Origin of the sequence: Aeromicrobium choanae, assembly GCF_900167475.1 — a bacterium.
Lineage (GTDB): Bacteria > Actinomycetota > Actinomycetes > Propionibacteriales > Nocardioidaceae > Aeromicrobium > Aeromicrobium choanae.
The window spans coordinates 3,103,589-3,217,093 of the sequence record NZ_LT796768.1 but is presented as its reverse complement, the minus strand read 5'-3'; the positions used below and the strand labels follow the sequence as shown (position 1 = coordinate 3,217,093).

At 71.2% G+C, this 113,505-nt stretch carries 113 protein-coding genes and 1 riboswitch (2 of these 114 only partly in view); of the genes, 40 read left to right on the top strand and 73 right to left on the bottom strand.

From position 1 onward, the window contains the following. From B5D60_RS15630 to nagA, 17 genes are all read right to left on the bottom strand, one after another. Window positions 1–1,480: the 5' portion of an ABC transporter ATP-binding protein gene (locus B5D60_RS15630; RefSeq protein ID WP_078701020.1), read on the bottom strand. Its footprint begins 419 nt before the window's first position; only the first 1,480 of its 1,899 coding nucleotides appear in the window; its start codon is at window positions 1,478–1,480; the stop codon falls past the left edge of the window. After that, on the bottom strand, window positions 1,477–3,210 hold the full coding sequence (locus tag B5D60_RS15625) for an ABC transporter ATP-binding protein (protein WP_078701019.1): 1,734 nt from the start codon (window positions 3,208–3,210) through the stop codon (window positions 1,477–1,479). Before B5D60_RS15625 ends, B5D60_RS15630 begins: the two co-directional genes overlap by 4 nt. A gap of 4 nt (window positions 3,211–3,214) precedes the next feature. Continuing rightward, window positions 3,215–4,549, bottom strand: a complete 1,335-nt coding sequence (locus B5D60_RS15620) for a GntP family permease (protein WP_078701018.1) — start codon at window positions 4,547–4,549, stop codon at window positions 3,215–3,217. Beyond that, complete coding sequence (locus B5D60_RS15615; RefSeq protein WP_078701017.1) at window positions 4,546–5,055, bottom strand: gluconokinase; 510 nt, start codon at window positions 5,053–5,055, stop codon at window positions 4,546–4,548. The genes B5D60_RS15620 and B5D60_RS15615 overlap by 4 nt, the downstream gene beginning before the upstream one ends. Before the next feature lie 37 nt (window positions 5,056–5,092). Next, window positions 5,093–6,673 carry a signal recognition particle protein gene (gene ffh / locus B5D60_RS15610; RefSeq protein WP_078701016.1) on the bottom strand — a complete coding sequence of 527 codons (1,581 nt, stop codon included), beginning with the start codon at window positions 6,671–6,673 and terminating at the stop codon, window positions 5,093–5,095. A 26-nt stretch (window positions 6,674–6,699) separates the two neighbouring features. Next, entirely contained in the window at window positions 6,700–9,009 is a 2,310-nt protein-coding gene (locus B5D60_RS15605; RefSeq protein WP_269456863.1) for a [protein-PII] uridylyltransferase, read from the bottom strand. Next, entirely contained in the window at window positions 8,943–9,281 is a 339-nt protein-coding gene (locus B5D60_RS15600; protein WP_078701014.1) for a P-II family nitrogen regulator, read from the bottom strand. The genes B5D60_RS15605 and B5D60_RS15600 overlap by 67 nt, the downstream gene beginning before the upstream one ends. Window positions 9,282–9,298: 17 nt before the next feature. After that, window positions 9,299–10,558, bottom strand: a complete 1,260-nt coding sequence (locus B5D60_RS15595; RefSeq protein ID WP_078701013.1) for an ammonium transporter — start codon at window positions 10,556–10,558, stop codon at window positions 9,299–9,301. Window positions 10,559–10,615: 57 nt separating this feature from the next. Further along, the gene (gene ftsY, locus B5D60_RS15590) at window positions 10,616–11,785 is read right to left on the bottom strand and encodes a signal recognition particle-docking protein FtsY (protein WP_078701012.1); all 1,170 of its coding nucleotides are present in this window, start codon (window positions 11,783–11,785) and stop codon (window positions 10,616–10,618) included. After that, window positions 11,782–13,383: a thiol reductant ABC exporter subunit CydC gene (cydC, locus tag B5D60_RS15585; RefSeq protein WP_078701011.1), complete on the bottom strand. Its 1,602-nt coding sequence runs from the start codon at window positions 13,381–13,383 to the stop codon at window positions 11,782–11,784. Before cydC ends, ftsY begins: the two co-directional genes overlap by 4 nt. After that, window positions 13,380–14,975 (bottom strand): thiol reductant ABC exporter subunit CydD, encoded by a 1,596-nt coding sequence (gene cydD, locus B5D60_RS15580; RefSeq protein ID WP_172806389.1) that lies wholly within the window; start codon window positions 14,973–14,975, stop codon window positions 13,380–13,382. The genes cydC and cydD overlap by 4 nt, the downstream gene beginning before the upstream one ends. Beyond that, window positions 14,972–15,967 carry a cytochrome d ubiquinol oxidase subunit II gene (gene cydB / locus B5D60_RS15575; protein ID WP_078701009.1) on the bottom strand — a complete coding sequence of 332 codons (996 nt, stop codon included), beginning with the start codon at window positions 15,965–15,967 and terminating at the stop codon, window positions 14,972–14,974. Before cydB ends, cydD begins: the two co-directional genes overlap by 4 nt. Before the next feature lie 10 nt (window positions 15,968–15,977). Beyond that, the gene (locus tag B5D60_RS15570; RefSeq protein WP_078701008.1) at window positions 15,978–17,408 is read right to left on the bottom strand and encodes a cytochrome ubiquinol oxidase subunit I; all 1,431 of its coding nucleotides are present in this window, start codon (window positions 17,406–17,408) and stop codon (window positions 15,978–15,980) included. A 119-nt stretch (window positions 17,409–17,527) separates the two neighbouring features. After that, window positions 17,528–17,938, bottom strand: a complete 411-nt coding sequence (locus tag B5D60_RS15565; protein WP_078701007.1) for an acyl-CoA thioesterase — start codon at window positions 17,936–17,938, stop codon at window positions 17,528–17,530. Beyond that, window positions 17,935–21,489 carry a chromosome segregation protein SMC gene (gene smc, locus B5D60_RS15560; protein ID WP_078701006.1) on the bottom strand — a complete coding sequence of 1,185 codons (3,555 nt, stop codon included), beginning with the start codon at window positions 21,487–21,489 and terminating at the stop codon, window positions 17,935–17,937. Before smc ends, B5D60_RS15565 begins: the two co-directional genes overlap by 4 nt. Window positions 21,490–21,542: 53 nt before the next feature. Further along, window positions 21,543–21,743, bottom strand: a complete 201-nt coding sequence (locus B5D60_RS15555) for a hypothetical protein (protein WP_078701005.1) — start codon at window positions 21,741–21,743, stop codon at window positions 21,543–21,545. Window positions 21,744–21,826: 83 nt separating this feature from the next. Beyond that, a complete protein-coding gene (gene nagA / locus B5D60_RS15550) occupies window positions 21,827–22,975 on the bottom strand; it encodes an N-acetylglucosamine-6-phosphate deacetylase (protein WP_078701004.1) in 1,149 nt (382 codons plus the stop codon). Between the two features lie 47 nt (window positions 22,976–23,022). On the opposite strand from nagA, the gene B5D60_RS15545 reads away from it, so the two are divergent. Together B5D60_RS15545 and B5D60_RS15540 are read left to right on the top strand one after the other, a co-directional pair. Then, on the top strand, window positions 23,023–23,529 hold the full coding sequence (locus B5D60_RS15545) for a PH domain-containing protein (protein WP_078701003.1): 507 nt from the start codon (window positions 23,023–23,025) through the stop codon (window positions 23,527–23,529). Next, complete coding sequence (locus B5D60_RS15540) at window positions 23,513–24,823, top strand: PH domain-containing protein (protein ID WP_078701002.1); 1,311 nt, start codon at window positions 23,513–23,515, stop codon at window positions 24,821–24,823. Before B5D60_RS15545 ends, B5D60_RS15540 begins: the two co-directional genes overlap by 17 nt. On the opposite strand, the gene dusB is transcribed toward B5D60_RS15540, so the two are convergent. The 3 genes from dusB to B5D60_RS15525 are packed head-to-tail and all read right to left on the bottom strand — an operon-like array spanning window position 24,810 to window position 27,879. Beyond that, entirely contained in the window at window positions 24,810–25,946 is a 1,137-nt protein-coding gene (gene dusB, locus B5D60_RS15535; RefSeq protein WP_078701001.1) for a tRNA dihydrouridine synthase DusB, read from the bottom strand. The genes B5D60_RS15540 and dusB overlap by 14 nt on opposite strands. Then, window positions 25,934–26,491: a hypothetical protein gene (locus B5D60_RS15530; RefSeq protein ID WP_078701000.1), complete on the bottom strand. Its 558-nt coding sequence runs from the start codon at window positions 26,489–26,491 to the stop codon at window positions 25,934–25,936. Before B5D60_RS15530 ends, dusB begins: the two co-directional genes overlap by 13 nt. Before the next feature lie 2 nt (window positions 26,492–26,493). Then, window positions 26,494–27,879 carry a glycine--tRNA ligase gene (locus B5D60_RS15525; protein ID WP_078700999.1) on the bottom strand — a complete coding sequence of 462 codons (1,386 nt, stop codon included), beginning with the start codon at window positions 27,877–27,879 and terminating at the stop codon, window positions 26,494–26,496. A gap of 162 nt (window positions 27,880–28,041) precedes the next feature. Here B5D60_RS15525 and B5D60_RS15520 point away from each other — a divergent pair, with 162 nt between their 5' ends. From B5D60_RS15520 to B5D60_RS15445, 16 genes are all read left to right on the top strand, one after another. Continuing rightward, window positions 28,042–29,139, top strand: coding sequence for an ROK family transcriptional regulator (locus B5D60_RS15520; RefSeq protein WP_078700998.1), 1,098 nt, complete (start codon window positions 28,042–28,044; stop codon window positions 29,137–29,139). 53 nt (window positions 29,140–29,192) lie between these two features. After that, entirely contained in the window at window positions 29,193–30,440 is a 1,248-nt protein-coding gene (locus tag B5D60_RS15515; RefSeq protein WP_078700997.1) for an extracellular solute-binding protein, read from the top strand. A 90-nt stretch (window positions 30,441–30,530) separates the two neighbouring features. Continuing rightward, window positions 30,531–31,430 carry a carbohydrate ABC transporter permease gene (locus B5D60_RS15510; RefSeq protein ID WP_078700996.1) on the top strand — a complete coding sequence of 300 codons (900 nt, stop codon included), beginning with the start codon at window positions 30,531–30,533 and terminating at the stop codon, window positions 31,428–31,430. After that, window positions 31,427–32,254 carry a carbohydrate ABC transporter permease gene (locus B5D60_RS15505; RefSeq protein ID WP_078700995.1) on the top strand — a complete coding sequence of 276 codons (828 nt, stop codon included), beginning with the start codon at window positions 31,427–31,429 and terminating at the stop codon, window positions 32,252–32,254. The genes B5D60_RS15510 and B5D60_RS15505 overlap by 4 nt, the downstream gene beginning before the upstream one ends. Continuing rightward, window positions 32,251–33,699, top strand: a complete 1,449-nt coding sequence (locus tag B5D60_RS15500) for a glycoside hydrolase family 3 N-terminal domain-containing protein (RefSeq protein ID WP_078700994.1) — start codon at window positions 32,251–32,253, stop codon at window positions 33,697–33,699. Before B5D60_RS15505 ends, B5D60_RS15500 begins: the two co-directional genes overlap by 4 nt. After that, entirely contained in the window at window positions 33,696–34,619 is a 924-nt protein-coding gene (locus B5D60_RS15495; protein ID WP_078700993.1) for an ROK family protein, read from the top strand. Before B5D60_RS15500 ends, B5D60_RS15495 begins: the two co-directional genes overlap by 4 nt. Further along, window positions 34,619–35,377, top strand: a complete 759-nt coding sequence (nagB, locus tag B5D60_RS15490) for a glucosamine-6-phosphate deaminase (RefSeq protein ID WP_078700992.1) — start codon at window positions 34,619–34,621, stop codon at window positions 35,375–35,377. The genes B5D60_RS15495 and nagB overlap by 1 nt, the downstream gene beginning before the upstream one ends. A gap of 43 nt (window positions 35,378–35,420) precedes the next feature. Next, window positions 35,421–36,485 (top strand): ABC transporter ATP-binding protein, encoded by a 1,065-nt coding sequence (locus tag B5D60_RS15485; RefSeq protein WP_078700991.1) that lies wholly within the window; start codon window positions 35,421–35,423, stop codon window positions 36,483–36,485. Between the two features lie 38 nt (window positions 36,486–36,523). Continuing rightward, complete coding sequence (locus tag B5D60_RS15480; RefSeq protein ID WP_197684342.1) at window positions 36,524–37,465, top strand: metal ABC transporter substrate-binding protein; 942 nt, start codon at window positions 36,524–36,526, stop codon at window positions 37,463–37,465. After that, window positions 37,462–38,250, top strand: a complete 789-nt coding sequence (locus B5D60_RS15475; protein WP_231948906.1) for a metal ABC transporter ATP-binding protein — start codon at window positions 37,462–37,464, stop codon at window positions 38,248–38,250. The genes B5D60_RS15480 and B5D60_RS15475 overlap by 4 nt, the downstream gene beginning before the upstream one ends. After that, window positions 38,247–39,089, top strand: coding sequence for a metal ABC transporter permease (locus B5D60_RS15470; protein WP_078700989.1), 843 nt, complete (start codon window positions 38,247–38,249; stop codon window positions 39,087–39,089). The genes B5D60_RS15475 and B5D60_RS15470 overlap by 4 nt, the downstream gene beginning before the upstream one ends. Continuing rightward, complete coding sequence (locus tag B5D60_RS15465; RefSeq protein ID WP_078700988.1) at window positions 39,070–39,459, top strand: Fur family transcriptional regulator; 390 nt, start codon at window positions 39,070–39,072, stop codon at window positions 39,457–39,459. The genes B5D60_RS15470 and B5D60_RS15465 overlap by 20 nt, the downstream gene beginning before the upstream one ends. Next, window positions 39,447–40,310, top strand: coding sequence for a hypothetical protein (locus B5D60_RS15460; protein WP_078700987.1), 864 nt, complete (start codon window positions 39,447–39,449; stop codon window positions 40,308–40,310). Before B5D60_RS15465 ends, B5D60_RS15460 begins: the two co-directional genes overlap by 13 nt. Before the next feature lie 58 nt (window positions 40,311–40,368). Then, complete coding sequence (locus B5D60_RS15455) at window positions 40,369–40,827, top strand: GNAT family N-acetyltransferase (protein WP_197684341.1); 459 nt, start codon at window positions 40,369–40,371, stop codon at window positions 40,825–40,827. 39 nt (window positions 40,828–40,866) lie between these two features. Further along, complete coding sequence (locus tag B5D60_RS15450) at window positions 40,867–41,244, top strand: VOC family protein (RefSeq protein ID WP_078700986.1); 378 nt, start codon at window positions 40,867–40,869, stop codon at window positions 41,242–41,244. After that, a complete protein-coding gene (locus B5D60_RS15445) occupies window positions 41,241–42,161 on the top strand; it encodes a PfkB family carbohydrate kinase (RefSeq protein WP_078700985.1) in 921 nt (306 codons plus the stop codon). Before B5D60_RS15450 ends, B5D60_RS15445 begins: the two co-directional genes overlap by 4 nt. 439 nt (window positions 42,162–42,600) lie before the next feature. On the opposite strand, the gene B5D60_RS15435 is transcribed toward B5D60_RS15445, so the two are convergent. Beyond that, on the bottom strand, window positions 42,601–43,131 hold the full coding sequence (locus B5D60_RS15435) for a hypothetical protein (protein WP_078700983.1): 531 nt from the start codon (window positions 43,129–43,131) through the stop codon (window positions 42,601–42,603). Here B5D60_RS15435 and B5D60_RS17320 point away from each other — a divergent pair. After that, entirely contained in the window at window positions 43,069–43,806 is a 738-nt protein-coding gene (locus B5D60_RS17320) for a DUF6881 domain-containing protein (protein WP_331712492.1), read from the top strand. The two genes, B5D60_RS15435 and B5D60_RS17320, sit on opposite strands and share 63 nt — an antisense overlap. Window positions 43,807–43,942: 136 nt before the next feature. Beyond that, window positions 43,943–44,245, top strand: a complete 303-nt coding sequence (locus B5D60_RS15425) for a hypothetical protein (protein WP_078700981.1) — start codon at window positions 43,943–43,945, stop codon at window positions 44,243–44,245. Window positions 44,246–44,336: 91 nt separating this feature from the next. Here B5D60_RS15425 and B5D60_RS15420 read toward each other — a convergent pair whose 3' ends face one another. Together B5D60_RS15420 and B5D60_RS15415 are read right to left on the bottom strand one after the other, a co-directional pair. After that, window positions 44,337–44,669, bottom strand: a complete 333-nt coding sequence (locus B5D60_RS15420) for an Imm8 family immunity protein (protein WP_078700980.1) — start codon at window positions 44,667–44,669, stop codon at window positions 44,337–44,339. 112 nt (window positions 44,670–44,781) lie between these two features. Further along, window positions 44,782–45,135: a hypothetical protein gene (locus tag B5D60_RS15415; protein WP_078700979.1), complete on the bottom strand. Its 354-nt coding sequence runs from the start codon at window positions 45,133–45,135 to the stop codon at window positions 44,782–44,784. A gap of 70 nt (window positions 45,136–45,205) precedes the next feature. On the opposite strand from B5D60_RS15415, the gene B5D60_RS15410 reads away from it, so the two are divergent. Genes B5D60_RS15410 through B5D60_RS15390 form a run of 5 tightly spaced genes read left to right on the top strand, consistent with a single transcriptional unit; the run spans window position 45,206 to window position 49,925 of the window. After that, entirely contained in the window at window positions 45,206–45,565 is a 360-nt protein-coding gene (locus B5D60_RS15410; protein ID WP_078700978.1) for an ArsR/SmtB family transcription factor, read from the top strand. After that, the gene (locus B5D60_RS15405; RefSeq protein ID WP_078700977.1) at window positions 45,562–46,065 is read left to right on the top strand and encodes an SRPBCC domain-containing protein; all 504 of its coding nucleotides are present in this window, start codon (window positions 45,562–45,564) and stop codon (window positions 46,063–46,065) included. The genes B5D60_RS15410 and B5D60_RS15405 overlap by 4 nt, the downstream gene beginning before the upstream one ends. A 13-nt stretch (window positions 46,066–46,078) precedes the next feature. Further along, window positions 46,079–46,876 carry a M15 family metallopeptidase gene (locus tag B5D60_RS15400; RefSeq protein WP_197684340.1) on the top strand — a complete coding sequence of 266 codons (798 nt, stop codon included), beginning with the start codon at window positions 46,079–46,081 and terminating at the stop codon, window positions 46,874–46,876. 34 nt (window positions 46,877–46,910) lie between these two features. Further along, the gene (locus B5D60_RS15395; protein WP_172806388.1) at window positions 46,911–48,491 is read left to right on the top strand and encodes a Na+/H+ antiporter; all 1,581 of its coding nucleotides are present in this window, start codon (window positions 46,911–46,913) and stop codon (window positions 48,489–48,491) included. Between the two features lie 54 nt (window positions 48,492–48,545). Next, window positions 48,546–49,925 carry a pyridoxal phosphate-dependent decarboxylase family protein gene (locus B5D60_RS15390; RefSeq protein WP_078700975.1) on the top strand — a complete coding sequence of 460 codons (1,380 nt, stop codon included), beginning with the start codon at window positions 48,546–48,548 and terminating at the stop codon, window positions 49,923–49,925. A gap of 12 nt (window positions 49,926–49,937) precedes the next feature. Here the strand turns inward: B5D60_RS15390 and B5D60_RS15385 are convergent, their stop codons facing one another. Genes B5D60_RS15385 through B5D60_RS15375 form a run of 3 tightly spaced genes read right to left on the bottom strand, consistent with a single transcriptional unit; the run spans window position 49,938 to window position 51,867 of the window. Next, window positions 49,938–50,744 (bottom strand): methyltransferase domain-containing protein, encoded by an 807-nt coding sequence (locus tag B5D60_RS15385; RefSeq protein WP_078700974.1) that lies wholly within the window; start codon window positions 50,742–50,744, stop codon window positions 49,938–49,940. Next, entirely contained in the window at window positions 50,734–51,606 is an 873-nt protein-coding gene (locus B5D60_RS15380; protein ID WP_078700973.1) for a class I SAM-dependent methyltransferase, read from the bottom strand. Before B5D60_RS15380 ends, B5D60_RS15385 begins: the two co-directional genes overlap by 11 nt. A 30-nt stretch (window positions 51,607–51,636) precedes the next feature. Further along, window positions 51,637–51,867, bottom strand: coding sequence for a hypothetical protein (locus tag B5D60_RS15375; RefSeq protein ID WP_078700972.1), 231 nt, complete (start codon window positions 51,865–51,867; stop codon window positions 51,637–51,639). Between the two features lie 86 nt (window positions 51,868–51,953). Between B5D60_RS15375 and B5D60_RS16845 the strand changes: the two genes are divergently transcribed. Further along, window positions 51,954–52,112: a hypothetical protein gene (locus B5D60_RS16845; protein WP_153303059.1), complete on the top strand. Its 159-nt coding sequence runs from the start codon at window positions 51,954–51,956 to the stop codon at window positions 52,110–52,112. Between the two features lie 24 nt (window positions 52,113–52,136). Here the strand turns inward: B5D60_RS16845 and B5D60_RS15370 are convergent, their stop codons facing one another. Genes B5D60_RS15370 through B5D60_RS15355 form a run of 4 tightly spaced genes read right to left on the bottom strand, consistent with a single transcriptional unit; the run spans window position 52,137 to window position 57,691 of the window. Beyond that, a complete protein-coding gene (locus B5D60_RS15370) occupies window positions 52,137–54,632 on the bottom strand; it encodes a polynucleotide kinase-phosphatase (RefSeq protein ID WP_078700971.1) in 2,496 nt (831 codons plus the stop codon). After that, window positions 54,629–56,026: a 3' terminal RNA ribose 2'-O-methyltransferase Hen1 gene (locus B5D60_RS15365; RefSeq protein ID WP_078700970.1), complete on the bottom strand. Its 1,398-nt coding sequence runs from the start codon at window positions 56,024–56,026 to the stop codon at window positions 54,629–54,631. The genes B5D60_RS15370 and B5D60_RS15365 overlap by 4 nt, the downstream gene beginning before the upstream one ends. Window positions 56,027–56,075: 49 nt before the next feature. Further along, entirely contained in the window at window positions 56,076–56,675 is a 600-nt protein-coding gene (locus tag B5D60_RS15360; RefSeq protein ID WP_231948905.1) for a sugar O-acetyltransferase, read from the bottom strand. Continuing rightward, window positions 56,672–57,691 (bottom strand): zinc-dependent alcohol dehydrogenase family protein, encoded by a 1,020-nt coding sequence (locus tag B5D60_RS15355; protein WP_078700969.1) that lies wholly within the window; start codon window positions 57,689–57,691, stop codon window positions 56,672–56,674. The genes B5D60_RS15360 and B5D60_RS15355 overlap by 4 nt, the downstream gene beginning before the upstream one ends. A 159-nt stretch (window positions 57,692–57,850) precedes the next feature. Between B5D60_RS15355 and B5D60_RS15350 the strand changes: the two genes are divergently transcribed. Both B5D60_RS15350 and B5D60_RS15345 read left to right on the top strand, forming a co-directional pair. Further along, entirely contained in the window at window positions 57,851–58,735 is an 885-nt protein-coding gene (locus B5D60_RS15350; protein ID WP_172806387.1) for a helix-turn-helix domain-containing protein, read from the top strand. Window positions 58,736–58,742: 7 nt separating this feature from the next. Beyond that, window positions 58,743–59,156 carry a (R)-mandelonitrile lyase gene (locus B5D60_RS15345; protein ID WP_078700967.1) on the top strand — a complete coding sequence of 138 codons (414 nt, stop codon included), beginning with the start codon at window positions 58,743–58,745 and terminating at the stop codon, window positions 59,154–59,156. Window positions 59,157–59,184: 28 nt separating this feature from the next. Here the strand turns inward: B5D60_RS15345 and B5D60_RS15340 are convergent, their stop codons facing one another. Beyond that, window positions 59,185–59,820 carry an isochorismatase family protein gene (locus B5D60_RS15340; RefSeq protein WP_078700966.1) on the bottom strand — a complete coding sequence of 212 codons (636 nt, stop codon included), beginning with the start codon at window positions 59,818–59,820 and terminating at the stop codon, window positions 59,185–59,187. 107 nt (window positions 59,821–59,927) lie between these two features. Here B5D60_RS15340 and B5D60_RS15335 point away from each other — a divergent pair, with 107 nt between their 5' ends. Next, entirely contained in the window at window positions 59,928–60,881 is a 954-nt protein-coding gene (locus B5D60_RS15335) for a GlxA family transcriptional regulator (protein ID WP_078700965.1), read from the top strand. A 10-nt stretch (window positions 60,882–60,891) separates the two neighbouring features. Here B5D60_RS15335 and B5D60_RS15330 read toward each other — a convergent pair whose 3' ends face one another. From B5D60_RS15330 to B5D60_RS15320, 3 genes are read right to left on the bottom strand one after another with little or no spacing between them, the layout of a single operon-like run. After that, window positions 60,892–61,284: a VOC family protein gene (locus tag B5D60_RS15330; protein WP_078700964.1), complete on the bottom strand. Its 393-nt coding sequence runs from the start codon at window positions 61,282–61,284 to the stop codon at window positions 60,892–60,894. Continuing rightward, complete coding sequence (locus B5D60_RS15325; RefSeq protein ID WP_078700963.1) at window positions 61,281–61,562, bottom strand: ArsR/SmtB family transcription factor; 282 nt, start codon at window positions 61,560–61,562, stop codon at window positions 61,281–61,283. Before B5D60_RS15325 ends, B5D60_RS15330 begins: the two co-directional genes overlap by 4 nt. A 46-nt stretch (window positions 61,563–61,608) precedes the next feature. Further along, window positions 61,609–62,523: a pseudouridine synthase gene (locus tag B5D60_RS15320; protein WP_078700962.1), complete on the bottom strand. Its 915-nt coding sequence runs from the start codon at window positions 62,521–62,523 to the stop codon at window positions 61,609–61,611. A gap of 56 nt (window positions 62,524–62,579) precedes the next feature. Here B5D60_RS15320 and B5D60_RS15315 point away from each other — a divergent pair, with 56 nt between their 5' ends. Continuing rightward, window positions 62,580–63,155: a dihydrofolate reductase family protein gene (locus B5D60_RS15315; protein ID WP_078700961.1), complete on the top strand. Its 576-nt coding sequence runs from the start codon at window positions 62,580–62,582 to the stop codon at window positions 63,153–63,155. Here B5D60_RS15315 and B5D60_RS15310 read toward each other — a convergent pair. Then, window positions 63,145–64,050 (bottom strand): sigma-70 family RNA polymerase sigma factor, encoded by a 906-nt coding sequence (locus tag B5D60_RS15310; RefSeq protein WP_078700960.1) that lies wholly within the window; start codon window positions 64,048–64,050, stop codon window positions 63,145–63,147. The two genes, B5D60_RS15315 and B5D60_RS15310, sit on opposite strands and share 11 nt — an antisense overlap. Before the next feature lie 77 nt (window positions 64,051–64,127). On the opposite strand from B5D60_RS15310, the gene B5D60_RS15305 reads away from it, so the two are divergent. The 3 genes from B5D60_RS15305 to B5D60_RS15295 all read left to right on the top strand — a co-directional run bounded on the left by B5D60_RS15305 (window position 64,128) and on the right by B5D60_RS15295 (window position 66,029). After that, a complete protein-coding gene (locus B5D60_RS15305) occupies window positions 64,128–64,508 on the top strand; it encodes a DoxX family protein (RefSeq protein WP_078700959.1) in 381 nt (126 codons plus the stop codon). A gap of 38 nt (window positions 64,509–64,546) precedes the next feature. Then, complete coding sequence (locus B5D60_RS17360; RefSeq protein WP_078700958.1) at window positions 64,547–64,789, top strand: DUF1272 domain-containing protein; 243 nt, start codon at window positions 64,547–64,549, stop codon at window positions 64,787–64,789. A gap of 91 nt (window positions 64,790–64,880) precedes the next feature. After that, on the top strand, window positions 64,881–66,029 hold the full coding sequence (locus B5D60_RS15295; RefSeq protein WP_078700957.1) for an HNH endonuclease signature motif containing protein: 1,149 nt from the start codon (window positions 64,881–64,883) through the stop codon (window positions 66,027–66,029). Here B5D60_RS15295 and cimA read toward each other — a convergent pair. The 9 genes from cimA to infC form a co-directional block, all read right to left on the bottom strand. Continuing rightward, the gene (gene cimA, locus B5D60_RS15290; RefSeq protein WP_078700956.1) at window positions 66,008–67,609 is read right to left on the bottom strand and encodes a citramalate synthase; all 1,602 of its coding nucleotides are present in this window, start codon (window positions 67,607–67,609) and stop codon (window positions 66,008–66,010) included. The two genes, B5D60_RS15295 and cimA, sit on opposite strands and share 22 nt — an antisense overlap. 152 nt (window positions 67,610–67,761) lie before the next feature. Then, window positions 67,762–69,195 (bottom strand): aspartate ammonia-lyase, encoded by a 1,434-nt coding sequence (gene aspA, locus B5D60_RS15285; RefSeq protein ID WP_078700955.1) that lies wholly within the window; start codon window positions 69,193–69,195, stop codon window positions 67,762–67,764. Between the two features lie 36 nt (window positions 69,196–69,231). Next, entirely contained in the window at window positions 69,232–71,742 is a 2,511-nt protein-coding gene (pheT, locus tag B5D60_RS15280) for a phenylalanine--tRNA ligase subunit beta (protein ID WP_078700954.1), read from the bottom strand. A gap of 1 nt (window position 71,743) precedes the next feature. Further along, a complete protein-coding gene (pheS, locus tag B5D60_RS15275; RefSeq protein WP_078700953.1) occupies window positions 71,744–72,847 on the bottom strand; it encodes a phenylalanine--tRNA ligase subunit alpha in 1,104 nt (367 codons plus the stop codon). Window positions 72,848–72,868: 21 nt separating this feature from the next. Then, window positions 72,869–73,906: a sensor histidine kinase gene (locus B5D60_RS15270; RefSeq protein ID WP_078700952.1), complete on the bottom strand. Its 1,038-nt coding sequence runs from the start codon at window positions 73,904–73,906 to the stop codon at window positions 72,869–72,871. 9 nt (window positions 73,907–73,915) lie between these two features. Next, the gene (locus tag B5D60_RS15265; protein ID WP_078700951.1) at window positions 73,916–74,704 is read right to left on the bottom strand and encodes a TrmH family RNA methyltransferase; all 789 of its coding nucleotides are present in this window, start codon (window positions 74,702–74,704) and stop codon (window positions 73,916–73,918) included. Between the two features lie 19 nt (window positions 74,705–74,723). Continuing rightward, window positions 74,724–75,116 (bottom strand): 50S ribosomal protein L20, encoded by a 393-nt coding sequence (gene rplT / locus B5D60_RS15260; protein WP_078700950.1) that lies wholly within the window; start codon window positions 75,114–75,116, stop codon window positions 74,724–74,726. Between the two features lie 39 nt (window positions 75,117–75,155). Continuing rightward, a complete protein-coding gene (gene rpmI, locus B5D60_RS15255; RefSeq protein ID WP_078700949.1) occupies window positions 75,156–75,350 on the bottom strand; it encodes a 50S ribosomal protein L35 in 195 nt (64 codons plus the stop codon). A gap of 2 nt (window positions 75,351–75,352) precedes the next feature. Next, window positions 75,353–76,111 (bottom strand): translation initiation factor IF-3, encoded by a 759-nt coding sequence (gene infC, locus B5D60_RS15250; protein ID WP_331712488.1) that lies wholly within the window; start codon window positions 76,109–76,111, stop codon window positions 75,353–75,355. Window positions 76,112–76,284: 173 nt separating this feature from the next. Between infC and B5D60_RS15245 the strand changes: the two genes are divergently transcribed. Further along, the gene (locus B5D60_RS15245; protein ID WP_078700948.1) at window positions 76,285–77,286 is read left to right on the top strand and encodes a GNAT family N-acetyltransferase; all 1,002 of its coding nucleotides are present in this window, start codon (window positions 76,285–76,287) and stop codon (window positions 77,284–77,286) included. On the opposite strand, the gene B5D60_RS15240 is transcribed toward B5D60_RS15245, so the two are convergent. The 18 genes from B5D60_RS15240 to B5D60_RS15155 all read right to left on the bottom strand — a co-directional run bounded on the left by B5D60_RS15240 (window position 77,283) and on the right by B5D60_RS15155 (window position 91,947). Further along, a complete protein-coding gene (locus tag B5D60_RS15240) occupies window positions 77,283–77,771 on the bottom strand; it encodes an SseB family protein (protein ID WP_078700947.1) in 489 nt (162 codons plus the stop codon). The genes B5D60_RS15245 and B5D60_RS15240 overlap by 4 nt on opposite strands. Next, window positions 77,768–78,190, bottom strand: coding sequence for a PH domain-containing protein (locus B5D60_RS15235; RefSeq protein WP_078700946.1), 423 nt, complete (start codon window positions 78,188–78,190; stop codon window positions 77,768–77,770). Before B5D60_RS15235 ends, B5D60_RS15240 begins: the two co-directional genes overlap by 4 nt. A 2-nt stretch (window positions 78,191–78,192) precedes the next feature. Continuing rightward, window positions 78,193–79,038 carry an ATP phosphoribosyltransferase gene (gene hisG, locus B5D60_RS15230; RefSeq protein WP_078700945.1) on the bottom strand — a complete coding sequence of 282 codons (846 nt, stop codon included), beginning with the start codon at window positions 79,036–79,038 and terminating at the stop codon, window positions 78,193–78,195. Window positions 79,039–79,048: 10 nt separating this feature from the next. Then, window positions 79,049–79,312 carry a phosphoribosyl-ATP diphosphatase gene (locus B5D60_RS15225; RefSeq protein ID WP_078701480.1) on the bottom strand — a complete coding sequence of 88 codons (264 nt, stop codon included), beginning with the start codon at window positions 79,310–79,312 and terminating at the stop codon, window positions 79,049–79,051. A gap of 10 nt (window positions 79,313–79,322) precedes the next feature. Continuing rightward, entirely contained in the window at window positions 79,323–79,802 is a 480-nt protein-coding gene (gene ribH / locus B5D60_RS15220) for a 6,7-dimethyl-8-ribityllumazine synthase (protein WP_078700944.1), read from the bottom strand. A gap of 1 nt (window position 79,803) precedes the next feature. Further along, entirely contained in the window at window positions 79,804–81,048 is a 1,245-nt protein-coding gene (locus B5D60_RS15215; RefSeq protein ID WP_078700943.1) for a bifunctional 3,4-dihydroxy-2-butanone-4-phosphate synthase/GTP cyclohydrolase II, read from the bottom strand. Further along, window positions 81,045–81,644 (bottom strand): riboflavin synthase, encoded by a 600-nt coding sequence (locus tag B5D60_RS15210; protein WP_078700942.1) that lies wholly within the window; start codon window positions 81,642–81,644, stop codon window positions 81,045–81,047. Before B5D60_RS15210 ends, B5D60_RS15215 begins: the two co-directional genes overlap by 4 nt. Beyond that, entirely contained in the window at window positions 81,644–82,714 is a 1,071-nt protein-coding gene (ribD, locus tag B5D60_RS15205) for a bifunctional diaminohydroxyphosphoribosylaminopyrimidine deaminase/5-amino-6-(5-phosphoribosylamino)uracil reductase RibD (RefSeq protein ID WP_078700941.1), read from the bottom strand. Before ribD ends, B5D60_RS15210 begins: the two co-directional genes overlap by 1 nt. 66 nt (window positions 82,715–82,780) lie before the next feature. Continuing rightward, window positions 82,781–82,913: riboswitch (FMN riboswitch) on the bottom strand. Between the two features lie 33 nt (window positions 82,914–82,946). Next, the gene (gene rpe, locus B5D60_RS15200) at window positions 82,947–83,603 is read right to left on the bottom strand and encodes a ribulose-phosphate 3-epimerase (RefSeq protein WP_078700940.1); all 657 of its coding nucleotides are present in this window, start codon (window positions 83,601–83,603) and stop codon (window positions 82,947–82,949) included. Between the two features lie 16 nt (window positions 83,604–83,619). After that, window positions 83,620–84,888: an RsmB/NOP family class I SAM-dependent RNA methyltransferase gene (locus tag B5D60_RS15195; RefSeq protein WP_231948904.1), complete on the bottom strand. Its 1,269-nt coding sequence runs from the start codon at window positions 84,886–84,888 to the stop codon at window positions 83,620–83,622. Beyond that, window positions 84,885–85,808, bottom strand: coding sequence for a methionyl-tRNA formyltransferase (gene fmt / locus B5D60_RS15190; protein ID WP_078700938.1), 924 nt, complete (start codon window positions 85,806–85,808; stop codon window positions 84,885–84,887). Before fmt ends, B5D60_RS15195 begins: the two co-directional genes overlap by 4 nt. Window positions 85,809–85,859: 51 nt before the next feature. Further along, window positions 85,860–87,755, bottom strand: a complete 1,896-nt coding sequence (locus B5D60_RS15185; protein WP_078700937.1) for a primosomal protein N' family DNA-binding protein — start codon at window positions 87,753–87,755, stop codon at window positions 85,860–85,862. 46 nt (window positions 87,756–87,801) lie between these two features. Then, window positions 87,802–88,989, bottom strand: coding sequence for a methionine adenosyltransferase (gene metK / locus B5D60_RS15180; RefSeq protein ID WP_078700936.1), 1,188 nt, complete (start codon window positions 88,987–88,989; stop codon window positions 87,802–87,804). Between the two features lie 77 nt (window positions 88,990–89,066). After that, window positions 89,067–90,269 (bottom strand): bifunctional phosphopantothenoylcysteine decarboxylase/phosphopantothenate--cysteine ligase CoaBC, encoded by a 1,203-nt coding sequence (gene coaBC / locus B5D60_RS15175; RefSeq protein WP_078700935.1) that lies wholly within the window; start codon window positions 90,267–90,269, stop codon window positions 89,067–89,069. A 13-nt stretch (window positions 90,270–90,282) separates the two neighbouring features. After that, window positions 90,283–90,579 (bottom strand): DNA-directed RNA polymerase subunit omega, encoded by a 297-nt coding sequence (gene rpoZ / locus B5D60_RS15170; RefSeq protein ID WP_078700934.1) that lies wholly within the window; start codon window positions 90,577–90,579, stop codon window positions 90,283–90,285. Between the two features lie 25 nt (window positions 90,580–90,604). Further along, window positions 90,605–91,192, bottom strand: coding sequence for a guanylate kinase (gmk, locus tag B5D60_RS15165; protein WP_078700933.1), 588 nt, complete (start codon window positions 91,190–91,192; stop codon window positions 90,605–90,607). Next, window positions 91,185–91,505 (bottom strand): integration host factor, actinobacterial type, encoded by a 321-nt coding sequence (gene mihF, locus B5D60_RS15160; protein WP_078700932.1) that lies wholly within the window; start codon window positions 91,503–91,505, stop codon window positions 91,185–91,187. The genes gmk and mihF overlap by 8 nt, the downstream gene beginning before the upstream one ends. Window positions 91,506–91,515: 10 nt before the next feature. Beyond that, on the bottom strand, window positions 91,516–91,947 hold the full coding sequence (locus tag B5D60_RS15155) for a hypothetical protein (RefSeq protein WP_153303057.1): 432 nt from the start codon (window positions 91,945–91,947) through the stop codon (window positions 91,516–91,518). 104 nt (window positions 91,948–92,051) lie between these two features. Here B5D60_RS15155 and B5D60_RS17140 point away from each other — a divergent pair, with 104 nt between their 5' ends. The 3 genes from B5D60_RS17140 to B5D60_RS15135 are packed head-to-tail and all read left to right on the top strand — an operon-like array spanning window position 92,052 to window position 97,200. Beyond that, the gene (locus B5D60_RS17140; RefSeq protein WP_197684339.1) at window positions 92,052–93,026 is read left to right on the top strand and encodes an RNA polymerase sigma factor; all 975 of its coding nucleotides are present in this window, start codon (window positions 92,052–92,054) and stop codon (window positions 93,024–93,026) included. A gap of 10 nt (window positions 93,027–93,036) precedes the next feature. Continuing rightward, complete coding sequence (locus B5D60_RS15140) at window positions 93,037–94,755, top strand: S8/S53 family peptidase (protein WP_078700928.1); 1,719 nt, start codon at window positions 93,037–93,039, stop codon at window positions 94,753–94,755. A gap of 6 nt (window positions 94,756–94,761) precedes the next feature. Next, window positions 94,762–97,200, top strand: coding sequence for a CHAT domain-containing protein (locus B5D60_RS15135; protein WP_153303056.1), 2,439 nt, complete (start codon window positions 94,762–94,764; stop codon window positions 97,198–97,200). Window positions 97,201–97,274: 74 nt separating this feature from the next. Here the strand turns inward: B5D60_RS15135 and pyrF are convergent, their stop codons facing one another. From pyrF to B5D60_RS15100, 7 genes are all read right to left on the bottom strand, one after another. After that, complete coding sequence (gene pyrF / locus B5D60_RS15130) at window positions 97,275–98,096, bottom strand: orotidine-5'-phosphate decarboxylase (protein ID WP_078700926.1); 822 nt, start codon at window positions 98,094–98,096, stop codon at window positions 97,275–97,277. After that, window positions 98,093–101,407 (bottom strand): carbamoyl-phosphate synthase large subunit, encoded by a 3,315-nt coding sequence (gene carB, locus B5D60_RS15125; protein ID WP_078700925.1) that lies wholly within the window; start codon window positions 101,405–101,407, stop codon window positions 98,093–98,095. The genes pyrF and carB overlap by 4 nt, the downstream gene beginning before the upstream one ends. Beyond that, a complete protein-coding gene (carA, locus tag B5D60_RS15120; protein WP_078700924.1) occupies window positions 101,391–102,518 on the bottom strand; it encodes a glutamine-hydrolyzing carbamoyl-phosphate synthase small subunit in 1,128 nt (375 codons plus the stop codon). The genes carB and carA overlap by 17 nt, the downstream gene beginning before the upstream one ends. Then, window positions 102,515–103,792 (bottom strand): dihydroorotase, encoded by a 1,278-nt coding sequence (locus tag B5D60_RS15115; protein ID WP_078700923.1) that lies wholly within the window; start codon window positions 103,790–103,792, stop codon window positions 102,515–102,517. The genes carA and B5D60_RS15115 overlap by 4 nt, the downstream gene beginning before the upstream one ends. Beyond that, window positions 103,789–104,721, bottom strand: a complete 933-nt coding sequence (locus tag B5D60_RS15110; protein WP_078700922.1) for an aspartate carbamoyltransferase catalytic subunit — start codon at window positions 104,719–104,721, stop codon at window positions 103,789–103,791. Before B5D60_RS15110 ends, B5D60_RS15115 begins: the two co-directional genes overlap by 4 nt. Continuing rightward, window positions 104,718–105,275, bottom strand: coding sequence for a bifunctional pyr operon transcriptional regulator/uracil phosphoribosyltransferase PyrR (pyrR, locus tag B5D60_RS15105; RefSeq protein ID WP_456236404.1), 558 nt, complete (start codon window positions 105,273–105,275; stop codon window positions 104,718–104,720). The genes B5D60_RS15110 and pyrR overlap by 4 nt, the downstream gene beginning before the upstream one ends. 218 nt (window positions 105,276–105,493) lie before the next feature. After that, window positions 105,494–106,444 (bottom strand): class II glutamine amidotransferase, encoded by a 951-nt coding sequence (locus tag B5D60_RS15100; protein WP_078700919.1) that lies wholly within the window; start codon window positions 106,442–106,444, stop codon window positions 105,494–105,496. 290 nt (window positions 106,445–106,734) lie between these two features. On the opposite strand from B5D60_RS15100, the gene B5D60_RS15095 reads away from it, so the two are divergent. Further along, entirely contained in the window at window positions 106,735–108,354 is a 1,620-nt protein-coding gene (locus B5D60_RS15095; protein WP_078701479.1) for a DEAD/DEAH box helicase, read from the top strand. A gap of 24 nt (window positions 108,355–108,378) precedes the next feature. Here B5D60_RS15095 and B5D60_RS15090 read toward each other — a convergent pair whose 3' ends face one another. The 3 genes from B5D60_RS15090 to B5D60_RS15080 are packed head-to-tail and all read right to left on the bottom strand — an operon-like array spanning window position 108,379 to window position 110,769. Beyond that, the gene (locus tag B5D60_RS15090) at window positions 108,379–108,933 is read right to left on the bottom strand and encodes a hypothetical protein (protein ID WP_078700917.1); all 555 of its coding nucleotides are present in this window, start codon (window positions 108,931–108,933) and stop codon (window positions 108,379–108,381) included. A gap of 16 nt (window positions 108,934–108,949) precedes the next feature. Continuing rightward, window positions 108,950–109,579: a response regulator gene (locus tag B5D60_RS15085; RefSeq protein WP_078700916.1), complete on the bottom strand. Its 630-nt coding sequence runs from the start codon at window positions 109,577–109,579 to the stop codon at window positions 108,950–108,952. After that, complete coding sequence (locus B5D60_RS15080) at window positions 109,576–110,769, bottom strand: sensor histidine kinase (RefSeq protein ID WP_197684338.1); 1,194 nt, start codon at window positions 110,767–110,769, stop codon at window positions 109,576–109,578. The genes B5D60_RS15085 and B5D60_RS15080 overlap by 4 nt, the downstream gene beginning before the upstream one ends. 189 nt (window positions 110,770–110,958) lie before the next feature. On the opposite strand from B5D60_RS15080, the gene B5D60_RS15075 reads away from it, so the two are divergent. Further along, window positions 110,959–112,026 (top strand): ABC transporter permease, encoded by a 1,068-nt coding sequence (locus tag B5D60_RS15075; RefSeq protein ID WP_078700915.1) that lies wholly within the window; start codon window positions 110,959–110,961, stop codon window positions 112,024–112,026. After that, entirely contained in the window at window positions 112,023–112,739 is a 717-nt protein-coding gene (locus B5D60_RS15070) for an ABC transporter ATP-binding protein (RefSeq protein ID WP_078700914.1), read from the top strand. The genes B5D60_RS15075 and B5D60_RS15070 overlap by 4 nt, the downstream gene beginning before the upstream one ends. Here B5D60_RS15070 and B5D60_RS15065 read toward each other — a convergent pair. Continuing rightward, window positions 112,720–113,505: the 3' portion of an alcohol dehydrogenase catalytic domain-containing protein gene (locus tag B5D60_RS15065; RefSeq protein ID WP_078701477.1), read on the bottom strand. 342 nt of this gene lie beyond the right edge of the window; only the last 786 of its 1,128 coding nucleotides appear in the window; its start codon lies beyond the right edge, outside the window; it ends in the stop codon at window positions 112,720–112,722. The genes B5D60_RS15070 and B5D60_RS15065 overlap by 20 nt on opposite strands.

Genomic DNA, 113,505 nt, shown 5'->3' with positions numbered 1-113,505 from the left:
CGGAGGGGTCGTCGGCGCCGTAGGCGATGTTCTCGCGGATCGTGCCGGAGAACAGCCACGTGTCCTGCAGCACCACGCCGAAGTCGTCGCGCAGCTCGCGGCGGCTCATCTCGGCGATGTCGACGCCGTCCAGCGTGATGCGGCCGCCGTCGACCTCGTAGAAGCGCAGCACGAGGTTCGTCAGGGTGGTCTTGCCCGCGCCCGTCGGACCGACGATCGCGACGGTCTGGCCGGGCTCGGCCACGAGCGACAGGTCCTCGATCAGCGGCTCGTCGGAGTACGAGAAGTCGACGTGGTCGAACACCACGCGCCCTCGCAGCGGGTCGGGCTCGGGAGCGTCCACGCGGTCGGGGCGCTCGCGCTCCTCGTCGAGGAACGCGAACACCCGCTCGGCCGAGGCCATGCCGGACTGCAGGAGGTTCACCATCGCGGCGACCTGCGTGAGCGGCTGGGTGAACTGCCGCGAGTACTGGATGAACGCCTGGACCGAGCCGAGCGACAGGGAGCCGTTGGCGACCTGCAGCCCGCCGACCACCGCGACCAGCACGTAGTTGAGGTTGGAGACGAACATCATCAGCGGCTGGATGACGCCCGAGATGAACTGGGCCCGGAACGATGCCCCGAACAGCTCGTCGTTCGTCGCGGCGAACTCCTCCTCGGCCACCCGCTGGCGTCCGAAGACCTTGACGACCTCGTGGCCGGTGAACGACTCCTCGATGATCGCGTTGAGCCGGCCGGTCTGCGTCCACTGCGCCACGAACTGCGGCTGGGAGCGCTTCATGACGCCACCCGTGATCAGGATCGCCACGGGGATCGTCACGAGGGCGATGATCGTCAGCAGCGGCGAGATCCAGAACATCATCGCCAGCGTGCCGATCACCATGAGGATGCTGGTGATCATCTGGCTCAGCGTCTGCTGCAGCGACTGGGCCAGGTTGTCGAGGTCGTTCGTCGTGCGCGACATGATCTCGCCGCGCTCCTGGCGGTCGAGGTGGGCCAGCGGCAGATGGTTGAGCTGGTCCTCCACGTCGTTGCGCAGATCCGCGACCATGCGCTGGACGACCGTGGTGGCCAGCACGCCCTGCAGCCACATGAACAGCGACGCCACGACGTAGATCGCGGTGACGATCGCCAGGACCGTGCCGAGCGCGCCCATGTCGATGCCCTGACCCGGCTGGAGGTCGAGCGCGCCGACGAGCTGGGCCAGCTGGTCCTGTCCGTCGGCCTCCAGGGACGCGACGGCCTCGGCCTTGGTCATGCCCTCGGGGAACTGGCTCGAGACGAAGCCGTCGAAGATGATGTCCGTGGCGTGCCCCAGGATCTTCGGGCCGATGACCGACAGCGCCACGCCGATCAGGCCGAACGCGGCCAGCGCGAACACCAGCGTGCGGTCCAGCAGCAGCCTGCGGAAGACGCGGCCGAACGTGGCGCGGAAGTTGTTCGCCCTCGCGGGCTTCTGGGGTGCCCCGTGCCAGCTCATCGGGCCTCCTCCGGCGACAGCTGCGACAGGACGATCTCGCGGTAGACCTCGCAGGTCTCCATGAGCTCCTCGTGCGTGCCGGTGCCGACGGCGCGACCCTCGTCGAGCACGACGATCCGGTCGGCCTGGCGGATCGTGCTGATCCGCTGGGCGACGATCACGACGGCGGCGTCCGCCGTGACCGGCTTCAGGGCGGCCCGCAGGGCGGCGTCGGTCGCGTAGTCCAGCGCGGAGAAGGAGTCGTCGAACAGGTAGATCCGGGGGCGCTTGACGATCGCGCGGGCGATCGCGAGCCGCTGGCGCTGCCCGCCGGAGAAGTTCGAGCCGCCCTGGCTCACGGGTGACTCGAGCCCGTCGGGCATCGCGCGGACGAAGTCCTCGGCCTGCGCGATGCGCAGCGCGTCCCAGAGCTCGTCGTCGGTCGCCTCGGCCCGGCCGAACCGCAGGTTGTCGGCTATCGAGCCGGTGAACAGCAGTGCCTTCTGGGGCACGAGCCCGATGGCCCGCCAGACGTCGGCGGGGCGCACGTCACGCACGTCGAGTCCGTCGATCAGGACCTGGCCACCCGTGACGTCGAAGAGCCGCGCCACGAGTCCGAGCACGGTGGTCTTGCCGCTGCCGGTGGAGCCCACGATCGCCGTGGTCTCCCCCGGCCGGGCCACGAGCGACACGTCCTCGATCACGGCGTTCTCCGCACCCGGATAGGCGAACGACGCGCCCTCGACGTCGACGCGACCCTGCGACAGCTCGACGCTGGGCACCTCGGGATCGAGGTCGATCGCGGGCTCGGTGCGCAGCACCTCGGTGAGCCGCTCGGCCGACACCTCCGAGCGAGGCCACAGCATGAACATGAAGGTGGCCATCATGACGGCCATCAGGGTCTGGATCAGGTACTGCTGGAAGGCGGTCAGCTGGCCGATCTGCAGCTCGCCCGCACCGATGCGCGAGGCGCCCCACCACAGCGCGAGGACCACCGAGAGGTTCATGATCCCCATCAGCAGAGGAAAGAACGTGCTCATGAGCCGGCCGGCGCCCACGGCAACCTGGCGGTTGAGCTCGTTCGCGTGCGCGAAGCGGGCGGCCTCCTGGTCCTCGCGGACGAAGGCCCGGACCACGCGCACGCCCGTGATCTGCTCTCGCATGATCTGGTTCAGCGTGTCGATCCGCTCCTGCATGAGGCGGAACAGGGGGCGCATCCGCGCGATGATCAGCCCGAGCGAGATGACGAGCACGGGCAGGACGATCAGGAAGACGGCCGACAGCTGGACGTCCTCGCGCAGGGCCATCACCAGCCCGCCGATGCCGGTGATCGGGGCGGCGACCATCATCGTCAGCCCCATGAACAGCAGCAGCTGGACCTGCTGGACGTCGTTCGTGTTGCGGGTGATCAGCGTGGGCGGCCCGAACGAGGCCATCTCGCGGCTGCCGAACGACTGCACCGTGCCGAAGACCTCGGCGCGCAGGTCACGACCCACGGCCATCGCGACGCGCGAGCCGATGAAGACGGCGACGACGTTGCACACGACCTGCAGCACGGTGACGCCGAGCATCAGCCCGCCCACCTGCCAGATGCGGCCGACGTCGCCCTTCGCCACGCCCTCGTCGATGATGTCGGCGTTCAGCCCGGGCAGGTACAGCGTGGCCAGGGTCTGGACGAGTTGGAAGAGGCACACCACCAGGACCGGCACCCGGTAGGGCCGCAGGTGGTGGCGCAGGAGCGCGATCAGCACCCGGTCAGACTACGAGACCCAGCAAGAGGACGAACCCCAGCCCGGACACGGACAGCACGGTCTCCATGATCGACCACGTCTTGATCGTCTGGCCGATGCTCATGCCGAAGTACTCCTTGACCAGCCAGAAGCCCGCGTCGTTGACGTGGCTGAAGAACACGGAGCCGGCGCCGATCGCGAGCACCATGAGCGAGGTCTCGGACGTGCTCAGCCCCTCGGCGAGCGGCACCATGATCCCGGACGCCGTGACGGTGGCGACCGTGGCCGAGCCGGTGGCGAGACGGATCAGCACCGCCACGAGCCATGCCACGACGAGCACCGAGAAGTTCGAGCCCTCGACCCAGTCGGCCACGACGTCGGCGATGCCGGTGTCGATGAGGGTCTGCTTGAAGCCGCCGCCGGCACCGACGATGAACACGATGCCCGCGATGGGCCCGAGCGATGCGCCCAGGCTGTCCATCATCGTGTCCCAGGGCATGCCGCCAGCACGGCCGAGCGTCACGAGCGCCACCAGGACCGAGATCAGCAGCGCGACCAGCGGGGTGCCGATGAAGTCCAGCGTCGACCCCACGGGGCCGCCGATCTCGAAGATCTTGACGAACGTCTTGGCCAGCATCAGGATCACCGGCAGCAGGACCGTGGCCAGCGTGATGGCGAAGGAGGGGCGCTTCGTGCCGCGCTCGGACTCCTCGACGTCGAAGAGCTGCGGGGTGGGCACGTCGACCCAGCGGGCGGCGACCAGCGCGAACATCGGTCCCGCGACGATGATCGTCGGGATGGCGACCAGGACGCCCAGCCCGAGCGTCAGGCCCAGGTCGGCGCCGAGTGCGTCCACGGCGATGAGCGGACCCGGGTGCGGAGGAACGAAACCGTGCATCGCCGACAGGCCGGCCAAGGCGGGGATGCCCAGGGCGATGAGCGACTTCCCGGAGCGCCGGGCGACCAGGAAGATCACGGGCATCAGCAGGACGAGGCCGATCTCGAAGAACATCGGCAGTCCGATGATCGCGCCGATCGCCGCCATCGCCCAGGGCAGCATCCGGTCCGACGACCGCGAGATGATCGTGTCGACGATCTGGTCGGCCCCGCCCGAGTCGGCGAGGATCTTGCCGAACATCGCGCCGAGGGCGATCAGCATGCCCACGCCCGCCACGGTCTCGCCCACGCCCTTGGAGAAGCTCAGGAGCACGTCGGCCATGGGCTCCCCCGCGACGGCGCCGACGACCAGCGAACCGATCGTCAGGCTCAGGAACGGGTGCAGCTTGGCGACGGTGATCAGCGCGACGATCGCGGCGATGCCGGCGAGGGCCGCGAGGATCAGCTGGGTCGATTCGCTCATGTCAGGTTCTCCCTCGTGCGCAGCCAGAGCAGGAACGCCGTGGCGATCCTCTCCGGCGTCTCGGTGACGTCGAAGACGACGCCGTTCTCATCGGCCTCGAGCGGCTCGAGGGTGGCCTCCTGCGACTCCAGCAGCGAGACCGGCATGAAGTGGTCGCGTCCCTGCATGCGGGACAGGATCAGCTGGTGGTCGCCCACGAGGTGCAGGAACACGGTGCGAGGCGCGTGCCGGATCAGCACGTCGCGGTACACCCGGCGCAGCGCGGAGCAGCTGATCACGCCGCCGCCCGCGTCGTGCTCGGCGAGCCAGCCGCCGATCAGGTCGAGCCAGGGCCACCGGTCCTCGTCGGTCAACGCGTGGCCGGCCGACATCTTCTCGATGTTGGCCTTCGGGTGGTAGTCGTCACCGTCGGCGTACGGAACGCCTGAATCGTCGGCGACCGCGTGACCCACCGCGGACTTGCCGACCCCCGAGATCCCCATGACCACGACCAGCGGCGGACTCATGGCCCTCACGCTACGCCCGGGAGTGGACCAAGTCGCGTCAGAGCAGGTCGCGCAGTTCCTTCGGCAGCTCGAAGTCGTCGGCGGCGGCGTTCTGGTCGAAGCCGAACGCGCCGGCCCCGGCGGGCTTCGCCGGCTCGGCCTGGGCGGCCGCGGCGCGCTTGGCGGGGTTGCCCGAGACGCGCTTGCCCTTCTTCTTGTTGTTCTGCTTGGGCTGCTTGGCCCCGGCGCGCTTCCCCGCACCCATCCCGGGCATCCCGGGCATGGCGCCCATGCCGGGCACCCCGCCGCCCTTGGCCATCCGCTGCATCATCTTGGCGGCCTCGAAGAAGCGGGTGACGAGCTGGTTGACGTCGCTGACCTGCGTGCCCGAGCCACGGGCGATGCGGGCGCGGCGCGAGCCGTCGATGATCTTGGGGTTGTCGCGCTCGGAGGGCGTCATCGAGCGGATGATCGCCTTGATCTTGTCGATGTCCTTCTCGTCGAAGTTCGCGAGCTGGTCCTTGAACTGGCCCATGCCCGGCAGCATCCCGAGCATCTTGCTCATCGACCCCATCTTCGACAGGGCCTCCATCTGCTGGAGGAAGTCGGCCAGCGTGAAGGAGCCGCCGGCGACCTTCTCGGCGGCCTCCGCCGCCTGATCGGCGTCGAAGACCTTCTCGGCCTGCTCGATGAGGGTCATGACGTCGCCCATGTCGAGGATGCGCGAGGCCATGCGGTCGGGGTGGAAGACGTCGAACTCGTCGAGCTTCTCGCCCGTGGAGGCGAACATGATCGGGCGGCCGGTGACCGAGCGCACCGACAGGGCGGCACCACCGCGGGCGTCGCCGTCGAGCTTCGACAGGACCACGCCGGTGAAGTCGACGCCCTCGAGGAACGCCTCGGCGGTGCCGACGGCGTCCTGGCCGATCATCGCGTCGATGACGAACAGCACCTCGTCGGGCTGCGTGGCCTCGCGGATGTCGGCGGCCTGCTTCATCAGCTCCGCGTCGATCGCCAGGCGGCCGGCGGTGTCGATGACGACGACGTCGTGCAGCGAGCGCTTCGCCTCGGCCACGGCATCACGCGCGACCCGCACCGGGTCGCCGATGCTCTGGGTGCCGGAGCCCGTCTGGGCGCCGCTGACGTTGCCGGCCTCGGGAGCGAAGACGGTGACGCCCGCCTGGTCGCCGACGACCTTCAGCTGCGTGACGGCGTTGGGGCGCTGGAGGTCGGCCGCGACGAGCATCGGCGAGTGACCCTGCGCCTTGAGCCAGCGACCGAGCTTGCCCGCGAGCGTGGTCTTGCCGGCGCCCTGCAGGCCGGCGAGCATGATCACGGTCGGCGGGTTCTTGGCGAAGCGGATGCGGCGCGTCTCGCCGCCGAGGATGCGCACGAGCTCGTCGTTGACGATCTTGATGACCTGCTGCGCCGGGTTGAGCGCCTGACTCACCTCGGCGCCGCGGGCGCGCTCCTTGACGTTCGCGATGAACTCGCGCACGACGGGCACCGCGACGTCGGCGTCGAGCAGCGCGACGCGGATCTCGCGGGCGACAGCGTCGATGTCGGCATCGGACAGCTTGCCCTTGCCGCGGAGTCCCTTGAATGCCGACTGGAGCCGGTCCTGCAGCGAATCGAACATAGGTCCCCAGAGTAGCCGAGCGCCCGTCAGGCGAGGGCGTCACTCACCGCCTGGCGCAACGCGAGGGCCGCGTCGTCGCCCAGGGCGGCGTTGTCGTCGCCGGTCACGTAGAACACGTCGCGGGCCTCGTCGCCGTACGTCGACAGGTGCACCGAGCGGATGTGGTGGCCCAGCGCCGCGATCGTGTGGCTCACCGTCCACATCAGCCCGCGCCGGTCGAGGGTGCGGACCTGGAGCAGCGTCGCGGTCTGCTCGAGCGCGTCGAGGACGTTGACGCGCGGCTCGTACTCGTCCCGCTCGAGCCGGTACGCCAGACGCTGGGCGAGATCGACGCGACCCTCCAGGACCGGGCGGATGCGCTCGGCCAGCGTGGTGGCATCGACCCCCGGCCGGGTGACCTCCCACAGCGTGGCCGCCACGTCGTCCACCGTGATGGTGCGGCACGACCGGATGTTCAGGCCGGCCACTGTGAGCCCGCCTGCGAGGTCGGCCAGCATGCCCTGGCGGTCGGGCACGGCGATCGTCAGCAGCGAGCCGTCATGGTGCGGCTCGACCGAGAGACTGAACTCCCCCACCGCCTCGCGGTCGAGGTCCGGCAGCGGCACGTGGGCGGGCCAGCCCGCGTACGTCGAGGCGGGCAGCTCCGTGCCGCGGAGGTGGTCCCGCACCTTGCGCACGAGCCCCTCCACGAGGCTGCGCCGCCAGTCGCTCCAGGCCGCCGCGCTCGTGGCGCGCGCGTCGCAGGTGGTGAGGGCGGACAGCAGGTCGAGCGCCGCCTCGTCAGGGACGAACTCCGCGACGTTCGACGCGGTGACGGGGTCCTCGATGTCCCGGCGGGTGGCGATGGTGGGCAGCAGCAGGTGGCGCCGCACGAGCCAGCCGATCGTGGCGGCATCGGACTCGTCGAAGCCCCAGCGCCGAGCGATCGCGACGGCCATCGGCTCGCCGACCTCGCTGTGGTCGCCCGGCACACCCTTGCCGATGTCGTGCAGGAGGCACGCGGCCGCGAGCAGGTCGGGGCGGTCCACCTCGCGGTTCAGCTCGTCCGCGTTCACGACCGCCTCGAGGCTGTGCCGGTCGACGGTGAACCGGTGGATCGGCGAGGAGGAGCCGCGCAGCCGGATGCCGGCCCACTCGGGGAAGAACGGGTCGATCAGGCCCGCGAAGTCCAGCTGCAGCCACACCGGGACCAGGCGACGTCCCGACGAGACCAGGTCGACCAGCCAGCGGTGCGTGGACGCAGGCATCGGCTCGTCGGGCCACCGGATCTCGCGCGCCATCCGGTCGAGCGACGCCTGGTTGATCGGGAGGTTGCGACGCGCCGACACCGCGGCGGCACGGAAGAGCAGCTCGGGATCCGTCGCCGGCGCGGCGTCCGTGGTGAGCACGACCTCGGTGTCGAGGACGCCGACGCCCGGGACGACCTTCTCGATGATCGGGCCACGGCTGCCGACCGTCCGGTGCGGGCTGCGCGCGATGTCGTCGAGCCGTCGCCACGCGCGAGCCGTGAGGTGGTCGAGCCGCCGGCCCACGTCGCGCGCGTGCACGTCGAGGTCGGCCGGGGACAGCCCCAGCCGCGCCGCGATGTCGGGCACCAGCTCCGGGACGAGCTTGTCGGTGCGCCGCCCGCCCACCTCGTGGAGCAGGTCGCGCACGTCGAGCAGCTCGGCGGTCAGGTGGGCCACCTCGCGCGCCGGCACGTCGACCAGCCACGTCGCCGCGATCGCCCGCAGCAGCACGGCGTCGCGCAGCCCTCCCCCGGAGTTCTTGAGGTCGGGCACCGCCTCGTAGGCCAGCTGTCCCGAGCGTTCGAGCCGCGCGTCCCGGTCCTGGCGCACCTGCGCGAGCCGCGACCGGGCCTCGCGTCGCCACCCGGCCATCACCGTGGAGCGCATCCCGACGACCGCGCCCGCGTCACCGGCCACGTACCGCGCGTCGACGACACCGATCGCGACGCGGTGGTCGGTCGCCGCCAGCTGCTCCATCTCGGTGAGCGAGCGGACGGAGTGGTCCAGCGGGACCTTCGCGTCCCAGAGCCGGCTCCACAGCGCCGCCGCCCGCGCGTCGACCTCAGCGGGGTCGAGGTGGTCGGCATGGACCAGGACCACGTCGACGTCGCTGTGCGGGGAGAGCTGAGCCCTCCCGTAGCCGCCGATGGCCGCCAGGGCCAGGCCGGTCTCGATGTCCCCGGCCACCGCTGCGAAGGCCTCGCGCAGCACCCGGTCCATCGCGTCCGCCCGGCCCCGGCGGGCCTGGTCGAGCGCCTCGTTCAGAGCGCCGCTTCGTCCGTCTCGCCGGTGCGGACCCGGATCACCGAGTCGACGGGAATGACCCACACCTTGCCGTCACCGATCTTGCCGGTCTGGGCCGCGGACGTGATCGTGGCGACCACGCCTTCGACGTCGGCGTCGTCCACGACGACCTCGAGCCGGATCTTCGGCACCAGCGAGACGTCGTACTCGGCGCCCCGGTAGACCTCGGTGTGGCCCTTCTGCTGGCCGTAGCCGCTGGCCTCGGTGACGGTCATGCCGGCCACGCCGGAGGCGGCGAGCGCCTCACGGACCTCTTCCCACTTGTGCGGCTTGATCACCGCGGTCACGAGCTTCATACGATCATTCTCCGTTCTCAGAAGCTGGATCCGGTGGACCCGGCGATGTCGTAGGCCGATTCTCCGTGCTGGGCGAAGTCGATGCCGTGGGTGACCTCGTCCTCGTCGTCGACGCGCCAGCCGATCGTGTGCTTGATGGCCAGGGCGATGATCGTGGTGAACACGCCCGTCCACACGATGGCGATGAGGGCCGCCATGAACTGGTTGAACAGCGACTCGAAGCCGCCGCCGTAGAGCAGCCCGTCGATGCCACCGGGCGCCGAGGCGGTGGAGAACAGGCCGATGAGCAGGGTGCCGACGAGGCCGCCGACGAGGTGGACGCCGACCACGTCGAGCGAGTCGTCGAGGCCGAACTTGAACTTCAGGCCGACCGCCCAGGCGCACAGGGCGCCCGAGGCCGCTCCGATCGCGATGGCGCCGACGATGCCGACCGCACCGCACGCGGGGGTGATCGCCACGAGTCCGGCGACGATGCCCGACGCCGCGCCGAGCGACGTGGCCTTGCCGTGGAGGATCCTCTCGACCGCCAGCCAGGCCAGGATCGCGGCCATCGTGGCGACGGTCGTGTTCATGAAGGTCACGCCGGTCTCGGTCATGAACTGGGCGGTGTCCTTCGCGCCGCCGTCGCCCTCGGCGAAGACGATGGAGCCGACGTTGAAGCCGTACCAGCCGAACCACAGCAGCGCGGCGCCCATCATCGTCAGCGGCAGGTTGTGGGGGCGCATCTGCTCGCGCGGCCAGCCGATCCGCCGGCCGATGATCAGCGCCAGGATGCCGCCCGCGATGCCGGCGTTGATGTGCACCACGGTGCCGCCGGCGTAGTCCTGGGCCGGGAAGTGCTCGGCGATGAAGCCGCCACCCCACACCATGTGCGCGATCGGGAAGTACGAGAACGTGACCCACAGCGGCAGGAAGACCAGCCAGGCCGAGAACTTCACGCGATCGGCGATCGCGCCGGAGATGAGGGCCGCGGTGATGATCGCGAAGGTCATCTGGAACGCGACGGCGATGTAGTCGCCCCACTCGACGCCCTCGAGCCCGAAGAGCTCGAACGGGTTCGCGAAGAACCCGCCGACGTCCTGGCTTCCGAACGACATCGACCAGCCCCAGAGCACGTAGACGATTCCCACGACGGCCGCGGCCACGTAGGACATCATCATCATGTTCAGCACGGAGCGAGCGCGGGTCATGCCGCCGTAGAACAGGGCGAGCGCGGGCACGGTCATCATGAGCACCAGGGCCGTGGCCATGAGCATCCAGGCGTAGTAACCATCCATGCCCGCCACTGTGGCCGTCCTCGATTTCGCGTCGGGACGCTCCGTGTTACGTCTGTGTTACGCCTCCAGGAGGGCGTCGACGAAGTCGGCCGGGTCGAACGGCGCGAGGTCGTCGGGGCCCTCGCCGAGGCCGACGTACTTGACCGGCACGCCCAGCTCGCGCTGCACGGCGATGACGATGCCGCCCTTCGCGGTGCCGTCGAGCTTCGTCAGCACGATGCCCGTGACGTCGACGACCTCGCCGAACACGCGGGCCTGGGTGAGGCCGTTCTGACCCGTGGTGGCGTCGATGACCAGCAGCACCTCGGTGACGGGAGCCTGCTTCTCGATGACGCGCTTGACCTTGCCGAGCTCGTCCATCAGGCCCGACTTGGTGTGCAGGCGGCCGGCGGTGTCGACCAGGACGACGTCGACGCCGTCGGCGATGCCCTGCTTGACGGTCTCGAAGCCGACGCTCGCCGGGTCGGCGCCCTCGTGGCTGCGCACGGTGGGCACGCCCACGCGGGCGCCCCAGGTCTCCAGCTGGTCGGCGGCGGCGGCGCGGAACGTGTCGGCCGCGCCGAGCAGGACCGAGCGGTCCTCGGCGACGAGCACGCGGGCGAGACGGCCCACGGTGGTGGTCTTGCCGGTGCCGTTGACGCCGACCACGAGCACGACGCCGGGCAGGCTGTCGTTGCCGGTCGTGTGCATCGTGCGGTCGAGCGAGGGGCCGACGAGGCCCAGCAGCTCGTCGCGCAGCACGGCCTTGGCGCGTGCCGGGTCCTTGACGCCCTCGGCGGCCAGCCGGGCGCGCAGGTTCGTGACGAGCTCGGTGGTGGGACCGACGCCGACGTCCGCCGCCAGCAGGGTGTCCTCGATCTCCTCCCACTGGTCCTCGGTGAGGTCGCCGCCACCGAGGAGCGACAGCAGGCCCCGGCCCAGGCTCGTCTGCGAGCGCGACAGGCGCGAGCGGAGGCGCCCGAGACGGCCCTGCGGGGTCTCGGGGCGCTCGATCGTGGGGGCCGCCGGGGCGGCCGGCTCCTCCTCGAGGACCCCGGCCTCCAGCTCCTCGACCTCGTCGAGGTCGACCTCGCGCAGCTCGGGATGCTCGATCTCACGCTCGGTGAGCTCGTCCATCACGTCGGGCGGCGGCAGCTCGCGACGCTGGTTGGCGATGAGATAGGCCAGGCCGCCGCCGAGCACGACGACGGCGACGGCGATCAGGACGACGAGGGTCGTGGTGGTCACGGGTCCACCCTAGACAAGGCGACGACGTCGTCGAACCGGGCCAGCACGGCCGGGCTGTGCGAGATGACGACGAGGCTGCGCCCACCGGGGCCCGCCAGGGCGAGGACGTCGTCCATCAGCGCAGCCGCCGTGGGCGCGTCGAGGTGCTCGGTCGGCTCGTCCAGGACCAGCACACGGTGGTCGGCCAGCAGCAGCCGCGCCAGGCACAGTCGCTGGCGCTCGCCGCCGGAGAGTCGTCCGCCGTGCTCACCGACCGGGGTGTCGAGGCCCTGCGGCATGACGTCGACCGACGCGAGCAGCCCGGCGGACGCGAGCGCGGCACGCAGGCGCTGGTCGTCGGCCTCCGGGTCGGCGATGCGCAGGTTCTCGCGGATCGAGGTGTCGAACACCGCGTCGTCCTGGCCGAGATAGCCGATGCGGCGCCGGACGTCGGCGGCGGCGAGACCGGTCGTGGGGACGCCTCCGAGGGTGACGGTGCCGTGCCATGTCGGCAGGAGCCGCAGCAGGGCGTAGGCGAGCGTGGACTTGCCGACCCCGCTGGGACCCGTGACGGCGATCGCGGCGCCCTCGGCCAGCTTGAACGAGATCGGCGCCGTCACGGGCGCGTCCCAGCCGACGCGGACCCCCTCGACGACGAGGTCGTTCCCGGCCGGCAGCGGTCGCGGGTCGGACGGGTCCTCGACCGGCGCGCCGAGGTCCGCGAGGGCGGCGAGCCGTGCCGCCGCCGCCGTGATCTCCGGCCGCAGCCGCTCGGCCTCGGACCAGCCGTCCCACGGCTCGATCAGCGCGATCGGCGCCAACAGGACCACACCGACGAGCACGGGGTCGAGGCCGCCCGACCAGGCGGCCAGGACGGCGACCGTCGCGCCCGCCACGGCCAGCACGCCGGCCGATCCGATGCCGGCGACGCTCGCGCCACCGGACTGCGCCGACTCCGCGTCGCCGGTGGCCGTCGAGGCGATGGCACGCGCCTCCTCGGCGGCGCCGAAGGCCACGAGCTCGCGGGCGGCGACGGCTGCGGCGGCGACCTCGGCCGACAGGCGTCCCTGCGCCTCGGCGCGACCGCCGCGGGACGTGCCGGCACGCCCGACGAGCCACCTCAGCGACACCGCCGCCAGCGCGACACCGGCCGCGATGACCAGTCCCGAACGGGCGTCGATGAGCGCCACGACGGCCACGACGACGGCCGTGGCCGCCAGACCGACCCACCACGGGATCCGCAGTCGCAACAGCCGGTCCTGCATCCGGGCCACGTCGGCGACGACCCGGCTGACGAGGTCGCCACGGCGTAGGTCGCCCAGTCCGGCGGGCGCCGCCCGGTCGAGGTCGGTGTAGGTGGCGACGCGCTGCTCGACGGCGTCGGCGAGGGCTACGTCGTGCGTCAGCAGCCGCTCCACGTAGCGCAGCACGGATCGCGAGATGCCGAAGAAGCGCACCGAGACGATCGCGACCATGAGGTAGAGCACGGGCGGCTGCTCCGCGGCCCGGACGATGAGCCACGCCGACGCCAGGAGCAGACCGACGGCGGCCAGCTGGGCCGCGACGCCCGTCGCGAGCCCGGCGCCCAGGCGCACCCGGCGCGAGTACGTGCGACTCATGCGGCGACCTCGACGACCCGGTCGGCCGCGGCCACCGTCTCGGGCCGGTGCGTCACGACCAGCACGGTGGCACCCGAGGCGCGCAGGGCCGTCAGCACCGTGGCCTCGTGGTGGGCGTCGAGGCCCGCGGTGGGCTCGTCCAGCAGCACGAGCCAGGCGCCCGTGAGTCGGACCCGCAGCAGGGCCCGCGCCACCGCCACGCGGCGCCGCTCCCCCGCGGACAGGTCGGTGGTGCCCTCACGCACGGCTCGGTCCAGTGCGAGGTCGAGTCCTGCGTCGAGGGCGGCCGAGGCGATCTCCTCGCCACTCGCGCCTCGTTGGCCCAGCGCGACGTTCTGGCCGACGGTGCCGGCCACGAGGTGCGGGGTCTGCGGCACCCAGGCGACCGACTCCCGCCACGCGGCGATGTCGAGGTCTGCCAGTGCGGTGTCGCCGATCGTGACCGTGCCCGCGTCGAGTCGCTCGAAGCCGAGCAGGACGTCCAGCAGGGTGGACTTCCCGCCGCCCGAGCGCCCGATGACGGCAAGGAACTCCCCCGGCTCCACGCGCAGGTCGTCGACGGCCAGCGACAGCGCACTGCGGCCCGGATGAGTCAGCCGCGCACCGCGCACCGTGATCGCCGAGGGCCCGGACGGGGGCGTGACGGTCCCCTCGTGGCGGTCGTGGTCCAGCAGGTCGAGCAGCTCGGCGGTGGCCGTCGCGCCCTCGGTGCTGTCGTGGAACATCATCCCGACCCGGCGCACCGGGAGGTACGCCTCGGGCGCGAGGAGCAGGACGAACATCGCGTCGCGCAGGTCGAGATGACCCTCGACGACCCGCAGGCCGACGCTCACGGCCACGAGGGCCACCGAGATCGTCGAGATCAGCTCGAGCACCAGGGAGGACAGGAAGGCGAGCCGCAGGGCGCGCATCGTCTCGACCCGGTGCCGGTCGCCGACCTCGCGGATCCCTCGCTCCTGGCGCCGGCCGAAGACCTTCAGCACGACCAGCCCGTCGAGCACGTCGGTGAAGTGCCGGGCCAGCCGCTCCATGGCGGACCAGCGACGCTCCACGCGGTCGCGCGTCAGCACGCCGACGAGCCACATGAAGAGCCCGATGAGCGGCAGCGTGACCACGATGAGCACCGCCGACAGCGGGTCGGTCCAGGCGATGACCGCGATGACGGCAGCCGGCACGATCGCCGCGAGCGCCAGCTGCGGCAGGAAACGCCCGACGTAGCCGTCGAACGCGTCCATCCCGGGGCCGAGCAGGGCCACGAGCCGCCCGCTGGCCGGCCGCGGACCGATGCGCCGCGGATCGAGCAGGTCATCCACCACCTCGGACCGCAGCTCGGCCTTCACGCGGATCGCGGCCCGCTCGCTGACGACACCGTGCGCCCAGGCGATCGCTGCCCGCAGCCCGAAGGCCGCGGCGATCGCGAGCGGGAACAGCAGCACCTCGGCGCCGGTGAACCGGCGGGCGACGACCTCGGCGACGCACCAGGAGACGCCGATGATGAGCAGGGCCGTGAGCACGCCCAGGACCACCGACCACACCAGGTGGGTGCGGACGGTGGCCGAGCGGCGGACGAGCCGCGGGTCGAGGGGTCTCACGCCGGGATGTGCTGGACGCCGATGCGCTTGCGGAACACCCAGTACGACCACGCCTGGTACATCAGCACGATGGGCGTGAAGGCCACCGCCACCCACGTCATGATCTTGAGCGTGTAGGGCGTCGACGACGCGTTCTCGGTGGTCAGGCTGAACGCCGGGTCGAGCGTCGAGGGCATGACGTCGGGGAACAGCGCGACGAACAGCATCGCCACGACGCCGGCGATCGCCACGGCCGTGCCGACGAAGGCCCAGCCGTCACGGTCGCGCATGCTGGCGGCCAGGCCCCCGAGGAACGCGAGGGCGGCCACGCCACCGATCACCCAGACGGCGAGGTCGCCGTCGCGGACCGCGGTCCAGCCGATGAACGCCACCGCGAGCACCGCGACGACGGCGCCCAGCCGCTGCGCGAACGCGTGCGCCCGCACGCGGATGTCGCCGACGGTCTTGAGCGCCACGAAGAACGCCCCGTGCACGAGGAAGACCGACGTCGTGAGCAGGCCACCGAGCAGTGCGTACGGGTTGAGCAGGTTGAAGAACCCGCCCACGTACTCGTGGGACTCGTTGATCGGCACACCGCGGATGATGTTGGCGAACGCGACGCCCCACAGCAGCGCCGGCACGAACGAGCCGATGATGATCGCCCAGTCCCAGCGGTCGCGCCACTCCTGCTGGTCGCGCAGGCCGCGGTACTCGAACGCGACCCCGCGGACGATCAGGGCGATCAGGATCAGGAACAGCGGCAGGTAGAAGCCGCTGAACAGCGTGGCGTACCACTCCGGGAAGGCGGCGAACATCGCGCCGCCGCCGACGATGAGCCACACCTCGTTGCCGTCCCAGACCGGACCGATGGTGTTGACGAGGACGCGGCGCTCCTTCTCGTCCTTGGCCAGCAGGCCGACGAGCATGCCGACGCCGAAGTCGAAGCCCTCCAGCACGAAGTACCCGACGAACAGGAAGGCGATCAGGATGAACCAGACGGTGGTGAGTTCCATGGCGGTCTCCTCAGTACGCGAACGCCAGCGGGGCGTCGGAGTCGTCGTTCGGCTGGGGCGGGTTGGCGTCGGGCAGGCCCTTATCGATGAAGCGCAGCAGCAGCTTGACCTCCACCACAGCCAGCGCGCCGTAGAGCAGCGTGAAGCCCAGCATCGAGGTCCAGACCTGCGCGGCCGAGACCGACGGCGAGACGCCCGCCTCGGTGGGCATCAGGCCGAAGACCACCCACGGCTGGCGCCCCATCTCGGTGAAGATCCAGCCGAAGGAGTTCGCGAACAGCGGCATCAGGGGAAGGACGATCGCGGTCCACAGCAGCCAGCGGGTGGTGCGCGCATCCGGCGCCGGGACCCGACCCTTGCGCAGGACCCACAGGATCCAGGCGCTGGCGGCCATCGCCACGAAGCCCAGGCCCATCATGAGGCGGAAGCTCCAGTAGGTGACCGGGATGTTCGGCGAGAAGTCGGTGATCCCGGAGTCGGCGTACGTCTTGGCGTACTCCTCGTTGAGCGAGTTGATGCCGCGCACCTCACCGTCGAGGCCGCCCGTGGCCAGCTGCGACAGCAGGCACGGGACCTCGACGCTGAACAGCGGCTTCGATCCGTCGAGGGTGCCGACCGTGAACAGGGAGAACGGGGCGCACCCGTCGGAGTCCTCGTAGAGCGCCTCCGCGGCCGCCATCTTCATCGGCTGCACCTCGGTCATGACCTTGCCCTGGATGTCGCCGGTGATGACGACGCCGAGGCCGGCCACGAGCAGCGTCACCGCGCCGAGCTTCGCCGCGCTGCGGAACGCGTCGACGTCCCGGTCGGGCCGGCGGATGAGGTGCCACACCGCGACCGCGGCCACGAACCCGCCGCCGACCATGAAGGCCGCGAACAGGGTGTGCGGCAGCGTGATGAGGGCGACCTTGTTCGTCAGCACCGCCATGAAGTCGTTCAGCTCGGCTCGGCCGCGCTCCTCGTTCATGGTGAAGCCCACGGGGTTCTGCATGAAGGAGTTGGCCGCGAGGATGAAGTACGCCGAGAGGGCCGTCCCGATCGCGGCGATCCAGATCGTCATCAGGTGCAGGCCGGGCTTGAGCCGGTCCCAGCCGAAGATCCACAGGCCCAGGAACGTCGACTCCAGGAAGAAGGCCAGCAGGCCCTCGATCGCGAGCGGTGCGCCGAAGATGTCGCCGACGAACCGGCTGTAGCTGCTCCAGTTCATGCCGAACTGGAACTCCTGCACGATGCCGGTGACGACGCCCATGGCGAAGTTGATGAGGAAGAGCTTGCCGAACATCCGGGTCAGCCGGAGCCACTTCTCGTTCCCGGTGCGCCACCACGCGGTCTGCATGATCGCCACGAGGAACGCCATGCTGATCGTCATCGGCACGAACAGGAAGTGGTAGACGGTCGTGATGCCGAACTGCCACCGGGCGAGGTCGAGTGCTGTGTCCACGCTGGTCCTTCCGACTGCGGATCACACCGTTGTGATCCACCCGCGAGCGTAGGTCGCGCCGGGGTCAGGAACGCCCGGAGGAGCATGCGACGTGGCGGACATCACCCGCCTCTGCCGCCTCAGACCGTGAGGGGCTCCAGCACCGTGCGGATGACGTCGGGAATCGGGGTGACCTTGCGGTCCTCCCCCGTCACGTAGACGTGCACGAACCGGCCGATCGCGGCCGGTTCGGGGTCGTCGCCCTGGTGCAGGCTGATCTCGTAGACGACGCTGGAGCTCCCCAGCTTCGTGACCTTCAGGCCCGCCACGACGTCGAGCGGGAACTTGAGCTCACGCAGGAAGCGGCACGAGGACTCCGCCACGATCCCGTAGGCGGGCAGCCGGCGGATGTCGGTGCCGGTCTCGCGGATGAGGTAGCCGTTCACGGCCGTGTCGAAGTACGAGTAGTACTTCACGTTGTTCACGTGGCCGTAGACGTCCTCGTCCTCCCAGCGCGTGGTGATCGTGAACGTGCCGTGGGGGCTGCTCATGCGGACTCCTCCTCGCGCAGGCGCTGGCTGATCACGGCCGAGACGCCGTCCCCGCGCATCGTGACGCCGTACAGCGCGTCGCAGACCTCCATCGTGCGCTTCTGGTGCGTGATCACGATGAGCTGGGAGTTGGCGCGCAACTCCTCGTAGATCTCCAGGAGGCGGCCGAGGTTCGTGTCGTCGAGCGCCGCCTCGACCTCGTCGAGGATGTAGAACGGGCTGGGTCGCGCCTTGAACAGCGCGACGAGGAACGCGACGGCCACCAGCGAGCGCTCGCCGCCGGAGAGCAGCGACAGCCGCTTGACCTTCTTGCCCGGCGGCCGCGCTTCCACGTCGATGCCGGTCGCGAGCATGTCCGACGGGTCGGTGAGGATCAGGCGGCCCTCGCCGCCGGGGAACAGGCGCGAGAACACGTCGTTGAACTCGCGCTCGACGTCGGCCCAGGCCTCGGTGAACACCTGCTCGACCTTGGCGTCGACGTCGGCGACGATCTCGAGCAGGTCCTCGCGGGTCTTGCGCAGGTCGTCCAGCTGCTCGGAGAGGAACTGGTGACGCTCCTCCAGCGCGGAGAACTCCTCCAGCGCGAGCGGGTTGACCTTGCCCAGCATCGCCAGCTCGCGCTCGGCCGTCTTGAGTCGCTTGGCCTGCTCGGTGCGGTCGAACGGGATGGGCTCGATCTCGCCGGACTCGTCGGCCTGTCCCTCCACGCCGATCGGCAGCACCATCTGGTCGGGACCGTACTCGGCCACGAGCGTGTCGGGCTCGACGCCGAGCTCCTCCAGCGCGCGCTCCTGCAGGGACTCCAACCGCAGCCGCAGCTGGGCGCGGGCCATCTCGTCCTTGTGCACCGAGTCGGTCAGGCCCTCGAGGTCGGACGACAGGCCGCGGACGGTGGAGCGGGCCTCCTTGAGCCGCTGCTCGCGCTCGGACCGCGAGTGCTCGATCTCCACGCGGGTGCGCGTGGCGTCGGCGTACGACTGCTCGAGGTGCTGCAGCGCGGTCTCGGCGGCCTGCAGCACGGCCGTGGCCGTCTCGGCCTCGCGGCGGCGGCGCTCCGCCCGCACCCGGGCGCGCTCGCGAGCCTCGCGCTCGGCCTCGGCGGCCTCGAGCAGCGACGCGACCTGGCCGCCGAGGGCCTTGGCGCGCTCCTCCGCGGTGCGCAGCGCCAGCCGGCCGTCGGTCTCGGCCCGGCGGGCGGCCGAGGCCGCCTCGGCGAGGCGCTCCAGCTCGGCGGTGTCGGGCTCGACGTCGGGTGCGTCCTCCGCGGCGGTGAGCCGCTCCTCGAGCTCGGACAAGCCGGCGACGTCGCGGTCGCGGGCCTCCTCGGCGGCGGCGATGGCGGCCTGCAGGCGCTCGGCCTCGGCGGCGGCAGACCGACTGGTGGTGCCCAGCTGGGCCAGCTTCTCCGCGACGGCGGACATCGACGCGTCGGACTCGTGCAGGCGGGCCAGCGCGGCGTCGACCCGGTCGTTCGCGGCCTGGGCCGCGGTGGTCGCGCGCTCGGACTCGAAGCGCAGCGCCTCCAGCTCGTGGCCGGTGCGCTCGATGGTCTCGCCGGCCTCGTCGATCGCCGCGGTGACCTCGATGAGGCTGGGCGAGCTGGTGGAGCCGCCCTCGGCGAAGTGTGCACCGATGCGGTCGCCGTCGGCGGTGACCGCGGTGACGTCGGGCAGGTCGGCGACGAGTCGCTTCGCGGCCGCGAGCGTCTCGACGACCGCGACCTTGTGCAGCAGGCGGCGCAACGAACCGCGCAGCTCGGCGGGCGCCTCCACGAGTGACTCGGCGTAGACGGCGCCGCCCGGCAGCGAGGGCCAGTCGTCGGTGGACACGTCGCCCGAGCCCAGCAGCAGCCCGGCGCGCCCGAGGTCCTCCTCGCGCAGCAGGTGAAGCGCGTCGATCGCGCTGTCGACGCGGTCGACGGCCACGGCGTCGGCGGCCGAGCCGAGCGCGGCGCCGACGGCTGCCTCGTGGCCGCCACGGACGGTGATCAGGGCGGCGACGGAGCCGAGCACGCCGTTGAGCCGGTCGGAGGCGGCGAGCAGCGCCCCCGAGCCGTCCTTGCGATTCAGACCCAGCTCGAGCGCCTCCTTGCGTGCCGTGGCCGTGGCCAGGCGACGCTCCAGCTCGTCGCGCCTGGACGTCAGCTCGGCGACGGCGGCCTCGGCGGTGGCCAGCGCCGCCTCGGCGCCCTCCAGCTCCTCGTCGAGGCCGGACTCACCGGCGCTCAGTCCGGCGATCGTGCTCTCGAGCGCGCTGAACTCGCGCTGCGACTCCTCGGCGCGCTGCCGGGCCTCGGCGCGCGCGGCCGTCAGGCGGCCGATCTCCTCGCCCGCGGCGGCGGCGCGGCTCTTGAGTCCGTTGACCTGGCCATGCAGGCGGGCCAGCCCCTCGCGGCGGTCGGCGGCCGCGCGCAGCAGTCCGGCGATCCGGCGCTCCTCGGTGGAGTACGCCTCCTCGGCCTCCCCCCGCGAGGCGATGGTGCCCTGGAGCGCCTCGGCCGCGGTGGCGACGTCGGCCTCCAGCTCGACGAGTCGCTCCTGAGCGCGCCGGGCGTCGGCCTCAAGCTCCTCGGGGTCGCGTCCGTCGACGCGGTCCGACGAGGCGTCGGCGGCGAGCCGGATCCGGTCGCGGGCGACGTTGGCAGTGCCGTGGAACCGCTCGCGCAGGCTGCCGAGGGCGTAGACCGTCTCCTGGGCGCGGGCGAGCAGGGGTGCGTCGGTGGCGAGGGCCTGCTCGAGCTCGGCCTCGATGCGACGGGCGTCGGCGAGAGCCTTCTCGACCTCCTCGCGACGGGCGCGCAGCGCGTGCTCGTCGGCCAGCTCGGTCTCGATCGTGGTGCGCGCGGCGACGATGTCGTCGGCGAGCAGGCGGGCGCGGGCGTCGCGCACCGTGGCCTGGATGCCCGCCGCGCGGCGGGCGACCTCGGCCTGGCGACCCAGCGGCTTGAGCTGGCGGCGCAGCTCGGTGAGCACGTCGTTGAGGCGGGTCAGGTTGTCCTGCGTGGCGTCGAGCTTGCGGAGCGCCTTCTCCTTGCGCTTGCGGTGCTTCAGGACGCCGGCGGCCTCCTCGACGAAGCCGCGGCGCTCCTCGGGGGTGGCGCGCAGCACCGAGTCGAGCTGGCCCTGGCCCACGATGACGTGCATCTCGCGCCCGATGCCGGAGTCGCTCAGCAGCTCCTGGACGTCGAGCAGGCGGCACGTGTTCCCGTTGATCGCGTACTCGGAGCCGCCGCTGCGGAACATCGTGCGGCTGATCGTGACCTCGGCGTACTCGATCGGCAGCGCGCCGTCGGAGTTGTCGATCGTCAGGACGACCTCGGCACGGCCGAGGGGTGCGCGGCCGGCGGTGCCGGCGAAGATGACGTCCTCCATCTTGCCGCCGCGCAGCGTCTTGGCGCCCTGCTCGCCCATCACCCACGACAAGGCGTCGACGACATTGGACTTGCCGGACCCGTTGGGGCCGACGACTGCCGTGATGCCGGGTTCGAGGGCCAGCGTCGTGGACGACGCGAAGGACTTGAATCCCCGCAGCGTGAGGGTCTTCAGATACACGACGTCAGCCTAGTGCCTGCGATGTCGGCCATCGCAGGGGAAACGCCGCAGGATCAGCGAGCAGCGGACTCGAGCAGCTCGGCGAGGTCGCCGTCGTGCGCGGTCTCGGCGAGGCGCGCGAGGAGGCCGTCGTTCTCGGCCTTCAGTCGCAGCACCTCGTTCTCGAGGTCGCCGATCCGGCGGCGCAGGACCGCAGCCTCGTGAGCGTGCTCAGGGGACGGGCCACCGACGTAGCCGTACAGCGCTTTGGCCATGTTCATCCTTGTTCAGGAGAGGTGGAGGGCAGGGCAGCCGCGAAGGCTGCGTCTACCAGTGTCCCACCGGGTCGGCCGCTCGGTCAACCGGAGCGGCGGCCGGCGATCCACGTGTGCGAGACCCGGAGCTCGGCGGCATCCAGCACGACCAGATCGGCGGGAGTCCCGGGCGCGAGGGTGCCGAGCTCGGGCGCGCCGAGGGCGACGGCGGGAACGGTGCTGGCCGCCCGGATCGCGGTGGCGACGTCGACCCCGGCAGCCCGGACGACGTGGGCGATGCAGGCGTCGAGCCGCACCGCGGCACCGGCGATCGTGCCGTCCTCACGGCGCGCCGGCTGGTCCTCGTCGATGACGACCGCGGCTCCCCCGAGCTCGTACCGGCCGGGCGGCATCCCGAAGGTCGACAGGTCGTCGGTGACGAGCATGATGCGGCCCGCGGCGCTGGCGAACGCGACCTGCAGGGCGATCGGGTCGACGTGGTGCCCGTCGGCGATCAGGCCTGGGGTCAGGCGCGCGTCGGTCAGCGCGACGCCGACCACCCCACCATCGCGGTGCGCCAGCCCCCGCTGGGCGTTGTAGAGGTGGGTCACGAGTGTCGCACCGGCGTCCACGGCGCGAGTCGCGGTCGCATCGTCGGCGTCGCTGTGGCCGATGCTCACCCGGACCCCGGCACGGACGAGCCGCTCGATCGCCTCGAGGGCGCCGTCACGCTCGGGGGCGAGCGTCACGTAGCCCAGGTCCGCTCCCCCGGCCTCGATCAGCGCGTCGACGCGCTCGGGCGTCGGGTCGACGAGGAACGCCTCGTCGTGCGCGCCCTTGCAGGCGGCCGAGATGAATGGTCCCTCGACGTGGGCACCGAGCAGGCGCGTCGCACCGGGACGGCCGGCGAGCCGGGTGCGCTGGCCCCGGAAGTCCCGCAGCTGCTCGACGAGGTCCTCGACAGGGGCGGTGATGAAGGTCGGCGCGATCGCGGTGACGCCGGTCGCGGCGAGGCCGTCGACGATCCGGTCCCACTCGTCGTCGGTCGCGACGGCGAAGTCAGCCCCGTAGGCGCCGTTGATCTGGGCGTCGACGAGTCCCGGCGCGAGGATGCCGTCGTGGTGCTCGTCGGCGGGCCTCGGAGGAGCGCCCGTGCCGGACGCGACGATCGTGCCGTCGGCGACCTCGACCCAGCCCGGCTCGAGGTCGACTCCGACGTCGACGACCGCCGCGGCGCTGATCAGGTGTCCCACGAGAGGGGACCGTACACGCTGCGTGGCGCAGCCCTAGGGTGGATCGCATGCGTCAGGACCTGTTCACCAGCCCCGAAGGCGAGTGGACCGCCGTCTCGCCCCAGCTCGCCACGGCCCGCGGACTCATCGGCACGGCGTGCGGCGTCGTGCTCCTGCTCCTCTCGGCGGGCCTGTGGGTTCCGTTCGACGGGGCCCTCGGCGGATGGGACTGGCTCGTGTGGCTCCCCGCCGGCGCCGGGTTGGCGCTCATCGCGTGGATCTGGTGGTGGGCACCGCGCAACCGTCGCAGCTGGGGCTACGCCGAGGCCGAGGACGACTTCATCGTGCGCGGCGGCATCATGTTCCGCCGGCTCGTGGTGGTCCCCTACGGCCGCATGCAGTTCGTCGACGTGCAGTCGGGTCCCGTCGCCCGCGCGCTCGGGTTCAGCACGGTCACGTTGCACACCGCGTCCACGTCCACGGCCGCCGAGATCCCCGGCGTCCCCCTCGACGAGGCCACCCGCCTGCGCGACCGGCTGACCGATCTCGGTGAGGGTCATGGCGCCGGCGTCTGAGGCGCACCGCACCCACCCGCTCACCGCGCTGCTGCAGGGCCTGATCTGGGGCGCCGGCGTGGCCGTGGCCGTGTCGTGGCAGGCCCTCGACTTCAGCGACCCCCAGTGGTGGACGCTCGCGTCCCTCCCGGCGGGCTTCGTCCTCGGCGCCGTGGCCGGCTGGGTCAGCTGGCTCTTCACGCGCTACGTGATCGACGACCAGGAGGTCCGGGTCGAGAAGGGCGTGCTGTTCAAGTCCTCGCGGCGGATCCCGTTCGAGCGGCTGCAGTCCGTCGACATCAACGAGCCGCTCATCGCCCGGCTGGTCGGGCTCTCCGAGCTGACGATCGAGATGGCCGGCGGCTCCGACTCCCGCACGCGGCTGCGCTTCCTGACCCTGACCGAGTCCCGTCGGCTGCGCCGGCTCCTGCTCGAGCGCGCCCACGGCACGCCCCAGGAGACCGAGGGCGACGGCGGAGTCCCGCTGGAGGAGCATCGCCAGGTGCTGCACATCGTGCCGCCCGATCGCATCATCATCGGCACCCTGCTGTCGCTGGACTTCGTCGCGACCGTGCTGGCCGCCGTGGGATCGATCGGCTTCGCCCTCTTCACCGAGACCGGCTGGGCCCTGCTGGCCATCCTCATCCCGGCCCTGTGGGGCATCGGCCAGATGATCACCAACCGGATCTTCGCCCAGTGGGACTTCACGCTGTCCCGGAGTCCTCGCGGACTGCGCATCGAGCGTGGGCTGCTCAGCCGCAGCTCCCAGACGATCCCCTACGACCGCGTGCAGGGCATCGCCGTCGTCGAGCCGATCGTCTGGCGCCGCTATCGCTGGTCACGTCTCGACGTGGACGTCGCCGGCTACGGCGCCACCTCCGACGACAGTGGCGGCGTCTCGTCGACCACCCTGCTGCCGATCGCCGACCTCGACCTCGCCCAGCGGATCGTCGACGAGCTGATCCCCGATCCCGACCGGGGCACCGGCGCCCGGGTGCGCCCCACGAGCAGGTCGCGGATCTTCGCGCCGATCGGCTGGAAGTACCGCTGGCTGGAGTCCACCGCCCACACGGTGACCACGGCCACGGGCTGGATCACCCGCAGTCGCTCGATCGTGCCGCACCACAAGGTGCAGTCGGTGGAGTTCTCGCAGGGCCCGCTGCAGCGCCGGCTGCGCGTCGCCTCGGTGCACGTGCACACGCCCGACGGGCCGGTCTCGGCGAAGGCGGCCCACCTCGACGCGGAGGTCGCGCGCCGCGTGTCGTTCGAGGAGGTCGAGCGGGCGCGCGAGGCGCGCCGGGTCAGCCGCCGCTGATCGCGCTCTCGGCGGCCACGTCCATGGCGCCCGACATCTCACGGGAATCCAGCCAGCCCTCGGGCAGCACGACCTTGCGCGGGGAGCCCTGGCGGCCACGTGGCACGCCGAGCTCGCTCACCGGGAATGGCACGTCGGGGTCGAGGTCGCTGAGCAGCTCGTCGAGCGCCCGGTAGGAGCTGACGTGCCCGAGCCGGTCGCGCACGCTCGAGCCCGCGGGGAAGCCCTTGAGGTACCACGCGACGTGCTTGCGGAACTCGACGCAGCCGCGCTCCTCGCCCAGCCACTCCCCCAGCAGCTCGGCGTGGCGGCGCATGACGGCCATGACCTCGCCGAGGTTCGGCAGGGTGGCGACGGTGCGGCCGTCGAAGGCGGCCGCGAGATCGCGGAACAGCCACGGCCGCCCGAGGCAGCCGCGACCGACGACGACGCCGTCGCAACCGGTCTGCTCGACCATCGCGAGCGCGTCGGAGGCCTCCCAGATGTCGCCGTTGCCGAGCACCGGGATGTCGACGGCGGCCTTGAGTTCGCCGATCGCGTCCCAGTCGGCGCGCCCGCTGTAGTGCTGCGCGGCGGTGCGGCCGTGCAGCGCGATCGCGGCGCAGCCGGTGTCCTGGGCGAGGCGCCCGGCGTCGAGGTAGGTCAGGTGGTCCTCGTCGATGCCCTTGCGGGTCTTCATCGTGACCGGCACACCGTACGGCTCGGCTGCGCTCACGGCCGCGGTGAGGATCTGGCCCAGCAGCGTGGCCTTCCACGGCAGCGCCGAGCCGCCGCCCTTGCGGGTCACCTTGGGCACGGGGCAGCCGAAGTTGAGGTCGACGTGGTCGACGCCGTGGTCGGCGCACAGGATCTCCACGGCACGGCCGACGGTGTCGGGGTCGATGCCGTACAGCTGCACCGAGCGGACCTGCTCGCCCTCGGCGAACGTCAGCATCGACAGACTCGTGGCGTCGCCCTCGACGAGGCCGCGGGTGGTGATCATCTCGCACACGTAGAGCCCGGCCCCCTGCTCGGCGCACAGGCGGCGGAAGGCCACGTTCGTGACGCCGGCCATCGGGGCGAGCACGACCGGCACGTCGACGTGGACGCGCCCGAGGTCGAGGCCCCGCGTCAGGGTCGCCATCGGACCGCCGTGGTGACGTCGCCGGGCTGGAAGTCGACCGACTCGACCGCCGTGCCCCGCGGGACGAGGAACAGCAGGCAGCCCTTGGCCGTCTGACCGGCCGCGAAGGACGCGCCGACCTTCGGCGCCGCGCACGCGGTGAGTCCGGCGGGGGTGGCGGTCGGCGGCACGAGCACGTCGCCCGCGAGGTGCAGCCACCACGGCAGGCCCTCGGGGAACTCCGCCGCGGCCGGACCGCGGTTCCCCATCACGACGCGCACGTAGTACGGCTGCATGCCCTCGGGCACCGTGAACAGCGAGAGGTCGCGGCGCGGCACCTTGTCGATCCGGGCGACGCCCAGCGTCAGCGCGGTGCCCGCCTCGTCGTCGGCCGACGGGTACGCCACGGCCATCGACTCGCGGACCTTCTTCTCGGTGCCCGGATCCGACAGGCTCAGCCCCGTCGGCACCTCGAAGCCGGGCTCGGAAGCTGACGACTCCTGGGCGTCACCGCTCGAGCACGCGGCCAGCGCGAGCAGCAGGACCGCTGCGGCGAGGGCGCGCATGCTCAGCAACCGACGAGGCGCGACGCGAGGTACCCGCTGACCTGGTCCAGGCCGATGCGCTCCTGCGACATCGAGTCGCGCTCCCGGATCGTGACGGCGTCGTCCTCGAGCGTGTCGAAGTCGACGGTGATGCAGAACGGCGTGCCGATCTCGTCCTGGCGGCGGTAGCGCTTGCCGATCGCCTGGGCGTCGTCGAAGTCGACGTTCCAGTTCTGGCGCAACTCGGCGGCGAGGTCGCGCGCCTTGGGCGACAGGGCCTCGTTGCGCGACAGCGGCAGGACCGCGGCCTTCACCGGCGAGAGCCGCGGGTCCAGGCGCAGCACGGTGCGCTTGTCCACGCCGCCCTTGGCGTTGGGCGCCTCGTCCTCGGTGTAGGCGTCCACGAGGAAGGCCATCAGCGAGCGGTTCACGCCGGCAGCCGGCTCGATCACGTACGGGGTCCAGCGCTCGTTGTTGGCCTGGTCGAAGTACGACAGGTCCCGGCCCGAGTGCTCGGCGTGCGTGGACAGGTCGAAGTCGGTGCGGTTCGCGACACCCTCGAGCTCACCGAACTCCGAGCCCGCGAAGCCGAAGCGGTACTCGATGTCGACGGTGCGCTTGGAGTAGTGCGAGAGCTTCTCGGCCGGGTGCTCGAAGAGGCGCAGGTTGTCGGGGTTCACGCCGAGGTCGGTGTACCACTTGAGGCGCGTGTCGATCCAGTACTGGTGCCACTCCTCGTCCTCGCCGGGCTTGACGAAGAACTCCATCTCCATCTGCTCGAACTCGCGCGTGCGGAAGATGAAGTTGCCGGGCGTGATCTCGTTGCGGAAGCTCTTGCCGATCTGGCCGATGCCGAACGGGGGCTTCTGGCGCGAGGACGTCATGACCTGCGCGAAGTTCACGAAGATGCCCTGGGCGGTCTCGGGGCGCAGGTAGTGCAGGCCCTCCTCGGACTCGACCGGGCCGAGGAACGTCTTCAGCAGGCCGTTGAACATGCGCGGCTCGGTCCACTGGCCGCGGGTGCCGCAGTTCGCGCAGACCAGCGTGGACATCTCGACCGCATCGGGGTCGTCGAGGCCGTGCTTCTCGGCGTAGGCCTCCTGGAGGTGGTCCTGGCGGTAGCGCTTGTGGCACTGCAGGCACTCGACCAGCGGGTCGACGAAGGCGGCGAGGTGGCCCGAGGCCTGCCACACCGGCGTCGGCAGGATCACCGAGGAGTCGAGGCCGACGACGTCGTCGCGGCCCTGCACCATCGAGCGCCACCACTGGCGCTTGACGTTCTCCTTGAGCTCGACGCCGAGCGGCCCGTAGTCCCAGGCGGAGCGGGTGCCGCCGTAGATCTCGCCGCACTGGTAGACGAAGCCGCGGCGTTTGCAGAGGCTGATGACGGTGTCGATGACTGAGGCCATGGAGGAAATCCTGTCCGGCTGGATGTCGGCGGGCCGCTGCGCGTCGTCGTGACAACGCGCGCCCGAGGTCAGCGGTCCACGATACCCCCGGTCTCCCGGCGGTCGGCACCGACGTTCATCGAAACGCTTGACGGGCTTTAGTTAGTTTGGTTTATTAACTCTGTGACCTCGACCACAACGACGCGACGTGCGGTGGGCAAGGTGCGTCCGGCCGACACCCGCCGGCACCACCGCACCCTGCTGCTGCAGCACCTCATGGACCACGGGCCCACGACCCGCGCGGACCTCGCTCGCGAGACCGGGCTGACCCGCGTGACCGTGTCGGACCTGGTCGCCGAGATGCTGCAGGAGTCACTGGTCGACGACATCGGCGCGCGGCCCGGCACCCACCTGGGCAAGCCTGCGACGCTCGTGGCGATCTCGCAGGACGCGCCGGTGATCGTGGCCGTCGACCTGTCCGACGACTCGGGCTTCGACGGCGCCGTCGTCGACCTGCACGGCCAGGTCCTCCTGCGCGAGCAGGCCCCGTTCACCCGGGGTGCCGACGCGGTGGACGACGTGTCCACTCTCGTCGCTCACCTCGTCGAGAGCGCACCCCGTCGCGTGCTCGGCATCGGCGTCGGCACGCCGGGCATCATCGACGACGAGGGCGTCGTCCTGCAGGCGCCGAACCTGGCCTGGGAGGACGTCCCCCTCGCCGCCACCCTGACCGAGCGTCACGGGCTTCCCGTGTGCGTCGGCAACGACGCCAACATCGCGGCGGTCGCCGAGGGAGCCTTCGGCGACGGCGACGACGCCGGCCTGCTGATGGTCACGATCGGCCAGGGCGTCGGCGGCGGCATCCTCGTCGACGGCCACCCCGTGGCCGGTCCCCTGCGCTCGGCCGGCGAGATCGGCCACATCGTCGTCGATCCCGACGGAGCCGCCTGCGCCTGCGGGAACCGCGGCTGCCTCGAGACCCTGCTCAGCGCCCCGGCCCTGCGGGCGGCCGGGTCCGACGAGGCCCGCAGCCACGTCGGCGACCTCCTCGGATCTGTCCTGACGCCGATCGTGACGACCCTCGGCATCGCCGACGTCGTCCTGCACGGACCGACCGACCTGCTCGACGGCCCCGTGCTGGAGGCAGCACGCGCCGCCGTCGCCCGCCAGAGTCTCCCCTTCGTCGCCCAGCGCATCAGGATCCGCCTGGTCGCCCACGACGAGCTCGTCCTGACCGGGGCGGCGGCGCTGGTGCGCCATCGCGAGCTGGGAGTCGTGTGAGGTGCGCCCCGCCGAACACTCCACCACCACACATCATGCAGGAGAGGCACATCATGAAGCTCCGTAAGTTCGTGGCGAGCGCGGCCGTGGCCGGGATCGCCCTGAGCGTCCTGGCCGCGTGCGGGGGCGACGACGACTCGTCGTCCGACGCCGGGTCCGACACCATCACCCTGTGGCTCGCGGGCAAGGAGGACACCCCGAAGGAGGCCAGCGACTGGCTGACCAAGGAGTTCGCCGCCCAGAACGACGGCAAGACCCTGAAGATCGAGCGCATCGACTGGGGCGAGCTGCTGACCCGCCTGAACACCGCGCTGCCGAGCGACGAGTCGCCCGACGTCGTCGAGATCGGCAACACCCAGGCCGCCTCGTTCACGAGCATCGGCGCCTTCACCGACCTGACCGACAAGGCCGACGAGCTGGGCGCCATGGGCCCCGAGTCGTTCGTCGAGGCCGGCACGTGGGAGGACAAGCTCTACGCGGTGCCGTACTACTGGGGATCGCGCTACGTCTTCTACAGCAAGAAGGCCCTCAAGGACGCCGGCCTCGAGCCCCCGAAGACCCTCGAGGACTTCAGCGCCGCGGCGACGCAGCTGAAGGCCGACGGCGGCGACAAGTACAGCGGCTTCTGGCTGCCCGGCCAGGACTGGCGCAACGGCATCAGCTGGATCTTCGCGCACGGCGGCGACATCGCCGTGCAGGAGGGCGACGCATGGGTGGGCAAGCTGTCGAGCCCTGAGTCGATCCAGGGCCTCGAGCAGTGGCAGCAGCTGGCCGAGAAGGCCACGACCGCCCCGAAGGACGGCAAGGACGAGGAGGCGTGGACGCCGTTCAACAACGGTGAGGCCGCGATGTTCATGGCGCCGAGCTGGGCGCGCTGGTCGGTCGCCGAGGACAAGGCCGAGGATCTCGGTGGCTTCGCGCTGCCGGGTGTCGACGGTGAGGCCGCCCCGGTCTTCGCCGGCGGCTCGAACCTCGCCGTGTCGGCCAAGTCCAAGAACCAGGACCTGGCCTTCGAGGTGCTCAAGCTGATCTACAGCGACGACTACCAGCAGCTGCTCGCCAAGAACGGCCTCGGCCCGGCGAACGACGAGTTCACGTCGCTCATGGGCGACGACGAGTTCGCCACGGCGGCCATCACCGCGGCCGGAAACTCCAAGCTCACGCCGACCTCGCCCAACTGGGCCGCCGTCGAGACGTCGAGCGTCATGGAGGAGTTCTTCGGCGCCATCGCGAACGGCGAGGACGTCGCCACGGTCGCCAAGGCCACCGACGCCAAGCTCGAGGCCGAGCTGAACAAGTGACACGCTCACGGTGAGGAGTCCGGTGGGGCCCGGTCGAGAGGCCGGGCCCCGCCGCCTGCCGGGAGCACACTGCCCAGGGAAGGAGGAACGATGAGCACGCAGACGGTGGCCCGCAGGTTCGGGCCCTACGCCCTGCTGACGCCCGCGGTGGTGATCCTCGGGATCGCCATGGGCTATCCCCTCGTGCGCCAGGTCGTCATGTCCTTCCAGGAGTACGGCCGGGCGCAGCAGTTCGGCCAGGCCGCGCCCTTCGTCGGTCTGGAGAACTACACCGCGCTGTTCACCGACCCGCAGATGTGGGCCGTCGTCGGCCGGTCGCTCGCGTTCTGCGCCGTCAACGTGGCCGTGACGATGGTCATCGGGATCGCGCTGGCGGTACTGCTGAAGCACGTGTCGCGCGGACCCCGGCTGACGCTCCAGATCGCGATGCTGCTCGCGTGGGCCATGCCGGTGATCGCCGCGATGACCTCGTGGCAGTGGCTCTTCGACACCCGCTACGGCGTCATCAACTGGACGCTCGTCCACCTCGGCTTCGAGTCCTTCGACGGGCACAACTGGCTGACGAACCCGCTGTCCTTCTACTTCGTGGCGACCGTGATCGTCGTGTGGATGAGCGTCCCGTTCGTCATGTTCACCATCTACGCGGCCCTGACCCAGGTGTCCGAGGACGCACTCGAGGCCGGCGAGCTCGACGGCGCGAACGCCTGGCAGCGGTTCCGCCACATCGTCTACCCGACGATCCGCCCCGTCCTGACGATCACCCTGCTGCTGCAGGTCGTGTGGGACCTGCGGGTGTTCGCCCAGATCTACTACCTGCAGGGAGTCGGCGGCACGCCGAGCAAGACGCACCTGCTCGGCACCTACATCTACACGCTCGGCATCGGCCAGAGCGACTACGGCATGGCCTCCGCGCTGGCGATGTTCGTGCTCGTGCTGACCCTCATCCTCACCGCGGGCTACGTCCGCGCGCTGCTGAAGGAGTCGCGATGAGGCGCACGACCACCCGCCGCCTGTGGGGTGCCCTGGCCATCGTGGTCGCCGTCGTCTGGGTGTTCCCGGTCTACTGGATCCTCAACAGCGCGTTCCAGCCGGCCGACCGGCTGCGCTCCCCCGAGCCGGCCTGGTTCCCCCGCGAGCTCACGGGCTCGGGCTTCGCGCGGGTCTTCGACGACGCGTTCGTCGACTCGTTCAAGCTCAGCATCACCGTGACGATGATCGCCGTGATCTGCGCCGGGCTGTGCGCGTTCCTGGGGGCCGTCGCGATCTCGCGGTTCCGCTTCCGTGGGCGCGGCCAGTTCGTCCTCGTCGTCCTGGCGATCCAGATGATCCCGCCGGAGGCGCTGTTCATCAGCCAGTACAAGATGCTCGGCGACGCCGGCCTCTACAACACGATCGGCGGTCTGGGCCTGCTGTACATCGCGATGATCCTGCCCTTCACGATCTGGATGCTGCGCGGCTTCGCCGACGGAGTCCCGATCGACCTGGAGGAGGCCGCGATGGTCGACGGCTGCAGCCGCACGCGCGCGTTCTTCACGATCACGTTCCCGCTGCTTGCGCCCGGACTGGTGGCGGCCAGCGTCTACGGCTTCCTGCAGGCCTGGAACGAGTTCACCCTCGCCGTCGTGGTGATGGACCCGTCGAACCGCACGCTGCCGCTGTGGCTGCGCGGGCTGTCCGACGTGTCCAACGAGGCGATCGACTGGCCCGGCGTGATGGCCGGCGCGACGATGGTCGCCGTCCCGGTCATCGTGTTCTTCATGATCGTCCAGGGCCGGATGACCTCCGGCCTCGTCTCGGGGGCGGTGAAGGGATGACCGACGACTCGGTGCGCACCGACGCCCACGGCGTGATGCTGGCCGCGTTCCACGGCCCGCGGGTTCCGTCGTGGCTGGCGCGGGCGTTCGACGACGGACTGGCCGGGATCTGCCTCTACGGCGACAACCTGCCCACGGACGGCGACGTCCGTCCCGTCGCGCGTGCCGTCGCGGCGCTGGACCCGACGCGGATCCTGGCCCTCGACGAGGAGGGCGGCGACGTGACCCGCCTGCACATGGCGACGGGCAGCCCGCATCCGGGCAACGCCGCCCTGGGCGTCGTCGACGACGTCGCGCTCACCCGCACGATCGCGGCCGGCATCGGTGCCGAGCTCCGTGAAGCCGGCGTGTGGCTGGACCTGGCGCCGTGCGCCGACGCGAACAGCAACGCCGCCAACCCCGTCATCGGCACCCGCAGCTTCGGCGCGGACCCGGCGCTCGTGGCCCGCCACGTGGCCGCCTTCGTCGAGGGACTGGCCTCCTCGGGCGTCGCGGCGAGCGTGAAGCACTTCCCCGGGCACGGCGACACCAGTGCCGACTCGCACCTGGAGCTGCCGCGTGTCGACGCCTCCGCCGCGGTCCTGCGCGAGCGTGAGCTGGTGCCGTTCCGGGCCGCGATCGAGGCGGGGGCGGCGTCGATCATGACCTCGCACGTGGTCCTGGCCGCGTTCGACCCCGGCCGCCCTGCCACGTTGAGCCGTGCCGTCCTGACCGGGCTGCTGCGTGAGGAGCTCGGCTACGACGGGGTGATCGTCAGCGACGCGCTCGACATGGCCGGCGCCAGCGGCACCCTCGGCCTTGGCGGCGCGGCCGTGGCCTCGCTGGCCGCGGGGGCCGACCTGCTGTGCCTCGGCCCGGAGCCCTCGTCCGGACCGAGCGCGCTCACCGCGGCCGTGGAGGCCGTCGTCGCGGCGGTCGACGCGGGCACCCTGGATCGCGCCCGGCTCCGGGACGCGGCGGCACGGGTCGAGCGGCTGCGTGCCGACTGGGCCGGCCGTCCCGCGCCCGAGCCCGGAACGATCGAGACCGCACGGATCGCCTCCGAGAAGGTCGCGGCGGAGGTGGTGTCCCGGCTCGGCGTCAGCCCGCTTGCGGGACGCGCCACCGTCGTGCGCATCGACACCGGCACCAACCCCGCCGTGGGCTGGACCGACTGGGGCCGCCTCGACGTGGACGCCGCCGTCGTCGACCTCACCGCTCGTGACCTGGAGGGTGTCGGGCCGTTCGGCGGCGAGGTCCTCGTGGTCGCCCGCCGCGCCGCCGCCCACCCTGACGTCCGCGCCTGGATCACCGCCCAGCTCGACGCCAACCCGCACGCACGACTCGTCGAGCTGGCCTGGCCGGATCCGACGCTCGCGCACCGCTCCGACGTCCTGTGCACGATGGGCTCGTCGGCCGCCCTGCTGTCTGCCCTCTCGCGCGCGCTGAGGGGTGAGGCGGCGTGACCACCCCGATCCTCGTCGGCCTCGACATCGGCGGCACCTCCGTCAAGGCGATGGCCGTCTCGCCCACCGATCCCACCGGGCCCGCGCTGGCCGAGCTGCGGCACCGCACCGAGCTCGGCGCCGACGGCATCCGCGACGGGATCACCACGGTCGTCCACGCCCTCGCCGCCCAGGTCGGCCCCGACGCCGACGTCGTGGGCATCGGCGTCGGCATCCCCGGCTTCGTCACCAAGGGCACCGCCTCCCATGCGGTCAACCTCGGTCTCGGCGCGGAGCCGCTCGACCTGCTGCCGACGCTGCGGGCGCTCACTCCCGGGCCGGTCGGCGTCGAGAACGACGTCAAGACCGCGGCGCTCGGCGCTCGCGGCTGGCTCGCGCAGCACGATCCCGGCATCGACGACTACGCGCTGCTCAACATCGGCACGGGGCTCGCCGCGGGGATGGTGCTCGGCGGTCGGCTTCGCGCGGGGGCGACCGGCTCGGCCGGCGAGATCGGCCACCTGGTCTTCGATCGCAGCGGCCCGGTCTGCCCGTGCGGCCAGACCGGCTGCCTCGAGCTGTACGCCTCGGGCAGCGGGCTGCGAAGGGGCTGGGCCGGCACCGCACGCCAGCTCTTCGCCGCGGCCGAGGCCGGGGACGAGGTCGCCGCCCGCACTGCTGACGACCTCACGGCCGGGATCGCGCACGCGATCACCCTGCTGGCCTACGGTCCCGACGTCGCGCTGATCCTCGTGACCGGTGGCGTCGTCTCCCGCAACCCCGCACTGCGCGCCGCGGTCACGACGCGCCTGCACCACGACGACCGCGCCCTCGTGGGCCGCGCCGTCCCGGTCGCGGACCGCGTGCGCTGGCTTCCCGAGCACGTCGCCGTCGGCACCCGCGGGGCCGCGCTGCTCGTCACCGAGGGGGTGACGGACTGATGGAGGTCGTCGTCACCACGAGCCCGGGCGAGGTCGCCGCGGACGCGATCGCCGGACACCTGCGCCCGGGAGCGGTGCTCGGCCTCGCCACCGGGTCGTCGCCGCTGCCGGTCTACACGTCGCTGCTGCGCCGGCGCGACGCCGGCGAGCTCTCCTTCGACGGGGTGCGCGCCTTCACGCTCGACGAGTACCTCGGCCTGCCCCGCTCACACCCGGAGAGCTACCACTCGGTGATCCGGCGCGACTTCACCGACCGCGCGGGCATCGAGGTCGACGGGCCGGACGGCGAGGCGGCGGACGTCCCCGCCGAGGCAGCCCGCTACGAGGCGGCCATCGCCGCCGCGGGTGGCATCGACGTGCAGCTGCTCGGGATCGGCACCGACGGCCACATCGGCTTCAACGAGCCCGGCTCGTCGCTCGCCTCGCGCACGCGGACCAAGACCCTGACCCCGCGCACGCGTGAGGACAACGCCCGCTTCTTCGGCTCGGTCGACGAGGTGCCGATCCACGTGCTGACGCAGGGCCTGGGCACGATCCTCGAGGCCCGGCACGTCGTGCTCGTCGCCACCGGGTCGGCCAAGGCGGCCGCGGTCGCCGCCGCGGTCGAGGGACCGGTGAGCGCCTTCTGTCCCGCCTCCGTGCTCCAGCTGCACCCGCACGTGACGTGCGTCGTCGATCCGGACGCCGCCGCGGACCTGAAGCTGATCGACTACTACCGCTTCACCGTGGCCCACAAGCCGGACGGACAGCCGTGGTGACCAGGACCCCCAGTCCGTCAAGAAGAGCGAACGGAGCAGCATCGTGGCATCGGTGACTTTCGAGAAGGCGACCCGGATCTTCGACGGGCAGGAGCGCCCGTCGGTGGACGCGATCGAGCTGGCCATCGAGGACGGCGAGTTCCTCGTGCTGGTCGGTCCGTCGGGCTGCGGCAAGTCGACGACGCTGCGGATGCTGGCCGGCCTGGAGGACGTGGACTCCGGTCGCGTCCTGATCGGGGATCGCGACGTGACCCACCTGGCGTCAAAGGACCGCGACATCGCGATGGTGTTCCAGAACTACGCGCTGTACCCGCACATGACGGTGGCCGAGAACATGGGCTTCGCACTCAAGATCGCGCGCGTCCCCAAGGCCGAGATCCGCACCCGGGTGGAGGAGGCCGCCGCCATCCTCGACCTGGCGCCCTACCTGGATCGCAAGCCGAAGGCCCTGTCCGGCGGCCAGAGGCAGCGCGTCGCCATGGGCCGGGCGATCGTCCGCTCGCCGCAGGTGTTCCTCATGGACGAGCCACTGTCGAACCTCGACGCCAAGCTGCGTGTGCAGACCCGCACCCAGATCGCGGCGCTCCAGCGCCGGCTCGGGACCACGACCGTCTACGTCACCCACGACCAGGTCGAGGCCATGACGATGGGCGACCGGGTCGCGGTCATGGATGCGGGCGTCCTCCAGCAGGTCGCCACCCCGCGTGAGATCTACGACCGTCCCGCGAACGTCTTCGTCGCGGGCTTCCTCGGCTCCCCCGCCATGAACCTGCTGGACCTGCCCGTCGTCGACGGCGGCGTGCGGCTCGGCGACGCCGTGGTCCCGATCGAGCGTTCCGTCCTCGACCGGGTCGACGGCACCGTCACGCTCGGGGTACGGCCGGAGAACCTCGGCATCTCCGAGCAGGGCGTGCCGATCACCGTCTCGGTCGTCGAGGAGACCGGCGCGGACGCGTACCTGTACGGCCACACCGAGAACCTGACGGAGAACCTCGTCGCCCGCACCGACTGGCGCTGTCCGCCCGAGAAGGGCAGCCACATCCGCCTCGCACCGCTGGACCTCGCGGACGTCCACGTCTTCGACCCGGCCACGGGCCACCGGCTCTGATTTGACAATCGTTCTCAACCCTCTTGAGAATGGTTGTCATGAAGCTGCTTGCCGGTGCCGCGTGCACCGCCCTCCTCGCCGGAACCCTCGTCGCCTGCGCCGGAGGCGGTGACGACGACGGCCGCACCGAGGTCGTGGCCTCGTTCTATCCCGCGCAGTTCCTCGCCGAGCGGATCGGTGGCGACGACGTCTCGGTCACGACGCTCACGTCGCCCGGCGCCGAGGCCCACGACCTCGAGCTGACGGCCAAGCAGGTCATGAAGGTCAACGAGGCCGACGTCGTGGTGTACCTGTCGAACTTCCAGGAGGCCGTCGACCACGCGGTCGAGGACGCCGACCGTGACGGCGGGTCCACCGTGGACATGGCCGAGGGCGTGGCGCCGATCGAGGGCGAGGACGAGCACGACCACGAGCACGACGAGGGCCACGACCACGAGGGTCACGACCACGACCACGGCGGCGTCGACCCGCACGTGTGGCTGAACCCGGCCAACATGGTGACCGCCGCCGCAGGGGTGCGGGACGCCCTCGTCGAGGCCGATCCCGACGGCGCGTCCACCTACGAGGCGAACGCCGACGAGCTGATCGCCGAGCTGGAGGACCTCGACGCCGACTTCACGAGCGGTCTGGCCTCGTGCAAGCAGACGGAGTTCGTCACGTCGCACGCCGCGTTCGGGCACCTCGCCGCGGCGTACGGCCTGACGCAGATCGCGATCAGCGGCATCGACCCGCAGTCCGAGCCGACCACGGCGGCGCTGGCCGAGATCACCGAGGAGGTCGAGGACCACGGCATCACGACGATCTTCACCGAGCGCCTCGCGTCCTCCGCCCTGGCCGAGACCGTGGCGCGCGAGACCGGTGCCGAGACGGCCGTGCTCGATCCGATCGAGGGTCTCTCGGACGAGACCACCGACGAGGACTACGTTTCCCTCATGCGACAGAACCTCGACGCGCTGACGAAGGCGAACGACTGCTCGTGACCTCCCACTCCGTCCCACCCGTCATCGACGCCACCGGCGTCACGGTCGACCTCGGCGGCACCCAGGTGCTGCGCGGGGTCGACCTGCGGGTGATGCCGGGCGAGTTCGTCACGATCCTGGGCGCCAACGGATCGGGGAAGTCCACGCTCGTGCGCGCCCTCGTGGGCCTGCTGCCGCACCGTGGCTCGATCGAGCTCTTCGGCACCCCGCTCGGGCGCTTCACCGACCACCAGCGGGTCGGGTACATGGCCCAGCGCCCCGAGGCGTTCTCCGGCGTCCCGGCCACGGTCACCGAGGTCGTGGTGAGCGGGGCGCTCTCGCGCCGGCCGCGCTTCGGCTGGCCTTCCCGGGCCGACCGCACCTCCGCCGCCGACCTGATCGAGCGCGTCGGGCTGGCCGATCTCGCCAAGCGGCCGATCACGCACCTCTCCGGCGGCCAGCAGCAGCGCGCCCACATCGCCCGGGCCCTCGTGGCCGATCCCGACCTCGTCGTCATGGACGAGCCGATGGCCGGCATCGACGCGCACAGCGCCGAGGTCTTCGCCGGCCTGCTGGGCGAGCTCGACGAGCGCGGCACGGCGATCGTCATGGTGGCGCACGAGCTCGGCCCGATGGCTCCGCTGGTGGACCGCGCGGTCCATCTCGACCGCGGGCTGGTGGAGTACGAAGGGCCCGCACTCGGCCCCGGGACCCACGACCACGCGCACGACCACGCGCACAGCAGCGAGCCCACCGTGACCCGGCCCGTGCCCGCCGAGGGACCCCTTCCCGGAGGCAAGGCATGAGCGTCCTGTCCTACGCGTTCATGCAGTACGCCCTGGCCGCCGCGATCATCACCGGCCTGTCGGCGCCGGCCGTCGGCACGTTCGTCGTGCAGCGCCGGCTGGCCCTGCTCGGCGACGGGCTCGGACACGTGGCGCTCACGGGCGTCGCGCTCGGCCTGCTCACGGGCGTCGCGCCCCTCGCCACCGCCGTGGTCGTCGCCGTGGGCGGCGCGATCCTGCTCGAGGTCCTGCGCAGCATCGGACGCACGAGCGGCGATCTGGCCCTGGCGATGCTGTTCTACGGCGGCCTCGCCGGCGGCGTCCTGCTGACGAACCTGGCGGGCGAGTCCGCAGCCGTGCTGAACCAGTACCTGTTCGGCTCGATCATCACGATGAGCCGCGCCGACCTGGCGGTCGTGATCGTGCTGGGCCTCGTCGTGATCGCGACGACCGTCGCCCTGCGGCCGCAGCTGTTCGCGCTGTGCCAGGACGAGTCGCAGGCGCGCGTCATGGGGATCCCCGTGCGGCTTTACGGGATGCTCATCGCCGTGCTTGCGGCGGTGACGATCACGGTGGCGATGCGCACCGTCGGCCTGCTCCTGGTCTCGGCGCTCATGGTGGTGCCGGTGGCCGCGGCCCAGCAGCTGACGCGGAGCTTCCGCTCCACCCACCTGGCTGCCATGGGGATCGGCCTGTTCTCGGCCGTCTCCGGGCTGCTGGTGAGCGTCCAGATCGACACCCAGCCGGGGCCCACGATCGTCGTGATCGCCCTCGGCGTGTTCATCGTGGCGGCGCTGGCCCACGGCTTGACGCACGTCCGTTCCCGACAGGAGGCACCTCGTGGTCGAGGCACCGCGTAACACCCGCCAGCGGCGCGCCGTCGCCGATCTGATGGAGGACCTCGACGGGTTCCGCTCGGCCCAGCAGATCCATGCGCTGCTGGAGGATCGCGGCGACAACGTCGGCCTGTCCACCGTCTACCGCACCCTCCAGGCGCTCGCGGAGGCCGATGAGGTCGACGCCCTGCGCTCCGACGACGGCGAGACGCTGTACCGACGCTGCAGCCGCGGGCACCACCACCATCTGGTGTGCCGCTCATGCGGCCGCACGGTGGAGGTCGAGGGACCCACGGTCGAGAAGTGGGCCGACCGCGTGGCCGACGAGAACGGGTTCGCCGACGTCTCGCACACGCTGGAGATCTTCGGCACCTGCGGATCATGCAGGTCCTGAGCCGCGCCGACTGGATGCCGCTCGCGGAGGCCCACCGCGAGCGGGCTCGCAGGCACACCGCACCGCACCTGGCGCGCCGGGCTAACGGCGAGAAGCACCCCGTCGCGGACTTCCTGTTCGAGTACTACAACCTCTCCCCCGGTGCCCTCGAGCGTTGGCACCCGGGGCTCGGCATCGGACTGGCCGACGCGCCGGAGTACGCCGCGCTCGGTGCCTACGTCGAGGACGACGACCTGGTCTCGGTCGACTCCTCGCGGCTTGAGAAGCGGCTGCCGGGGCTGCGGTGGACGCGTGAGCTGCTCACCCGCACGGCCTCGCGCCCGGCCCGGACGGGCTGCTTCGGGCTGCACGAGTGGGCCATGGTCTACCGCGACGCGGACGACCGGCGGCACCCCGCGCCCCTGCGCCTGGGCGGTGCCGGCACCGACGAGGTCGTGGAGTCGCACAAGCTCACGTGCACCCACGTCGACGCGTTCCGGTTCTTCACCGACGAGGCGCGCCCCCTGAACATCGAGGAGCTGGGCCGCGAGCACCAGCTCGAGTGGGAGCAGCCGGGCTGCCTCCACGCCACGATGGACCTGTACCGCATCGCCTTCCGGCTGCTGCCGTTCGTCGAGGCGACGATCGTCCTCGACACGTTCGAGCTGGCACTGGCCGTGCGCGAGGTCGACATGATGGCCTCGCCGTACGACCTCGGCCACCTCGGCTACGAGCCCATCCGGATCGAGACTCCGGAGGGCAAGGCCGAGTACGTGCGTCGTCAGCGCGACTTCACAGACGCCGCCGCTCCGCTGCGCGCCCGCCTGCTCGACCTCGTCGAGGACCTGCTGGCCGCCCCGGTGGTCGAGTAGCTCGCGAGCGCAGCGAGCGGCGTATCGAGACCACGCTGCACCCCGATATCGTCGACCCGTGACGATCCCCACCATCATCGCCCGAAGCGGCCCCGAGCTCAGCGGCCGCGAGGTCTACGAGATCTGGCGCATCCGCGACGTGGTGTTCGCCGTGGAGCAGCAGTGCGACGAGCCCGACGTCGACGGCGTCGACCTCGCCGACGACTGCACCCATCTCTGGATCGCCGACGACAACGGCATCGTCCAGTCGTACCTGCGCACCTACGTCGCCGATGGCGTCCGCAAGGTCGGGCGTGTGGCCACTCTCAAGGAGGCGCGCGGCAAGGGGCTGTCGGGAGCCCTCATCCGCGAGGTCCTCAGCCGGTGGGGCGACCAGGAGATCCGCATCGGCGCCCAGGCCTACCTCGAGGACTGGTACGGCGCCTTCGGCTTCGTCACCTCCGGGCCTCACTACGACGAAGCCGGCATCGACCACATCCCGATGACCCGTCAGGCGGGAGCACAGTCGGGAGTCTGACCCCTCGCGTGCCTAGGCTGGGCGAACGGAGGTACTCCCATGAACGGTGACGAGGCGTACGGCAGTGTCCGCTACATCGTGCAGGACGTGCAGGCGGCCATCGACTTCTACGTGAACCGGCTCGGGTTCACGCTGCGCAGCCATCCGGCCCCACCCTTCGCTGAGGTGACCCGAGGTTCGCTGCGGGTGCTGCTGTCCGGTCCGGGCAGCTCCGGCGCTCGCGCCACACCCGCCGACCTCGACGTCCCGGGGCGCAACCGCATCCACGTCCTCGTCGACAACCTGGGCCTCGAGGTCGACCGGCTCCGCGCGGACGGCGTGGAGCCGACCACGGAAGTCGTGAGCGGTCCAGGCGGACAGCAGGTGCTCGTCGCGGACCCGGACGGCAATCTCGTCGAGCTCTTCCAACCACGGTGAGCGACGCACGAACTCCCCGCGCCCTCGTCGTCGGCGAGGCCCTGGTGGACGTCACCCGCAAGCCCGGCGGCAGCGTCGCCGAACACCCGGGCGGCTCGCCCCTCAACGTCGCGGTGACCATGGCGCGTCAGGGCATCGACACCACGCTGGCCGCGCAGGTGGGCGACGACCACTTCGGCTCCCTCGTCCGGGCCCATCTCGATCGCAGCGGCGTGAGGTTCGACGGCACCGGGTCGTCGGCGCCCACCGCGTCGGCCACCGCCACGCTCGACGCAGGCGGCGCGGCCACGTACGAGTTCGACCTGCGCTGGGACCCCGAGTCGCTGCCAGAACCGGCGGACTTCGACCTCGTCCACGTCGGATCGATCGGCGCCTGGATGGCTCCCGGGGCGGACGCCATCGCCGACCTCGTGCGACGCGCGCACGCCAGCGGGCTGGCAGTCGGCTTCGACCCGAACGTGCGGCCCGCCCTCGCGCCGTCGGTTCCGGTGCTCCGGCAGCGAGTCTTCGACCTCGCCCGGCTGAGCCGTTTCGTGAAGCTGAGCGACGAGGACGCGGAGGTGCTGGCGGACGGCGACGGCGATCCGTTGTCGGTGCTCCGTGACTTGGCCGCGCACGGTCCCGCCCTGGCCGCCCTGACCCGAGGCGGCGCGTCGGCGGTGCTCCGCTCCGGTGATCAGGAGGTCGAGGTGCAGGTTCCCGAGGTCGAGGTCGCCGACACGATCGGCGCGGGCGACACCTGGATGGGCACCCTGCTGACCGAGCTGCTGGTGCGCGGCTGGGCCGACCGCTCCTCCTTCACCGCCGACGAACTCCGCGAGCTCGGGCAGGCTGCCGTCACCGCCGCGGCCATCACGGTGTCGCGCCCCGGCGCGGACCCGCCCTGGCGCAACGAGCTCGTCCGACCTCACGGATGATGTGGCACTCCATGTCGATCACCGTCGGCCTCACTGGGGAGCCGGACGACCGAGCCATCCCCACGACCGTGGCGCCAGAGCGCCGGTGCGACTTCTGCTCTGCAACTCCCACCACTCACTGGCTGAGCTTCAAGCCGGTACCACGGAGATCCAGACTGGTGCTGCCGTACTACCTCGGGGCCTGTTCACAGTGCGCTGAGCGTCTCGACTTCCGAGATCGTGGCGACCTCGTGAAGCGCGGGGCGTGCTACCGGGACGAGGCCAAGATGATCGCCCGCTATCTGGACCGGGTGACTCCTGGTTCCTAGCGCCAGCTACGCGGGTCTTGGACAGCCGCCGTTACCGCCGCCGCCACCGCGGTGTCGAGCCCCGGCGCCACCCACCCTCGCGCGGCGAGCGCCTATCGCATTGAGGGCTGGTGGCCATCACGGAACTGGAACTAGACCTCCGGGAAGTCGTCCTCGATGGCGCGCATCATCCATCGAGGGCCTTCCGATCGGAAACGTTCACGTGCCGGCGTTGGCAGGTCACCGCCCAAGTCCCTGAGCGCGGTCACGTACCCGATGACTTCGGCCGTGTCCTGCGGATCCACACGTGACAGCGCCGCCAGGACCGGCCCCACACCTTCGCGAATGCCGAACTGCGCAAGGGCGCCTGCAGCAGGCAGCGACCATCGGGTCGCCGTCTCGACTTCTCTGCACAGGACCGCGACGGAATCCCCGCGGTCGCCAATCTGTAGAGCGACCCAGGCGGCGAGATACCGAAGTGAGCCAGACACTTCGGGATCATCGAGGATCTTGCGCAATGCAGGAAGCGCGGCCGATCCGAGCGTCGGCAGGCGCTCCGCGAACAGGAATTGCAGGTCGACATCCTCGGTCCCGCGGAACGTGGCGACGCATGCGTCGACATGTTCGATCGCCAGAACGAGGTCACCCTCGAAGACCCGGAGCGCGTCTTCGCTTGGGCTCATCAGATGCAGGCCGCTGGTGCATTGAGTCCGTGCTCCATGGCTCGCATGATGGCAGACCAAATCGATCCGGATGCTGCTTCAGTCAGATGGGCGGGTCTCGATCACGGGCTCATCGCCGTGCCAGCCGGGGACGAGCCCTTCCAGATCGGCCGCCACACCGGCCAACTGGTCGCCAGGTCGACCGTCAGGTCACCGGTTGCGACCCAGCCGTCGCTCCCCCTGCCAACCCGCATCTTCCTCACGGGTGACCCACAGTTGGACGTGGCCGTGCGCGTGCCGAGCTTTCGCTTCGGGCATTGGAACCGTCATCGCCGAGGCGTGCCACCATCTGGAGGGACGAGAGGCACCGCCGCCGGCGCGGCCCACGATTGCAAGGCGGACCGAATGAGGCACCTCCAGGTTCGTTGGAGCCACGGATCCACCGATCATCAAGTCATGCTCTACAGCGAGATCGATAACGACGGGTATGAGATCCGGAAGGTCGACGAGTACGCCAATGGGCGCCTCGATCTTGCCGGCGAGGGAATCGAGACCGGCAGCACGGGCCTCGGAACCGAGCGGATCCCACCGATGGAGGAAATCAACGTCGACCCACAGTCTCGCGCCGCGCCGCTGGACCCGGTCGAGTTCGAGCAAATCTGGGACAGGGCGAAGGCGTGGTTCGACCTGCCGTGAGCGGCAAGTAGCGCCTTGATCTGCGGGCACGCCCCGCTCGTCGTGCCGCGTCAGGAGATCTGCGGGCGCCTCAGTGCGTGAGAAGATCTTGCCCGTGACGCACATCGCATCGACCCCTCCGGCTGTGAGCTGACGCGTGGCCCTGTCCCCTCACCTCGAGCAGGACGTGGGTGTTCTCCGAGGCCTGTTTCCCGAACTGCCCACGCTCGACCGACGGGAAGCGCTCATGGCAGCGCTGTTCGAGGAGTACTCGGAGCGCAACCTGTCGGAAGTCCTCGAGGCGCTCTTCGGTCAGGATCACCATCTGATGCTGGCGCAAGCCATCGATGCACGGAGACGCCTGCAGGGTTCGCCGGTTCTGACCGAGATGAGGAGTTTCCTTCTGGCTCGCGGATGGGTCTTCGCTGACGACCAGTCCGCACCACCGTCTGAACCGTAGGTTCAGGCTTCTGCCCAGATTCCCAGCGTGAAGACGCCGCGTCACGGCTTGCGCGCCAGGATCGTTGCCAGTGCGGGTGGCAGGACGCTTATCAGGACGGATAGTCCTCGAACTCCCAGTAGCCCAAGCGACCGATGCGCTCGCACAATTCTGACCACGTTTCAGCCTCCACAGCCTGGATCCTCGCGACAAGCCAATCGCGGATCTTTCGCTGATCGAAGTCGTCGAAGTTCACGACAAGGTGATGCCGGGCGCTGTACATACCCCCAGCACGATCGCATGCTGTCGCCAGCCACTCTGGCGTGCACACATGGACATCGAACGACTCCTCGCCTTCCGCATCCGACGGGCCCACGATGACCCGAGCGTTCAACGCGAACCCAGCGGGATCAGCCGGAAAGGTTTGCGGGGTTGGGTTCAACACTGAACCTCCTGAGAACGGCGCGCATGAGTCAACCTTGACTCAATCTGCTGACAGGTCCCGGCGAGCCGGTCGACCCGAGGGACCCCGACCTCCATCGACCGGATCGTCGGGGTCAGCGAACTGGCGGCACGACCTCGATCACCACGGCCTCACCGACCTTCCGCGACCCCTCGAACATGACCAGCGGCAGGCCCTCGGAGACCTCGGGCCAGAACTCCGGGAAGAGCGGATGGAGGCAGACAATAGCGACCTCTCCGGGATCCAGGATCTCCCGCCTCTCGATCAGTAACGGGCCATCGTGCATGTCTGCGTGCAAGGCAAGCGGGAAGCCCCAGCACGACCTGTAGCCGGAGTGGATCGCCCCTTGACGTCCGCCTTGTTCGGTCGTGAGCAGCCGGAGCCTCGCGCGGATGTAGCCGTGCTCCCGCCCGTGCTCCTGCCAGCGATCCAGATCCCGCGCGTCCATGGCGCGAGTCTTCCACGGAACTCACCGGCGACTGTTGACATTTCGGTAACCATTCCGTTACCAATGAGCGGTGGATCCGTTCACTGCTCTGTCCGACCCCGTGCGTCGGGCGCTGTTGCGCCGGCTGAGGCAGGGACCAGCGCGCGTGATGGACCTCGCAGCCGAGCACCCGATCAGTCGCCCGGCGGTGAGCAAGCACCTCAAGGTGCTCACCGAGGCGGGGCTGGTCTCTGCAGAGGACCACGGACGGGAGCGCCACTACGCCCTCGTCGCCGAGGGTCTCGCGCCGGTGAGAGACCTGTTGCAGGAGCTCACCCCGCAGCCACGCTTCAGCGAATCCGTGCTCGACGGCCTGGATCTCGAGGTCCGACGCACGGTCCGACACCACCGGAGCGCCCCCGCGCCCGGTTCCTCCGAGGAGACCGCATGACCGCCAGCCCGACCGGTCGCCGCGAGACCCGCAACGGTCGCGACGGCGTCGTCCTCACCCGCACCTTCCGTGCTCCGATCAAGTCCGTGTGGGCGGCGATCACCGAGAGCGACCGGCTGGCGCGGTGGATCGGCACGTGGAGCGGTGACCCGTCGTCCGGCTCGGTCGAGTTCCGCATGAACGCCGAGGGCGACGACGTCCAGGACGAGACCTTCACGATTCACCGCTGCGAGCCGCCGCACCTCCTCGAGGTCTCCTCCCCCGCCGGCGAGACGGACACCTTCGACCTGCTCCTGGAGCTGACCGAGACGGCAGGCACCACCACCCTGACGTTCAGCCAGTCGATGACGGACCCGGAGCTGGCCGCCAACGTCGGTCCCGGCTGGGAGTACTACCTCGACCGGCTGGTCGCGGCGGAGTCCGGCAACGACGTCGCGGCGATCAGCTTCGACGACTACCACCCCGGGCAGTCCGACCACTACCGAGGACTGTTCGCCTGACAGACTCGCGGGGGTGCAGTCCAGACCCGACGGGAGCCCCTTCGCGATGCCACACCTCGTACGCCTGACGACCGCGGTCATGACGCTGGCCCTGCTCGCCGGCTGCAGCGGCGCGCAGGACGACGAGCCCGCGCCGAGCCCCAGCAGCGCCAGCGCGACGCCCTCGGCCACGACCTCCGCTCCGTCGCCCACCGACACGACGCCTGCTCCACCGCCCGCGTCGCAGGTCCGCGAGGTCCCCCCGGCGCAGTGGGACGCGATCGTCGGGGCCGGCATGGTGCGCCCGGAGTGCCCCATCCAGCGCCGCGACCAGCTCCGGCGCGTCGACCTGAACTTCGTCGACTTCGAGGGGCGCACGCGTCGCGGTCACGTGATCGTCAACGCGGACGTGGCGCAGAGCATCCAGCGGATCTTCGACCGCCTCTTCGCCGAGGAGTTCCCGATCCGCAAGATGAAGGGGGTCGAGGCCTACGGCGGCGACGTCGCCAGGAGCCTGTCGGCGGACAACACCTCGGCCTTCAACTGCCGCCGCGCCGACCAGATCAACGCGCCGTTCAAGGACTCGCCCCACGCGAACGGGCGCGCGGTCGACATCAATCCGCTCGAGAACCCGTGGATGGACCTGCGGTGCGACTGCTGGACGCCCTCCGCGCGCCACGCCGAGCGCACCCCCGGACGCGGCAAGATCCTCGAGAAGGGTCTCGTGTGGCGGCTGTTCGACCGCGAGGGCTGGATCTGGCAGAACATCGACGTGCCCGACTACATGCACTTCGACACGGGTTACCCGTCGCGTCCCTTCGGCGGAGCCTGAGCGCGGAGTTGCTCGTCTGGGTGAAGATTGACCCGTGCTCGGACTCGAGATGGTCGTCCTGCTGGGAATCGCGATCGTGGCGTGCGGCGCTCTCGCCAGCCGCTACCCGATCGCCCCGGCCATCCTGCTGGTCGTCGCCGGCGTGCTCATCGGGTTCGCGCCGACCCTTCGGGAAGCGCACCTGCCACCCGAGGTCATCCTCCTGGTGTTCCTCCCCGCGCTGCTGTTCTGGGAGAGCCTGACGACGTCGCTGCGGGAGATCCGCAACAACCTGCGCGTCGTGGTCCTCACGAGCACCGTCCTGGTGGTGGCCACGGCCGGCGCCGTCGCGGCGACCGCCCACTACATGCTCGGCATGTCATGGGGCCCGGCGTGGGTGCTCGGCGCGGCGCTCGCGCCCACCGACGCCACCGCGGTCGGCGTCCTGGCCCGCCACCTCCCCCGCCGCACGGTCACGACCCTGCGCGCCGAGAGCCTCATCAACGACGGCACCGCCCTGGTCATCTACGGGCTCGCGGTGGGCGTCACCGTCGGTGAGGAGTACCTGACCGGGTGGCACGTCACCTGGCTCGTCGTGCTGTCGTACGGCGGCGGCCTTCTCGCGGGTGGTCTGGTCGGGCTGCTCAGCTGGCGGATCCGCCGGCGGATGAACGATCCGATGCTCGAGGGCATCGCCATCTTCGTGACCCCGTTTGCCGCGTTCCTGGCCGCCGAGGCGATCGAGGCGTCGGGCGTGCTGGCCGTCGTCGCCTGCGGGCTCTTCCTCAGTCAGGTCGCCCCGCGCATCACCGGCGCGGCCACCCGCCACCTCGTGGTCCCGTTCTGGTCGCTCTCCACCACGATGCTGAGCAGCGCCCTGTTCGTCCTGATCGGTCTCGAGGCGCAGTCCGCGTTCCGCGCCCTCTCCAGCACGTCGATGGCGCAGGCGCTGCTGGACACGCTGCTGGTGGCCGTCGTCGTGATCGGCGTGCGGTGGGTGTGGACCTACACGACGCCCTACGCGATCCGCGTCGTCGACCGGCGCCCGGTCCAGCGCGAGCGTCGCGTCAGCGCGCGCCAGCGGACCGTGACCGCGACGGCCGGCTTCCGCGGAGCGGTCTCCCTCGCGGCGATCCTCGCCGTTCCACGCACCGTCGAGTCCGGAGCGCCCTTCCCCGACCGCGACCTCATCGTGCTCATCGCCTGCGGCGTGATCATGCTGAGCCTGCTCCAGGCGCTGCTCCTGCCGGCGATCGTGCGGTTCGCCCGACTGCCCAGCGACACCTCCGTCGACGAGGAGATCCAGCTCGCCGAGGTCTTCACCCTCGACGCCGCGATCGAGGCCATCGACGACACGGCCACCGAGCTCGGTGTCGGGGAGCTCGTGACGACGCGGGTCCGCCACGAGCTCGACAAGCAGCGGCAGCTGGTGGAAGCCGCTGGGTCCGACGGCGACCCGCTGGTCGAGCACCACGACCAGTACACGAGCCTGTCGCTCACCCTCCTGGCTCGGCGCAGGGAGGCACTCGTGCAGCTGCGCGACGAGCGGCGCATCGACGACATCGTGCTGCGGCAGGTGCAGTCCAGGCTCGACATCGAGGAGATCCGCTTCTCCCGCGCCGGTCCCCCGGAGTGACGGCGGATTCCGCGGGCTATGGACTCACCCTCGACGGTGGGTCATCCTGACGAGATGGACCGGCCGCCGGACACATCGGAAGCCCTCGCCCGTGCTCACGAGCACGCTCTGAGCTGGCTGGCCACCCTGCCCGACCGCCCCGTTCCCCCGGCCGCCTCGGTGGCCGACGTGATCGCGGCCCTCGGCGCCGACCTTCCCGAGGGCCCGACCGATCCTGTCGAGGTCATCGACCTGCTGGCCCGGGCGGCGGAGCCGGGACTGACCGCGATGCCCTCGGGCCGGTTCTTCGGGTTCGTGATCGGCGGCACGCATCCGGCGGCGATGGCGGCCGACTGGCTGACCTCGGCGTGGGACCAGAACTCCGGCATGCGCACGGTCACTCCGGCGGCCACCGCGGTCGACGACATCGCCGAGGGGTGGGTCCTCGACCTCCTGGGTCTGCCCGCAGGCGGCGCGGTCGGCTTCGTGACCGGCGGCACCACGGCCAACTTCACGTGCCTCGCCGCAGGCCGCGACGCCGTGCTCACCCGCGCGGGCTGGGATGTCGGCACCAGAGGACTGGCCGGCTCACCGGGCGTGCGGGTGCTGGCCGGTGCCGAAGGACACGGCTCGGTCGACCTGGCGCTGCGGTATCTCGGCCTGGGTGCGCCCGAGCTCGTTCCGGTGGATGCGCAGGGACGACTCGAGGCGGAGGCGCTCCGCGCGATCCTCGAGGAGGGCGACGACGGGCAGCCGACGATGGTCGTCCTCCAGGCGGGCAACATCCACTCCGGCGCGTTCGACCCGTTCGACGAGGCCATCACGGTGGCGCACGAGCACGGGGCGTGGGTGCACATCGACGGGGCGTTCGGGCTCTTCGCGGGCGCCAGCCCGTCGTTCAGGCACCTCGTCAACGGCTACGAGGCCGCCGACTCGTGGGCGACCGACGCGCACAAGACGCTGAACGTGCCCTACGACTGCGGACTGGCGATCGTGCGCGACCCGGCCGCGTTGCGGGCAGCGATGTCGATGCACGGCGACTACCTCATCCAGGACGCGGCCGGCGACCCGTTCGAGAAGGTTCCCGAGCTGTCGCGCCGCGGCCGCGCGTTCACCGTGTGGGCCGTGCTGCGGTCCCTCGGACGCAGCGGTGTCGCCGAGCTCGTCGACCGCCTGGCCGGGCACGCCCGCGCGTTCGCCGAAGGCATCGCCGGCATCGAGTCCGCCGAGGTGCTCAACGACGTGGTGTTCACGCAGGTCTGCGCAGCCTTCGGCGACGACGACCGCACGCGCGACGTCGTCCGCCTGATGCTGGAGGACGGCACCGCGTGGACCACCGGCTCGGTGTGGCACGACCGGGCGGTGCTGCGCATCTCCGTCAGCAACTGGTCGACGACCGACGCCGACGTCGAGCGCACGCTCGGCGCCCTCCGCGCCGCCGTGGCCGCGTCCTGACGAAGGTCGACGTCACCTGCGCGTGGCGACGACGGCGTACAGCGTGACGGCGAAGACGAACGCTCCCTCCGCCGCGCTCTCCTCGAGCGCCTGCCGCCATGCGGCCTCCTCCCCCGCGGCGGCCGCGCGTCGGGCGGCGAGCTCCAGCACGATGGAGACCGGGGGCTGGTCCAGGGCACGCGGTCGCAGCATGAAGGTGTCGGTCGTGACGCGGGCGTCGACGAACCCGTGACGCCGGACGAGGTCGAGCAGCTGGGCCCCGGCGGCCGGCGACGGGACCCCGGCCCAGTCCTCGAGCCACGCCGCCGCGAGGTGCGGGTCGCCGGGCCAGGTCGCCAGCGTGCGCCAGTCCGTGTCGATCAGGCCGACCCGGCCGCCGGGCCGCAGGACGCGGGCCATCTCCCCGACCGCGACCGCCGGGTCCGCGAGGTGCTGCAGCACCCGCTCGCTGCGCACGAGGTCGAGGGAGCCGTCGTCGCCCGGGAGCCGTTCCGCCGACCCGCGGACGAACCGTGCGGGGTTGCGCGCGGCCTCGCCGCGGCGGCGGGCCTCGGCCAGCATGGTGTCGCTCGGGTCCACGCCCGTGGCCGAGCCGCTCGGGGCGACCAGGACCGCGAGACCCCGGATGTCCTCGCCCGTCCCGCAGCCCACGTCCAGGACGTCCATCCCGGGCAGCGGGTCCAGGTGCTCCAGCAGCCAGGCGTGCAGCCGCTGGATCGGCGGCAGCTGCGCCTGGAGGTCGAGGGCCATCAGCGCGGCCGCCCGTCCCTCGTCGGAGGAGGAGTCGACGTCGTGGAACGTCGGTGCGTCACTGCTCATCCGTTGCCTCCTTGCGTGCGGTGACCAGCCAGACGGCTGAGCCGAACTCCACCCCGCCCGGACCGACGTGCGCGGCCAGGCTCTCGCGGAGCCGCTCGATCGCGGCGTCGCGCTCGTCCTGCGACAGCTCGTCCAGGAGCCAGGCGAACAGCCCCCGCAGGAAGCCGAGGGCGTCGTCGACGTCCGCCCCGAACCACTCCCGGCCCTCGACGCCGTCCACCTCCACGTGCGTCCAGCCCGCGGCCTCGAGCACGGCGCGGATCCGCTCGGGTCTGGACAGCGAGAACATGCCGGGAGCGTCGAGATCGGCGGTCGGCCCCGGAGCCCCGCCCAGCACGCCCAGGGTGACGCGGATCCAGTCATTGCGGTCGGGCGGCTGCCAGGTCATCAGCACCATCCGGCCACCGGGTCTCGTGGCGTCACGCAGGTTGGCGAACGCGGCGACCGGGTCCCCGAAGAACATCGCGCCGGTGCGGGAGAGGACGACGTCGTAGTGGCCCGGCTCGAACGCGTGCACCTGGGCATCGGCTCGGACGAAGCGCACGGTGCCGAGCCCCTCGGCCTCGGCACGGCTGCGGGCGACGTCGAGCAGCTGGCTCGACAGGTCCACCCCGAGCACCTCGCCGTCGACGGAAGCGCGGGCGGCCCGGCGCGTCGTCAGGCCACCCCCGCAGCCGACGTCGAGGACGCGCTCGCCCCGACGGACGGCGACGTCTGACTCGAAGCGCTCCTGGTAGTCCGCCACGGCGCGATCGAACCGGTCGGCGTGGGCCGCCCAGTACTCGCCTCCGGCGCCGTCCCACGACTCCGCCTGGGTCAGGTTCGTCTCGTGGACCGTCGTGTCCGCGCTTCGGGACTCCATCGCACCTCCACCTCCCACAGGGGCCTCTCCCTAGTGACCTCCTGAGGTGGGGTTCGCGTCAAGGGCCCGCGTGTCACGCCGGAGTCGCCACGAGCGCAGGACCGAATGGCTGCCGAGGACGAACCAGACGAGAGGGATGAGCCACCGCGCGACTCCGGGCTTGATCGGGTCAATGGCGAGCACGAGGGCGAACGCCCACGTCGAGAGGCCCAGGACGAGCCACGACACCCATCCCGGCTTCTCGCCCACGTCGTCGGTCACGTGCTCATTCTCGATGCGAGGAAGAGCGCTCGCAGCAAGATCGAGGATCTGCGATCACAGGCTCTACGTGGGCTTAGGATCCGAGGATGCCGAGCCTTGAAGAGTTCGCAAGCACGCCGGAGCCGGGTCCACCACCCCTGCGCACCGTGATCCTGGTGTGGTTGTCCGTGCTCTCAATCGTCGCGGTGATGGCGATTCTGAGTACTGCGGTCCTCGTCGCACTCATCGCCACGACGGAATTCTGACAACGCAACGCTGGCGGGAAGAAGTTACAGGCGCGGGTCGACCGGCTCGGACTCCATCGCGAGCACCGCGAAGACGCACTCGTGGACTCGCCAGGTGGGCTCGCCGCTGACGTGGCGCTTGAGCGCCTCGAGTCCCAGGGCGTACTCGCGCAGCGCCATCGAGCGCTTGTGCCCGAGGTTGCGGTCGCGGAGACGCGCGAGGTTCTGCGGCTCGGTGTAGTCGAGGCCGTAGATGATGCGCAGGTACTCGCGGCCCCGCACCTTCACGCCGGGCTGGACGAGGCCCTTGGGCCCGCGCGTGAGGTTGGCGAGCGGCTTCACGACCATGCCCTCGCCGCCGGCGCCCGTGAGGGCGTTCCACCACTCGACTCCCGCACGGACCGAGGCCTCGTCGGCCGGGTCGACGACCAGTCGCCCGGTCGTCGTGAAGAGGTCGCCGTCGCTCTCGACCAGCCGGTCGGCGATCGCGAGGTGCCACAGGTGGTCGCGGGTCTCGAAGGTCTCCGAGTCGCTCGCCAGCACCTGGAACGGCGCGATTCGAAGCCCGTCGAGGCCGTCGACCTCCCAGACGTAGCGACGGTAGGCGGCCGTGTACGCATCGGCGTCGTCGCGGCGGCGACTCGTGCGCCCGGCAAGATCGCCGACGTCGAGGCCTCGCTCGGCCGCGGCGCCGACGACGTCGAGCGTGCTGGCCAGACCCGCGCGTGCCGCGGCTCCGACCGCGGCGTACTGCTCACGGATGAGCGCGCCCGCCTTCGTCGACCAGGGCATGATCTCGGCGTCGAGCACCAGCGATGCCGTCCCCAGCTCGTCCCACAGCTGCGCCGCGGCAACGGCCGAGGCAACCCGGTCGAGGACGGCACGCTCGGACGCGGCGTCGAAGAACGCGCGCCCGGTGCGCGTGTGCACCACGCCCCCGCCGTCGCGGTCGACGACCAGCACCGCGCGGGAGCCCATGTGCTTCTCCTCGCAGATCACCCGGCCGGCGCCGGTCCGGGCGAAGTGCGTGAACGCCTGCTCCGGGTGCTCCAGGTGATCCTCGAGCGACGAGGTGTCGCTCGGCGACATGGTCGGCGGCAGGTACACCAGGCGCGTCGGTTCGACGGCGAAGCGGCTCATCACCTCGAGTGCGCCGGCCGCGTTCTCCTCGCGCAGCGAGATCCGGCCCATGGTCGAGGTCTCGATGATCCGAGGACCGAGGACGTCGTCGAGGCGCAGCGTGTCCGGCTCGCGCTCCGGCGGCGCGAGGGGCCGGACCGGCTCGTAGTACGTCTCCGCCGCGAGGACCTGGACGACCTCGCGCTCGGGATAGCGCAATGCGGTGAGCGAGCCCCCGAAGACGCAGCCGGTGTCGAGGCACATCGTGTTGTTGATCCACTCCGGCGTGGGCGTCGGCGTGTGGCCGTAGAGCACCATCGCCTGACCGCGGTAGTCCTCGGCCCACGGGTACCGCACCGGCAGGCCGAACTCGTCGGTCTCGCCGCTCGTGTCCCCATAGAGCGCGAACGCACGGACGCGACCGGAGGCACGGCCGTGGTAGCTCTCCTTGAGCCCGGCGTGGGCCACGACGAGGCGTCCGCCGTCCAGCACGTAGTGCGCGATGAGACCGTCGACGAAGCCCGCGACCTCGGCACGGAACTCGTCGGACTCGGACTCGAGCTGGGCGAGCGTGGTCTCGAGGCCGTGGCTGACGGTGACCTTGCGGCCGGACAGCGCGTTCGACAGCTTCGCCTCGTGGTTGCCCGCGACGCAGAACGCGTGGCCCGACGCGACCATGCCCATGACGAGCCGCAGGACGCCCGGCGAGTCGGGTCCGCGGTCGACGAGGTCACCCACGAAGATCGCCCGGCGTCCGTCCGGATGGTTCGCGTCGACGGGCCGCCCGGCGCCGTCGCGGGTGATCGCGTAGCCGAGGTCGTCGAGCAGCTGCTCGAGCTCGGCCCGGCACCCGTGGACGTCCCCGATGACGTCGAACGGGCCCGTGACGTCGCGCAGGTCGTTGTGCAGACGGGTGCGCTCGAACGTCGCCGCCTCGATCTCCTCGACCGACGACAGCACGTGGACGTGACGGAAGCCCTCGCGCCGGAGCGACTTCAGGGACCGTCGCAGCTGGTCGTGCTGCCGCTTGACGACGGACGCGCCGAACGTGCGGTCGGGCCGCTCGGCGTTCCGCGCGACCGAGACCGCCGGCGGCACGTCGAGCACCACGGCGGTGGCCAGCACATCGTGGTCCTTCGCCACCGCGATGAGGCTCCTGCGGGCGTGGGGCTGCACGTTCGTGGCGTCCACGACCGTCAGCAGTCCCCGCGACAGGCGCTTGCCGACGATGAACTCGAGGAGGTCGAAAGCGTCGGTCGTCGCCGACTGGTCGTTCTCGTCGTCCGACACCAACGCACGGCAGGCGTCCGACGAGACGACCTCCGTGGGCAGGAAGTGCCGCGCCGCGAACGACGTCTTGCCCGAGCCGCTCGCGCCGACCAGCACGACGAGCGACACCTCGGGCACCTGGAGCACGCTCATGCGGCCACCTCCTCGGCTCGACGGAACACGGCCAGCTGGGTGGGGGTGCCCCGCTCGGGATCCTCGGCGCCGATGCCGGCGCGCTCGACCGTGTAGCCGTACCGGGCGGCGACGCCGTCGCTCCACGCCGCAAACTCGCTGCGCGTCCACTCGAACCGGTGGTCGACGTGACGGAACCCGCCCGCCGCCAGTGCCGGGTAAAGGGCGTTGTACTCGGTGTTGGGCGTCGTCACGACGACCGATCCGGGGCGCATGAAGCCGAAGACGTTCGCCACGACCGCCGGGAGCCGGTCCTCGTCGACGTGCTCGACGACCTCCATCAGCACGGCGAGGTCGAAGCCCAACAGCCGCGGGTCCTGGTACTGCAGCGACGACAGCCAGAGGTCGAGCCGATCCGCCTGGCGCTCGGTCATCCGGTCGACGTGCAGTCGCTTGGACGCGACGTCGAGCGAGCTCGCCGACACCTCGGTGCCGACCACTCGCTCGACCCCCTGCGTCTCCAGCAGGCGGCGGAGCAGGGCGCCCTGCCCGCAACCGAGATCGAGCACGGACCCCGGGCGCAGCTGCTCGACCTGCTCGACCACGGCGTCGTGCCGCAGGCGGACGAGCGGCGGCTCGACCGCCTCCTCGGGCGCGGTGGGCTCGGTCGACCCGTCCAGCTCGTCGAGTCGCTCGCGGACCTCGTCGACCATGTCCCGCTGGCGCGCCAGGTAGCGGCGGCTGATCAGCTCGCGCTCGGGGTGGGTCGCGAGCCAGCCGGTCCCGGCCCGCACCAGCTTGTCCACCTCGTCGGAGCTGACCCAGTAGTGCTTCCCGCCGTCGAGCACGGGCACCAGCACGTAGAGGTGGTTGAGCGCCTCGCTGAGGGTGAACGACCCGGTGAGGGTCACGGCACAGAAGTCGGACTCGCCCCACGCCGGGATCGCCGGGTCGAGCACGATCGGCTCCGCGACGACGTCCCACCCGAGCGGCCCGAACATGCGGGTCACCAGGTCGGCGCCGCCGGGCATGGTCGGCACCTCGATGCGCAGGTCCAGTGGCTGGCCGACGAGCTCGGGACGTGGCTTGCACTGACCGTTCAGGGCGCTGCGGAAGACCTTGCCCATCGCGACCGACAGCAGCGACGTCGCGGCGTAGGGCCGGTCGTTCACATACTGCGCGAGCGAGAATCCCTCGGTCCGCCCGCGACGCCCGCGCACCAGGGCGATCGGGTCGACCTCGAGCACGAGCGCGACGGTGCAGCGCTCGGGCGAGACCTCGGGGTACAGGACCGTCGCCGTCCCGCCGTACACGTCGAACGTCTGCACGCGGTCGGGGTGCTTGTGGAGCAGGTAGCCGAGGTCGCTCGCATCGGCGAGCGCATCGCTCCGGGTGGCGGTGATCGTCAACAGCACCCGCCCATTGTGACGGGCCGGACGCGTGAGGCTGGCAGGAACGTCCCGATCAGCCGGGTTGAGGGCCGAACCCCGTCTCGCGCAGCACCCTCGCCGGGACGCCGGCGACGATGGCGTGGGCCGGCACGTCCTTCGTGACGACGGAGCCGGCGCCGATGATCGCCCCGTCCCCGATGGTCACGCCGGGGACGACCGTCACGGACGCGCCGAGCCACACCTGGCGCCCGATCACGATCGGGGCCGGCAGCATGTCCGCTCGGCGGTCCGGGTCGACGGAGTGGTTGAGGGTGGTCAGCGTGCTGCCGTGTCCGATGAGCGTGCCGTCCCCGATGGTGATCCCGCCGGTGTCCTGGAAGCGGCACCCGAGGTTGATGAAGACGTCCTCGCCGAGGATGAGGTTCTTGCCGAACTCGCTGTGGAAGGGCGGGAAGAGCGCGACCGACTCGTCCACTGCCCGTCCGGTGAGCTCGGCCAGCAGGTCGCGGATCTCCTCGGGTGTGCGGTAGCCCGAGTTCAGCCGGCTCGTGATGCGGAAGGCATCCTGGGCGGCATCGTGCATGAAGCGGTGCTGCTCCGAGCCACCCTCGATGAGAGCGCCTCGGGCCACGTGGGCCAGGAACCGCGGCAGGTCCATCCCGACGTCGCTCACAGCGTGAGCAGCACCTTCGTCGCGGTGCGCTCGTCCATGGCGCGGTAGCCCTCGGCGGCGCGCTCGAGCGGCAGCGTGAGGTCGAACACCTTGCCGGGCTCGATCTTCCGGTCCCAGATGAGCTGGATCAGCTCGGGCAGGTACTGGCGCACGGGCGCGGGTCCGCCGTGGAGGTGGACGCCGGCCATGAAGAGCTCGTCACCGGGGATCGCGACGTCGTGGGAGACGCCGACGAAGCCGACGTGGCCGCCGGGCCGTGCGGAGTGGATGGCCTGCATCATCGCCTCCTGCGTGCCGACGGCCTCGATCACCGAGTGGGCGCCGAGGCCGTCCGTGAGCTCCTTGACGCGGGCCACGCCGGCGTCGCCGCGCTCCTCGACGATGTCGGTCGCGCCGAACTCCCGTGCGAGGGCCTGACGATCGGCGTGCCGGCTGAACGCGATGATGCGCTCGGCACCGAGCTGCTGGGCGGCGAGGATGCCCAGCAGGCCGACCGCGCCGTCACCGACGACCGCGACGGTCTTGCCCGGTCCGGCCTGGGCCGCGACGGCGGCGAACCAGCCCGTGCCCAGCACGTCCGAGGCGGCCATGAGGGACGGGATCAGATCCGGCTCGGGCATCCCCGGTGTCGCGACGAGCGTGCCGTCCGCGAGCGGGATGCGGGCGAGCTCGGACTGGGTGCCGAGGGTTCCCATCAGCACCCGGTGCGTGCAGTACGCCTGGTAGCCGGCGCGGCAGATCTCGCAGGTGTTGTCCGAGGCCCAGAACGAGCCGACCACGAAGTCGCCGACCTTGACGGTCCGCACGTCCGAGCCGATCTCCTCGACGACGCCGACGTACTCGTGACCCATCACCTGGTGGTCGACCGGCTCGGCGCCGCGGTAGGGCCACAGGTCGCTGCCGCAGATGCAGGTCGCCGAGAGTCGGATGATCGCGTCGGTGGGCTCGATGATCCTCGGATCCTCGCGGTCCTCGACCCTCACGTCTCCGGGTGCGTGCATGACTACCTGGCGCATCGATCGCTCCTGTTTCTCGTCGTCCGCGGTGCCGGCACGGCACCACGAGATCCAGTGAACCGGTCGCGCCGGCGGGCAGGAAGTCACTGCGAATGGGTGTACTGGCAGGGCATCCCTCGTGGTCCGCACGAGCCGCTGAACGGCCGTAGGCTCGAAGACGTGGACAACCGTCAGGACGCCCGGCGGGAAGTGAGCGAGTTCCTCACCACCCGGCGTGCGCGCATCACCCCCGACCAGGTCGGCCTCCCGACCACCGGCACCCGTCGCGTGCCCGGCCTGCGCCGCAGCGAGGTCGCCTCGCTCGCCGGGCTGAGCGTCGAGTACTACGCCCGGCTGGAACGCGGGCACATCGCCGGGGCCTCCTCCGGAGTGCTCGAGTCACTTGCGCGCGCCCTGCAGCTGGACGAGACCGAGCGGACGCACCTCTACGACCTCGCCCGCGCCGCGGACGGCATCCCCGCCTCGGGCAGGCCACGGCGCCGCTCCCCGGGCAAGGCCGCGTCGCGGCTGAGCCTGCAGTGGGCGCTGGAGGCGATCACCGAGGGTGTCGCCTTCGTGCGCGACTCCCACCAGAACCTGCTCGCCACCAACACCCTCGGCCGGGCGTTCTACTCCCCCGTGATCGGCGAGGGCGGCCGCACGCCGAACCTGGCCCGCTTCCAGTTCCTCGATCCCACCTCGCGCGAGTTCTACCCGGACTGGGACCTGTTCGCCGAGATGTGCGTCGGGATCATGCGCGCCGAGGCAGGCCGCGACCCCCACGACCGCGAGCTGCAGGACCTCGTCGGCGAGCTCTCCACCCAGAGCGAGACGTTCCGGCGGCTGTGGGCCGACCACAACGTCCGCACCCACGGCACGGGGACGAAGCGCTTCCACCACCCCGTCGTCGGCGAGCTGACGTTCGCCTACGAGGAGCTCGCCATCACCGCCGAGCCGGGCCTCGTCCTGCTCGTCTACACCGCCGAGCCCGGCTCGCCGTCCGCCGAGCGACTCCGCCTGCTCGCTTCCTGGGCCGCATCGGCGGACACCGCCACACACCGATAGGAGCACCATGCAGATCACGCGCAGCTCACTGGACACCGCCAAGGGACCGGCCGACTGGTTCACCGGCGACGTCTACATTGACGCCGTCGCGGCCGCCCCGGCGCCCTCGCGCGTCACCGCCAACCTCGTGCACTTCATGCCCGGCGCCCGCACCCACTGGCACCGCCACCCGCTGAGCCAGACCGTGTTCGTCACGGAGGGCGTCGGCCTGTGCCAGCGGCGCGGCGGACCCGTCGAGGTCATCCGCCCCGGTGACCGTGTCCTCTTCGAGGCCGGTGAGGAGCACTGGCACGGCGCTACTCCCCAGCGCCTCATGGTCCACCTCGCCATCAACGAGGGCGACGACGACCACGACGTCGTGAACTGGCTCGAGCCGGTCAGCGACGATGAGTACGCCGCGGGGCCGACGCCCGAAGCGTGATTCCGGCGCGCAGTCCCGCGAGGCGAGGTCAGCCCGCGAAGGCCGCCCGACCCTGCGTGGCCGAGGTGCCGAGGTCGCTCTTCGGCAGTGCCGCGCCGGCTCGGACCGCGGCGGCCCAGTCCTCCGTGCTGGCGACAGCGGCGAGGTTGGACTGCAGCAGCACCAGCAGCGCCGCGTGGAGCTCGGCCGCGGAGACCTTCCCGGCCTCGTTGGCAAGGTGGATCGCGCCGGTGGCGTCGGAGAGGACCTCGGCATCCAGGCCCAGCTCCTCGGCGCCGAAGACGGTGCCCAGGTCGCAGTTGTTCGTCATGTAGCCGACGATGCTGATCGTGTCGACGCCCTGCTCGGCGAGCCAGGAGGCCACGTCGGTATCGGCGAAGACGCTCGACTTGTGCTTGACGACCCGCTTCCAGGTCGGCTGGGCGAGGGCCTCGATCTCGGGGTGCAGCGACCAGCCGTGGCTGCCCTCGGCGAAGACCGGCGCACCCTCGGGCGTCTGGTGCTGCACCACCACGACGGGCAGGCCCTGCGCTGCGGCCACCTCGATGACCTTCGTGATGTGGGCGAGGCTCTGATCGCGCGGCGGCGACTGGATCTGCAGGACTCCGTCGAAGTACTCGTTCTGGACGTCGATGACGATCAGGGCGCGGCGCGGGGCGTTCATGGTGCCTCCTGAGTGGCGTGGTCGGGTGCTCTGGGATCGACCCTGCCGGTCTGCCCGGGGTACCGTGAGTGGCACCAAAGCCATCTATCGATGAGATCGGGCCAGTCGTGCGCATCGTCGTCCACGCCTTCGAGGGCATCACCATGTTCCACCTCGCGGCACCGCTGCTGGTGTTCGGCGAGGTCGGTCGCCAAGGGCTGGCCGAGGGCTGGGACCCGGTGGTCTGGACAGCGGACGGCAAGGGGATCCGCACCGCGGAGGGACCTCGGATCGAGGACGTCTCCGGACCCGAGGTGGTCGAGGAGGCCGACCTCGTCGTCCTCCCGTCCTGGCCGACCGACCTCCCACCCGCCGATCCGGTGTTGATCGGCAGCCTGCGCGCGGCCCGGGATCGCGGCAGCAGCGTCGCAGGGCTGTGCCTGGGCGCGTTCCCGCTCGTGGACAGCGGACTCGCCGACGGACGGGACGTCGTGACGCACTGGGGTGCGGTCGATCGTCTCCGGACACGGCGGCCCGGCTTGGGCGTGAACGCGGCCGCCCTGTACCTCGATCACGGAGACGTCCTCACCTCGGCGGGCACGGCCTCGGCCATCGACGCCTGCCTCCACGTCGTGCGCACGCGTCTCGGCTCGGAGGCCGCGGCCACAGTGGCGCGCCAGCTGGTCGTGGCGCCGCACCGTGAGGGAGACCAGGCCCAGTACGTGGCCCGCCCGATGCCCGAGCCCGGCGGCGTGGGCGACCTCGGGCCCACGATCGACTGGGCGCTGAGCCGGCTCGACGAGCCACTCTCGGTCGACGACCTGGCCGCCCACGCCCGCATGAGCCGGCGGAACTTCACCCGCCGCTTCGTGGAGTTGACCGGTTCCACCCCGGCCCGCTGGGTCCTCCAGCGCCGACTCGACGAGGCGCGACGCCTGCTGGAGACGACCGACTGGCCGATCGCACGCATCGCCGACGCCTGCGGCTTCGGCAGCGTGGTGACCTTCCGGCAGAACTTCTCCGCGTCCTACGCGACCACTCCCACCTCGTATCGGCAGCGCTTCTCACCTCGCCCTGAGTGACGCGAGCGACTCAGGCGTCCTTGAACTGGGCCAGTTGGAGGAGGTTCCCGCAGCCGTCCTCGAACACGGCGATGATCACCGGGCCGACATCGGTCGGCGGCTGACTGAAGGTCACGCCCGACGCGACGAGTCGTTCGTGCTCGCGCTCCACGTCGTCGACACCGAGCATGCAGAACGGGATCCCGTCCTCGAGCAGCGCCGCCGTGAACGAGGCCGCTGCCGGATGCGCCTTCGGCTCGAGGGAGACCTCCGTGGCGTCCGGGCTGTCACCGAGGCGCACGGTGAGCCATCGGTGCTCGCCCATCGGCACGTCGGCGGTCACCTCGAAGCCGAGTGTGCCCGTGTAGAAGTCGACGGCCCTCTGCTGGTCGTCGACGAAGATGCTGACCGTCTGCAGTTTCATTTCGGTTCCTCTCGTGGTGGCCATCGCTCAGCGATCTGGGCGAGCGGCGTGGTGTCGATCGTGTGCAGCTTGTAGCGGCCACGGCGTTCCGTCCGCACCAGACCTGCGTCCTCCAGGACGTCGAGGTGCTGCGAGACCGCCTGTCGGGTGGGTGTCAGCCCGTGCTTCATCGCAAGACGCGAGCACAGCTCGAACAAGGTCTGCTCGTCCCGCTCCAGGAGCTCGTCCAGCAGAGCACGACGCGTCGGCTCCGCGATGGCCCTGAAGACGTCACCCACATCCGCAGATTATGCAAGTGGTCACTTGCCTGTCAATCGCTCCCGTTCAAGGGCGGAGCGGAAAGGTCCGGTCACTGACGAAGCGGCGATCGGCGCCGTCCACCGGGTCGGTGAACCGGAGCTCACTCGCGATGAGCTGGAGCGGACGGGAGAAGTCGTCGACCGACGCGTCCGTGACCGTCGGGTAGAGCGGATCTCCGACGATCGGGCTGCCGAGGCCGGCCAGGTGGAGGCGCAGCTGGTGCGTGCGGCCCGTCCTCGGCGAGAGCCGGTAGACGGCCAGGTCCCCATCACGGGCCTCCATCTCGACCAGCGTCTCGGCGTTGACCGGGGCATCGGGGACGACCTCGGCCCGCAGCGCGCCGCGCTCCTTGCGGAGGTGGTTGCGGACCACGACCGGCGACTCGAGCGCGGCCTGCCACGCCGCCAGGGCGCGGTAGGTCTTGCTGACCCGGCGGTGCTCGAAGAGGGTCTGGTAGGGCCCGCGCCAGCGGCGCTCGGTCGCCATCAGCAGCACCCCGGAGGTCACCCGGTCGAGCCGGTGCAAGGGCGTCAGCTCGGGCAGGTCGAGCTGCGCGCGGAGCCGCACGACGACGCTCTGCACGACATGCTGGCCGCGAGGGATCGTCGACAGGAAGGCCGGCTTGTCGACGACGACGATCCGCTCGTCGCGGTGCAGGATCCGGATCTCGCCGGGCACCTCGACCTCGTCGCGCAGGTCGCGGTGGAACCACACGAACGTGTGCGGCGCGTAGGGGTCGTCCGCTCCCACGGGCCTCAGGTCGTCGTAGACGAGCCGCTCGTCTGCCAGCATCTCGCCAACGTCCGCGTGCGCCGCGAGCCGGTGCTCCAGCCAGGCCGCCATCGTCGGCCACGGCGGACCGTCCTGGTGCCGATCGGGCGTCCGCATCCACGCTGCCGCCAGACCGTGACGGGACGGCAGCGGAGATCGTGGGGGCATGCCCCGAGTCTAGGCGCCGCTGGCGGGCGTCCCGATCTCTGTGGCAGGTTGGGCCCATGGGTGGACGACGAGTCGTTCTCTACACGCTGACCTCGATCGACGGGGCGGTCGACGAGCCCGGGGCCTACTTCCCTGACGATCACGTCGACCACCACGGTGCGCCGGCATTCGATCCGGTGCTCATGGAGATGGAGACGGCCCTGACGGACCGTCAGGACGCCGTCCTGCTCGGCCGGAACACCTACGACGAGTGGTCGGGGTACTGGCCGAGCTCCCAAGAGCAGCCCTTCGCCGACTTCATCAACGGGGTGCGCAAGTACGTCGTGACCTCGACGCCGCTGGCCCGGGAATGGGGCGAGGTCACGACGTTCACCGGCGCGCTTCCCGGGATCATCGCCGAGCTCGTGGCCCGGCCCGGGCGCGACATCGGCGTCCACGGCAGCATCCAGCTCGCGCAGTCCTTGCTCGCCACCGGCCTGGTCGACGAGCTGAACCTGGTCGTCGGGCCGACGCTCGATCCCACCGGTCGTCGACTGTTCGCCGACGTCCAGGCACTGCGCCGGCTGCGGCTGACGAGCGCGTCACCGACGCCCAACGGCTCCGTGTGGCTGACGTACGACCTCAGGTCGTGAAGCCGTCCGACTCCGGCTGATCGGCCACCACCGGGAGATCGATCCTGTCGAGGACCTTCCGGTCGAGGATCGACACGATCCTGGTCATCCGTCCACCCTCGACGGTGCAGCTCATCAGGCTGACCAGCGCGCCGTTCGGCCCCCACGCCGCGATTCCGGGCTGATCGTCGACCAGGACCCGTCGGGCGGTGATGCGCGACGGGTCGCCGTGCTGGACCGCACGGAGGATCTCAGCCGTCCCGAGGCCCACCGTGACCCGGTGCGAGGTGTGGATCTCCCACCGCAGCTGCGGATCGAGAATCTCCAGCAGTGCCGCGAAGTCGCCCTCGCGCGCCGCCGTGAGGAAGGCGTCGACGACCGCACGCTGCTCGCCTCGACTGCTGCGAGGTCGCACCGTGTCCCCCGCGCCGTGCACCTTCCGGCGGGCGCGACTGGCCGTCATCTTCGCCGCATCGGCGCTCTTGCCCAGGATGGGGCCGATCTGCGCGAAGGGAACGGCGAACAGGTCGTGCAGCACGAACGCCAACCGCTCGTCGGGGCCCAGCGTCCCGAGCACGACGAGGAGCGCGATCCCCACCGAGTCGGCCTGGAGAGCTCGCTCCTCCGGTGCGTCGGCGACGGTGTCCTCGGCCACGTCCAGCTCGCTCAGGTCCAGCTCGTAGGGGAGCTCGGCGGTGCGCGACCGCAGCACGTCGATGCTGAGTCGCCCCACGACCGTGGTCAGCCAGGCGTGGACGTTCTCGATCTTCCCGGGTTCCTGACGCGCTAGCCGTACCCAGGCCTCCTGGACGACGTCCTCGGCGTCGGCGCGGCTCCCGACCACTCGGGTCGCGATCGCGACCAGGCGGGAGCGGTCCGCCTCGAAGAGGTCGGCCAGGTCGTCGTCGGGGTCCATCGGTTACCTCTTCTCGCTCGGGTCCGTCATCTCCATGACGTGCCCAACCGCGTTCAGGTAACCACGAAGGAGAACCCATGAACATCGTGCTGTGGATCCTTGCCGGAGCACTCGCCCTCGCGTTCACCGCCGGGGCTCTCGCCCAGCTGACCAAGACCAAGGAGAGCTACCGCCGGCTCGGGCGCAGCCAGTACTGGGTCGACGACTTCACCTCCGGGCAGATCAAGGCCATCGGCACCACCAAGCTCATCGGCGCCACAGGGCTGATCCTTCCTGCGGCGCTGGGGATCGTGCCGGTCCTGACACCGGTCGCCGCGTGCGGCCTGGCGCTGTTCATGTCCGGCGCCGCGACCACCCGCTTCCGCCGGATGGAGTGGAACTACCTGCTCGGCGACCTGGTCTTTCTCGGTCTCTTCGCCTTTCTCGCCTGGGGGCGCTTCGTCCTCGAGCCCTTCTGAGGAACACCTGAGGCCGCGAGACGCGCAAGAATGGCCGAATGCTGGAACTGCGCCCGGGATGCGAATGCTGCGACACCGATCTGCCCCCGAAGGCGATGGACGCGATGATCTGCACCTTCGAGTGCACGTGGTGCGCGCGATGTGCCGAGACGTGCCTGCACGGCGAGTGCCCGAACTGCGGCGGTGACCTCCAGCGCCGCCCCGTGCGTCCTGCCGCGCATCTCAGCGCGAATCCCGCGTCCACCGAGCGGGTCGTGCAGCCAGGACTCCATCGGGCGTAGCTCGTCGCATCACGAAACTGGAACCGCAGGGGGAATCGTGCTCGTGCAATGACCCAGGACCGGTGTCGGTGGGGCTCACTACGTTGGGTGCATGACCTCGGAACTCACCGCTCGCGCGCTCGACGCGGCGCGTCGCGCCCGCGCGGTGGCGGAGTTCGAGGAGTGGAAGCTCATCGCCGCGCACCACCGCCGGCGGGTCGCCGAGATCGATCGATCCGACGAGATCGTCCTGGGCAAGGACCTGGCGCGGCGCGAGGTCACGCTCGAGATCGCCCAGGCATTGAGGGTCACCGAACATCGGGTGTGGGCGATCGTGTTCGAGGCCGAGACGCTGCGCGAGCGCACGCCACTCGTCTGGGACGCGTTCCGGCTCGGCGACCTCGACGCGGCGCGTGCCAGTGCGATCGCCGACACCGCCGAACGCCTCGTCGAGCGCGAGAGCTGGGCCAAGCTCGAGACCACCGTCGTCGACTACGCCACCACCCACACCATCAGCGAGCTGCGGGCGTGGCTGCGGCGCTTCCGTGCCCGCATCGAGCCCGAGGAGACCGCAGAGGAGACCGCGAAGGCCCTCGACGAGCGCCGCGTGTCGGTCACCCACCTCAGCGACGGCACCAGCTGGCTCAACGCGCTGCTGCCCACGGGGGTCGCCATCGCCGCTGCCGAACGACTCCGCAAGGCAGCCAAGGCCGAGCCCTCCATCGACCCCGAGACCGGCCTCCGCGACACGCGGACCCGCGACCAGAAGCAGGCCGATGTCCTCGGTCAGTGGCTCACGTCCTGCACCGGCACCACCACCGACATCCGCGCCGAGATCGCCATCAGCATCGCCGCCACCGACCTCATCGGCCTCACCGGCGGCCCCGGGATCACCCGCGACGGCGAGCCGCTCGGGCCAGCGTGGGTCCGCGAGCTGGCGGCCAGCGAGCACACCGTGTTCCGGCGACTGGTGCTCGACCCGGTCGGCGAGATCCTCGACACCACGATCATCGGCTACCGGCCCACCGAGTCCCTGCGACAAGCGCTGCACTGGCGCGACGGCACGTGTCGAGTCGCCGGATGTCGGGCTCCCGTGTTCGAGACCGACCTCGATCACGCGAAGGCCTACGACTCCGGCGGCCAGACCTCAGCGAAGAATCTCCGCTGCCTGTGCCGCAAGCACCACAACATGAAGTCCCACGGTCACCTCGACGACCGCCACCTCGACGCGCCCGTGCGCTACAGCGCAGCGACCCCGTGAGAGCGCAGGCCATACGTCAGCGCGTCCACGAGCGCCTCGAACGACGCCTCGATCATGTTCGGACCCACGCCCACGGTCACCCACGAGCTCTTGCCGTCCGTCGTCTCGATGAGGACGCGCGTGACGGCGTCGGTGCCGTGGCCCTGGTCGAGGATCCGCACGCGGAAGTCGATGAGGTGGAACTGGGCCACGTCCGGGTAGATCCGCTCGATCGCCTGGCGCAACGCGTGGTCGAGGGCGTTGACCGGACCGTTACCCTCCCCCACCACCGCCGTGCGGGTGCCACCGGCCACGACCTTGACGATCGCCTCGGCACCGCCGTCGCCGGCCGAGCCCGCGATGACGCGCCACGACTCGACGTCGAAGTACTCCGGACGGCGACCCGTGACCGCCTCGGTCAGCAGCAGCTCGAACGACGCGTCGGCCGCCTCGAACGTGTAGCCGTCCTGCTCCATCTGCTTGACCTGCTCGGTGATGCGGGTGAGCAGCTCGTTGTCGCCCGAGAGGTCGAAGCCGAGCTCGCGGCCCTTGAGCTCGATCGTCGCGCGACCGGCCATCTCCGAGACGAGCAGGCGCATGTCGTTGCCCACGAGCGCGGGCTCCATGTGCTGGTAGAGGTCGGGATCCACCCGGATCGCGCTGGCGTGCAGGCCCGCCTTGTGGGCGAATGCCGACACGCCCGTGTACGGCTGGCGCGCCACCGGCGGGTAGTTCGTGATCTCACTGATCGCGTGCGAGATGCGCGTGGCGTCGGCCAGCACGCCCTCGGGCATCACGCTCATGCCCAGCTTGAACTCCAGGTTGGCCACGCACGTGACGAGGTCGGCGTTGCCCGTGCGCTCGCCGTAGCCGTTGATGCAGCCCTGCACGTGGGTGGCGCCGGAGCGCACCGCCTCGATCGAGTTCGCGACCGCGCAGCCGGTGTCGTTGTGTGCGTGGATGCCCAGTCGCGCGCCCGTCGAGGCCAGCACGTCGGCCACGATCTCGCCCACCTGGTGCGGCAGCATCCCGCCGTTGGTGTCGCACAGGACGGCCACCTCGGCGCCCGCCTCGATGGCGGTGCGGACGACCTCCAGCGCGTAGTCGCGGTTGTCGAGGTAGCCGTTGAAGAAGTGCTCGCAGTCCACGAACACCCGCTGGCCCTCGGCCCGCAGGTACTCGACCGTGTCGCGCACCATCGCGAGGTTCTCCTCCAGCGTGGTCCGCAGTGCCTTGATGACGTGCTGGTCGTGGCTCTTCGCCACGATCGTGACCACGGACGCGCCCGAGTCGCGGAGCGCGGCGATCAGCGGGTCGTCGGCCGCGGCGACCCCGGCACGGCGCGTGGAGCCGAACGCGGCCAGCGTGGCGTGCTTCAGGTCGAGCTCCTTGGCGGCCAGCGCGAAGAACTCGGTGTCCTTGGGGTTCGAGCCGGGCCAGCCGCCCTCGATGTAGCCCACGCCGAGGTCGTCGAGGTGCTGCGCGATCGCGAGCTTGTCCTGCACGGAGAGGTTGAGCCCCTCCTGCTGGGCGCCGTCGCGCATCGTCGTGTCGTAGACGTGGAAGTCCGCCGGGTCGTGCTTCCCGAAGGTGGTGCTCATGGTCGTCCTGCTGTCTGGTCGGGCCAAAAAAAAGCCTCCCGGGTACGGGAGGCGGCGCGTCTGGGATGAGGATTCAGACGCGCTTTCCAATGATGATCACGAAGGTGGTCATGGCGACAGGGTACACCCCTGCCGCCACGCCAGCTCACCCCTCACACGCCGCCGGAACGGTCGGCCGGCTTCGGACCGAGGTGGGCCAGCGTCTCCGGTCGCAGGATCCGCTCGAGCTCGTCCTGCGGCAGCAGGCCCTTCTCCAGCACGAGCTCGGCCACGCCGCGGCCGGTGGCGAGCGCCTCCTTGGCCAGCTCGGTCGCGGTCTGGTAGCCCAGGTACGGGTTGAGGGCCGTGACCAGGCCGATCGAGTTCGCCACCTCCATCGCGAGGTGCTCGGTGTTGGCGGTGATGCCCTTGACGCAGTTCTCGGTCAGGGACGTGATGGCCGTGCGCAGCCGGTACAGCCCGGCCGACAGCGAGTAGCAGATCACGGGCTCGAAGGCGTTGAGCTGCAGCTGGCCCGACTCGGCCGCCATCGACACGGTGACGTCGTGCCCGATGATCTGGAACGCCACCTGGTTCACCACTTCGGGGATCACCGGGTTCACCTTGCCGGGCATGATGCTCGACCCGGCCTGGCGCGCCGGCAGGTTGATCTCGCCCAGCCCCGCGCGCGGCCCCGACGACAGCAGCCGCAGGTCGTTGCAGATCTTCGACAGCTTCACCGCCACCCGCTTGAGAACGCCGGACATCTGCACGAACGAGCCGCAGTCCTGGGTGGCCTCGATGAGGTCGACGGCCGTCACCAGCGGGAGGCCGGTGATCCGCGAGAGGTGCTGACGGGCCAGCGGGACGTATCCGTCCGGTGCGTTGAGCTGGGTGCCGATCGCGGTGGCGCCGAGGTTGATCTCGTGCAGCAGCATCACGGCCTCGCGCAGCCGCGTGCGGTCCTCGGCGATCATCAGCGCGTACGTGCCGAACTCCTGGCCGAGCGTCATCGGCACGGCGTCCTGCAGCTGGGTGCGGCCCATCTTGAGCACGTCGTGGAACTCCACGGCCTTCGCGGCGAAGGCCTCCTGGAGGTCGCCCATCGCGGCGATGAGGTCGTGCGTCGCGTTGATGACGGCGATCTTCACGGCCGTCGGGTAGACGTCGTTCGTCGACTGGCTGAGGTTGACCTGCTCGTTGGGGTGCAGTCGCATGTAGTCGCCCAGCGGGTGACCGAGGATCTCGAGGGCGCGGTTCGCGATCACCTCGTTGGCGTTCATGTTCGTGGAGGTGCCGGCACCGCCCTGGATCACGTCGACGACGAACTGGTCGTGCAGGTCGCCGCGACGGATCTCCTGGCACGCCTGCACGATGGCCGCGTGCCGCTCGTCGTCGAGCAGGCCGAGGTCGTGATTCGCCTCGGCGGCGGCCTCCTTGACGGCGGCGAGCGCCTGGGGCAGGTACGGACTGATGGCGATGGGGACACCGGTGATCGGGAAGTTCTCCAGGGCGCGCAGGGTGTGCACGCCCCAGTAGACGTCCGCCGGTACCTCACGTTCTCCGAGCAGGTCGTGCTCGATCCGAACGCGTGTGATCTCGGTCATACGCCCATCCAATCACCCGGACAGGCCGGGCGCCGGTCAGCGCAGCTCGGCTCCGAGTGTCGCGGCGGCTGCCACGATCCGCTCGCGCGCGGCCTTGATGTCGGCGTCGGTCAGCGTGCGGTCCTCGGCGCGCAGGCGCACCTTGAACGCGAGCGACTTGCGGCCCTCGCCGACCTGGTCGCCGGTGTACACGTCGAACAGGCGCACCGACTCCAGCAGCGGGCTGGCCGACGAGATCGCCGACTCCAGCTCGCCCGCGGTCAGGGCGGAGTCCACCGTGAAGGCGAAGTCCTCCTTCGCGACCGGGAAGGCCGAGAAGTGGGGCTTCGGGCCGATCGCCGGCGCAGACTCGATCAGGGCGTCGAGGTCGAGCTCGCCGGCGGCCACGCGGCCCGGGAGACCGTAGGTCTCGGCCACCTGCGGGTGCAGCTCGCCGACGTGGCCGACGACACGGTCGCCGATGCTCAGCCGGGCGCAACGGCCCGGGTGGAAGGGAGCGAGGCTCGCCGCCTCCACCGTCAGGTCGACGTGCAGGTTCGCCGCGACGCGCTGGGCGATCGCGAGCGCGTCGGTCCACGCGACGGCGCGTCCCGGGCCGGTCCAGCCGGAGCGCGTGCGCTCCCCCACCAGCACGAAGCCGGTGTGGCGGGGCTGCTCGGGCAGGGCGGCGTCGAGGGCCGCGAGCTCCTCGTCGGTGGGGCGGCGGTCGACGCCCAGGATCGGTGCCACGGGGCGGCCCTCGCGCGGGTGGAACACCCGGCCGATCTCGCTCAGGGCGACCGACTCGTGGCCGCGGCCGATGTTGAGCGACGCCGCTCGCAGCAGGCCGATCAGGAGCGTGGGCGTGAGCCCGGGCTCCTCGGCCGACAGCGGGTTTGCCAGCCGGACGAGGTCGCGTCGCGCATCGTCGGCGGGCAGGCCCAGCTTCTCGAGGTCGGCGGGCCCGACGAACGGCAGCGTGGTGACCTCGACGAGCCCGGCACCGGCGAGCACGTGGCCCACCCGGCGGCGCAGCTCCTGGTCGCGCGAGAGCCCACGGCCGCCCGTGGGCGTGGGCAGCACCGAGGGGACGTTCTCATACCCGGCGGTGCGCAGCGCCTCCTCGACGAAGTCGTAGGGGTCGTTGAGGTCGAAGCGCCAGGACGGCGGGGTGACGGTGAAGCGATCGCCGGCCAGCTCGACCGTGCAGCCGTTGCGCTCGTAGGTGTCCTGAGCCTGCTCGGGCGTGATCGGCAGTCCGCTGATGCGGGCGGGCAGATCGGAGGAGAACGTGACCGGCTTCCGCGCGGGCGCGGTCCCCACGACGGTGGCACCGGGCGCGAGCGTGCCACCGGCCAGCTCGACCAGCAGCTCGGCGACCCGGGCCGCGCCGACGAGCGGCAGCGCCGGGTCGACACCGCGCTCGTACCGCTTGGCGGCCTCGGACGGCAGCTTGTGGCGCTTGACCGCGCGGAAGATCGTCACCGGATCCCAGTAGGCGGCCTCCACGAGGACATCGGTCGTCGTCGCGTCGATCTCGGTGTGGTCGCCACCCATGACGCCGGCCAGTCCGATCGGCCCGGACGCGTCCGCCACCAGCAGGTCCTCGGTCGTGAGGGCACGGTCGACGCCGTCGAGCGTCGTGAGCCGCTCGCCCTCGGTCGCGCGGCGCACCACGATCTCGCCGTTGACCTTGGCGCGGTCGTAGCAGTGGTTCGGCTGGCCCAGCTCGAGCATCACGTAGTTGCTGATGTCGACGGTGAGCGAGATCGGACGCATGCCGGCGTCGGCGATGCGCTTGGCCATCCAGGCCGGCGTGGTGGCCGACGGGTCGATGCCCTCCACGACGAGCGTGGTGAACACGGGGCAGCCCGTGGGGTCCTCGACGCGCACTGGGTAGGCAGCGGTGTCGGTGGACGGGACCTCGCGGTCGGCGGGATCGGTGAACGGCACGTCGAACGCGAGAGCGGTGTCGCGAGCCACGCCGCGCAGGCTCAGCGCGTAGGCGCGGTCGGGGTTGACCTCGAGGTCGAGCGTCTGGTCGCCGAGGCCCAGCAGCGCGATCGCGTCGTCGCCGGGCTCGGCCGAGCCGGCTGGCAGCACGACAATGCCGTGGGCCGAGGTCTCGTCCTCGGCCAGGTCCAGCTCGGTGGTGGAGCAGATCATGCCGTCGGACACGTGGCCGTACGTCTTGCGCGAGCCGATCTCGAAGCCCAGCGCGGGCAGGTACGTGCCGGGCAGCGACACCACGACGAGGTCGCCCACGCCGAAGTTGTGGGCGCCGCAGACGATGCCGCGCGACGGCACGTCCTCGCCGGGGGCGTCGGGAACGGACGGATCGTTCTGCGCGCCGACGTCGACCCGGCACCAGTTGATCGTCTTGCCGTTCTTCTGCTCCTCGGGCGAGATCGCCAGGACGCGACCGACGGTCAACGGGCCGCTGAGCCCGCCGCCCACGATCTCCTCCAGCTTGAGGTCGTACATCGTCAGGCGATCGGCCAGCTGCTCCGTCGTGACGGCGTCGGGAAGCTCGACGAGTGACCGCAGCCACTCCACGGGGACACGCATGTCAGAGACCAACTCCGAACGGCTCGGTGAAGCGGACGTCGCCGTCCCAGAGATCGCGCAGGTCGGCGATGTCGTAGCGGCTGGTGACGGTGCGGTCCAGGCCCATGCCGAACGCGAAGCCCGAGTACTCCTCGGGATCGACGCCGCACGCGACCAGGACACGCGGGTTCACGACGCCGCAGCCACCCCACTCGACCCAGCCCTCGCCGCCGCACGTCCGGCACGAGGCGACCTCGGCGGGATCGTTGTGGCACACGTAGCAGAGCAGGTCGACCTCGGCGCTGGGCTCGGTGAACGGGAAGTACGAGGGACGGAACCGGGTGGTGATCTCGGTGCCGTAGACCGCGCGCGCGAAGTGGTCGAGCGTGCCCTTGAGGTGGGCCATCGACAGGCCCTTGTCGATCGCCAGGCCCTCGACCTGGTGGAAGACCGGCATGTGCGTGGCGTCGGCCTCGTCGGTCCGGTAGACGCGGCCCGGGCAGACGATGTAGATCGGGGGCTGACGCGTGAGCATCGTGCGCGCCTGCACCGGCGAGGTGTGGGTGCGCAGCACCATCGCGGCCGACTCGGGATCGAGCCAGAACGTGTCCTGCATCGTGCGCGCCGGGTGGTCGGGGCCCAGGTTGAGGGCGTCGAAGTTCAGCCACTCGGCCTCCACCTCGGGACCTTCGGCGACCTCCCAGCCCATCGCGACGAAGATGTCGGCGACGTGCTCCTGGATCGTGGTGATCGGGTGGCGTGCGCCCACGGGCTCGACGTCGACCGGCAGCGTGACGTCGACGGTCTCCTCGGCGAGGCGACGCTCGAACTCGACGGCCTCGACCTCGGCGGTGCGGGCGGCCAGCGCCTGGTTGACGGCGCCGCGCGCCTGGCCGACGCGCTGGCCGGCGTCCTTGCGGGCCGCGGGCGGCAGCGCGCCGATCTCGCGGTTGGCCAGCGCGAGGGGCGAGCGATCGCCCGTGTGGTCGATGCGCACCTGCTTCAGGGCGTCGAGGGACTCGGCCGCGGCGATGGCCGCGAGGGCCTCGTCACGCATGCGTTCGACCTCGTCGGCGCGCAGGGGCGTCACCTCGACCGGGTCGTAGTCGGAATTGGGCGCAGACACGCCCTCGAGTCTATCGGCGCGTCAGGACGCCATGGTGTCCGGCTCGTTCACCGGGAACCACACGCAGATCGACGCTCCCCCGTCGTCGGCGTCCTCGATGATGATCGAGCCGCCGTGCTGGTCGACGACGCCGCGCACGATGAACATGCCGAGGCCGCTGCCGGCGCCGGGACCGGACCTCCAGAAGCGGCTGAAGATGCGGACGCGGGACTCCTCGGGGATGCCCGGTCCGTTGTCGACGATCCGCACCACCACCCCGTCGATGTCGCCGCGCGGCTCGGACGCCACGACGAGCTCGCGCAGTCCCTCGCCGTGCCGGATCGCGTTCTCGATGAGGTTCGTGAGCACCTGGGTGACGCGGTCGGCGTCGCCCCACACGACCGGGACCTCGCTCGCGACGCGGGGCTGGGGAGGCTCGTCGACCGCGGAGAACACCGAGTTCAGCACCCGGCCGGCGAGCTCGTCGAGCCGGACCGGCTCGGTGCGCAGGGAGAGTCGTCCCGCGTCGATGCGCGCGGCGTCGAGCAGCTCGGTGATGAGCCGGCTGAGCCGGTCGGCGTCGGCATCGATGGTCTGCAGCATGAACAGGCGCTGGTCCTCGGTGAACGCGTCCCAGCGGCTCAGCAGGGTGGCCGAGAAGCCCTTGATGCCCGTCAGGGGCGAGCGCAGCTCGTGGGCGACCGTGGCCACCATGTCGGACTTCTGCCGGTCGCGCTGGAGGCGCACACGCGCGTTGCGCATGCTCACGATCACCTTGATGACCCGGCCCGCGGGCCGCTCGCGCACGAGGGAGGCGGTGATGAGGTACTCGCTGCCGCGCGGGGAGTACCAGGAGGACTCGCTGATGCGCTTGCGGATCGCGAGCCCGTCGTACGGGTGGACGGAGTCGAACCAGCTGTTGCCGGCGAGGTCGTCGAACGGGACCGCGTCCCGCAGGTCCATGCCGATCATCTCGTCGCCCTCGGCGCGCGCCCAGTACCGGACCCACTTGTTGGCGAGTGTCACCTTGGCGTGCTCGTCGGCGACGATGATGCCGTCAGGGAAGTCTTCGAAGGGCACGGCCAGAGCCTAGCCCTGCTCGCGCGCTGAAGCGTAGAGGCAGACCGCCGCGGCCGTGGCCAGATTCAGGCTCTCGGCACGGCCCAGGATGGGCACGTGGACCACCCGGTCGGCGGCGGCAGCCCACTCCGCCGGGAGGCCGTGCGCCTCATTGCCCATCATCCAGGCGGTGGGCACGGTCAGGTCGAGGTCGGCATCGAACAGGCCGGTCTCGCCACCGCCGTCGGCGGCCAGCACCTGGCAGCCTCGGCGCTGCAGCTCGGCGATGACGGCCTCGACGTCGCGCTCGACGGCGATCGGCAGGTGGAACAGGGAGCCCGCGGTGGCGCGGACGACCTTCGGGTTGAGGGGGTCGACGCTGTCGCCGGCCACGACGACGGCCGCCGCTCCGGCCGCGTCGGCGCACCGGATGACCGCGCCCAGGTTCCCGGGGTCGCGGATCTCGGCGCAGACCACGACGAGCCGCGCGTCCTGCGGGACGTCGGCCAGCGTGGTGAGGATCGAGTGACAGCGGGCCACGAGCCCCTGCGGGGTGACCGAGTCGGCGATCTCCTCGACGACGTCGTCGGTGACGACGTGCCACGACTCGGCACGCTCGGCCAGCTCGGGGTACCGCTCGGTGGCGTCGACGGTGGCGAACACCTCGATGACCGCGCCCGGCGCGTCGAGCGCCTCACGCACGGCCTGGGGACCCTCGGCGAGGAACTCGCCGGTCTTCACCCGGAACGCACGCGTGGCGAGCCGCCGAGCGGTCTTGACCCGTCCGGAACGGACGGTCAGATCGCCGGGGCTCGCCACGTGGGAACTGAGCCTGAGCTCAGACGGCCGAGTCGGCCTTGGGAGCGTTGACGTCCTCGGGGAGGTTCGCCTTGGCGACCTCGACGAGGGCGTTGAACGCCGCGATGTCGTTGACGGCCAGATCCGCGAGGATCTTGCGGTCGACCTCGACCTCGGCGGCCTTAAGGCCTTGGATGAAGCGGTTGTACGTGATGCCCTGCGCACGCGCGGCGGCGTTGATGCGCTGGATCCAGAGACGACGGAAGTCGCCCTTGCGAGCCTTGCGGTCGTTGTACGAGTAGACCAGCGAGTGGGTGACCTGCTCCTTGGCCTTGCGGTACAGGCGCGAGCGCTGTCCGCGGTAGCCGGAGGCCCGCTCGAGGATCTCGCGGCGCTTCTTCTGCGCGTTCACTGAACGCTTGACGCGTGCCACAGTGTTACTCCTTCAAATCTTCGTAAAGTTCGGGGGCGCTCAGAGACCGAGCAGCTTCTTGACCTGCTTGGTGTCAGCCTTCGACACCGACGTCGTGCCGTCGAGGCGACGCTTTCGGGTCGAGGACTTGACCTCCAACAGGTGGCGGCGGTTGGTCTGCTCGCGGCGGAGCTTGCCCTTGCCGGTGATCTTGATGCGCTTCTTCATGCCCGAGTGGGGCTTGAACTTCGGCACGGTTATGCCTCCATGTCTGGATCGAGGTTCTCGGAGCGCCGGCGAGGCTTCTTCGGCGGCGCTGTCTTCTGGTGTTCTTCGCGATGGACCTTCTCGGCCACGGCCTCGGCTTCGCGCTCAGCCTCGCGGGCGGCGGTGGTCACGGCCTTCTCGGCCTTGACCTCGGCCTGCGCCTCGGACTTCTTCTTGTGAGGTCCAAGCACCATCGTCATGTTGCGACCGTCCTGGCGGGCGTTCGACTCGATGAAGCCGAGATCCTCCACGTCGGCGGCGAGCTTCTGCAGCAGCCGGAACCCGAGCTCGGGACGGTGCTGCTCGCGACCGCGGAACATGATCGTGATCTTGACCTTGTCTCCGGCCTTCAGGAACCGCACGACGTGACCCTTCTTGGTGTCGTAGTCGTGCTGGTCGATCTTCGGGCGGAGCTTCATCTCCTTGATGACCGTGTTCGTCTGGTTGCGTCGCGACTCGCGCGCCTTCTGGGCGGCTTCGTACTTGAACTTGCCGAAGTCCATGAGGCGGCAGACCGGGGGCCGGGCCTGGGGGGCGACCTCGACGAGATCGAGATCGGCCTCGGCGGCCAGGCGCAGGGCATCTTCGATGCGAACGATGCCGACCTGTTCACCGCTGGGTCCGACGAGCCGGACCTCCGGTACGCGAATGCGCTCGTTGACGCGCAGATCTGTGCTGATGGATCCTCCTGAGATCGGGTTTGGAGGACACGAAAAAGGTGGCCTCCGTCGAAGCGAAAGCCACCACACGCACCGTACGGTGCCGCACGCCGCGAGATCGTCCGAGAACGACCCGCAGCGGGTGACCCCCGGATCCTTGAACCCGGCAGGTGGGAGTGACCTCCACTTCGATCAACCATGCTAGCAGCCGAATCCTTCCCGGAGGAAATCGGGACGAAACACCGGCGGGTCAGACTGGTCGCATGATGTGGCGCGTGCGGACGACCCTGGAGAACCGGCCCGGCATCCTGGCCGAGATCGCCCTCGCGTGCGGACAGGCTGAGGTGAACATCGCGAGCATGCAGGTGTTCCCCGGCGACCCGACCGTGACGGACGAGTTCGTGGTGAGCGCGGCACCGGGCATGACCGACCTGCAGCTGGCCGAGGTCTTCGAGAAGGCCGGCGGCACGCGGGTGGCCGTGACCCGGACGGGCCCCGACGCCCTCGACGACGAGGCGACCCGCTACCTGCGCGGCATGCACGAGGTGCTGGAGGGCGGGCGGGACGTCGAGAGCGTGCTGCGCGACCTCCTGGGCACGACGCCCCCGGACGTCCTGGACTACAACGGCCACGACGTGCTCGACCTGCAGCGCCGCAACGGCACGAGCCTGAGAATCAGCCGGGCGGTCCCCTTCACCCCGGCCGAGCGGTCGCGAGCGCAGGCGCTGCTCTCCCTCGTCAGCGACGCGGGGATGGACGTACCGCTGCTCCAGCCGGCCGAGCGGACCCCCCTGCCCCTCACGCGCCGGGCCACCCTCGCCGACATCGAGGGTGTCGCCGCCCTGCACCAGCGCTGCAGCGCGGAGACGATCTACCACCGGTACCAGGCACCGCTGCGCATGCCGATGACCACCCGGCTGGCCCGTCGGCTCGTCGTTCCCGACAGCGGCCTGGCGATCGTCGTGCAGTCGGGGCTGGACATCGTCGGGCACGGCCTGGTGGAGCAGGTCGAGGACCGGTGGACGTTCCACCTGATCGTCGAGGACGCGTGGCAGGGCCGGGGCATCGGCACGATGCTCGTCAAGCAGGGCGCCGGACGGGCGAGGGCGCTCGGCGCGCAACGGCTCACCTTCGTCACGGCCACCGCGAACGACACCCTGCTGCGCACCGTGGGGCGGGCCGGATTCGTCGCCCGGGTCGAGCGGCACGACGGGAACGTCCACATCACGGTGCCGCTGGCGGGCGTGTCACCGCTGCAGGACTAGTCGCCCGCCGGCTCGATCCAGGCGGTGCCGGCGGCGGTTCGCACCAGCACGTGCTCGGCGGCGACGTGCTCGAGGTCCTCGGTCTCGACGACGCCGAAGGTGGGCTGTCCGAGATCGAGCAGCATGGCCGAGGCGCCGTCGGCGAGCGCGGCCCGGGCGGCGTCGCGGCCGAAGACGGGAACGGGACGCGAGGTCGGGTTCCAGCGGCTCATCGTCTCCAGCGAGCTGAACGCCAGCAGTGCGGTGCGACCGTCGGCGCCGGTCATCAGGACCGCCGCCATGTCGGAGTTCTTGTCGCTGCCGTCGGTGGCCCGCTCCCCCAGCACCGCGACGACCGGGACGAAGACCCGCGCCGTGCCGAGCGTGGCGAGCAGCGTGGTGTCGTCGGTCAGGTCGAGCGAGGGGTCGACGCCGCCATCGTCGCCGGGGAACGCCGGCTCGGCCAGGGAGCGTCCGCCACCCCAGGAGTCGTCACCGTGGCTCATCGCACGTGACCGGACAGCCAGGTCACGGCGTCGCGCGCCGGATCGCCCTCGCTGCCCTGGATAGCGAACAGCGCGAAGCGGCGGCCGTCCTTCGTCTCGACCGTGGGCCACGGCGTGCCGGGGCGCATCGACACCACGGAGATCTCGTCCCAGCGCAGCGTGCGACGGCGCCAGCCGTTGACGAAGGTCAGCCCAGCGTCGTCCGCCGTGACGTGGCTGCGCGAGACGAACAGGGCGAACAGCGCCACGAAGCCGATGAGCACCCAGATCGTGACGGTCTGCGAGGTCGTGAACTTGTACTCCTCGGGCAGGCGGATCCCGATCATCGCGGCGAGGACGGCGAGCACGACGACGCACGCCCACATGACGACGATGACGCCGATGGGGCGGAACGTGCGCCGCGAGGAGGACTGGCCCATCGTCAGATCCGGCACGACAGGATGTCCGTGACGAGGATGCCGCGGCCGCCGAGGGCGTACAGCTCGTCCATGATCTTCTGGGTGGCCTCGCGCGGGACCATCGCCCGGACCGCGACCCACCCCTCCCGATGAAGGGGCGACACCGTGGGCGACTCGATGCCCGGGGTCAGCCGGACGGCCTCGTCGACGTTCTGGACGCGGATGTCGTAGTCCATCATCACGTAGGTGCGCGCCACGATCACGCTCTGCAGGCGGCGCTGGAACACGTCGACGCCCGCGGGCACCTCGGCGGCCGACCGCGCGATCAGCAGCGCCTCGGAGGTGAGGATCGGGTCGCCGAAGACCTCGAGGCCCGCCTGGCGCAGCGTGGTGCCGGTCTCGACCACGTCGGCGATCGCGTCGGCGACACCGAGCCGGATCGAGGACTCCACCGCGCCGTCGAGGCGCACGACCTGGGCGTCGATGCCGAGCCGCTCGAGGTGCGGACGCACGATGCCGGGGTACGACGTGGCGATGCGGCGGCCCTGGAGCTCGGACTCGCTGGTCATCTGGCCCTCGGGGGCGGCGAACCGGAACGTGGAGCCCGCGAAGCCCAGCTCCATGACCTCGTCGGCCTTGGCGCCGGAGTCCAGGAGCAGGTCGCGGCCGGTGATGCCGACGTCGAGCGTGCCCTCGCCGACGTAGATGGCGATGTCGCGCGGACGCAGGTAGAAGAACTCGACGTCGTTGTCGGCGTCGACGGTGACGAGGTCCTTGGCGTGGCGACGCTGGCGGTAGCCCGCCTCGGTCAGCATGGCGGCGGCGGCTTCGGACAGGGCGCCCTTGTTGGGGACGGCGACCTTGAGCATGTGGGGCTTCCTAGAGGTGGGAGTAGACGTCATCGAGGGAGATGCCAGCGGCGATCATCATCACCTGCGCGTGGTACAGCAGCTGGCTGATCTCCTCGGCCGCACGCGCAGGTCCCTCATGCTCGGCGGCCATCCACGACTCGGCGGCCTCCTCCACGAGCTTCTTGCCGATCGCGTGCACGCCCGCGTCGAGCTCGGCGACGGTGCGCGAGCCCTCGGGGCGGGAGGCGGCCTTCTCGGACAGTTCCGCGAACAGGCCATCGAACGTCTTCATCGTGGTCATCCTATCGGCGGGGCGTCAGGCCCCGGACGGTCGCCCATGCCGAGAGCGCGGCCTCGGCGGCCTCGCGCCCCTTGTCCTCGGGCGATCCCGGCAGGCCGGCGCGGTCGAGCGCCTGCTGCTCGGTGTCGCACGTGAGCAGGCCGAAGCCGATCGGCACGCCGGTGTCCAGCGCCACGCGGGACAGCCCGTCGGTGGTCGCCGCCGAGACGTACTCGAAGTGGGGCGTCCCGCCCCGGATGATCACGCCGAGCGCGACGACCACGTCGTAGCCGGCGTTCGCGCAGGCCTGCGCGATGATCGGCAGCTCGAAGGAGCCGGGCGCCCGCAGCAGCGTCGTGTCGGTGACGCCGGCCTCCTTCAGCGCGCGGTCGGTGCCGGCGATGAGGCCGTCCATCACCACGGTGTGCCAGCTCGACGCGACGACGGCGACCTTCGCGCCGCTGCCGTCGACGGTGATCTCGGGTGCTCCGTGTCCGGCCACGTCAGATCTCCTCGTCGAGCTTGAGGTCGGGCAGGTCGTGGCCCATGCGGGCGGCCTTGGTCTGCAGGTAGCGCAGGTTGTCGGGCGTGGGCGCGATGACGACGGGCAGCCGCTCGGCGACCTTGACGCCGTACTGCTCCAGCTGGGTGGACTTGTCGGGGTTGTTGGTCAGCAGGCGCACCGAGGTGACGCCGAGCTCGCGCAGGATCTGCGCCCCGGCGGCGTAGTCGCGCTCGTCCTCGCCGAAGCCCAGCGAGAGGTTCGCGTCGACCGTGTCCTGGCCCTGGTCCTGCAGCTCGTAGGCACGCAGCTTGTGCAGCAGGCCGATCCCGCGGCCCTCGTGGCCGCGGAGGTAGACCACGATGCCGGCGCCGGCGGAGACGACCTCGGCCATCGCGGCCTCCAGCTGCGGGCCGCAGTCGCAGCGGCGCGAGCCGAAGACGTCGCCGGTGAGGCACTCGGAGTGCAGCCGCACCAGCACGTCCTCGGTTCCGGGCTCGCCGTGGACGAGGGCCACGTGCTCGGCGCCGTCGATGCGGTCCTTGAAGCCCATGGCGCGGAACGTGCCGAACTCGGTGGGCAGGTGGGCGTCGGCCAGGCGGGTGATCTGCGACTCGTGCAGGCGCAGGTACACCTGCAGGTCGGCGATCGAGACCAGGGCGAGATCGTGCTCGTCGGCGAACTCGCGCAGCTCAGGCGCGCGCTTGAGCGTGCCGTCGTCGTTCATCACCTCGCCGATCACGCCGGCGGGGGTCAGGCCCGCGAGGCGGGCGAAGTCGACCGCGGCCTCGGTGTGGCCGGCGCGCTCCAGCACACCGCCGGGCTTGGCGCGCAGCGGCACGATGTGGCCGGGCTGCACGAGCTCGAACGGCTCGGTGGCCGAGTCGGCGAGCACGCGGCACGTGCGCGCCCGGTCGGACGCCGAGATGCCGGTGGTGACGCCGTCGCGGGCGTCGATCGACACGGTGTAGGCCGTGCGCAGCCGGTCGCGGTTGTGCGGGGTCATCAGCGGGATCGCCAGCCGGTCGAGGATCTCGCCCGTGATCGGCGCGCAGACCAGGCCGCTGGAGTAGCGGACCAGGAACGCCATCAGCTCGGGCGTCGCCTTGGAGGCGGCGAAGATGATGTCGCCCTCGTTCTCGCGGTCCTCGTCGTCGACGACGACGATCGCCTTTCCGTCGCGGATGTCGGCGATCGCGCGCTCGATGCTGTCGAGGCGGACTCCGGTGTGCTGCTCCTCGATCATGAGTGAGCTCCCTTCTCGAGCAGTCGCTCGACGTACTTGGCGATGACGTCCACCTCGAGGTTGACGCGGTCGCCGGGCTTGCGGGTGCCGAGCACGGTGTCGGCCAGGGTGGTGGGGATGAGGGAGACGCTGAACCAGTCGTCACCGGCCTCGACCACGGTGAGCGACGTGCCGTCGACCGTGATCGAGCCCTTGTCGACCACGTAGCGCGCCAGCTCGGCCGGCAGGCTGAACCGGACGACCTCCCAGTGCTCGCTCGGGGTGCGGTCGATCAGCGTGGCGGTGCCGTCGACGTGGCCCTGGACGATGTGGCCGCCCATCCGGGCGCCGGCCTGCATCGCGCGCTCCAGGTTGACGAGGGATCCTGCCTCCAGGTCGCCGAGGCTGGTGCGGTCCAGCGACTCGCGCATGACGTCGGCACTGAACGTGTCCTCGGTCGGGTCGATCACCGTCAGGCAGCAGCCGTTGACCGCGATCGAGTCGCCGTGTCCGGCGTCCGACGTGACGACGGGTCCGCGGATCGTGATCCGCACCGCGTCGCCGAGGTCGTCGAGGGCCACGACCGTGCCCTTCTCCTCCACCAAGCCCGTGAACATCAGTTCGTGCCCTCGCTGTCAGGTTCCTCGATCGGTGTGTCCATGTCCTCGCGCGGCATCCGGCCCGGCGTGCCGACGATGCGGATGTCGGGACCGACCATCCGCAGGTCGGTGATCTCGATGGGGCGGATGTCCGCGAGCGTGGTCGCCTCGCCCTCGAGAGCGGCGCGGCCGGAGCCCAGCATCGCCGGAGCCATGTAGCCGATCACGCGGTCGATGAGGCCCTCGCCCCAGAACGCGCCGGCGAGCCGGGGTCCGCCCTCGAGCCAGACGTGGTGGATGCCCGCGGCCTGCAGCTCGGCGAGCACCACGTGCGGGTCGCGCGAGTGGATCTGCCGCGTGGGGGCGACGCGGTCGAACACGCGGTAGTACGCGGGGATCTTCGACTCCCCCACGACGACGCGCAGCGGCTGGCGGTCGTACGGCAGGGGCAGGTCGGAGGCGTCGCGCACCGTGAGTCGCGGGTCGTCGGCGAGCACGGAGTAGGTGCCGGCCATGATGGCGTCGCACTCGGCGCGGAACACCTGGACGTCGCGGCGTGCCGTCTCGCTGGTGATCCACTTGCTGCTGCCGTCCGGAGCGGCGCTGAGTCCGTCGAGCGTGGCCGCGTACTTCCACGTGACGAACGGCCGCCCGTGGAGGTGGCGGTGGGACCAGAAGCGGACCAGCTCGTCGGTCTCGTCGGCCAGGACGCCGTCCTCGACCTCGAGGCCCGCCTCGACGAGGACCTTCGCTCCCCCGGCGCCCTCGGCGGGGTCGGTGGTGCCGAAGACCACGCGGGCGACCCCCGCGGCGATCAGGGCCTGCGTGCAGGGGCCGGTACGGCCGGTGTGGTTGCACGGCTCGAGGGTGACGACGGCGGTGGCGCCGCGGGCGCGGTCGCCCGCGAGCTGGAGGGCGTCGACCTCGGCGTGCGGCGTGCCCGCGCCCCGGTGGACGCCCACGGCGATCTCACGGCCCTCGTCGTCGAGCAGCACGCAGCCGACCGGCGGGTTGGGCAGGGTGCGACCCACGGCGCGGGCGGCCTCGACGGCCCGGCGCATCGCGTCGGTCTCGGTCTGACTGGCCACCGGTCTCCCTTTGCCTTCGGGCTCACGGGACACCGGGGACGGCTCGGACGCAGGATGCGTCCGAGCAGCGTGCGCCTTCCATCCGGACTTTCACCGTCGGTACCGGAGTTCCACCGGTTCAACCTCAGCCCTGCGAGCAGGGCCTCGGGTCGCGGACTGTCACCGCCGGTTCGGACTTGCACCGACCCCGGAGCACGCGAGCGATTAGCTCGTACACGGAAAGTCTAGCGGCTCAGTGGCAGGCGCCGACGGCCGTCTCACGCAGACGCTCCACCATGGCGCCCGGGTCGTCGGCGCTGTAGACCGCCGAGCCCGCCACGAAGGTGTCGGCGCCGGCCTCGGCGCAGCGCTCGATCGTCTCCAGCGAGACGCCGCCGTCGACCTGGAGCCAGATGTCCCCGCCGACCCGGTCGAGCAGCGCGCGCGTGCGACGGATCTTCGGCAGGCACAGGTCGAGGAACTTCTGCCCGCCGAAGCCCGGCTCGACCGTCATGATCAGCACCATGTCCAGCTCGGGGAGCAGGTCCTCGTAGGGCTCGATCGGCGTCGCGGGCTTGAGCGCCATCGACGCGCGAGCGCCCTGCGCGCGGATCTCGCGAGCCAGCCGCACCGGCGCCTTGGCGGCCTCGACGTGGAAGGTGACGCTCGACGCGCCCGCCTCCACGAACTGCGGCGCCCAACGGTCGGGCTCCTCGATCATCAGGTGCGCGTCGATCGGCTGGGGCGCGGCCTTCGCCAGCGCCTCGATCACGGGCGCGCCGAGCGTGAGGTTCGGCACGAAGTGGTTGTCCATCACGTCCATGTGCAGGAAGTCGGCCGTCGGGATCCGGGCCGCCTCCCCCGCCAGGTTCGCGAAGTCGGCGTTCAGCAGGCTCGGCGTGATGCGCATGGGGCGAGCGTATCCGTCAGCCGCGGCGCAGCAGCGCCAGGTACATCGCGTCCGTGCCGTCGGTGTGCGGCCACCAGTGGTGCTCGGACTCGACGGTCACGTCGGACCGCTCCCCGACGACCGACTCGACGACCTCGCGGGTCTCGGCGGGCAGCGGCGAGCAGGTGGCGTAGCCCACCACTCCCCCGGGCCGGACGAGGTCGACGGCGCGGGTCAGCAGCTGCCGCTGCAGCGTGACCAGCTCGGGGACGTCCTCGGCGCGGCGGCGCCAGCGGGCCTCGGGACGACGGCGCAGGGCGCCGAGCCCGGTGCACGGAGCGTCGAGCAGCACACGGTCGAACGACTCCTCCTCCCACGGACCCTCGCGGCCGTCGTGCACGGTGACCTCGACGTTGTTGAGCGCCCGCACGGACTGGCGTACCAGCTCGGCGCGGTGCGGCTGCATCTCGTTGGCCACCAAGGAGGCACCTCGCTGGGCGGCGAGGGCGCCGAGCAGCGCGGCCTTGCCACCGGGACCGGCGGCCAGATCTAGCCAGTGCGTGTCGTACCCCTCGAGCGGCGCCTCGGCCGTGGTGATCGCCACCATCTGCGAGCCCTCGTCCTGCACCCCGGCGCGGCCGTCGCGCACGGCGGGAACGAACCCCGGGTCTCCCCCGGCGGTCATCACGCGGGCGTAGGGGCTGAGCCGGCCCGTCTCCCCCGGCAGCGAGCGCGGGTCGACGAGTCCGGGGCGGGCGACGAGGGTGACCAGTGGCGGCGCGTTGTCGGCCGCCAGCAGGGCCTCCAGCTCGTCGGTGCCCACGGCGGCCTCGAGCGCCTCGACGACCCAACGCGGGTGCGAGTACCTGATCGCCAGCGCGTCGAGCCGGTCGCGCCCGGCGGTGACCTCGGCCAGCCAGGTGTCGAGGTCCTTGCCGCCGATCTTGCGCAGCACGGCGTTCGCGAAGCCGACGGGCCTGTGCCCGATCTTGCGGCGCACGAGCTGCACGGTGGTGTCGACGGCGGCGTGGGCCGGCACGCGCATCGCGAGCAGCTGGTGGGCGCCGAGGCGCAGGGCGTCGCGCACCGCGGGGTGGACCGTGCCGGTGGCCACCGTGTCGATGATCGCGTCGTAGGTGCCCTGGTGGCGGATCGTGTTGTGCGTCAGCTCGGTGGCCAGCGCGGCGTCGCGGGTGGAGAGGCCGTCCAGCAGGGTCGGCAGCAGCAGGTTGACGTAGACGTCGCGGGTGCGCACCGCCGACATGACATCGAACGCGACCTCGCGCGGGTCGGTGGGCGTGCTCACGAGAACACCACCTCGGTGGCTCCGCCGAGGCCACGGCCCCAGTCCGCGGCGGGCATCGCCTTCTTGCCGCGCGGCTGCACCTCGCCCAGCACGACGTCGGTGGTGGTGGTGCCGACGCGCACCTCGCGCTTGCCGATGGAGGCCACGCCCGGCTTCAGCGTGGACTCCTCGGCGATCGTGAGCGGCCCGACCTTGAGGCGCGCCCCGTCGACCTCGGTCCAGGCGCCCGGCGCGGGCGTGCAGCCGCGGATCTGGCGGTCGACGGCGAAGGCCGGACGGTGCCAGTCGATGCGGGCGTCCTCGGTGGTCAGCTTGTGGGCGTAGGAGACGTTGTCCTCCGGCTGGCGCACCGCGCCGATGTCGCCCGCCTCGATGTGGTCGACGACGTCGACGACGAGGGTGGCGCCCTGGTCGGACAGGCGGTCCAGGAGCGTTCCCGTGGTGTCGTCCTGCTGGATCCGCTCGGTGATCGTGCCGAGCACCGGACCGGCGTCCAGCGCCTCCACGAGGCTGAAGACCGTGGCGCCGGTGATCTCGTCGCCGGCCATGATCGAGCGCTGCACCGGGGCGGCCCCGCGCCAGGCCGGCAGCACGGAGTAGTGCAGGTTGATCCAGCCGAACTCGAGGGCGTCGAGCACGTCGCGGCGCAGCAGCGCCCCGTACGCCACGATCACGCCCAGGCGTGCCTCCGTGGCCGCCAGCGCGTCGAGAAACTCGGGATCGGACGTCGACGCCGGCTTGAGCACGTCGATCCCGTGGGCCTCGGCGGCCACCGCCACGGGCGAGGGCTGCAGCGACCGGCCACGGCCGACCCGCGCGTCGGGACGGGTGATCACGGCGACCACCTCGTGGCGGCTGGCGACGAGCGCCTCGAGCGTCGGCACGGCGGTGGCCGGGGTCCCGGCGAACACGATCTTCACCTGGCGAGTCTAGTCTTCACCCGCCGAGTCTAGGTCGTGCCGCCGGGCGGCTCAGAAGGCGACGGGGTCGACCTGGATCCGCACGGGGGTCTCCTTGGCCGCGCTGCGCTCGGAGGCGACCTGCTTGAGCACCCCGGCCAGCGCCAGACCCTCGCGCCGGGGCACCCGCAGGATGAGGCGCTCGCGGCCCGGCTCCAGCGGCACCGGGCCGAGGACGTCGACGAACGCCGGCCACGACCGGCGCGCCAGGACCCCGATCACGTCGTCGGTGCCGTCGACCGTGGCGAGGCGCCCGACGGGCGGCAGATGGGTCTCGGCCCGCTCGGAGAGCTCGCGGGCGGCGACGGCCACCGGGTCGGCGCGGACGAGCGCCTGCAGGACCGTGGTGTCACCGACCGCGACGGCCCGGGCCCCGAAGGCCGACAGCGCCAGGGCGTTGAACCAGCGCCGGTACGACTCCTCGACGACGCGCACGTCGTCGCGTCCGAGCATGAGCCATGTGTCGAGCAGCACCACCACGGCGTAGCCGCCGGGGACGGGCGGCTCGGCGCCCGGAGTGGCCAGCACGAGCGGGTCTCCCTCGGGGTCCACCGTCTCGAGCACCGTGTCGCCGCCCGAGGTGAGGACGGTGCGGTCGGGGAAGGCGGCGCCGAACTCCTCGGCGGTGCGCAGCTGGCCCACCACCGGGGCGCGCAGGCGCGTGCCACCGCACTCGGTGCACCGCCAGCGGGGCACCTCGGTGGCACACCAGCGGCACACCAGGGGGGCGTCGGCCCGGTGCTGCAGCAGGGGCCCGTGGCACTGCGGGCAGGAGGCCGGCGTGCGGCAGTCCTGGCAGGCCAGCGAGGTGCGGTAGCCCCGCCGGGGCACCTGGACGAGCACGGGGCCCTCGGCGGCCCGGACCGCCTGGAACACCGCGGCGGGCAGCCGGGCGGCGGCCGCGCCGTGCTCGGTGCCGTCGGTGACCTCGACGACCGGCCACTCGCGACGCCGGGAGGCCTGGTCGGCGACGATCTCGGCGCACCAGCCCTGCTGCACCAGCGACTGGGCCTCGGCCATGCGGGCATGGCCGGCGATCAGCACGCCGGCGCCGGTCTCGATCGCGCGGGTCAGCAGCACCTCGCGGGTGTGGGGGTAGGGCGCGCGGGGCTCGGCGTGGAGGTCGTCGCCGTCGTCCCAGATCACGACGAGACCGAGGTCGCGCACGGGCGCGTAGGCGGCGGCACGGGTGCCGAGCACGACCTGCACCTCACCGCGGGAGACCCGCAGGAAGTTCCGGTAGCGGGCCGCGGGCTTGTCGGCAGCCGTGAGCGCCACGTGGGCGTCGGGGCCGAGAGCCTCGGCGAAGGCCGCGTGCCAGCGAGCGACCTCGCGCACGTCGGGGACGCAGACGACCGCCCCGCGGCCCGACCGCACGACCGCCGACACCGCCTCGGCCACGGCGCGTTCTGGCTCATGGCGCGGCAGCGCGTTCAGCACCGCGCGGGGTGACTCTCCCGCCGCGAGCGCCTCGACGAAGGCCGCCCCGTGCACGTAGGCATGCCACGAGGCGTTGCCGATGTCGGGCGGTCGTGGCGAAGGCTCGGCCGGCGGGTGGGCCTCGGCTCGCGCGTGGCGGGGCGGGATCGCGAGCCGCAGGACGTCGGCCGCGGTGCCCGCGTAGCGGTCGGCCAGCGCGCGGGCGAGCGCGGCGACCTCCGGGGTCAGGACCGGCTCGGAGGAGACCACCTTGGCGACCGCCGCGAGCTTCCCGTCGTGCTCGGAGTCGTCGGCGAGCTCGAGGACGAATCCGTCGACGAGCCGCCCCGCGAAGCGGACCTTGACCCGGCATCCCGGCACGACCGCCTCGACGAGCTCGTCGGGGACGGCGTAGTCGAAGGGGCGGTCCAGATGCGACAGCGGCGTGTCGACGAGGACTCTCGCGACACGCCGCTGTGCTTGGTTCACTCGGCTGTTCTACCAGCAGGGCCCGACAGGGCCCCGGGGCACGGGATCAGAGACCCGCGGCCGCGCGCAGGGCGTCGGCGCGGTCGATGCTCTCCCACGGCAGGCCCGGGCGGCCGAAGTGGCCGTAGGCGGCCGTCTCGGCGTAGATCGGGCGCAGCAGGTCGAGGTCGCGCACGATCGCGGCCGGGCGCAGGTCGAAGATCTCCAGCACGGCGTCGCGGATCGTGTCGACCGGGACGACCTCGGTGCCGAACGTGTCGACGTAGAAGCCGACCGGGTGGGCCACGCCGATCGCGTACGCGACCTGGACCTCGGCCTTGGTGGCCAGACCCGACGCCACGATGTTCTTGGCGACCCACCGCATCGCGTACGCGGCGGAGCGGTCGACCTTGCTCGGATCCTTGCCGCTGAACGCGCCGCCACCGTGACGGGCGTAGCCGCCGTAGGTGTCGACGATGATCTTGCGGCCCGTCAGGCCGGCATCGCCCATGGGGCCGCCGATGACGAACTTGCCCGTCGGGTTGATGTGCGACTTGTAGTTCGACGAGTCGATGTCGTACTGGCTCAGCACCTCGTCGATGACGTGCTTCTTGAGGTCGGAGGGCAGCTGGTGCTCGAGGTCCACGCCCTCCTCGTGCTGGGTGGAGATGACGATGGCCTCGACGCGCACGGGCTTGTCGTTGTCGTCGTACTCGATGGTGACCTGGGTCTTGCCGTCGGGACGCAGGTACGGCAGCGTGCCGTCCTTGCGGACCTTGGTCAGCTGCTCGGAGAGACGGTGCGCGATCGTGATCGGCAGCGGCATCAGCTCGGGGGTCTCGTCGCAGGCGAAGCCGAACATCAGTCCCTGGTCGCCGGCGCCCTGGAGGTCGAGCGGGTCGGTGGCGCCGCCGAGGCGGGCCTCCTCAGCCGTGTCGACGCCCTGGGCGATGTCGGGCGACTGCGCGTCGAGGGTGACCTGCACGGCGCAGGACTCACCGTCGAAGCCCTTGGTGGACGAGTCGTAGCCGATCGCGAGCACGCGGTCGCGCGCGATCCGCGCGATGTCGGCGTAGGCCTCGGTGGTGACCTCGCCGCCGACCAGGACCAGGCCCGTGGTCACGAACGTCTCGGCCGCGACGCGGCTCTTGGGGTCCTGGGCGAGCAGTGCGTCGAGGATGCTGTCGCTGATCTGGTCGGCGATCTTGTCCGGGTGACCCTCGGTCACGGACTCCGAGGTGAATAGACGGCTCACGGTTACCTCTCTGGCTGGTGGCTACGACGTCTCAGACGTCGTGATGACTGTAGTGGGCGGGTGATGACGGGGCGGGTTCATTCCACCCGTTGGACGACCGCGTCCCAGATCGCGTGGGCGATCTCGGACTTGGCCGCGCGGGCCACGGGATGCTCGGACCCCTCGGCCGTGAGGATGGTGACCTCGTTGTCGGGCTGGCCGAACGTGCGCTCGGAGCCGACGTCGTTGACGACGAGCAGGTCGCAGCCCTTGCGGGCCATCTTGGCGCGGGCGTGGTCGAGCACCGAGCCGTTCGCGTCGCCGGTCTCGGCGGCGAATCCGACGATGACCGGACGGCGCCCGGACCGCGTGCGGACGAGCTCGACGAGGATGTCGGGGTTCTCGGTCAACTCGATCGACGGCGCGACGCCGTCGGGCTGCTTCTTGATCTTCGCGTCGGCGAAGGAGACGGGCCGGAAGTCGGCCGGTGCGGCCGCCATCACGACGGCGTCGGCCGACTCGGCGGCCTTGAGCATCGCGTCGCGCAGCTCGGACGTGGTGACGACCCGCACCACCTCGGCGCCGGCGGGCACGTCGACGGACACGTTCGCGGCCACCAGCGTGACCGAGGCGCCGCGGGCGAGGGCTGCCTCGGCGAGGGCGATCCCCTGGCGGCCCGACGAGCGGTTGCCCAGGAAGCGCACCGGATCGAGGAACTCGCGCGTGCCGCCGGCCGAGACCACGACGTGCTGGCCGGCGAGGTCACGCGGGCGGCCCTGCAGCACCTGCAGGCACACCGCGTGGATCGCCTCGGGGTCGGGCAGCCGGCCGGGTCCGGTGTCGGCGCCGGTGAGGCGCCCGGAGTCGGGCTCGATGACCAGGACGCCCCGCTCGCGCAGGGTGGCGACGTTGGCCACGGTGGCGGGGTGCTCCCACATCTCGGTGTGCATGGCCGGCGCCATCACGACCGGGCAGCGGGCGGTGAGCAGGGTGTTGGTCAGGAGGTCGTCGGCCAGCCCGTGCGCCGCGCGGGCGAGGGTGTTGGCCGTGGCCGGGGCGACGACGACGAGGTCGGCCGTCTGGCCCAGCTTCACGTGCGGCACCTCGGGGACGTTCTCGAACACGCCGGTCTGGACCGGGTTCCCCGAGAGGGCCTCCCACGTGGGGGCGCCGACGAACTCCAGCGCGGACTCGGTGGGCACGACGCGGACGTCGTGCCCGGCCTCGGTGAACAGGCGCAGCAGCAGCGCCGCCTTGTAGGCGGCGACGCCGCCGGTGACCCCGAGGACGATGCGACTCATCGCGGCGTCAGGCTCAGGCCTCGTCGGTGGTCGCGGGCGCGTCGTCGTCGGGGGTGATGTCCTCGACGGTCAGCAGGCCGGCGTTGATCTCGCGCAGCGCGATCGACAGGGGCTTCTCCTGGACCTCGGTCTCGAGCAGGGGGCCGACGTACTCGAGCAGGCCCTCGCCGAGCTGGGAGTAGTACGCGTTGATCTGGCGAGCGCGCTTGGCGCTGTAGAGGACGAGCTTGTACTTGGAGTCCGCCTTCTCGAGCAGGTCGTCGATCGGCGGGTTGGTGATGCCTTCGGCGGCAGAACGTGTCGTGGACACTCAGAATCTCCAGAAGTTTCGAGGATTACCCGGCAGGGTCGGCTGGCGGGCGTGATCTGAACAAGTCTACCAACTCCCGCCCCGCTTCCTCGACTTCGGTGTTGACGATGGTGGCGTCGAACTCCGACACCGCCGCCAGCTCCTCGCGCGCGGTGGCCAGGCGGCGCTCCCGCTCGGCCTCGGTCTCGGTCCCCCGGCCGACCAGGCGGTTCACCAGCTCGTCCCAGCTGGGCGGCGCCAGGAACACCAGGAACGCCTCCGGGAACCGCTCGCGCACCTGGCGCGCACCCTGCAGGTCGATCTCCAGCAGGACCGACTCGCCCTGCTCCAGCTTCTCCTCCACGGCGGCGCGCGGGGTGCCGTAGCGATTGACGCCGTGGACCGTGGCGTACTCGAGCAGGCCGTCCTCGGCAATGAGGCGGTCGAACTCCTCGGGGCTGACGAAGTGGTAGTGCCGTCCGTCGACCTCGCCCGGACGCGCGGGCCGGGTGGTGGCCGAGACGGACATCCAGATCTCGGGGTGGTGCTCGCGCACCCAGGCCGCCACCGTGCCCTTGCCGACCGCGGTGGGCCCGGCCAGCACGATCAGGCGGCCACGCTCGCCTTCAGCCACGACGGGCGATCTCGGCGACGAGGCCCTTGGCCTGGTTCGAGCCGAGGCCGCGCAGGCGGCGGCTCTCGGCGATGCTCAGGTCGGCCATGATCTGCTGGGCCGTCAGCTTCCCGATGCCGGGGATGCTCTGGAGCAGGTCGAGCACCTTGATCTTGGCGACGGCCTCGTTGCGCTTGGCCTCGGCCAGCACGTCGGCGACGCTCGCGCCGGAGTGGCGCAGACGGTTCTTCACCTCGGCACGCACCTGGCGGGCGGCGGCCGCCTTGGCCAGCGCCTCGCGGCGTTGTTCGTCGGTCAGGTCGGGCAGGGCCACGGTCAACTCCTCACTTCTTCGACAGGTCGATGCCGCACTCGTCGTGCACGTGCTCGACCACGTCCTCGCGCTGGGCCTTCGTGTCGTTGAAGGCCTCGTGGGCGGCGGTGATCCGGTCGATGTCCTGCTGGGACAGGGCGTTCACCTTCTCCTCGCTCTTCATGTCCTCGAGCGCGAAGTCGGCCTTGCGATGGGCGATCACGACCTTCTTGGTCGCCTTGGCGATGTCGGTCCACTCCTGCGCGATGTCCTCGGGCGCCTCGTGGGCGACCTTCGTCGTGACGTCGGCGTAGGTGGCGAACGCGGCGTCGTTCTGCTGGCCGAAGGTGGCCAGCGACTCGCGGCCGTCGTCGACCGCGTCGCAGTAGGGACCCCCGCCGGAACAGCCCGTCAGGGTCGCGAGACCGAGGACCACGGACAGCAGGAGGGAGGGTCGTCGCACCCCGACAGGCTACTAGCGAGCACCGCCCTGCCGGCGGTCCGTCGACCGCGTGTATCAGCGCGCCCCCTTCCTGCCTCGTCCCGGATGTGCGCACAATGAACTTCGTGACCAGCGAAAAGTCACACGAACCAGCAGAATCCGACGACGGCCCGTGGATCCGCTCCGGCGAGGCCTTCGCACGCTGGCGTGACGGGGACCGCGGAGCGATCGACGAACTCGTGCGCGAGATGACCCCCGTGCTGTGGCACGTGGTGCGCGCCTACCGACTCGACGAGGACGTGTGCGAGGACGTCATCCAGTTCACCTGGCTGACCCTCGTGCGCAAGGCCGACAGCGTGGACAACCCGCGTGCGGTCTCGTCGTGGCTCATCATCACGGCCCGCCGCCAGGCGTGGCGGGTCGCCTCACGGAACCGGCGCGAGGACGCGGTCGACGACGAGCTGCTGGCGCCTGCGCTGCCGAGCTCGCCCGCCGCCGAGTCCGAGGCCGTCTCGGCCGACGAGAACCACCGGCTTCGACGACCGGCCCGACTACCAGCACATCTCCGAGGACCTGGGCATGCCCGTGGGGAGCATCGGCCCGACACGCCGACGCTGCCTCGAGAAGCTCAAGTCCGTCATCTCCGGCGAGGGGGCCACGTCATGACCGAACGCGATCCGATCTTCACGAACCTGCGAGCGATGTACGAGGTGCTCGATCCACCGCCCGCCCACCTGACCGACGCCATGATCGCCGCGGTCGCCGCGGAGAACCTCGACGCCGACTACGAGCTGCTGAGCCTGCTGGGCCGCAGCACCGAGCTCGTCGGCACCCGAGGCTCGGGCGTCATCACGATCGAGTTCTCCCACGACGAGACGTCCATCCTGCTGCGCGTGGCCGAGGTCGACGAGACCACCCGACGCGTGGACGGCTGGGTCACCGGCACCGGGGCCAGCGAGGCGCGCCTCACGTCGGGCGACCAGACGTGGACCGCCGACGTCACCGACGGCCGCTTCGAGTTCGACGCGCTGCCGGCCGGATTGATCCGCATCTACTTCTCGGGCGACACCGAGCTGGCGACCCCCACCTTCGAGATCTGAGGAGCACCGGATGCGTCCGACTGGCCAGGAGCCCCCGCGCTGGGAAGAGCAGGACCCGTGGGAGCGGGAGCAGGAGCTGGAGAGCGTCGCCGCGCGCGAGGGCGCGACCCTCGACCCCTCCAAGGCCACCGTGGGTCCCGGTGGGCGTGAGGCCCACCCCACCGCATATCTCTCGACGAAGCTGCTCATCTCCACGCTCGTCGACGTCGATGCCGCGATCCAGCTGCTGAAGGACGCCGCCGAGGTCTTCAACTGGCAGGTCGTCGAGGACGAGACCTACCCGCGGATCCAGATCGAGGAGACCGAGGAGGAGCGCCGGGAGCGCGCTGAGCGCTATCCCTGGCTCACCACCACCGGCAGCGTCGGGATGGCCCGGGTCGTCATCTCCGCCACGGCCCGCTCGCACGCCCGTCCGCCGGACGCCTGGTCGCTGCTCCAGGCGGCCCGTGCTCTGGCCCTGGGTCGAGAGCCTGAGAAGGGGACCGACCTGCTGCACGGGATCGGCCTCGACCACGTCCTGCAGAGCAGCCCGTTCACCCGGGGCGCGCCGTTCACCCGGGGCGCTCCCTTCACGCGAGGCGCTCCCTTCACGCGCGGGGCCCCGTTCACCCGCGGGGCTCCGTTCACGCGGGGCGCTCCCTTCACGCGCGGAGCCCCGTTCACGCGGGGTGCGAGCATGGCCGTCGACTCGTACGGCGACGTCGGCTCCGGCGGACGTCAGCCGGTGGCCTGGGTCGGCCCGGCCCCCACCCGCTCCCCCGACGATCCCGACGGCCAGCGCCGCCCGCGGGTCGGGGTACTGGACTCCGGTTGCGGCAAGCACCCCTGGTTCACCAACGGCGCCGTCAAGGACGGCACGAAGCTGATCGCCGGGGTCACCATCGGTCGCGACGACGCGCCCACCGACCCCGAGACGCTCGGCAACGTCAGCGGCCCGCTCGACGGCTCCATCGACGACGCCTCGGGCCACGGGACGTTCATCGTGGGCCTCCTGCACCAGGGCTGCCCCGACGCCGACATCCACTGGTGGCGCGTCATGGACTCCGACGGCACGCTCGCCGAGTCCGACTTCGTCACCGCCCTGATCCGCATCGCGCAGCTCGTCCGCGCCGGTGACGGCGCCGAGAACGGGTTGAGCCTCGACGTGCTGAACCTGTCGTTCGGCTACTACCACGAGACGCCGTACGACCTGGAGTTCGACCCGACCCTCTACGAGCTGCTCGCCCTGATCGGCAGGACCGGCACGACCGTGGTCTGTGCGGCCGGCAACGACGCGACGTCGCGCCCCCTCTTCCCCGCGGCCTTCGGACCGTGGGAGGACCCGGCCGACGAGGTCGTGCGCCGCGATCCCCGCGCCACGCCGATCGTCGCCGTGGGAGCGCTGAACCCGAACGGTCGCACCGACGCCATGTTCACGAACACCGGTCCGTGGGTCCACGTGTACAGGCCGGGCGCCTCCCTCGTCAGCACGATCCCGCCGTTCGAGGGCGGCCTCCAGCCGATCGCTCGCGCCACCTTCCGGGGCCGCACCCGCGAGACCGTCGACCCCGACGACTTCGCCAGCGGCTTCGCGGTGTGGAGCGGGTCGTCGTTCGCCGCGCCCGTGTTCGCCGCCCAGCTGGCGACCGCGCTGGTCAAGGACCTCCCGCTCGAGGGAGCGGCCGACGATCCGGAGCAGGCCGTGGAGAGGGCGATCGCCGCGATCGGTCGCCTCACCGACCCGGAGTGAGGTCCCGTGCTCTCGGCCGTTGAGCTGCACCGGCGGGGCCGAGCCTCGATGGATGCCGGTCGCTACCGCACGGCGCGGCGCCAGCTGCTGACGGCGCTGGAGCGCAACGCCGATCCCGACCGGGAGGTGCGGATCCTGGTCAACCTCTCGCACGTCGAGTCGACCCTCGGCGATGCGCAGGAGGCGCTCCGGTGGTGCGACGAGGCTGCCCGGCTGGCGCGGGCTCCCGCGGTGCGTGCGCTCGTGCACAGTCAGCGGGCCGGTCTCTACCTGAACGCGGGCGAGGCTGATCGGGCGTCGGCCCTGTACGACCTCGCGGTCCCGGCGCTGACGGGCACGGCGCGCGCGAACGCCCTGATGAACCGCGGTGTGCTGCACCTGCAGCAGTGGCGCCTCGCTCGCGCCCGGTGCGACTTCCGCGAGGCGGCCGAGCTGTTCGACGCCGACGGGGACGAGACCGGGTGGGCCCAGGCGCGCCACAACGACGGCTACGCGGCACTGCAGAGTGGCGACCTGGTCGGGGCGCTGGCCGCGATGGATGCGGCGCGCGTGCACCTGGCCGACCTCTCCCCCGTCGCCGCCGCCGTGTGCGACCAGGACACCGCCGAGGCCCTGCTCGCCGCGGGCGAGACCCACGAGGCCGTCGACCTCATCCTCGCCGCGGCGCGCGTCTTCGCCCAGGCACGTCTGCGCCAGCACCAGGGCGAGTGCGAGGCCACCGCCGCGCGGGTGCTGCTGTTCAGCGACCCGCGCCGATCGCGCCGGCTGGCCCGGCAGGCGGCCCGTCGCCTGCGCGGCACGGGCAGCGAGTGGTGGGCGCTGCGCGCCGACACGGTGGCGCTGGCCGCCGAGGCCTCGATCTCCCCGCCCACCGTGGCGTGGCTCGACCGGGCCGAGACGACCTCGGGTGCCCTGCGGCGGCACGGACTCGACCACTTCGCCCAGCTGCTCGACCTGCTCGCGGCACGGTTCGCGGCCGTCCTCGGCGACCTCGACCGGGCGACCGTGCTGCTGAAGCGCGGGCGGACGATCGAGCGGGACGGCCTCACCGAGCGGCTGCTGGAGCGGTCGGCGCTGGCGGCGCGCTCGCTCGCGCGCGGGCGCCGGCGCGAGGCGCTCGCCCACCTGCGCCGCGGACTCGACCTCCTGCACGACTGGCAGTCGTCGTTCGGCAGCCTCGACCTCGCGGTCGGCGTGGCGGGCAGCGGCCGCGCGCTGGCGCTGACGGGCATCCGCGAGGCGCTCGCCTCGGGCGATCCCTCGCTCGTGCTGGAGTGGTCCGAGCGGGCGCGCGAGCTGACCAGCCGCGTCGTGCCCGTGAGGCCGCCTGTGGACCCCGACGCCGCCGCCGACCTCACCCAGATCCGCCAGCTGACGGTGGAGGAGCCCGACGAGGACTCCCCCGAGGCGCAGGAGCTGGAGCGCCTGCGCGACCGGGTGCGGCACCGCGCCTGGCTCGAACGTGGCTCGGGCGAGGTCGGCGACGTGGTCGAGCCCGCCGAGTTGACCGCTTCCCTCGGCGACCGTGACGCGCTGGTGAGCTACCTGTGGGACCGGCGCCGGGTGCACGCCCTCGTGATCACCGACCGCGACTCCGTCCTGCTCGATCTCGGGCCGCACGAGCCCTTCGTCGAACGGCTCGGCGGGCTGCAGGCCGACCTCGACATGGCGGCCGCCACCCTGATGCCGGCGATGCAGCGGGCCGTGCGCGGCTCACGCGACCGGCGCCTCGCGGAGCTCTCACGGCTGCTGGTCGATCCCGTGCTTCCCCACCTCGGAGACCGTCGCGTCGTGATCACGCCGGCGGGACTGCTGTCTGGTCTGCCGTGGTCGATGCTGCCGGGCTTCACCGGCCGGCCCGTGACCGTGCCGGTCACCGCCACGCGATGGCTGGCCACGCGCGACCTTGACCCGCCGCGCAGTGCCGGCTTCGTCGCCGGTCCCGGCGTCGCTCGTGCCGTGGAGGAGGTCAAGCAGTCGGCGGCCCGCTGGGCCGGCTCCAGCGCACTCACCGACGCGGAGGCCACCGTGGGAGCCACGCTCGGGCTCGCCGACGGGGTCGATCTCCTGCACGTCTCCGCGCATGGTCGCCACGCCGCCGAGAACCCGCTGTTCTCCGGCGTGCTGCTGGAGGACGGACCCCTGTTCGGATACGACCTCGACCGGATCGCCGAGGTGCCCCAGATCGTGATCCTGTCGGCCTGCGAGGTCGGCCGCTCGACGCAGCGCTGGGCCGAGGAGTCGTTGGGGATGGTCACCGCGTGGCTCCACGCCGGTGCGCGCTGCGTGATCGCCTCGCCCGCCGCCGTCGCGGACGACGAGGCCTGCGAGGTCCTGCAGGACGTGCACCGCCTGATGGCGGCGGGCACTGCCCCGGCCGTCGCGCTCGCGGAGGCGACCGGCGACCGCCCCACCTCGTTCGTCAGCTTCGGCGCCGGCTGGTGAGCTGACGGAGCGCTGGCAGTGACGTTTGCGGGGGCGACACGCCGTGTGAGACCCCCGAAACGTCACTCCCAGGGCTACAGCAGGGACAGCGCGTCGTTGGTGGCGGCGGCGGCGGCGCGGAGGGCGTTGACGTCGGGGCCCTTCGCGAGGACGTCGCGCGAGGTCGACGGGACGATCTGGTCGGTGACGGTCTCGAAGAGGCGGCGCAGGTCGTCGATCGTGCCGCCCTGGGCGCCGAAGCCGGGCACCAGGATCGGGCCGTTGAAGCCGAGCCGCTGCGTGTCGAGGTGAGCCACCGTGGCACCGATGACGGCACCGAAGGAGCCCATCGGAGAAGCACCCTCGTTGGCCTGCCCGAGCTCGACGAGGATCTCGTCGCCCACGGACATGCCCGACGACGTGGTGGCGGCCTGGAAGCGGATCGCCTCCGGGTTCGAGGTGAACGCGAGCACGAACACGCCCGCGTCGTTCTTCTCGGCCGCCGCGAAGAACGGCGTCAGCGAGCCGAACCCCAGGTACGGGCTGACGGTGATCGCGTCGGCCGCCATCGGGGCGTCGTCGTCGAGGTAGGCGTCGGCGTAGGCGGTCGCGGTGGAGCCGATGTCGCCGCGCTTCACGTCGAGGATCGTCAGCGAGCCGGTGTGCCGCAGGTCCTGCAGTGTGCGCTCGAGGATCGCCACCCCGGCAGCGCCGAACCGCTCGAAGAACGCGGACTGCGGCTTCACGAACGCCACCTTGCCCGCGAAGGCCTCCACGCACGTGGCGGCGAACCGGTCGAGACCCTCGACGGAGTCCTCGAGCCCCCACTGCTCGAGCAGCTGGGCATGCGGGTCGATGCCGACGCACAGCGGACCGTACGCCTGCATCGCCACGTGGGCGCGGCTGCCGAAGCTCATCGGGTGACCGTCTCCGCCCACGACTGCAGCGACCGCACGCCGATGCTGCCCGCGATCTCGGCCTCGATGCCCTGCACGGCGGCGGCGAGCGCCTGCACCGTGGTGAGGCACGGGATCCCCTCGGCGACGGCGGCCGTGCGGATCTCGTAGCCGTCGACACGGGCGTTCGCACCGCTGCCGAGTCCGTGCGGGGTGTTGACGATCAGCTGAACCTCGCGCGCGTTGATCTTCTCCACGACGGTGCTGCCCTGCGAGTCGTCCTCGTGCAGCTTGCGCAGGACCGTGGCCTTCACGCCGTTGCGCTCCAGGACCTCCGCGGTGCCGCTCGTGGCGAGGATCTCGAAGCCGAGGTCGGCCAGGCGCTTGATCGGGAAGATCATGTGGCGCTTGTCGCGGTTGGCCACCGAGACGAAGACCGTGCCCGAGGTGGGCAGGCCGTTGTACGCGCCCGAGGCCGTCTGGCTCTTGGCGAACGCCGAGCCGAAGGACGCGTCGATGCCCATGACCTCGCCGGTCGAGCGCATCTCGGGGCCGAGCAGCGTGTCGACATATCGACCGTCGTAGGTGCGGAACCGGTTGAACGGCATGACCGCCTCCTTGACCGCGATCGGCGCGGTGGCCGGCAGCCGGCCCCCGTCGCCCTCGGCGGGCAGCACGCCGGCGGCGCGCAGGTCGGCGATCGACTCGCCGAGCATCACCCGAGCGGCAGCCTTGGCCAGTTGGGTGTTCGTCGCCTTGGAGACGAACGGCACCGTGCGCGAGGCCCGCGGGTTGGCCTCGAGCACGTAGACCGTGTCGGAGCTGAGCGCGAACTGGATGTTGATCAGGCCGTGCACGCCGACGCCGCGGGCGATCGCCTCGGTGGAGGCGCGGATCCGGTCGATCTCGGTCGTGCCGAGCGTGATGGGCGGCAGGGCGCAGGCGGAGTCGCCGGAGTGAACACCAGCCTCCTCGATGTGCTCCATGACGCCGCCGAGGAACAGCTCCTCGCCGTCGAAGAGCGCGTCGACGTCGATCTCGACCGCGTCGTCGAGGAAGCGGTCGACCAGCACGGGGCGGTCGGGCGAGATCTCGGTGGCGTTCTCGATGTAGGTCGAGAGCGACTCCTCGTCGTAGACGATCTCCATGCCGCGGCCGCCGAGGACGTAGGACGGGCGGACGAGGACCGGGTAGCCGATCTCGTCGGCGATCCGCTTGGCGCCATCGAACGTGGTGGCGGTGCCGTGCTTCGGCGCGGGCAGTCCGGCATCGGCCAGGACCTGCCCGAACGCGCCGCGCTCCTCGGCGAGGTCGATCGCCTCGGGCTGCGTACCCACGATCGGCACGCCCGCGGCCTTGAGGCCGGCGGCCAGGCCGAGCGGCGTCTGGCCGCCGAGCTGCACGACGACGCCCGCGACGGGCCCGGCTTGCTGCTCGGCGTGCACGACCTCGAGCACGTCCTCCAGCGTGAGCGGCTCGAAGTACAGCCGGTCGCTGGTGTCGTAGTCGGTGGAGACGGTCTCGGGGTTGCAGTTGACCATGATGGTCTCGTAGCCGGCCTCGGACAGCGCCATCGACGCGTGCACGCACGAGTAGTCGAACTCGATGCCCTGACCGATGCGGTTCGGACCCGAGCCCAGGATGATCACGGCCTCGCGCTCGCGCGGCTCGACCTCGGTCTCCTCGTCGTAGGACGAGTAGTGGTACGGCGTCGTGGCGGCGAACTCGGCGGCGCAGGTGTCGACCGTCTTGTAGACGGGGCGAACGCCCAGCGCGTGGCGGACGCCGCGGACGACCTCCTCGGACAGCCCGCGGATGCGGCCGATCTGGGCGTCGGAGAAGCCGTGGCGCTTCGCGTGCTGCAACAGATCGGGCGTGAGGCGCTCGGCGGCGGTCACCTCGGCGGCGACCTCGTTGAGCAAGGCCAGCTGGTCGACGAACCACGGGTCGATCGCGGTGGCCTCGAAGACCTCCTGGGGCGTGGCGCCGGCGCGCAGCGCGTCCATGACCTCGCGCAGGCGGCCGTCGTGCGGCACGGCGGCGGACTTCAGCAGCGCCTCCTTGTCGAGGTCGACCCACTCGCGCTCCCACGAGAACACCGCGTCGGGGCGCTCGAGCGAGCGGAGGGCCTTCTGCAGGGCCTCGGTGAAGTTGCGGCCGATGGCCATGGCCTCGCCGACCGACTTCATGTGCGTGGTCAGCGTGGCGTCGGCGGCCGGGAACTTCTCGAACGCGAACCGCGGCACCTTCACGACGACGTAGTCCAGCGTGGGCTCGAAGCTGGCGGGCGTCTCCTGCGTGATGTCGTTCGGGATCTCGTCGAGCGTGTAGCCGATGGCGACCTTGGCGGCGATCTTGGCGATCGGGAAGCCGGTGGCCTTCGACGCGAGCGCCGACGAGCGCGAGACGCGCGGGTTCATCTCGATGACGACGATGCGGCCGTCGACCGGGTTGACCGCGAACTGGATGTTGCAGCCACCGGTGTCGACGCCGACCTCGCGGATGACGCCGATCGAGATGTCGCGCAGGCGCTGGTACTCGACGTCGGTGAGGGTCATCGCCGGCGCGACCGTGATCGAGTCGCCGGTGTGGACGCCCATGGGGTCGAGGTTCTCGATGGAGCAGACGATCACCACGTTGTCGGCGGTGTCGCGCATGACCTCGAGCTCGTACTCCTTCCAGCCGAGGATGGACTCCTCCAGGAGCACCTCGGTGGTGGGGCTGAGTGCCAGGCCGCTGCCGGCGATGCGCAGCAGGTCGTCGTGGTCGTACGCCAGGCCGGAGCCGGAGCCGCCCATCGTGAACGAGGGACGCACGACGACCGGGTAGCCACCCAGCTCGTCGACGCCGGCCTCGCACTCGGCCATGGTGTGGCAGATAACCGAGCGGGCGACCTCGGCGCCCCACTCGGCGGGCAAGTCCTCGACGATGGCCTTGAAGGTCTCGCGGTTCTCGCCCTTCTCGATCGCGTCGATGGACGCGCCGATCAGCTCGACGCCGTACTTCTCCAGGATTCCCGCCGCGTCCAGCTGCATGGCGCAGTTGAGCGCGGTCTGACCGCCGAGCGTGGCCAGCAGGGCGTCGGGACGCTCGGCGGCGATGACCTTCTCGACGTACTCGGGCGTGATGGGCTCGACGTAGGTGGCGTCGGCGAACTCCGGGTCGGTCATGATCGTGGCCGGGTTGGAGTTCACGAGGATGACGCGGATGCCCTCCTCGCGCAGGACGCGGCAGGCCTGCGTGCCGGAGTAGTCGAACTCGCAGGCCTGGCCGATGACGATCGGGCCGGACCCGATGACCAGGATGGACTCGATGTCAGTGCGCTTCGGCACGTGCTGCCTCCATGAGGTCGGTGAAGCGGTCGAAGAGGTAGCCGGCGTCGTGCGGACCCGCGGCGGCCTCCGGGTGGTACTGGACGCTGAACCCGGGGCGGTCCAGCAGTGCGATGCCCTCGACGACGTCGTCGTTCAGGCACACGTGGGTGACCCGCGCGGGGCCGTAGGGCGTCTCGAAGTCGGTGTCCAGCGGCGCGTCCACGGCGAACCCGTGGTTGTGCGCCGTGATCTCGACCTTGCCGGTGGTGCGGTCCTGCACGGGCTGGTTCACGCCGCGGTGGCCGTACTTGAGCTTGTAGGTGCCCCGGCCGAGCGCGCGGCCGAAGATCTGGTTGCCCAGGCAGATGCCGAAGTACGGGGTGCCGCGCTCCAGCACGCCCTGCACGAGCTCGACCTGGTGGTCGGCGGTGGCCGGGTCGCCGGGGCCGTTCGACATGAAGACGCCGTCGGGGTTGAGCTCGAGCACCTCGTCGAGCGTGGAGGTGGCGGGCAGCACGTGCACCTCGATGCCGCGCTGGGCCATCAGCTTCGGGGTCATGCCCTTGATGCCGAGGTCGAGCGCGACGACGGTGTACTTCTTGTCGCCTTCAGCCGGCACGACGTGCGCCTCGTCGACGGTGACGTCGGCGAGGTAGTTCGAGCCGGTCATGCTCGGCGCGGCCGTGACCTGCTCCAGCAGGGCCTCGGGGTCGAGGACCTCGGTGCTGATGCCGGCGCGCATGGAGCCGCGCTCGCGCAGGTGGCGGGTGAGGGCGCGGGTGTCGATGCCGCTGATGCCCACGACGCCCTGCTCGGCGAGCAGGTCGTCGAGGGAGCGGTCGGAGCGCCAGTTGGAGCGCTGGCGGGCGGGGTCGCGCACGACGTAGCCGTCGACCCACACGCGGCCGGACTCGAAGTCCTCGGGGTTGGCGCCCGTGTTGCCGATGTGCGGGGCCGTCATGACGACGATCTGGCCGCGGTAGGACGGGTCGGTGAGCGTCTCCTGGTAGCCGGTCATGCCGGTGTTGAAGACGATCTCGGCGACCGTGGTGCCGGTGGCTCCGTACGAGCGGCCGCGGAAGGTGCGTCCGTCCTCGAGCACGAGGATGGCGGGAGTGAACGTCGTCAAAGCAGCTTTCCTTCCAGGACGGTGGGCTTGCCGGCGAGGAACGTCGCGACCACGCGGCCCGGGAGTTCCCTTCCGGCGTACGGCGTGTTGCGCGAGAGGCTCGCGGTGTCGGCGGGTTCGATCGTACGGGTGACCGACGGGTCGTAGAGCACGACGTGGGCCGGCTCACCGACCGCGAGCGGACGGCCGTGGGAGGTGGCTCGGCCGATGCGCGCCGGGTTGGCGCTCATGACCTCCGCGACACGGCTCCAGGTGAGCGCGCCGGTGTCGACCATGGTCTGCTGCACGATCGACAGCGCGGTCTCGAGCCCGATCATCCCGAAGGCGGCGGCACCCCACTCGCACTCCTTGTCCTCCATGGGGTGCGGAGCGTGGTCGGTGGCGACGATGTCGATCGTGCCGTCCGCCAGGCCCTCGCGGACGGCGAGGACGTCGTCCTTGCTGCGCAGCGGCGGGTTGACCTTGAAGATCGGGTCGTAGCTGCGCACCAGCTCGTCGTCGAGCAGCAGGTGGTGGGGCGTGACCTCGGCGGTGACGTCGATGCCGCGGCTCTTGGCCCAGCGCACGATCTCGACCGAGCCGCGCGTGGACAGGTGGCACACGTGCAGGCGGCTGCCGACGTGCTCGGCCAGCAGGACGTCGCGGGCGATGATCGCCTCCTCGGCGACCGCGGGCCAGCCGGTGAGGCCGAGCTCGCCCGAGAGCGGGCCCTCGTTCATCTGGGCGCCCTCGGTGAGGCGCGGCTCCTGCGCGTGCTGGGCGATGACGCCGTCGAACGCCTTGACGTACTCCAGCGCGCGGCGCATGAGGACGGCGTCGCTGACGCACTTGCCGTCGTCGCTGAAGACGCGCACCTGGGCGGCCGAGTCGGCCATCGCGCCGAGCTCGGAGAGCCGCTCCCCCGCCAGTCCGACGGTGACGGCGCCGATGGGCTGCACGTCGGCGTAGCCGTGCTCGCGGCCGAGGCGCCAGACCTGCTCGACGACGCCGGCGGTGTCGGCGACGGGCTCGGTGTTGGCCATCGCGAAGACGCACGTGAACCCGCCGCGCGCGGCGGCCTGGGTTCCGGTGAGGACGGTCTCGGCGTCCTCGCGGCCGGGCTCGCGCAGGTGGGTGTGCAGGTCGACCAGGCCGGGCAGGGCGATGAGGCCCGTGGCGTCCACGGTCTCGTCGCCGCTGAGGTCGGCGCCGATCGCGGTGATGACCCCGTCCTCGATGAGGATGTCGGTGGCCTCGTCGCCCAGGATCCGGGCGCCCTTGATGACGGTGCTCATGCAGTTTCTCCCTCGGTGGCGCCACCCAGCAGCAGGTACAGGACGGCCATGCGGACGGCGACGCCGTTGGTGACCTGCTCGACGATGACCGAGCGGTCGCTGTCGGCCACGTCGGCGTTGATCTCCATGCCCCGGTTCATGGGTCCGGGGTGCAGGACGAGTGCGTGGTCGGGCAGTCGGTTCATGCGGGCGACGTCGAGCCCGTAGCGGCGGCTGTACTCGCGGGCGCTGGGGAAGAACGAGGCGTTCATCCGCTCGCGCTGGACCCGCAGCATCATGACCGCGTCGGCCTTTTCGAGGCTGGCGTCGAGGTCGTAGGAGGTCTCGACCGGCCAGGTCTCGACGCCCACCGGCAACAGCGTGGGCGGGGCGACGAGCGTGACGTTCGCGCCCAGCGTGTCGAGCAGCAGCGCGTTCGAGCGGGCGACGCGGCTGTGCAGGACGTCGCCGACGATCGTGACGTTCTTGCCGGCCAGGTCGCCCAGGCGCGAGCGCATCGTGAAGGCGTCGAGCAGGGCCTGGGTGGGGTGCTCGTGGGTGCCGTCGCCGGCGTTGACCACGGCGCCCTTGGACCACTCGGAGGTGGCGAGGCGGTGTGGCGCGCCCGAGGCGTGGTGGCGGATGACGACCGCGTCGGCGCCCATGGCCTGAAGGGTGAGCGCGGTGTCCTTGAGGCTCTCGCCCTTGCTGACGCTGGAGCCCTTGGCGCTGAAGTTGATGACGTCGGCCGAGAGGCGCTTGGCGGCGGCCTCGAAGCTGATCCGGGTCCTCGTGGAGTCCTCGAAGAACAGGTTGACGATCGTGCGGCCGCGCAGGGTGGGCAGCTTCTTGATCGGACGCTGGGCGACGCTCAGCAGCTGCTCGGCGGTGTCGAGGATCAAGGTGGCCTCGTCGCGGCTCAGGTCGCCGGCGCTCAGGAGGTGCTTCATGCGTCGCTCCCCTCGATCGAGACCGAGTCGGCAGCACCGTCGGTGTCGGTGAGCCGGACCCGGACCTTCTCGGTCTTCGAGGTGGGCAGGTTCTTGCCCACGAAGTCGGCGCGGATCGGCAGCTCGCGGTGACCGCGGTCTACGAGGACGGCCAACTGGACCGCCTTGGGGCGACCGAGGTCGCTCAGCGCGTCGAGCGCGGCCCGGATCGTGCGGCCGCTCATGAGGACGTCGTCGACCAGGACGACGACGCGGCCGTCGATGTCCTCGGGGACGTTGGTGGCCTCGAGCGCGCGGGGAGCCTTCAGGCGAAGGTCGTCGCGGTACATCGTGACGTCGAGCGCGCCCGGCTTGATGGTGGTCCCCTCGACCTCGGCCATCTTCGCGGCAATCCGCTCGGCGAGCTCGACCCCGCGGGTCGGAATCCCCAGGATCACCACGCCTTCGGCGTCGCGATTGCGCTCGAGGATCTCGTGGGTGATGCGTGTCAGCGCACGCGAGATGTCGGTGGCATCCATGACGGTGCTCAAGCCCGACCTCCTTCTCCGCCTCACAGGACGGTGGTTAAAGGATGGTTCGGCGTCAGGTTATCAGTGGGGTTGGCGCTTGCTGCTCTCGCCCGCCGACGGCCCACCGGTCCTGCCGGATCTTTCGACGTTGCGGCCGCGAGAGCGACATCTTTGTACCAAGTTGCCCTCCACAGCGCACGTCATCTCTGAGACTTCGAGCCTGACGCCAACCGGCGACGACGACAGGCTCCCTCTCTTGCGCGCTACACCTTCAGCTTGTCGACGGTCTTGGAGATCTTCTCGCCGTCCCTCTCGAGGAACACGATCTCGCCGAACTCCAACGTGCCCCAGTCGGCCTTGCTGTCGGTCAACGGCTCGGAGGCGAAGATGACGCCGGTCGCGTCCGAGACGGTGCACTCCTCGAAGTCGTAGGTCGGGCCGTCGTGGTCGAAGTGGCGACCCATCAGCAGGTACATCGGCTCCAGGAGCATGGAGAGGGCGTAGTCGTCCGTGCCGGGGCCGGACTTGCGCAGCTCCTCCCAGTCCCCCGCCGGATCAGGCTCACCGTGGTGCCCGGTGCCGACGTTGACCCCGATGATCCGGTTCGGGGAGACCAGGGCCAGCTTCAGCTTGGCCAGTGCCGGCAGATCGAGGTCCTTCATCGCCTGCACGAGGAGTCTCATGACCTGCTCGAAGGCGCGCTTCACGTCCTCGTCGCTGTTGCTCTCGAGCAGGGACAGCAGCAGCACGTAGAGGAACTCGGTGTCCGTGGTGCCCACCATCTGCTCCAGGTACTCGTCCTTGCAGTGCTGCAGCAGCTCGCGCTGCAGGAGCTGCCAGTTCGGCACGTCACCGTTCTGCGCGACGATCCACGGAGTCCCCTCGAAGGAGAAGGGGTGGCAGTTCTCGTCGGCCAGCACGGTCTTGGAGTTGTAGTCCGCCGCTCTCACATGGGCGAGCATGGTGCTGACCTGGAGGCTCGGCACGATGCCGGCGACGTTGTCGTCGTAGAAGGCAGCCATGGGGCGGTGGTAGAGGAACGGCTTGTCCGCCTTGAGCAGATGCTCGCTCCACGCTCCGAATCCCCAGCCGGCCAGCTGGAGCTGAGGGTGGCGCTCTGGATCGAGGGCCTGGTTGATGAGGCTGTTCTCAGGCTTGAGCAGCAGGTCTTCCAGCGGTACTTCTGATCCGAGATAGGCCAGAACGCGGCACATGGGCTTCCTTCACTGATCGATCATGATCCGGGACGTGGTCGGTCGGCACAGGCCCGCGCACTCGAAGGGACGCAAGCGTCCCGAGCCTAGGGGCGATGGGTGGGGACGGCGACCGGGACGCCTCCCCCGGGCGAGCCAGCTCTGTTCGGGTCGGACACCCCGATAGCGTCCGAGGGGTGGCCAGTCCTCGCCGATCCAGCGCTCGCCGACGCACCGCGTCTGCGCGCCGTGGCGGGGCGCGACAGAAGTCGCGGCCGTTGCCGGCCGCCGGTCCGGGTGAACGGGTGTGGGTGCTCGACGTTCCGTATGGGACACAGGTCGACGGCGCCACCTGGCACCCGGCGGTCAAGACCCATCTCCACGTCGGACGCGCGTTGCCCGAACACCTCGCCCCCTACGCTCCGGGACCCCACACGCTCGGTCGATTCATCGAGAACTCCCTCAACCCAAACCATCCGACGCCGAGCCCCGAACCGACCGACGAACTTGAGCCTCGGAGGATCCAGTTCGAGGCGGCCGACGCGATCGCGGCGCGTGCCGCGGCGGGCGGGCGGCAGTTCCTGCTGGCCGACGAGCCCGGCGTGGGCAAGACGATCTCCGCGGTTCTCGGCGCGACGGCGGTGGGAGATCTCCGCGGTGCGCGGCGGGTGCTGGTTGTGGCCGACCGACCCGCGGCGATCACGATCGGGCACTGGTGCCGCACGATCACGGCACTCGGCGACGGCGGCCTCGAATGGGTGGTCATCACGTGGGACCGGTTGGAGAAGGTCAAGGACCACACGTGGGACGTGATCATCGCGGACGAGGCTCACGCGCTGCGACGCACCACGACGAAGCGATGGAAGCTCTGGGCCCGGATCTCCGGACACGGGCGACCGCACGACAAGGCGCCGTTCGTGATCGCGACCACCGCGACGCCCGGGCACACGCCACTCGAGCTGCCGTACCTCGCTCCGTCCTATGCGCAGGTGCTCGGCGAGCCGATGAAGGAGTGGACCTCAGCGACGCAGCCCGCAGCCGTGTTCGCCGACGCGCTCGAGCGCCACGGCGTCGGGGTGGAGCGCGGGCGCTACGGCGCGACGTGGACCACCGACCCCGCTCGGCGCGCGGCGGACCTCAAGCTGGTGCGTGGCTGGCTGGCCGAGGAACGGCCACCGGCGATGCTGCACCGCTCCGCACCGTGGGGGCCGGTGCCGATCTTCGGCATGCCCGTGGCGCTCACCCCGGCGGAACGGACGGCCTATGAGTCCGAATGGGGCCAGTTCTGTCGTGAGATGGACGTCGCCCGGCGCGGCCGCAATGTCGCGAAGGGCCGCTCCGCGCTGCTGCGCTTCCGGCAGAAGGCCGGACTGATCCGCGTCGACTCGACCGTCGCCTGGATCGCCCAGCAGGTCGAGGCCGAGCGCCAGGTCGCGTGCTCCGTCGAGTTCGTGGCGACCGCCGCCGACCCGATCGCCGACCGACTGCGCGAGACCGGCATCGAGGTCGCCAGCATCTACGGCCGCGACCGGTTCGACGTCGAAGCCGAGCGGCTCCGGTTCCAGACGGGACAGGCGAAGGTCTGCGTGTTCACGACAGTCGCCTCGATCAGTCTGCACGCCGGCGAGACCCTCGCCGACGGTCGCCGTGGGAGCACCGAGCCGCGGGTCGGCATCTTCCACCAAGCGCGATTCTCGGGCATCGCCGGACGGCAGGTGACCGGCCGAACCCACCGCGACCACCAGGTCTCGCCGTGGCACATCGCCTACGCCGAGGGCACCGTGGAGGAACAGGTCGGCAGAGTCATGGTGGAGCGGATCGCCGCAGCCTCCGACACCGCGGGAGGCGACACCTCGGGCTTCAGCGAGCTCGCCCAGCTCCTCGGGGCCGACTGGCTGCCCGCGACGGCCCTGACCGAGGACGGAGTCTGATCCGTCACGAGCAGGACACCGACCTCACGCGAGATCGGACAGGCGGGCCTTCCAGTAGGGACGCCACCGCTCACTCTCGTCCGCGGACCCGAGCCCGGCGTGCTGGACCGCGATGCGGTCGGCCGAGATGTCGACGTTCACCGATGAGCCGTCCGCCAGCTTCGCCCGCCAGTACCGCCACTTCTCCGTCGAGCTGATGCGCGGCTCCCCCGCCAGCGCCACGCCGTCGAAGGTGTCCTGGGCCACGAGCGCGAGCCAGCGCTCGAGCAGCTCGTCGAGCGACCCCACGACCTTCTTCGACGCCGACACGGCGTGGTCGCCCGCCGACAGCTGCCCTTTCTCCCGCAGGCCGTGCTGGTGTCCGTACTCGATCGCGATGGTCTGGGCCCACCAGCCGTCGTTGAACGGCTTCCCGTTCTCGGCGTGCTTCGTGATGCCGAGCTCGTGGACGCGCCCCAGCGCGAGCTTCGCGATGTCGGGGTGCGGAAGCTGCTGGGCTCCCTGCCCGGTCAGCCACTCGTCCCACGAGGTCCACGCGGTTCCGGTCGCCCTGGTGATGCTCGCCGCCTTCGATGCCATGGGAGCGAGCCTCTCATCAGGCGCGGCCGATGACACCCCTGCGGCGTGCCTCGGCGACCGCCGCAGTGCGCGAGTTCACGCCCAGCTTCGGGTAGATGTGCGCCAGGTGGGACTTCACGGTGGTCTCGCTCAGGTGCAGCCGACGGGCGATGTCGGTGTTGCTGTGCCCCGCGGCGACCAGGCTGAGCACCTCGAGCTCTCGCGCGCTCAGGGACGTCTGCGGCTGCTGCATCCGCGCGAGGAGGCGCGTCGCGACCGAGGGTGAGAGCGCGGTCTGCCCTGCGGCGGCGGCATGGATCGCCGCGGTGATCTCCTCCGGAGCGGCGTCCTTCAGCAGGTATCCGGCGGCACCCGCCTCGATGGCCTCGATGACGTCCGCGTCGGTGTCGAAGTTCGTCAGGACGAGCACCGCTGGCGGATCCGGCAGCTCGCGGATCTCGCGCGTGGCCCGCGCACCCTCGAAGACGCGGTTGAACTGCAGGTCCATCAGCACGACGTCCGGATGACTCCGTCTGGCCTCGTCGAGTGCCTCCGAGGTGGAGCCCACGGCCGCGACGACCTCGATCGTCCCCTCGGTCTCGAACAGGGCCGAGAGAGCGGCCCGCATGAGCGGGTGGTCGTCGACGACGAGGACGCGCACGCTCATGGGGCCACCGCGAAGCTCGCCACGACGCTGGTGCCGTGCCCCGGACGCGACTCCACGACGAGTCGCCCACCGAGGGAGGTGGCGCGCTCCTGCATCGCCGCCAGCCCGAACGACGTGGAGCCGTCGCCGAGCGTGCCGAGGTGAGCCGGGTCGAACCCGACGCCGGCGTCGACGATGTCGAGGATGATCTCGTCGTCCAGCCGCGTCAGGGTCAGGTCGACCCGAGTGGCGTGCGCGTGCTGGATCACGTTGGCGATCGCACCCTGGGCGATCCGCAGGAGTGCCGTCTCCACGGGCGTGGGCACGATGCCGGTGTCTTCCGGCACGGCGACCTCGACCTGCAGACCGGTGGTGTCCCGTGTCCGTGCTCCCAGGCGCACCAGCGCATCCCCGATGCCGGCGTTCCTCAACGCCGGCGGGGCGAGGGCATGGATGAACTCGCGGGTCTCCGCCAAGGCCTCGGTGGCCGCCTGTCGTGCCTGCTCCAGCCGCTCGCCGCCCTTCTCCGTGCCGGGACCGCTGCGTTGCGCAGCGTGCAGCAGCATGATGACGCTCGAGAGGGACTGCGAGACGGTGTCGTGGATCTCCCGCGCCAGCCGCTCGCGCTCGGCCACCACCCCGGCGGCGTGCTCGGCGACCGCCAGCTGGTCACGGGTCCGCGTCAGCTCCTCGATCAGCCGCTGCCGTCGCGCGACCTCGCGATTCAGGGCCTCGTAGCCCAGCCCGATCACGATGGCGACTCCCGCTCCCAGGACCGGCCCGACGATGCCGGCGACGTCGAAGCCCCGGTGCAGCCCGAAGGCGCAGATCGCCACCAACGTCGTGCCGATCACTGCGACGATGCCCCGCACCGTGCCGAGCAGGCGCAGGTAGAGGAAGAACAGGGCGAAGACCAAGTAGGTCGCCTCCACGCTCAGCCACAACAGCGCGAGCCACTCCAGGGTCAGGGCTCCGATCCACCACGTGCCCCGACGTCCGGGCTCGGGCAACGCGCCGTCCGGCAGGACGCCGAGGACGTACGTGGCGGCGAAAAGCGTCGAGAGCGAGAGCACCGCGACGCCGTGCGCGAGGGTGCCGTCGGTGGAGTTGAGCACCAGGATCGCGATCAGAGCGACCACGAGAGCGTGCAGGGACATCGAGAGCCACGTCGAGATCGGGCCGATCCGACCACTGCTTTCGTCCCGCTTCACACCCGCATCACCGATCCAGTCTAGGACCGGCGCAGGGCCGTTCCGTCGTCCGAAAGGTGTAAATCCTGGTCGTTCCTTCGTCGGTCGGAAAGCGTTCGGGTGCACGATGGCGCAGCGCCGGAATCGAGCGACGGTGGAGGAGACGCACCGGTCATCAGGATCGTGCGCACCCGATCTCGAAGGACTCCCATGTTCGTCGCCTGGCGCGACCTGAAAGTGGCCAAGGGGCGATTCGCGCTCATCGCGGTCGTCGTCACCCTCATCACCGTCCTCGTCACCTTCCTGGCCGGACTCACCGGAGGGCTGGCCCAGCAGAACGTCTCGGCCATCACGTCGCTCGACGCGGACCGCATCGTGTTCGCGGCCTCGGACGACGAGGCGCCGTCCTACGCCGACTCGGCGGTCTCGCGGGCCCAGGCAGCCGACTGGGCGCGCCAGGACGGAGTGACCGCCGTCCACCCGCTGGGCATCAGCACCGGACGCGTCTCGGCCGCCGACCGGCACGAGACCGTCGCACTGTTCGGTGGCGGTCCGCCCTCATCCAGCGAGGCGTCACCTCGACCCGGCCACGTCGTCCTCGGCACGGAGACGGCGGACGAGTTGCGCGTCGACGCCGGGGATCCGGTCCGGATCGCCGACCGGACCTTCGTCGTCGACGCCACGCGGGACGCGTCCTGGTACTCCCACCTGCCGGTGGCGAACCTCGCGCTGGAGGACTGGCAGGAGCTCGCCGCAAGGCCCGGCGAGCCGGCGACGTTCGCCACCGTCCTGGCGGTCTCCGGGTCGGAGATCGACTTCGGCGCTGCCGACGCCGGCGCGGGCACCGAGTCCACGGGAGTGCTGTCCTCGCTCACGGCCCTCGGGTCGTTCAAGTCCGAGATCGGATCACTGCTGCTCATGGTGGGGATGCTCTTCGGCATCTCGGCTCTGGTCGTCGGCGCGTTCTTCACCGTGTGGAGCATCCAGCGACAACCGGACATCGCGGTGCTCAAGGCGCTCGGCGCCACGAACCGCATGCTCACGTTCGACGCCTTGGGACAGGCCGCCGTCGTCCTGCTCCTGGGCGTGACGACGGGAATCGGGGTGACCGCTGTGCTGGGCACCGCGGCCGGCGCTGCCTTGCCCTTCATCCTGAGTCCGCTGACGACGCTGCTGCCCGGGCTCATCATGACCGCACTCGGGCTCGCCGGCGCCGGGCTCGCCACCCGATCCGTCACCCGGATCGACCCCCTCACCGCCCTCGGGAGCAACCGATGATCGACCTCGCCCACATCACCCTGACCTTCCCCGACGGCACATCCCGCGTCACCGCGATCGACGACGCCAGCCTGCACGTCGAGGCCGGATCCACGGTGGGCATCACGGGCCCGTCCGGATCCGGGAAGTCCAGCCTGCTGGCCGTCGCCTCCACGCTGACCACGCCCGACCGCGGCACCGTCACCATCGACGGCATCGAGGCATCCGGGCTCTCCCTGCCCGAGCGGGCCGAGCTCCGCCGCACGCGAGTGGGACTGGTCTTCCAGCAGTCGAACCTGTTGTCCTCCTTGACCGCCTTCGAGCAGCTGCTCGTGATGAACGAGCTCACGACCGACCGCCGGCGCCGTGGCGCACGGCACGCGGCCAGGAACCGAGCCGCCGAGCTCCTCGAGGCCGTCGGCCTGAGCCGGGACGCCGGCAAACGACCGTCGCAGCTCTCGGGTGGACAACGCCAGCGCGTCAACATCGCCCGCGCCCTGATGCACCGTCCCTCCGTGCTGATCGTCGACGAGCCCACCAGCGCGCTCGACCAGGAACGCGGCACCCAGATCGTCGACCTGCTGCTGCGGCTCACGGCCGAGCACGACACGGCGACGATCCTGGTCACGCACGACCAGCGGATCCTGCCTCGTCTGACCAGTGCCCACATGATGATCGACGGACGGCTGCGCCCCCTCGAGCAGGACGCGTCCGTCAGCGCCTCGGGTCGATGATCGTCATGCCGGCGAGCTTCGCCCGGTCGAAGACCGGGAGCAGGGCCGCGGCCTCGTCGAGGCCGATGGTGCGCTCGATGAGGCGCTGCGGCTCGAGCGCGCCCTGCTCGATGAGCGCCATCATGCCCGGGTAGTCGGCGGCGGCCATGCCGTGGCTCCCGAGGAGGTCGAGCTCCCAGCCGATGACGCGCTCCATCGGGACGCGCGGGTGGCCCTCGATGGCCGGGAGCAGGCCCACCTGGGCGAGGCGGCCGCGACGGCGGAGGCTGAGGACCGCGTCGGCGCAGGTCTGCTCGCTCCCGACTGCGTCCACCGCGACGTGACTGCCGCCGCCGGTGAGGTCCGCGACAGCCCGGGCCACATTTGTGAAGCGGTTCGGCTCCCGCCCGGCTTCCGCGGCGAATGCTGACACAAAAGTCGCGGCGGGCGCGGGGTCAGGGGCCCCGGAGAGGCCCGACTCCGTGAGCAGCGTGTGCTCGGCGCCGAGGTCGGCGGCGACGGCGAGCGCCTCCGCGTTGCGGTCCACGGCGATGACGCGGGCGCCGAGCGCGCGGGCGATCATGACCGAGCTCAGGCCCACTCCCCCGGCGCCGACCACCGTGACCCACTCGCCCTCGACGACGCGAGCGCGCCCGACCAACGCGCGGTAGGCCGTCGCGAAACGGCAGCCCAGGCTGGCCGCGGTCGCGAAGTCGACCGACTCGGGGATCCGCACGAGGTTGGCGTCGGCGGCGTGCACCGCCACGTACTCGGCGAACGAGCCCCA

Coding starts and splice junctions, on each gene's coding strand:
- B5D60_RS15510 (WP_078700996.1), top strand. CDS start 30,531: ATGAGCACGCAGACGGTGGCCCGCAGGTTCGGGCCCTACGCCCTGCTG.
- B5D60_RS15545 (WP_078701003.1), top strand. CDS start 23,023: ATGCGTCAGGACCTGTTCACCAGCCCCGAAGGCGAGTGGACCGCCGTC.
- B5D60_RS15435 (WP_078700983.1), bottom strand. CDS start 43,131: ATGAGCCCAAGCGAAGACGCGCTCCGGGTCTTCGAGGGTGACCTCGTT.
- B5D60_RS15100 (WP_078700919.1), bottom strand. CDS start 106,444: ATGTGCCGCGTTCTGGCCTATCTCGGATCAGAAGTACCGCTGGAAGAC.
- B5D60_RS15085 (WP_078700916.1), bottom strand. CDS start 109,579: ATGAGCGTGCGCGTCCTCGTCGTCGACGACCACCCGCTCATGCGGGCC.
- B5D60_RS15525 (WP_078700999.1), bottom strand. CDS start 27,879: ATGGCCTCAGTCATCGACACCGTCATCAGCCTCTGCAAACGCCGCGGC.
- B5D60_RS15305 (WP_078700959.1), top strand. CDS start 64,128: ATGAACATCGTGCTGTGGATCCTTGCCGGAGCACTCGCCCTCGCGTTC.
- B5D60_RS15355 (WP_078700969.1), bottom strand. CDS start 57,691: ATGCGCCAGGTAGTCATGCACGCACCCGGAGACGTGAGGGTCGAGGAC.
- B5D60_RS15330 (WP_078700964.1), bottom strand. CDS start 61,284: ATGAAACTGCAGACGGTCAGCATCTTCGTCGACGACCAGCAGAGGGCC.
- B5D60_RS15390 (WP_078700975.1), top strand. CDS start 48,546: ATGGACCGGCCGCCGGACACATCGGAAGCCCTCGCCCGTGCTCACGAG.
- B5D60_RS15370 (WP_078700971.1), bottom strand. CDS start 54,632: ATGAGCGTGCTCCAGGTGCCCGAGGTGTCGCTCGTCGTGCTGGTCGGC.
- hisG (WP_078700945.1), bottom strand. CDS start 79,038: ATGCTCAAGGTCGCCGTCCCCAACAAGGGCGCCCTGTCCGAAGCCGCC.
- cydB (WP_078701009.1), bottom strand. CDS start 15,967: ATGGAACTCACCACCGTCTGGTTCATCCTGATCGCCTTCCTGTTCGTC.
- cydC (WP_078701011.1), bottom strand. CDS start 13,383: ATGAGTCGCACGTACTCGCGCCGGGTGCGCCTGGGCGCCGGGCTCGCG.
- B5D60_RS15405 (WP_078700977.1), top strand. CDS start 45,562: ATGACCGCCAGCCCGACCGGTCGCCGCGAGACCCGCAACGGTCGCGAC.
- dusB (WP_078701001.1), bottom strand. CDS start 25,946: ATGGCGACCCTGACGCGGGGCCTCGACCTCGGGCGCGTCCACGTCGAC.
- pyrF (WP_078700926.1), bottom strand. CDS start 98,096: ATGAGCTTCGGCAGCCGCGCCCACGTGGCGATGCAGGCGTACGGTCCG.
- B5D60_RS15075 (WP_078700915.1), top strand. CDS start 110,959: ATGTTCGTCGCCTGGCGCGACCTGAAAGTGGCCAAGGGGCGATTCGCG.
- B5D60_RS15090 (WP_078700917.1), bottom strand. CDS start 108,933: ATGGCATCGAAGGCGGCGAGCATCACCAGGGCGACCGGAACCGCGTGG.
- B5D60_RS15295 (WP_078700957.1), top strand. CDS start 64,881: ATGACCTCGGAACTCACCGCTCGCGCGCTCGACGCGGCGCGTCGCGCC.
- B5D60_RS15315 (WP_078700961.1), top strand. CDS start 62,580: ATGGGTGGACGACGAGTCGTTCTCTACACGCTGACCTCGATCGACGGG.
- B5D60_RS15470 (WP_078700989.1), top strand. CDS start 38,247: ATGAGCGTCCTGTCCTACGCGTTCATGCAGTACGCCCTGGCCGCCGCG.
- B5D60_RS15565 (WP_078701007.1), bottom strand. CDS start 17,938: ATGAGCAGCCCCCACGGCACGTTCACGATCACCACGCGCTGGGAGGAC.
- B5D60_RS15480 (WP_197684342.1), top strand. CDS start 36,524: ATGAAGCTGCTTGCCGGTGCCGCGTGCACCGCCCTCCTCGCCGGAACC.
- B5D60_RS15460 (WP_078700987.1), top strand. CDS start 39,447: ATGCAGGTCCTGAGCCGCGCCGACTGGATGCCGCTCGCGGAGGCCCAC.
- B5D60_RS15615 (WP_078701017.1), bottom strand. CDS start 5,055: ATGAGTCCGCCGCTGGTCGTGGTCATGGGGATCTCGGGGGTCGGCAAG.
- B5D60_RS15340 (WP_078700966.1), bottom strand. CDS start 59,820: ATGAACGCCCCGCGCCGCGCCCTGATCGTCATCGACGTCCAGAACGAG.
- B5D60_RS15555 (WP_078701005.1), bottom strand. CDS start 21,743: ATGGCCAAAGCGCTGTACGGCTACGTCGGTGGCCCGTCCCCTGAGCAC.
- B5D60_RS15310 (WP_078700960.1), bottom strand. CDS start 64,050: ATGGACCCCGACGACGACCTGGCCGACCTCTTCGAGGCGGACCGCTCC.
- pheT (WP_078700954.1), bottom strand. CDS start 71,742: ATGCGTGTCCCCGTGGAGTGGCTGCGGTCACTCGTCGAGCTTCCCGAC.
- cimA (WP_078700956.1), bottom strand. CDS start 67,609: ATGAGCACCACCTTCGGGAAGCACGACCCGGCGGACTTCCACGTCTAC.
- coaBC (WP_078700935.1), bottom strand. CDS start 90,269: ATGAGTCGCATCGTCCTCGGGGTCACCGGCGGCGTCGCCGCCTACAAG.
- B5D60_RS15450 (WP_078700986.1), top strand. CDS start 40,867: ATGAACGGTGACGAGGCGTACGGCAGTGTCCGCTACATCGTGCAGGAC.
- B5D60_RS15225 (WP_078701480.1), bottom strand. CDS start 79,312: ATGAAGACGTTCGATGGCCTGTTCGCGGAACTGTCCGAGAAGGCCGCC.
- B5D60_RS15500 (WP_078700994.1), top strand. CDS start 32,251: ATGACCGACGACTCGGTGCGCACCGACGCCCACGGCGTGATGCTGGCC.
- B5D60_RS15115 (WP_078700923.1), bottom strand. CDS start 103,792: ATGAGCACCGTCATCAAGGGCGCCCGGATCCTGGGCGACGAGGCCACC.
- B5D60_RS15345 (WP_078700967.1), top strand. CDS start 58,743: ATGCAGATCACGCGCAGCTCACTGGACACCGCCAAGGGACCGGCCGAC.
- B5D60_RS15600 (WP_078701014.1), bottom strand. CDS start 9,281: ATGAAGCTCGTGACCGCGGTGATCAAGCCGCACAAGTGGGAAGAGGTC.
- B5D60_RS17360 (WP_078700958.1), top strand. CDS start 64,547: ATGCTGGAACTGCGCCCGGGATGCGAATGCTGCGACACCGATCTGCCC.
- B5D60_RS15235 (WP_078700946.1), bottom strand. CDS start 78,190: ATGGGCCAGTCCTCCTCGCGGCGCACGTTCCGCCCCATCGGCGTCATC.
- B5D60_RS15110 (WP_078700922.1), bottom strand. CDS start 104,721: ATGAAGCACCTCCTGAGCGCCGGCGACCTGAGCCGCGACGAGGCCACC.
- B5D60_RS15620 (WP_078701018.1), bottom strand. CDS start 4,549: ATGAGCGAATCGACCCAGCTGATCCTCGCGGCCCTCGCCGGCATCGCC.
- B5D60_RS15215 (WP_078700943.1), bottom strand. CDS start 81,048: ATGATCGAGGAGCAGCACACCGGAGTCCGCCTCGACAGCATCGAGCGC.
- ffh (WP_078701016.1), bottom strand. CDS start 6,673: ATGTTCGATTCGCTGCAGGACCGGCTCCAGTCGGCATTCAAGGGACTC.
- B5D60_RS15240 (WP_078700947.1), bottom strand. CDS start 77,771: ATGAGCCACGGTGACGACTCCTGGGGTGGCGGACGCTCCCTGGCCGAG.
- rpe (WP_078700940.1), bottom strand. CDS start 83,603: ATGCGCATCACGCCGAGCCTGCTGAACGCCGACTTCGCGAACCTGGCG.
- B5D60_RS15530 (WP_078701000.1), bottom strand. CDS start 26,491: ATGCGCGCCCTCGCCGCAGCGGTCCTGCTGCTCGCGCTGGCCGCGTGC.
- B5D60_RS15505 (WP_078700995.1), top strand. CDS start 31,427: ATGAGGCGCACGACCACCCGCCGCCTGTGGGGTGCCCTGGCCATCGTG.
- B5D60_RS15515 (WP_078700997.1), top strand. CDS start 29,193: ATGAAGCTCCGTAAGTTCGTGGCGAGCGCGGCCGTGGCCGGGATCGCC.
- B5D60_RS15540 (WP_078701002.1), top strand. CDS start 23,513: ATGGCGCCGGCGTCTGAGGCGCACCGCACCCACCCGCTCACCGCGCTG.
- B5D60_RS15210 (WP_078700942.1), bottom strand. CDS start 81,644: ATGTTCACGGGCTTGGTGGAGGAGAAGGGCACGGTCGTGGCCCTCGAC.
- aspA (WP_078700955.1), bottom strand. CDS start 69,195: ATGACCGAGATCACACGCGTTCGGATCGAGCACGACCTGCTCGGAGAA.
- B5D60_RS15415 (WP_078700979.1), bottom strand. CDS start 45,135: ATGGACGCGCGGGATCTGGATCGCTGGCAGGAGCACGGGCGGGAGCAC.
- B5D60_RS17320 (WP_331712492.1), top strand. CDS start 43,069: ATGTTCGATCGCCAGAACGAGGTCACCCTCGAAGACCCGGAGCGCGTC.
- B5D60_RS15320 (WP_078700962.1), bottom strand. CDS start 62,523: ATGCCCCCACGATCTCCGCTGCCGTCCCGTCACGGTCTGGCGGCAGCG.
- B5D60_RS15385 (WP_078700974.1), bottom strand. CDS start 50,744: ATGAGCAGTGACGCACCGACGTTCCACGACGTCGACTCCTCCTCCGAC.
- B5D60_RS15140 (WP_078700928.1), top strand. CDS start 93,037: ATGCGTCCGACTGGCCAGGAGCCCCCGCGCTGGGAAGAGCAGGACCCG.
- B5D60_RS15245 (WP_078700948.1), top strand. CDS start 76,285: ATGATGTGGCGCGTGCGGACGACCCTGGAGAACCGGCCCGGCATCCTG.
- nagB (WP_078700992.1), top strand. CDS start 34,619: ATGGAGGTCGTCGTCACCACGAGCCCGGGCGAGGTCGCCGCGGACGCG.
- B5D60_RS15595 (WP_078701013.1), bottom strand. CDS start 10,558: ATGGATGGTTACTACGCCTGGATGCTCATGGCCACGGCCCTGGTGCTC.
- B5D60_RS15070 (WP_078700914.1), top strand. CDS start 112,023: ATGATCGACCTCGCCCACATCACCCTGACCTTCCCCGACGGCACATCC.
- B5D60_RS16845 (WP_153303059.1), top strand. CDS start 51,954: ATGCCGAGCCTTGAAGAGTTCGCAAGCACGCCGGAGCCGGGTCCACCA.
- B5D60_RS15380 (WP_078700973.1), bottom strand. CDS start 51,606: ATGGAGTCCCGAAGCGCGGACACGACGGTCCACGAGACGAACCTGACC.